The 111,285-nt window shown below is 70.1% G+C and carries 92 protein-coding genes, 3 tRNA genes, 6 pseudogenes and 1 riboswitch; of the genes and pseudogenes, 59 read left to right on the top strand and 42 right to left on the bottom strand.

Going from position 1 to position 111,285, the window contains the following annotated elements; translation table 11 throughout:
- Positions 1-316: 316 nt before the first annotated feature.
- A complete protein-coding gene (locus tag IEW07_RS13180) occupies positions 317-931 on the top strand; it encodes a single-stranded DNA-binding protein (protein ID WP_188537952.1) in 615 nt (204 codons plus the stop codon).
- Between the two features lie 122 nt (positions 932-1,053).
- Positions 1,054-2,736: an energy-dependent translational throttle protein EttA gene (gene ettA / locus IEW07_RS13175; protein WP_188537950.1), complete on the top strand. Its 1,683-nt coding sequence runs from the start codon at positions 1,054-1,056 to the stop codon at positions 2,734-2,736.
- A gap of 171 nt (positions 2,737-2,907) precedes the next feature.
- On the opposite strand, the gene IEW07_RS13170 is transcribed toward ettA, so the two are convergent.
- Positions 2,908-3,798 carry an acyl-CoA thioesterase gene (locus IEW07_RS13170; protein WP_188537948.1) on the bottom strand — a complete coding sequence of 297 codons (891 nt, stop codon included), beginning with the start codon at positions 3,796-3,798 and terminating at the stop codon, positions 2,908-2,910.
- A 75-nt stretch (positions 3,799-3,873) separates the two neighbouring features.
- Between IEW07_RS13170 and IEW07_RS13165 the strand changes: the two genes are divergently transcribed.
- The gene (locus IEW07_RS13165; RefSeq protein ID WP_188537947.1) at positions 3,874-4,359 is read left to right on the top strand and encodes an acyl-CoA thioesterase; all 486 of its coding nucleotides are present in this window, start codon (positions 3,874-3,876) and stop codon (positions 4,357-4,359) included.
- A 4-nt stretch (positions 4,360-4,363) separates the two neighbouring features.
- Positions 4,364-5,032 (top strand): DUF8185 domain-containing protein, encoded by a 669-nt coding sequence (locus IEW07_RS13160; protein ID WP_188537945.1) that lies wholly within the window; start codon positions 4,364-4,366, stop codon positions 5,030-5,032.
- A gap of 20 nt (positions 5,033-5,052) precedes the next feature.
- Here the strand turns inward: IEW07_RS13160 and IEW07_RS13155 are convergent, their stop codons facing one another.
- A complete protein-coding gene (locus tag IEW07_RS13155; protein WP_188537966.1) occupies positions 5,053-5,472 on the bottom strand; it encodes a globin in 420 nt (139 codons plus the stop codon).
- A 203-nt stretch (positions 5,473-5,675) separates the two neighbouring features.
- A complete protein-coding gene (gene pepN / locus IEW07_RS13150) occupies positions 5,676-8,243 on the bottom strand; it encodes an aminopeptidase N (RefSeq protein WP_188537943.1) in 2,568 nt (855 codons plus the stop codon).
- 198 nt (positions 8,244-8,441) lie between these two features.
- Between pepN and IEW07_RS13145 the strand changes: the two genes are divergently transcribed.
- Complete coding sequence (locus tag IEW07_RS13145) at positions 8,442-8,963, top strand: ribose-5-phosphate isomerase (RefSeq protein WP_188537941.1); 522 nt, start codon at positions 8,442-8,444, stop codon at positions 8,961-8,963.
- A complete protein-coding gene (locus IEW07_RS13140; RefSeq protein ID WP_188537939.1) occupies positions 8,964-9,857 on the top strand; it encodes an Fpg/Nei family DNA glycosylase in 894 nt (297 codons plus the stop codon). It abuts the gene before it with no gap.
- A gap of 14 nt (positions 9,858-9,871) precedes the next feature.
- On the opposite strand, the gene IEW07_RS13135 is transcribed toward IEW07_RS13140, so the two are convergent.
- Together IEW07_RS13135 and IEW07_RS13130 are read right to left on the bottom strand one after the other, a co-directional pair.
- Positions 9,872-10,540, bottom strand: a complete 669-nt coding sequence (locus IEW07_RS13135; RefSeq protein WP_188537937.1) for a methyltransferase domain-containing protein — start codon at positions 10,538-10,540, stop codon at positions 9,872-9,874.
- Between the two features lie 288 nt (positions 10,541-10,828).
- Positions 10,829-10,899, bottom strand: a tRNA-Gly gene (locus IEW07_RS13130).
- A gap of 251 nt (positions 10,900-11,150) precedes the next feature.
- Between IEW07_RS13130 and IEW07_RS13125 the strand changes: the two genes are divergently transcribed.
- The 6 genes from IEW07_RS13125 (at position 11,151) to IEW07_RS13100 (ending at position 16,465) form a co-directional block, all read left to right on the top strand.
- Positions 11,151-11,223 (top strand) — tRNA-Pro (locus IEW07_RS13125).
- 111 nt (positions 11,224-11,334) lie between these two features.
- Complete coding sequence (tig, locus tag IEW07_RS13120; protein ID WP_188537935.1) at positions 11,335-12,768, top strand: trigger factor; 1,434 nt, start codon at positions 11,335-11,337, stop codon at positions 12,766-12,768.
- Between the two features lie 246 nt (positions 12,769-13,014).
- On the top strand, positions 13,015-13,617 hold the full coding sequence (locus IEW07_RS13115) for an ATP-dependent Clp protease proteolytic subunit (RefSeq protein ID WP_188537964.1): 603 nt from the start codon (positions 13,015-13,017) through the stop codon (positions 13,615-13,617).
- Between the two features lie 58 nt (positions 13,618-13,675).
- Entirely contained in the window at positions 13,676-14,353 is a 678-nt protein-coding gene (locus IEW07_RS13110; RefSeq protein WP_188537933.1) for an ATP-dependent Clp protease proteolytic subunit, read from the top strand.
- 145 nt (positions 14,354-14,498) lie between these two features.
- On the top strand, positions 14,499-15,794 hold the full coding sequence (gene clpX, locus IEW07_RS13105; RefSeq protein ID WP_188537932.1) for an ATP-dependent Clp protease ATP-binding subunit ClpX: 1,296 nt from the start codon (positions 14,499-14,501) through the stop codon (positions 15,792-15,794).
- A gap of 65 nt (positions 15,795-15,859) precedes the next feature.
- The gene (locus IEW07_RS13100; protein ID WP_188537930.1) at positions 15,860-16,465 is read left to right on the top strand and encodes a mycothiol-dependent nitroreductase Rv2466c family protein; all 606 of its coding nucleotides are present in this window, start codon (positions 15,860-15,862) and stop codon (positions 16,463-16,465) included.
- A gap of 194 nt (positions 16,466-16,659) precedes the next feature.
- On the opposite strand, the gene valS is transcribed toward IEW07_RS13100, so the two are convergent.
- A complete protein-coding gene (gene valS, locus IEW07_RS13095; protein WP_188537928.1) occupies positions 16,660-19,296 on the bottom strand; it encodes a valine--tRNA ligase in 2,637 nt (878 codons plus the stop codon).
- Between the two features lie 87 nt (positions 19,297-19,383).
- Here valS and IEW07_RS13090 point away from each other — a divergent pair, with 87 nt between their 5' ends.
- From IEW07_RS13090 to ndk, 5 genes are all read left to right on the top strand, one after another.
- On the top strand, positions 19,384-20,184 hold the full coding sequence (locus IEW07_RS13090) for an SDR family oxidoreductase (protein WP_188537926.1): 801 nt from the start codon (positions 19,384-19,386) through the stop codon (positions 20,182-20,184).
- A 344-nt stretch (positions 20,185-20,528) separates the two neighbouring features.
- Positions 20,529-23,864, top strand: coding sequence for an isoleucine--tRNA ligase (gene ileS / locus IEW07_RS13085; protein ID WP_188537924.1), 3,336 nt, complete (start codon positions 20,529-20,531; stop codon positions 23,862-23,864).
- On the top strand, positions 23,861-25,234 hold the full coding sequence (locus tag IEW07_RS13080) for a bifunctional folylpolyglutamate synthase/dihydrofolate synthase (RefSeq protein ID WP_188537922.1): 1,374 nt from the start codon (positions 23,861-23,863) through the stop codon (positions 25,232-25,234). The genes ileS and IEW07_RS13080 overlap by 4 nt, the downstream gene beginning before the upstream one ends.
- A 64-nt stretch (positions 25,235-25,298) precedes the next feature.
- The gene (locus tag IEW07_RS13075) at positions 25,299-25,733 is read left to right on the top strand and encodes a DUF4233 domain-containing protein (RefSeq protein ID WP_188537920.1); all 435 of its coding nucleotides are present in this window, start codon (positions 25,299-25,301) and stop codon (positions 25,731-25,733) included.
- An 82-nt stretch (positions 25,734-25,815) separates the two neighbouring features.
- Entirely contained in the window at positions 25,816-26,232 is a 417-nt protein-coding gene (gene ndk, locus IEW07_RS13070; protein ID WP_188537918.1) for a nucleoside-diphosphate kinase, read from the top strand.
- Positions 26,233-26,336: 104 nt separating this feature from the next.
- Here ndk and IEW07_RS13065 read toward each other — a convergent pair whose 3' ends face one another.
- Positions 26,337-26,969 (bottom strand): vitamin K epoxide reductase family protein, encoded by a 633-nt coding sequence (locus IEW07_RS13065; protein ID WP_188537916.1) that lies wholly within the window; start codon positions 26,967-26,969, stop codon positions 26,337-26,339.
- A 415-nt stretch (positions 26,970-27,384) separates the two neighbouring features.
- On the opposite strand from IEW07_RS13065, the gene IEW07_RS13060 reads away from it, so the two are divergent.
- The 22 genes from IEW07_RS13060 to nrdF all read left to right on the top strand — a co-directional run bounded on the left by IEW07_RS13060 (position 27,385) and on the right by nrdF (position 51,638).
- Complete coding sequence (locus tag IEW07_RS13060; protein ID WP_188537914.1) at positions 27,385-30,810, top strand: Rne/Rng family ribonuclease; 3,426 nt, start codon at positions 27,385-27,387, stop codon at positions 30,808-30,810.
- A gap of 262 nt (positions 30,811-31,072) precedes the next feature.
- Entirely contained in the window at positions 31,073-31,795 is a 723-nt protein-coding gene (locus tag IEW07_RS13055) for a nuclear transport factor 2 family protein (protein ID WP_188537912.1), read from the top strand.
- Between the two features lie 37 nt (positions 31,796-31,832).
- Positions 31,833-31,926, top strand: a riboswitch (TPP riboswitch).
- Complete coding sequence (thiM, locus tag IEW07_RS13050; protein WP_188537910.1) at positions 31,917-32,792, top strand: hydroxyethylthiazole kinase; 876 nt, start codon at positions 31,917-31,919, stop codon at positions 32,790-32,792. It overlaps the preceding riboswitch by 10 nt.
- On the top strand, positions 32,789-33,469 hold the full coding sequence (gene thiE, locus IEW07_RS13045; protein ID WP_188537908.1) for a thiamine phosphate synthase: 681 nt from the start codon (positions 32,789-32,791) through the stop codon (positions 33,467-33,469). Before thiM ends, thiE begins: the two co-directional genes overlap by 4 nt.
- Entirely contained in the window at positions 33,466-34,992 is a 1,527-nt protein-coding gene (locus IEW07_RS13040; RefSeq protein WP_229741833.1) for a bifunctional hydroxymethylpyrimidine kinase/phosphomethylpyrimidine kinase, read from the top strand. The genes thiE and IEW07_RS13040 overlap by 4 nt, the downstream gene beginning before the upstream one ends.
- A 214-nt stretch (positions 34,993-35,206) precedes the next feature.
- Positions 35,207-35,518 (top strand): 50S ribosomal protein L21, encoded by a 312-nt coding sequence (gene rplU / locus IEW07_RS13035; RefSeq protein WP_188537961.1) that lies wholly within the window; start codon positions 35,207-35,209, stop codon positions 35,516-35,518.
- 48 nt (positions 35,519-35,566) lie between these two features.
- The gene (gene rpmA, locus IEW07_RS13030) at positions 35,567-35,824 is read left to right on the top strand and encodes a 50S ribosomal protein L27 (RefSeq protein ID WP_188537906.1); all 258 of its coding nucleotides are present in this window, start codon (positions 35,567-35,569) and stop codon (positions 35,822-35,824) included.
- A 155-nt stretch (positions 35,825-35,979) separates the two neighbouring features.
- Complete coding sequence (obgE, locus tag IEW07_RS13025) at positions 35,980-37,536, top strand: GTPase ObgE (RefSeq protein ID WP_188537904.1); 1,557 nt, start codon at positions 35,980-35,982, stop codon at positions 37,534-37,536.
- 109 nt (positions 37,537-37,645) lie between these two features.
- On the top strand, positions 37,646-38,899 hold the full coding sequence (gene proB / locus IEW07_RS13020; protein ID WP_188537902.1) for a glutamate 5-kinase: 1,254 nt from the start codon (positions 37,646-37,648) through the stop codon (positions 38,897-38,899).
- Positions 38,896-40,260, top strand: a complete 1,365-nt coding sequence (locus tag IEW07_RS13015) for a glutamate-5-semialdehyde dehydrogenase (RefSeq protein WP_188537900.1) — start codon at positions 38,896-38,898, stop codon at positions 40,258-40,260. The genes proB and IEW07_RS13015 overlap by 4 nt, the downstream gene beginning before the upstream one ends.
- 122 nt (positions 40,261-40,382) lie before the next feature.
- Positions 40,383-40,634 carry a hypothetical protein gene (locus IEW07_RS13010; RefSeq protein ID WP_188537898.1) on the top strand — a complete coding sequence of 84 codons (252 nt, stop codon included), beginning with the start codon at positions 40,383-40,385 and terminating at the stop codon, positions 40,632-40,634.
- Positions 40,635-40,755: 121 nt separating this feature from the next.
- Positions 40,756-41,382 (top strand): nicotinate-nucleotide adenylyltransferase, encoded by a 627-nt coding sequence (gene nadD / locus IEW07_RS13005; protein ID WP_229741835.1) that lies wholly within the window; start codon positions 40,756-40,758, stop codon positions 41,380-41,382.
- A complete protein-coding gene (locus IEW07_RS13000) occupies positions 41,382-42,329 on the top strand; it encodes a hypothetical protein (RefSeq protein ID WP_188537894.1) in 948 nt (315 codons plus the stop codon). Before nadD ends, IEW07_RS13000 begins: the two co-directional genes overlap by 1 nt.
- Before the next feature lie 138 nt (positions 42,330-42,467).
- Positions 42,468-42,905: a ribosome silencing factor gene (rsfS, locus tag IEW07_RS12995; RefSeq protein WP_188537892.1), complete on the top strand. Its 438-nt coding sequence runs from the start codon at positions 42,468-42,470 to the stop codon at positions 42,903-42,905.
- A gap of 113 nt (positions 42,906-43,018) precedes the next feature.
- Positions 43,019-43,094, top strand: a tRNA-Ala gene (locus IEW07_RS12990).
- A 237-nt stretch (positions 43,095-43,331) separates the two neighbouring features.
- Positions 43,332-44,549, top strand: a complete 1,218-nt coding sequence (fdhA, locus tag IEW07_RS12985) for a formaldehyde dehydrogenase, glutathione-independent (protein ID WP_188537890.1) — start codon at positions 43,332-43,334, stop codon at positions 44,547-44,549.
- A gap of 66 nt (positions 44,550-44,615) precedes the next feature.
- Positions 44,616-45,686: an App1 family protein phosphatidate phosphatase gene (locus IEW07_RS12980; protein WP_188537889.1), complete on the top strand. Its 1,071-nt coding sequence runs from the start codon at positions 44,616-44,618 to the stop codon at positions 45,684-45,686.
- A 78-nt stretch (positions 45,687-45,764) separates the two neighbouring features.
- The gene (locus tag IEW07_RS12975) at positions 45,765-47,258 is read left to right on the top strand and encodes an aldehyde dehydrogenase family protein (RefSeq protein ID WP_188537887.1); all 1,494 of its coding nucleotides are present in this window, start codon (positions 45,765-45,767) and stop codon (positions 47,256-47,258) included.
- 298 nt (positions 47,259-47,556) lie between these two features.
- On the top strand, positions 47,557-47,793 hold the full coding sequence (nrdH, locus tag IEW07_RS12970; protein WP_188537885.1) for a glutaredoxin-like protein NrdH: 237 nt from the start codon (positions 47,557-47,559) through the stop codon (positions 47,791-47,793).
- Between the two features lie 92 nt (positions 47,794-47,885).
- The gene (nrdI, locus tag IEW07_RS12965; protein ID WP_188537883.1) at positions 47,886-48,395 is read left to right on the top strand and encodes a class Ib ribonucleoside-diphosphate reductase assembly flavoprotein NrdI; all 510 of its coding nucleotides are present in this window, start codon (positions 47,886-47,888) and stop codon (positions 48,393-48,395) included.
- Complete coding sequence (nrdE, locus tag IEW07_RS12960; RefSeq protein ID WP_188537881.1) at positions 48,374-50,551, top strand: class 1b ribonucleoside-diphosphate reductase subunit alpha; 2,178 nt, start codon at positions 48,374-48,376, stop codon at positions 50,549-50,551. Before nrdI ends, nrdE begins: the two co-directional genes overlap by 22 nt.
- 88 nt (positions 50,552-50,639) lie before the next feature.
- Positions 50,640-51,638 (top strand): class 1b ribonucleoside-diphosphate reductase subunit beta, encoded by a 999-nt coding sequence (gene nrdF, locus IEW07_RS12955; RefSeq protein WP_188537878.1) that lies wholly within the window; start codon positions 50,640-50,642, stop codon positions 51,636-51,638.
- A gap of 76 nt (positions 51,639-51,714) precedes the next feature.
- On the opposite strand, the gene IEW07_RS12950 is transcribed toward nrdF, so the two are convergent.
- Complete coding sequence (locus IEW07_RS12950) at positions 51,715-52,929, bottom strand: NAD(P)/FAD-dependent oxidoreductase (protein ID WP_188537876.1); 1,215 nt, start codon at positions 52,927-52,929, stop codon at positions 51,715-51,717.
- Positions 52,930-53,287: 358 nt separating this feature from the next.
- On the opposite strand from IEW07_RS12950, the pseudogene IEW07_RS12945 reads away from it, so the two are divergent.
- Positions 53,288-53,881, top strand: a pseudogene (locus IEW07_RS12945) (recombinase family protein).
- A gap of 145 nt (positions 53,882-54,026) precedes the next feature.
- On the opposite strand, the gene IEW07_RS12940 reads toward IEW07_RS12945, so the two are convergent.
- The 4 genes from IEW07_RS12940 to IEW07_RS12925 form a co-directional block, all read right to left on the bottom strand.
- Positions 54,027-55,901 carry a tannase/feruloyl esterase family alpha/beta hydrolase gene (locus IEW07_RS12940; protein WP_188537874.1) on the bottom strand — a complete coding sequence of 625 codons (1,875 nt, stop codon included), beginning with the start codon at positions 55,899-55,901 and terminating at the stop codon, positions 54,027-54,029.
- A gap of 523 nt (positions 55,902-56,424) precedes the next feature.
- Positions 56,425-57,063: an RraA family protein gene (locus tag IEW07_RS12935; RefSeq protein WP_188537872.1), complete on the bottom strand. Its 639-nt coding sequence runs from the start codon at positions 57,061-57,063 to the stop codon at positions 56,425-56,427.
- 75 nt (positions 57,064-57,138) lie between these two features.
- Positions 57,139-58,125, bottom strand: coding sequence for a hydroxyacid dehydrogenase (locus IEW07_RS12930; protein WP_188537870.1), 987 nt, complete (start codon positions 58,123-58,125; stop codon positions 57,139-57,141).
- Between the two features lie 31 nt (positions 58,126-58,156).
- Positions 58,157-59,488 (bottom strand): MFS transporter, encoded by a 1,332-nt coding sequence (locus IEW07_RS12925; protein ID WP_188537868.1) that lies wholly within the window; start codon positions 59,486-59,488, stop codon positions 58,157-58,159.
- 219 nt (positions 59,489-59,707) lie between these two features.
- Here IEW07_RS12925 and IEW07_RS12920 point away from each other — a divergent pair, with 219 nt between their 5' ends.
- On the top strand, positions 59,708-61,246 hold the full coding sequence (locus IEW07_RS12920) for an IclR family transcriptional regulator (RefSeq protein ID WP_188537866.1): 1,539 nt from the start codon (positions 59,708-59,710) through the stop codon (positions 61,244-61,246).
- A 626-nt stretch (positions 61,247-61,872) separates the two neighbouring features.
- On the opposite strand, the gene IEW07_RS12915 is transcribed toward IEW07_RS12920, so the two are convergent.
- The gene (locus IEW07_RS12915; RefSeq protein ID WP_188537864.1) at positions 61,873-62,667 is read right to left on the bottom strand and encodes an MBL fold metallo-hydrolase; all 795 of its coding nucleotides are present in this window, start codon (positions 62,665-62,667) and stop codon (positions 61,873-61,875) included.
- Positions 62,668-62,801: 134 nt separating this feature from the next.
- Between IEW07_RS12915 and IEW07_RS12910 the strand changes: the two genes are divergently transcribed.
- The 4 genes from IEW07_RS12910 to IEW07_RS12895 all read left to right on the top strand — a co-directional run bounded on the left by IEW07_RS12910 (position 62,802) and on the right by IEW07_RS12895 (position 66,778).
- On the top strand, positions 62,802-63,068 hold the full coding sequence (locus tag IEW07_RS12910) for a metal-sensitive transcriptional regulator (RefSeq protein WP_188537861.1): 267 nt from the start codon (positions 62,802-62,804) through the stop codon (positions 63,066-63,068).
- A gap of 77 nt (positions 63,069-63,145) precedes the next feature.
- Positions 63,146-63,577 carry a nitrogen regulation protein NR(II) gene (locus IEW07_RS12905; RefSeq protein ID WP_188537859.1) on the top strand — a complete coding sequence of 144 codons (432 nt, stop codon included), beginning with the start codon at positions 63,146-63,148 and terminating at the stop codon, positions 63,575-63,577.
- A 665-nt stretch (positions 63,578-64,242) separates the two neighbouring features.
- On the top strand, positions 64,243-65,016 hold the full coding sequence (locus IEW07_RS12900) for an MBL fold metallo-hydrolase (protein ID WP_188537857.1): 774 nt from the start codon (positions 64,243-64,245) through the stop codon (positions 65,014-65,016).
- 304 nt (positions 65,017-65,320) lie between these two features.
- Entirely contained in the window at positions 65,321-66,778 is a 1,458-nt protein-coding gene (locus tag IEW07_RS12895) for an aldehyde dehydrogenase family protein (protein ID WP_188537855.1), read from the top strand.
- A gap of 843 nt (positions 66,779-67,621) precedes the next feature.
- Here the strand turns inward: IEW07_RS12895 and IEW07_RS12890 are convergent.
- The 6 genes from IEW07_RS12890 to IEW07_RS12865 form a co-directional block, all read right to left on the bottom strand.
- Positions 67,622-68,968, bottom strand: a complete 1,347-nt coding sequence (locus IEW07_RS12890; RefSeq protein WP_188537854.1) for an aspartate aminotransferase family protein — start codon at positions 68,966-68,968, stop codon at positions 67,622-67,624.
- Between the two features lie 628 nt (positions 68,969-69,596).
- Positions 69,597-71,084: an APC family permease gene (locus IEW07_RS12885; RefSeq protein ID WP_188537852.1), complete on the bottom strand. Its 1,488-nt coding sequence runs from the start codon at positions 71,082-71,084 to the stop codon at positions 69,597-69,599.
- An 84-nt stretch (positions 71,085-71,168) separates the two neighbouring features.
- Positions 71,169-71,690, bottom strand: a complete 522-nt coding sequence (locus tag IEW07_RS12880) for a hypothetical protein (RefSeq protein WP_188537850.1) — start codon at positions 71,688-71,690, stop codon at positions 71,169-71,171.
- A 24-nt stretch (positions 71,691-71,714) separates the two neighbouring features.
- Positions 71,715-73,712 (bottom strand): primary-amine oxidase, encoded by a 1,998-nt coding sequence (locus IEW07_RS12875; RefSeq protein WP_188537848.1) that lies wholly within the window; start codon positions 73,710-73,712, stop codon positions 71,715-71,717.
- Between the two features lie 177 nt (positions 73,713-73,889).
- Positions 73,890-75,533 carry an amidohydrolase gene (locus IEW07_RS12870; protein ID WP_188537846.1) on the bottom strand — a complete coding sequence of 548 codons (1,644 nt, stop codon included), beginning with the start codon at positions 75,531-75,533 and terminating at the stop codon, positions 73,890-73,892.
- 169 nt (positions 75,534-75,702) lie between these two features.
- A complete protein-coding gene (locus IEW07_RS12865; RefSeq protein WP_188537844.1) occupies positions 75,703-77,070 on the bottom strand; it encodes an aminotransferase family protein in 1,368 nt (455 codons plus the stop codon).
- A 138-nt stretch (positions 77,071-77,208) separates the two neighbouring features.
- On the opposite strand from IEW07_RS12865, the gene IEW07_RS12860 reads away from it, so the two are divergent.
- The gene (locus tag IEW07_RS12860) at positions 77,209-78,156 is read left to right on the top strand and encodes a LysR family transcriptional regulator (protein ID WP_188537842.1); all 948 of its coding nucleotides are present in this window, start codon (positions 77,209-77,211) and stop codon (positions 78,154-78,156) included.
- 260 nt (positions 78,157-78,416) lie between these two features.
- On the opposite strand, the gene IEW07_RS12855 is transcribed toward IEW07_RS12860, so the two are convergent.
- The 3 genes and pseudogenes from IEW07_RS12855 to IEW07_RS21020 all read right to left on the bottom strand — a co-directional run.
- A complete protein-coding gene (locus tag IEW07_RS12855; protein ID WP_188537840.1) occupies positions 78,417-78,758 on the bottom strand; it encodes a metal-sensitive transcriptional regulator in 342 nt (113 codons plus the stop codon).
- Between the two features lie 98 nt (positions 78,759-78,856).
- Positions 78,857-78,997, bottom strand: a complete 141-nt coding sequence (locus IEW07_RS21025; protein WP_443093585.1) for a YHS domain-containing protein — start codon at positions 78,995-78,997, stop codon at positions 78,857-78,859.
- A 22-nt stretch (positions 78,998-79,019) separates the two neighbouring features.
- Positions 79,020-79,316, bottom strand: a pseudogene (locus IEW07_RS21020) (hypothetical protein); the annotation flags it as partial.
- Between the two features lie 378 nt (positions 79,317-79,694).
- Between IEW07_RS21020 and IEW07_RS12845 the strand changes: the two are divergent.
- Together IEW07_RS12845 and IEW07_RS12840 are read left to right on the top strand one after the other, a co-directional pair.
- Positions 79,695-81,173: an MFS transporter gene (locus IEW07_RS12845; protein ID WP_188537836.1), complete on the top strand. Its 1,479-nt coding sequence runs from the start codon at positions 79,695-79,697 to the stop codon at positions 81,171-81,173.
- Between the two features lie 67 nt (positions 81,174-81,240).
- Positions 81,241-82,059 (top strand): annotated as a pseudogene (locus tag IEW07_RS12840) (IS5 family transposase).
- A 74-nt stretch (positions 82,060-82,133) separates the two neighbouring features.
- Here the strand turns inward: IEW07_RS12840 and IEW07_RS12835 are convergent.
- Positions 82,134-82,904, bottom strand: a complete 771-nt coding sequence (locus IEW07_RS12835) for a hypothetical protein (protein WP_188537834.1) — start codon at positions 82,902-82,904, stop codon at positions 82,134-82,136.
- 22 nt (positions 82,905-82,926) lie between these two features.
- Positions 82,927-83,070, bottom strand: coding sequence for a hypothetical protein (locus IEW07_RS12830; protein ID WP_188537832.1), 144 nt, complete (start codon positions 83,068-83,070; stop codon positions 82,927-82,929).
- A 176-nt stretch (positions 83,071-83,246) separates the two neighbouring features.
- Between IEW07_RS12830 and IEW07_RS12825 the strand changes: the two are divergent.
- Positions 83,247-83,787: pseudogene (locus IEW07_RS12825) on the top strand (recombinase family protein).
- A 37-nt stretch (positions 83,788-83,824) separates the two neighbouring features.
- On the opposite strand, the gene IEW07_RS12820 reads toward IEW07_RS12825, so the two are convergent.
- From IEW07_RS12820 to IEW07_RS12765, 12 genes are all read right to left on the bottom strand, one after another.
- Positions 83,825-84,187 (bottom strand): DUF202 domain-containing protein, encoded by a 363-nt coding sequence (locus IEW07_RS12820; protein WP_188537830.1) that lies wholly within the window; start codon positions 84,185-84,187, stop codon positions 83,825-83,827.
- 13 nt (positions 84,188-84,200) lie between these two features.
- Positions 84,201-84,587: a YidH family protein gene (locus IEW07_RS12815; protein ID WP_188537828.1), complete on the bottom strand. Its 387-nt coding sequence runs from the start codon at positions 84,585-84,587 to the stop codon at positions 84,201-84,203.
- A 175-nt stretch (positions 84,588-84,762) separates the two neighbouring features.
- The gene (locus IEW07_RS12810; protein WP_188537826.1) at positions 84,763-85,416 is read right to left on the bottom strand and encodes an alpha/beta hydrolase; all 654 of its coding nucleotides are present in this window, start codon (positions 85,414-85,416) and stop codon (positions 84,763-84,765) included.
- A 118-nt stretch (positions 85,417-85,534) separates the two neighbouring features.
- Positions 85,535-86,497 carry a VOC family protein gene (locus IEW07_RS12805; RefSeq protein WP_188537824.1) on the bottom strand — a complete coding sequence of 321 codons (963 nt, stop codon included), beginning with the start codon at positions 86,495-86,497 and terminating at the stop codon, positions 85,535-85,537.
- 124 nt (positions 86,498-86,621) lie between these two features.
- Positions 86,622-87,482, bottom strand: a complete 861-nt coding sequence (locus IEW07_RS12800) for an ABC transporter ATP-binding protein (protein ID WP_371870231.1) — start codon at positions 87,480-87,482, stop codon at positions 86,622-86,624.
- A 5-nt stretch (positions 87,483-87,487) separates the two neighbouring features.
- A complete protein-coding gene (locus IEW07_RS12795; protein ID WP_188537822.1) occupies positions 87,488-88,261 on the bottom strand; it encodes an ABC transporter permease in 774 nt (257 codons plus the stop codon).
- Positions 88,261-89,106: an ABC transporter permease gene (locus IEW07_RS12790; protein ID WP_188537819.1), complete on the bottom strand. Its 846-nt coding sequence runs from the start codon at positions 89,104-89,106 to the stop codon at positions 88,261-88,263. Before IEW07_RS12790 ends, IEW07_RS12795 begins: the two co-directional genes overlap by 1 nt.
- Entirely contained in the window at positions 89,093-90,238 is a 1,146-nt protein-coding gene (locus tag IEW07_RS12785) for an MBL fold metallo-hydrolase (RefSeq protein ID WP_188537818.1), read from the bottom strand. The genes IEW07_RS12790 and IEW07_RS12785 overlap by 14 nt, the downstream gene beginning before the upstream one ends.
- A gap of 70 nt (positions 90,239-90,308) precedes the next feature.
- Complete coding sequence (locus IEW07_RS12780) at positions 90,309-91,274, bottom strand: ABC transporter substrate-binding protein (protein ID WP_188537816.1); 966 nt, start codon at positions 91,272-91,274, stop codon at positions 90,309-90,311.
- 16 nt (positions 91,275-91,290) lie between these two features.
- A complete protein-coding gene (locus tag IEW07_RS12775) occupies positions 91,291-93,114 on the bottom strand; it encodes an FAD-dependent oxidoreductase (protein ID WP_188537814.1) in 1,824 nt (607 codons plus the stop codon).
- A 79-nt stretch (positions 93,115-93,193) separates the two neighbouring features.
- Entirely contained in the window at positions 93,194-94,096 is a 903-nt protein-coding gene (locus tag IEW07_RS12770; RefSeq protein WP_188537812.1) for a hydroxyquinol 1,2-dioxygenase, read from the bottom strand.
- Positions 94,097-94,130: 34 nt separating this feature from the next.
- The gene (locus IEW07_RS12765) at positions 94,131-95,243 is read right to left on the bottom strand and encodes a maleylacetate reductase (protein ID WP_229741831.1); all 1,113 of its coding nucleotides are present in this window, start codon (positions 95,241-95,243) and stop codon (positions 94,131-94,133) included.
- 130 nt (positions 95,244-95,373) lie between these two features.
- Here IEW07_RS12765 and IEW07_RS12760 point away from each other — a divergent pair, with 130 nt between their 5' ends.
- Entirely contained in the window at positions 95,374-96,300 is a 927-nt protein-coding gene (locus IEW07_RS12760; protein ID WP_188537810.1) for a LysR family transcriptional regulator, read from the top strand.
- 371 nt (positions 96,301-96,671) lie between these two features.
- Positions 96,672-97,097 carry a hypothetical protein gene (locus IEW07_RS12755; RefSeq protein ID WP_188537808.1) on the top strand — a complete coding sequence of 142 codons (426 nt, stop codon included), beginning with the start codon at positions 96,672-96,674 and terminating at the stop codon, positions 97,095-97,097.
- A 118-nt stretch (positions 97,098-97,215) separates the two neighbouring features.
- Here the strand turns inward: IEW07_RS12755 and IEW07_RS12750 are convergent, their stop codons facing one another.
- Positions 97,216-97,536: a hypothetical protein gene (locus IEW07_RS12750; RefSeq protein WP_188537806.1), complete on the bottom strand. Its 321-nt coding sequence runs from the start codon at positions 97,534-97,536 to the stop codon at positions 97,216-97,218.
- A 747-nt stretch (positions 97,537-98,283) separates the two neighbouring features.
- Between IEW07_RS12750 and IEW07_RS12745 the strand changes: the two genes are divergently transcribed.
- A complete protein-coding gene (locus tag IEW07_RS12745; RefSeq protein WP_188537804.1) occupies positions 98,284-99,063 on the top strand; it encodes an acetoacetate decarboxylase in 780 nt (259 codons plus the stop codon).
- Positions 99,064-99,231: 168 nt separating this feature from the next.
- Positions 99,232-99,396, top strand: coding sequence for a hypothetical protein (locus IEW07_RS12740; protein WP_188537802.1), 165 nt, complete (start codon positions 99,232-99,234; stop codon positions 99,394-99,396).
- Positions 99,397-99,411: 15 nt separating this feature from the next.
- Here the strand turns inward: IEW07_RS12740 and IEW07_RS12735 are convergent, their stop codons facing one another.
- Positions 99,412-100,722, bottom strand: a complete 1,311-nt coding sequence (locus IEW07_RS12735; RefSeq protein ID WP_188537800.1) for an MFS transporter — start codon at positions 100,720-100,722, stop codon at positions 99,412-99,414.
- A 432-nt stretch (positions 100,723-101,154) separates the two neighbouring features.
- On the opposite strand from IEW07_RS12735, the gene IEW07_RS12730 reads away from it, so the two are divergent.
- Positions 101,155-101,718: a dihydrofolate reductase family protein gene (locus tag IEW07_RS12730; protein WP_188537798.1), complete on the top strand. Its 564-nt coding sequence runs from the start codon at positions 101,155-101,157 to the stop codon at positions 101,716-101,718.
- A 678-nt stretch (positions 101,719-102,396) separates the two neighbouring features.
- On the opposite strand, the gene IEW07_RS12725 is transcribed toward IEW07_RS12730, so the two are convergent.
- Positions 102,397-102,606 carry a hypothetical protein gene (locus tag IEW07_RS12725; RefSeq protein ID WP_188537797.1) on the bottom strand — a complete coding sequence of 70 codons (210 nt, stop codon included), beginning with the start codon at positions 102,604-102,606 and terminating at the stop codon, positions 102,397-102,399.
- Between the two features lie 490 nt (positions 102,607-103,096).
- Here IEW07_RS12725 and IEW07_RS12720 point away from each other — a divergent pair, with 490 nt between their 5' ends.
- Positions 103,097-103,339, top strand: a complete 243-nt coding sequence (locus IEW07_RS12720) for a hypothetical protein (RefSeq protein WP_188537795.1) — start codon at positions 103,097-103,099, stop codon at positions 103,337-103,339.
- Positions 103,340-103,582: 243 nt separating this feature from the next.
- On the opposite strand, the gene IEW07_RS12715 is transcribed toward IEW07_RS12720, so the two are convergent.
- Together IEW07_RS12715 and IEW07_RS12710 are read right to left on the bottom strand one after the other, a co-directional pair.
- Positions 103,583-104,836, bottom strand: a complete 1,254-nt coding sequence (locus tag IEW07_RS12715) for a phospholipase D-like domain-containing protein (RefSeq protein WP_229741830.1) — start codon at positions 104,834-104,836, stop codon at positions 103,583-103,585.
- A 453-nt stretch (positions 104,837-105,289) separates the two neighbouring features.
- Positions 105,290-106,381, bottom strand: coding sequence for a YihY/virulence factor BrkB family protein (locus tag IEW07_RS12710; protein ID WP_188537793.1), 1,092 nt, complete (start codon positions 106,379-106,381; stop codon positions 105,290-105,292).
- A gap of 236 nt (positions 106,382-106,617) precedes the next feature.
- Between IEW07_RS12710 and IEW07_RS12705 the strand changes: the two genes are divergently transcribed.
- The 3 genes and pseudogenes from IEW07_RS12705 to IEW07_RS12695 form a co-directional block, all read left to right on the top strand.
- Positions 106,618-107,112 carry a YflT domain-containing protein gene (locus IEW07_RS12705; RefSeq protein ID WP_188537791.1) on the top strand — a complete coding sequence of 165 codons (495 nt, stop codon included), beginning with the start codon at positions 106,618-106,620 and terminating at the stop codon, positions 107,110-107,112.
- 142 nt (positions 107,113-107,254) lie between these two features.
- Positions 107,255-107,938: a nucleoside/nucleotide kinase family protein gene (locus IEW07_RS12700; RefSeq protein ID WP_268235535.1), complete on the top strand. Its 684-nt coding sequence runs from the start codon at positions 107,255-107,257 to the stop codon at positions 107,936-107,938.
- A gap of 28 nt (positions 107,939-107,966) precedes the next feature.
- A pseudogene (locus IEW07_RS12695) lies at positions 107,967-108,198 on the top strand (recombinase family protein); the annotation flags it as partial.
- Between the two features lie 481 nt (positions 108,199-108,679).
- Here the strand turns inward: IEW07_RS12695 and IEW07_RS12690 are convergent.
- A complete protein-coding gene (locus tag IEW07_RS12690; RefSeq protein WP_188537789.1) occupies positions 108,680-110,593 on the bottom strand; it encodes a glycoside hydrolase family 15 protein in 1,914 nt (637 codons plus the stop codon).
- Between the two features lie 60 nt (positions 110,594-110,653).
- Here IEW07_RS12690 and IEW07_RS12685 point away from each other — a divergent pair.
- Positions 110,654-111,285 (top strand): annotated as a pseudogene (locus IEW07_RS12685) (glucose-6-phosphate dehydrogenase); the annotation flags it as partial.

Below are 111,285 nucleotides of genomic sequence, written 5' to 3'. Positions count from 1 at the left end.
TCAGTGAGTGAGGCCCCGGCCCGCAACCCCCAGCGCACCCGGGCGGTCACTACATACCGTCTAGGCCGTTCCGGCTCCCGGGACACGTCGGAGGCCCCGCACCTGTGCGGGGCCTCCGACGTGTCCCGGTCCCGTCCGGGGCGGGAGGTCACGTCGTCCTCCCTGCACAGGGACCTCCGCCGGGGGTCGTCGGCCCCGGCCGTCCACACGGGCTCGCCCGTCTCCGCGCCGCCGGGCGCCCGCACGGGAGCCTGGGGTCACCCCGCCACCGGGGTCAGCCCAGGCCGCACCGGCCGTCGCCCAAGAGGAGTTCCCGATGACCGAGCAGATCACCGTCCGCGGCTACGTCGCCACGGACCCGGAGTCCCGCAACCTGCCCGACGGCACGGTGGTGGTGGCCTTCCGCCTCGCCTCCACCCCGCGCTGGTACGACGCGCAGACCGCGAGCTGGCGGGACGGCCACACCAACTGGTTCACCGTCCAGGCCTTCCGCGCGCTGGGGCTCAACGCCCTCGCCAGCGTGAAGAAGGGCCAGCCGGTCGTGGTCGTCGGCAGGCTGAAGGTGCGCTTCTGGGAGGGCGAGCACGGCCGCAACACGGCCGTGGACCTCGACGCCGTGTCCATCGGGCACGACCTCGCGCTCGGCACCGCCGGCTTCCAGCGCACCATCAGCTCCGCGCCGCCCGCCGGCCCGGCCGCCTCGAGCCCGGCCGCGGACGGGGCGGGGGACCAGGGCGAGGGGCACGACGCCGCAACCGGAGAAGGAGCGTCGGCGGAACCACGGACGCAGGTGCCGGACGACGTCGACCCGGAGACGGGGGAGCTGCTGGACACGGACGGCGGCGCCGCTCCAGGGGCTGGCTCCGAGGCCGGCTCCTCGGCCAACCCCTCGGCCCGCTCGAAGACCGGCCGGCAGCCGGCGACCGCCTGAGCCGCCCGGGGACGGGGTCGCGGCGCACCGGGGCGGCACCCGGCGCGTGTCCGGGCGCGTGTCCGGGCATTGTCGAGCGGCCCCGCAACCCGGCGGGCACAGGGCGGGGTAGCCTTGAGGCCATGGCGGAATTCATCTACACAATGTCCAAGGCCCGCAAGACCGTGGGCGACAAAGTCATCCTGGACGACGTCACCATGTCGTTCTACCCGGGCGCCAAGATCGGCGTCGTGGGACCCAACGGGGCGGGCAAGTCCACCATCCTGAAGATCATGGCCGGCCTCGATCAGCCGTCCAACGGCGACGCCCGGCTCAGCCCCGGCTACAGCGTCGGCATCCTCCTGCAGGAGCCGCCGCTGAACGAGGACAAGACGGTCCTCGGCAACGTCGAGGAGGGCGTCGGTGAGATCAAGGCCAAGCTCGACCGCTTCAACGAGATCTCGGAGGAGATGGCCCAGCCGGACGCCGACTTCGACTCCCTCATGGAGGAGATGGGCAAGCTCCAGGAGGACATCGACGCCGCCAACGCCTGGGACCTCGACTCCCAGCTGGAGCAGGCGATGGACGCCCTGCGCTGCCCGCCGCCGGACGCCGACGTGAGGGTCCTCTCCGGTGGCGAGCGCCGCCGGGTGGCCCTGTGCAAGCTCCTGCTGCAGAAGCCGGACCTCCTGCTGCTCGACGAGCCGACCAACCACCTGGACGCCGAGTCCGTGCTGTGGCTCGAGCAGCACCTCAAGGAGTACGCCGGTGCCGTGCTCGCCGTGACCCACGACCGGTACTTCCTCGACCACGTGGCCGAGTGGATCTGTGAGGTCGACCGCGGCCGGCTCTACCCGTACGAGGGCAACTACTCCACCTACCTGGACACCAAGCGCCAGCGCATGGAGATCCAGGGCAAGAAGGACGCCAAGCAGGCCAAGCGCCTGGCGGACGAGCTCGAGTGGGTCCGCTCCAACGCCAAGGGCCGCCAGGCCAAGTCGAAGGCCCGTCTGGCCCGCTACGAGGAGATGGCCTCCGAGGCGGAGAAGACCCGCAAGCTCGACTTCGAGGAGATCCAGATCCCGCCGGGACCCCGGCTGGGCAACCTGGTGATCGAGGCGAAGAACCTGCGCAAGGGCTTCGGGGACCGCTCCCTCATCAAGGACTTGTCCTTCACGCTGCCGCGCAACGGCATCGTGGGCGTGATCGGGCCCAACGGCGTCGGCAAGTCGACCCTGTTCAAGACCATCGTGGGCCTCGAGCCGCTCGACGGCGGCGAGCTGAAGATCGGCGACTCCGTCAAGATCTCCTACGTGGACCAGAACCGCGAGAACCTGGACCCGAACAAGTCCCTGTGGGAGGTCGTCTCGGACGGGCTCGACTACATCAACGTGGGCAACGTCGAGATGCCGTCCCGCGCCTACGTCTCCGCGTTCGGGTTCAAGGGCCCGGACCAGCAGAAGAAGGCCGGGGTGCTCTCCGGCGGTGAGCGCAACCGCCTGAACCTGGCGCTGACCCTCAAGCAGGGCGGCAACCTCCTGCTTCTGGACGAGCCGACCAACGACCTCGACGTGGAGACCCTGGGCTCGCTCGAGAACGCGCTGCTCGAGTTCCCGGGCTGCGCCGTGGTCGTCTCGCACGACCGGTGGTTCCTCGACCGGGTGGCCACCCACATCCTCGCGTGGGAGGGCACCGAGGAGGAGCCGGACAAGTGGTACTGGTTCGAGGGCAACTTCGAGTCGTACGAGGCGAACAAGGTGGAGCGCCTCGGCGCCGACGCCGCGCGTCCCCACCGCGTCACCCACCGTCGCCTGACCCGCGACTGACCGGGTCCTGACCCGTCCCACGGACACACCGAGGGGGCCGGTCCTGCCGGAACGAGCAGCTCGTTCCGGCAGGACCGGCCCCCTCGGCGTTGCAGCGCGCTGGGTGCGGCCCCTCAGCGCTGGGGGCAGGTCACGACCCCTCGCGCCCCGGGGCGTCTCCCGGCGGTGCCCCTAGTGGAACTCCGGGAAGCGCATCATGCCCTCCTGGGCAGTAGTGGCGATGAGCTTGCCGTCGCGGGTGAACATGCGACCCACGCCCAGGCCGCGGGCCGAGGACGCGTTGGGGGAGGACTGCACGTACAGGACCCACTCGTCGGCGCGGGCCTCCCGGTGCCACCACATGGCGTGGTCGAGGGAGGCGAGGTTCATCCCCCGCTCGGTCCACGTCTTGCCGTGCAGCCGCAGGATCGGCTCGAGCAGGGTGTAGTCGCTCGCGTAGGCGAGGGCGGCGCGGTGGACGTGCGGGTCGTCCGGCAGGGGCTTGAGCGTCTTGATCCACACGGCGTTGAACGGCTCGCCCCGGGAGTCCGGGGTGAAGTAGATCGGCTCGGTGATGTAGCGCATGTCGAAGGGCCGCTCGTAGGCGACCGACCGGGCCTCGGGGGCGTCGATGTGCCCCAGCAGCTCCACGGCGGTCGGCAGGGACTCGGGGTCGGGGAGGTTGCGGGGCGCCTCGTCCTGGTGGTCCAGGCCCCGGGCCGGGACCTGGAAGGACGCGATCGCCGAGAGGATGGCCCTGCCCTCCTGGTAGGCGTGCACGCGGCGGGCGGAGAACGAGCGGCCGTCACGGATCCGCTCGACCCCGAAGGTGATCGGCTGGGAGACATCGCCGGGGCGGAGGAAGTAGCCGTGCAGGGAGTGGATGATCCGCTCCGTCTCCACGGTGCGCATGGCGGCGGTCGCGGCCTGCGCCAGCACCTGCCCGCCGTAGACGCGGCCGCGGCCGGGGGAGATGGAGTGGCCCACGAAGATGTCCTCGAGCGTGCGGGCGCCGCCTCCGTCCGCGAGGTCGAGCATGTCGAGCAGGGCCTGGGTGGGGTCCGCGATGGGGCTGTACGTCATGGGCTCACTCTAGCCAAGCCCGGATCGGGCCCGGCGACGTCCCGGCGCGGGAGGGGATGTGATGGGATGGAGGACATGTCTTCGCTGCTGATCCCCATCCAGATGCGCTTCGGCGACATCGACAGCTACGGCCACGTCAACAACGTGACCATGCTCCAGTACCTCGAGGACGCCCGCGTCCTGCTCACCGCGCGCCGGGTCCCCGCCGGCACGGTCGGGGGCCTCGACCGCGAGACCTCGTTCCGGGACGAGGTGGGGGACCGGCTCACCGTGATCGGCCGCCAGGAGATCGAGTACACGGAGCAGCTGCTGTACCGCGCCGAGCCGATCCACGTGCGGGTGTGGGTCTCCGCCGTGGGCGGGTCCAGCTTCGTGCTCGACTACGCGGTGCAGGAGGAGGACGGCTCCCGGGTCTACGCCGTGGCGCAGACCGTCGTCGTGCAGATCGACCGGGCCACCGGGCGGCCGGCCCGGCTCACCGAGCTCCAGCGGACGCTGCTCGGGCAGTGGGCGGACGAACCCACCCGCTTCGCCCGCCGCCCCGCGACGGCCGGGGCCTGAGGCCGTGGCCCGCTCCCTCGCCCTGACCGACCCGCGCGCCGTCGCGGACCTGCGCACCTTCCTCTCCCGCGCCCGGAGCCTGGACGCCCAGGGCGCCGTGCGCTTCCAGTCCCGCGGCCGCGCCCTGGGCATCTACGTGTGCGTGCTCGAGCCCCACGGGCTGCTCGACCGGACCCCCACCGTGCTGGGCCTGCGCACGGCCGCCCTCGCCCAGGAGCAGCCGCTCGACGTCACGGTCTCCCTCGGCGCCGTCCTCGACCGGATGCCCCGGCAGGAGGAGGACACCGCGGAGGTCGGGCTCCCGCCCATGGACGCCACCGTCTCGTGGGCCGGGATCGCCCCGCCGCTGGGCGGCTGGGCCCCGGTGGGCGCCGTGGCCGCGGACACCGTGCGCGAGGCCGCCCGGGCCGGGATCGCCGAGGTCGCCCGCACCGTGCCCGTGGACGCGGGCTCCGCCGTCGTCGACACGGTGCGCTCGCAGGTCTGGGGCCGCTCCTCGGCCTGGGCGCAGCCCGTGGCCGGCGCCCTGACCGGGGGCCCGGTGCCCGACGGCGCCGCCTTCGCGGCGTGGTCCCTGGGGTTCCTGCGTCCCGGCGAACAGGTGGCCGTGGCCGAGAACGGCCGCTGGGTGCGCCTGAGCGCCCCCGGCGGGCACGTCCTCGTCAAGCGCTAGGAGCGCCGGGCCCGGCCGGCTCAGCCCGGCCGGTTGATCATCGCGTGGGCGGCGCGGTCGAGGTAGTCCCAGAGGATCCCGTCGTGCAGCGGCGAGAGCTCGAGGGTGTCCAGCGCGGCGCGCATGTGCCGGAGCCAGGTGTCCCGCGCCCACGAGTCCACGGCGAACGGCATGTGCCGCATCCGCAGCCGGGGGTGCCCCCGCTGCTCGGAGTACGTGGTGGGCCCGCCCCAGTACTGCTCCAGGAACATCCGCAGCCGCTCCTCCGCCGGCCCGAGGTCGTCCTCCGGGTACAGCGCGCGGAACCTCTCATCCTCGGCCACCCGGGCGTAGAACTCGTGGACGAGCTTCACGAACGTCTCGTGCCCGCCCACCTGGTCGTAGAACGACGCCGCGGCGCCGGCCTCGGCCTGCTCCCGCCCGTCCCCGACCTGCGGCACGGGGCGGCGCACCTGGGACAGCGGCGTGCCCACCGCGAAGGACCGGGCGCCCGGCGGGGCCGCGGCGGCCGGGTCGGTGCGCGGCGCCCCGGGGGCCTGCCGGTCCGGCTGCCCCGGCTGCCCCGATTGCTCGGTCTGCTCCGATTGCTCGGTCTGCTCCGGCCGCTCGGGGGTGGCCGGGGTGCCCGGGCCCTGCGGCGCGCTCATGCCCGCACCGCCTCGTAGGCCGCGTCCACGGCCTGCCCGCGCACGGCGCGGAACACCGCGTCCCGGCGCTCCAGCACGAGCCGGCGCAGGCCGTGCAGGTCCTCGGGCAGCTGCGCCAGGAACGCGTCGGCGGCGTCGACCGTCGCCCGGGTCGGGAGGTTGGGGAACATGCCCGTGGCGATCTGCTGGGCGAGCTCGTGGGTGCGGGTGCGCCACACGCCGGGCACGGCCGCGAAGTACTGCTCGGCGTAGGGCTCCAGCAGTGCGGGGTCGTGGGTGGTGCGGAACCCGTCGATGGCCGCCTCCTGGAGGGAGTTGGGCAGGGAGCCCTCGACCACGATCTGCCGCCACGCCCGGGCCTTGGCCTCGGCCGTGGGGACGGCGGCGCGGGCGCGGGCCGCGGCGATGGCCCCGTTCTCGGTGTTGTCCTCGGCGAGCATGGCCTCGACGTCCGCCTCGGTGCGCCGCCCGCCGGCGCACAGGGCGGTGAGGACCGCCCAGCGCAGGTCGGTGTCCAGCTCCAGCCCGGCCAGGGCGCGGTCCCCGGCGAGGAGCTCCTCGAGCACCCCGAGCTGCGCGTCGGTGCGGGCGTGGCGGGCGAAGGCCTTGAGGAACTGCAGCTGCTGGTCGGAGCCGGCGGCGGCCTCCTCGGTGAGGGCCCACAGCCGGTCGGCGGCGTCGTGCTCCACGGCGTCGCGCACGGGCTCCGCCACGTAGCCCTCGAGCACGGTGTCCAGCTGCTTGAGCAGGACCTGGATGCCGGTCGAGTCGGTCTCGTGGGCGATGTTGCCGAGCACCAGCTCCACGTAGCGGCGGGCGGGGGTCTCGCCGTCGTGCACCCCGTCCCACACGGAGGCCTGGACGAGGGCGCGGGGCAGGGTGTCCTCGAAGTTCTTCAGGTGCGTCAGGGCGGTGTCCAGCGAGCACTCGTCCAGGCGGATCTTCGCGTAGGCGAGGTCGTCGTCGTTGAGCAGCACGAGGTCCGGCAGCTCCCGGCCCACCAGCTCCGGCACCTCCGTGGACGCGCCGTCGACGTCGAGCTCGACCCGGTGCGTGCGTACGAGCTTGCCCTGGTCGCCGTCGTGGTCGTAGAAGCCGATCGCCAGGCGGTGCGGGCGCAGCGTGGGGTGCTCCTCGGGCGCGGTCTGCCGGACGCGGAAGGCGGTGATCACCCCGTCCTCGTCCGTCTCGAGCACCGGGGCCAGGGTGTTGACCCCGGCGGTCTCCAGCCACTTCGCGGACCAGTCCTCGAGGTCACGCCCACTGGCCTCCTCGAGCTGGACCAGCAGGTCCCGCAGCTCCGTGTTCGCCCAGGCGTGCCGAGCGAAGTACCGGTTGAGCCCGGCCATGAACTGCTCCTGGCCCACCCACGCCACCAGCTGCTTGAGCACCGAGGCGCCCTTGGCGTAGGTGATGCCGTCGAAGTTGACCAGGACGTCCTCGAGGTCCCGGATCTCGGCCTTGATGGGGTGCGTGGTGGGCAGCTGGTCCTGCTCGTAGCCCCAGGACTTCTCCCCGGCCGCGAAGGTGGTCCACGCGTTGCGGTAGCGGGTGTTCTCCGCGGCCGCGAGCGTGGACATGAACTCCGCGAAGGACTCGTTGAGCCATAGGTCGTTCCACCAGCGCATGGTCACGAAGTCGCCGAACCACATGTGCGCCAGCTCGTGCAGGACCGTGATGGCCCGCCGCTCCACGCGCGCCTGCGTGGGCCTGGAGCGGAAGACGTAGACCTCCACGAAGGTCACGGCCCCGGCGTTCTCCATGGCGCCCGCGTTGAACTGCGGGACGAACAGCTGGTCGTACTTCTCGAAGGGGTACGGGACGCCGAACTGCGCCTCGAAGAACTCGAAGCCCTGCTTGGTGATCCCGAACATCTCGTCCGCCTCGACGTGCTCCATCAGGGAGCGCCGGGCGTACAGGCCGAGGGGGATGGTGCGCCCGTCGGCGCTCGTGAGCTCGTCGTGCACCGACGCGTAGGGCCCGGCGATGAGGGCGGTGACGTAGCAGGGCACCACGGGGGTGGGGGAGAACGCCCAGGTGGCGGTCCCCTCGCCGGTGGGCACGGGCTCCGGGGTGGGCTGGGTGGAGACCACGGTCCAGTGGTCCGGGGCGGTCACGGTGAACGCGAACGTCGCCTTGAGGTCGGGCTGCTCGAAGACGGCGAACATCCGCCGGGTGTCGGCGACCTCGAACTGCGTGTAGAGGTACACCTCGTCGTCCACCGGGTCCACGAACCGGTGCAGGCCCTCGCCGGTGTTCATGTAGAGGCAGTCGGCGTCCACCACGAGCACGTTCTGCTCGGCGAGCTCCGGCAGCCGGATCCGCACCCCGTCCGAGACCTCCGCCGGGTCCAGCTCCGTGCCGTTGAGCACCACGGAGTGCACCGCGTCGGTGATCGCGTCGACGAACGTGGAGGCGCCGGAGGTCGCGCGGAAGCGCACCGTCGTGGTCGACCGGAAGGTCCGCTCGCCGCGGGTGAGGTCCAGGACGACGTCGTAGGCGTCCACCGCCACGGTCTCGGCCCGGCGGGCCGCCTCCTCGCGCGTCAGGTTGGTTCCGGGCACAGGGTGCCGTCCTCTCGTCGGGGTCAGGGGGCGTCCGCGGCCGGTCCGGTCGCGGGGAGTCCGTCCATTATGACAGCCGGGTCACCGGCCCGCCGGGAGGTGCCGATACCCGGCGTCCCGGGTTCCCGGGACGCACTACCCTGGGAGGGGCCCGCGGCCGCGGGCCCGCCCCACCCGCGATCCCAGGAGCTCCCGACCATGCGCGTCCACATCGCCACCGACCACGCCGGCCTCGACCTCTCCCAGTACCTGGTCGAGCGGCTCGTCGCCGCAGGGTACGACCTCGTCGACCACGGCCCGGAGACCTACGACGCCCTGGACGACTACCCCGCGTTCTGCATCAGCGCCGCGCTCGCCGTCCGGGAGGAGCGCGAGCGGGGCCTCGACTCGCTGGGCATCGTGCTCGGCGGGTCCGGCAACGGCGAGCAGATCGCCGCGAACAAGGTCGCCGGCATCCGCGCTGCCCTCGCCTGGAGCCTGGACACGGCGCGGCTCGCGCGCCAGCACAACGACGCGCAGGTCGTGGCCCTGGGCGGGCGCCAGCACTCCCGGGAGGAGGCCCTCGCGATCGTCGAGGCGTTCCTGGCCGAGCCCTTCAGCGGCGACGAGCGCCACGTGCGCCGGATCGGCCAGATCGCCGAGTACGAGGCCACCGGCGCCGTCGCCGGGAAGCTGGAGGGCCTGCGCCCCCGCGAGCACCCGGCCGCCCGGGAGGCCTGAGTGCCCGAGGGCCACTCGATCCACCGTCTCGCCCGCCAGTTCGCCGACTGCTTCGCGGGGCAGCGCCTGGCCGTGAGCTCCCCCCAGGGGCGCTTCGCGGCCGGGGCCGCGGCGCTGGACGGGGCCGTCCTGGAGGGCGCCCGCGCGCACGGCAAGCAGCTGTTCCTCGACTTCGCCGGGGACCGGGTGCTGCGCTCGCACCTGGGCCTCTACGGGGCATGGAGCTTCGGCGGCACCGAGCGCTTCCGCGGCGCCTCCTCGATCGGCGCACCGCGCCGGATCGGGGAGCGGGAGGTCCACGACGACGACGCCGTCCCCTCCTGCGGCCCGCTCGTCCCGCCCCCGCCGGTCGGGGCGGTGCGGGTGCGGCTGGTCGGGGACGAGGGCTGGGCGGACCTGCGCGGGCCCACGGTGTGCGTGCTCGAGACCCGCGCCGAGGCGGAGGCCGTGCGGGCGCGGCTGGGCCCGGACCCGCTGGACCCGCACGCCGACCCCGGCCCGTTCGTGGCGGCGGTCCGCCGCAGCCGCCGCCCGGTGGGCGCGCTGCTGATGGACCAGGCCGTCGTGGCGGGGGTGGGCAACATCTACCGCGCGGAGGCCCTGTTCCGCCGCGGGATCGACCCGATGGCGCCGGGCCGCTCCCTCGGCGAGGAGCCGCTGCGGGAGCTGTGGGCGGACGTCGTGGCGCTGATGCGCACGGGCGTGCGGCTCGGCAGGATCGTCACCACGGACCCCGCCGACCGCCCCGGCGTCGCCGAGGCCGAGGCGTGGCCCGCGCATGCGCACCTCGTGTACAAGCGCCAGGGGCTGCCGTGCCGCCGGTGCGGCACGGCCGTGGCGGCGGGGGAGCTGGAGGGGCGCAGCCTGTTCTGGTGCCCGTCCTGCCAGGGCTGAGGCCGGGCCGCCGGTCACCCGTCCTGCCGGCTGCCGGGACCGGTGCGAGCCAGGAGCACCACCTGCCACAGCGGGCCCCGCAGCGCAGCCACCGGCTCGAGGCCGTGGCGGCGCAGCACCGCGAGCATCGCGGCGGGGGAGTGGGCGTAGTTGCGGAACTGCAGCCGCGCGGCCCGGTAGCCGAGGTTCAGCAGCGCGGCCGCGGCGCGCCCGGCCCGCCCGCCCGGGGGGTGGCTGAACACCAGCAGCCGGCGGGCGTGGTCGGCCGCGGCGCCCAGGAGGCGCTCGTGGTCGGGGTAGCAGCACACGACCCGGTTGAGCACCACCACGTCGTGGGCGGCGACCGCGCCGGGTTCCTCGGCGACGTCCAGCAGGCGGCGCACCACGCGGTCCGCGAGCCCGGCGGCGGCGGCCAGCCCGGCGGCGTCGGCGTCGTAGGAGTCCACCAGCTCGAGGTTCGTGGCGCGGGCCGCGCCGCGGCGCAGCAGCTCGAGCTGCAGGTCGCCCACGCCGCCGCCGATCTCCAGGACCTCGGCGCCCGCGATGTCCTGCGCGGCGAGCAGATCCGCGATCCGGCGGGTCGTCCGGTCGAGCCCGCGGCGCCGGTAGCGGCGGGCGAGGTGGTGGGCGAACCGGGGGCCGAACACGCGCTCGTACCCGGCGGGCCCGCAGCAGCAGCACATGGCGGCAGGATACGCCCGGCCCGCGCCCGCCGTCCCGGGTTCCGCGCCCCGAGCCAGGATCTTCCTGCGCCGAGTCTCCATCCTTCCGGCTCTCCGGGCGCCGAGTTCCCTCAAGCGCGGCAATTCCCCCGGTGCTCTCGTGGGGATCTGCCGTATCGGAGGGGACTCGGCGGGGGAGGTGTCCAGCGGCTGGGGGGCTCGGCGGGGGAGGCGCCGGTCCGGGCGGGGGCCGGGGCCGGGGACGACGAACACCCCGGTCCAGGAGGACTGGGGCGTTCGTGCGACAGGAGGGGATGACGGGAATCGAACCCGCGTAATCAGTTTGGAAGACTGAGGCTCTACCATTGAGCTACATCCCCGTCGGGCCATACCCATTAACCGGTCCGGCGCGCACGCTGTCAAATCCCCCGGGCGCGCGGCGACCTCCGGCAGTACGCCGGCCCCGGCCCCCGGGGCGCCGCCGCCGGTCGGGCCCGAAGGTTCTGCCGGCGGGCCCCCCGAGGGCGCCGCGGCGGGCCGAGGTGCGGGTCCGTCCGGGCTACCGGTAGACTCGCCGGTGGTCCGTGCGCGTGCGGCGGACCGCAGTCGCTGCGGCCGAGGCCGCAGGAGACGGGGCGTAGCGTAGTGGCTAGCGCGCCTGCTTTGGGAGCAGGAGATCGCAGGTTCGAGTCCTGTCGCCCCGACGTTGGAGCGGCTGCCCGGCCCCGCCGGGCAGCCGCCATTCCGACTGCCCGGACCGGAACGTGCGGTCCCGAGAACATCCAACCGACCTACCACTCAGGAGTACAGCGGAAGTGAAGAGCGCCGTCGAGAAACTCAACCCCACGCAGGTCAAGATCGTGGTGGACGTCCCGTTCGCGGAGTTCAAGCCGTTCTTGGACCAGACCTACAAGTCTCTCGCGAACCAGATCCAGGTCCCCGGCTTCCGCCGCGGCAAGATCCCCGCCCGGCTGATCGAGCAGCGCGTCGGCTTCGACTTCGTCGTCGAGAACGCGCTCAACGAGGGCATGAACACCTTCTTCCAGCAGGCGCTGATGGAGAACGGCATCACCCCGCTGACCCAGCCGCAGGTCGAGGTCGTCGCGAAGCCCGAGGAGGGCGACCGCGAGGCCGACACCAAGGTCGAGATCGACGTGACGGTCCGCCCCGAGATCGAGCTGCCGGACTACAAGGGCCTCAAGGTCGAGGTCGAGGCCCGCGAGGCCTCCGCCGAGGACGAGCAGAAGGCGCTCGACGAGCTGCGCGGCCGCTTCGGCACGCTCAAGACCGTGGACCGCCCGGCCGCCGAGGGCGACTTCGTCACCCTGGACCTGCAGGCCCTGATCGACGGCGAGGAGGTCGACGCCGCGAACGACCTGTCCTACCAGGTGGGCGCCGGCACCATGCTCGAGGGCATGGACGAGGCCATCACCGGCCTGTCCGCGGGCGAGGACGCCACCTTCGAGACGAAGCTCGCCGGCGGCGAGCACAGCGGCCAGGACGCCACCGTCAAGGTGAAGGTCAGCGCCGTCAAGGAGCGCGAGCTGCCCGAGGCCGACGACGAGTTCGCCCAGCTGGCCTCCGAGTTCGACACCATCGAGGAGCTCAAGGAGGACCTGAAGAAGCAGGCCTCCGAGGCCGCCGTCGTGGAGCAGGGCGTCGAGGCCCGCGACAAGGTCCTCGAGAAGCTGCTCGAGCTCGTCGAGATCCCCGTGCCCGAGGCCGTGATCGAGGAGCAGATCGCCCAGCACTTCGACAACCCGCAGGCCGAGGCCGACCACGACACCCAGGAGCACCGCGACGAGGTCCGCAAGAACGCCGAGTCCGCGTTCCGCAACGAGATCGTCCTGGACGCCGTGGCGGAGCAGGAGGAGATCGGCGTCGAGCAGTCCGAGCTGATCGACTACATCGTCAACATGTCCCAGCAGTACGGCATGGACCCGAACCAGTTCGCCCAGCTGCTGGACTCCTCCGGCCAGGCCGGCCTGATGGTCGGCGAGGTCCGCCGTCGCAAGGCCCTCGCCAAGGTCCTGGAGTACGCCGAGGTGACCGACTCCGAGGGCAACCCCGTGGACCTCTCCGAGTTCGTCCGCCCGCAGGGCGCGGAGACCGCCGGCGAGCCCGCCCCGGAGGAGACCACGGCGGCCCCGGCCCCCGGCACGGAGGAGGAGGGCTCGCCCGAGTCCCCGGAGTCCCCCGAGTCCCCCGAGTCCCCGGAGTCGGCCGACTCCCCGGACTCCGCCAAGTGAGCTCCTGAAGCGCATCCGAAGGCGCCGTCGTTCCTCCCGGAACGGCGGCGCCTTCGCCGTCGGCGGGGCCGTGACGGCCACCATGCGCCATCAGCGAACAACCGCGGCGACGGCCGGACCGGGCGCGGGCCGGGCACTAGTGTTCTCAGAGAGATCACCGGACCACACGGACGAAAGAGGTACCGTTTCATGACCTCCGCTCACGAGCCGACGTTCGGCTCGACCCACGCCTCCACCGGCCCGCGCATGCAGGGCGGCCCCATGGGCGGCCAGGACGACTACGTCTACAACCGCCTCCTCAAGGAGCGCATCATCTGGCTCGGCTCCGAGGTTCGCGACGACAACGCGAACCTCATCTGCTCGCAGATGCTGCTGCTCTCGGCCGAGGACCCCGAGTCGGACATCTTCCTCTACATCAACTCCCCGGGCGGGTCCGTCACGGCGGGCATGGCCATCTACGACACCATGCAGCTGATCCCCAACGACGTCGTGACCGTGGCCACCGGCCTCGCCGCCTCGATGGGCCAGTTCCTGCTGTCCTCCGGCACCAAGGGCAAGCGCTACGCGACCCCCAACGCCCGGATCCTCATGCACCAGCCCTCCGGCGGCATGGGCGGCACCGCCTCGGACATCAAGGTCCAGGCCGAGCTGATCCTGTCGATGAAGCGGCGCCTGGCGGAGCTCACCTCCGAGCAGACCGGCCAGGACCTGGACACGATCCTCCGCGACGCCGACCGCGACAACTGGTTCGACGCCGAGCGGGGCCTGGAGTACGGCTTCTTCGACCACATCGCCAAGAGCGCCGGCAGCATGACCGGCGGCGGCGGGACCATGAAGGACCAGAAGTAGGACCTCGGCGGTCCCACCCCACGACCTGGCAGCCCAGAGACTCTCGAGGATTTCAACGATGACCTACACCCACGGACCTTCGTCCACCGCCGGCTCCGCGGCCGCCCTGCCGACCAGCCGCTACGTGCTCCCCGACTTCGAGGAGCGCACCCCGTACGGCTACCGCCGGCAGAACCCCTACACCAAGCTGTTCGAGGACCGGATCATCTTCCTGGGCGTCCAGGTCGACGACGCCTCGGCCGACGACGTCATGGCCCAGCTGCTGGTGCTCGAGGCCCAGGACGCCGACCGGGACATCACGATGTACATCAACTCCCCGGGCGGGTCGTTCACCGCGATGACGGCGATCTACGACACCATGCAGTTCATCCGCCCCGAGGTCCAGACGGTGTGCCTCGGGCAGGCCGCGTCCGCCGCCGCCGTGCTCCTGGCCGGCGGCACCCCGGGCAAGCGCCTGGCCCTGCCCAACGCCCGCGTGCTCATCCACCAGCCGGCGATGTCCGGCCAGGGCGGGGGCCAGGCCTCCGACATCGAGATCCAGGCCAACGAGATCATGCGCATGCGCGAGTGGCTCGAGGAGACCCTGGCCCTGCACTCCGGCAAGACCGCCGCCGAGGTCAACCGCGACATCGAGCGCGACAAGATCCTCACGGCCGCCGCCGCCAAGGAATACGGGATCGTGGACCACGTCCTCGAGTCCCGCAAGATCCACAAGCCCGCGACCGTCACCGGCTGACGACCGCGGACCCGCTCCACCGGACCCCGGTGCGCGGCGGCCCGCCGGGGCGCCGGCGCCCCGGGGCACGGTGGTGTTGGGCCGGGCACCCGTCCTCGCCTATCCTAGGACGAGGATTCCCGTTCCCCGACCAGAGGACTGTTTCATGGCGCGCATCGGCGAGACCGCGGACCTGCTCAAGTGCTCCTTCTGCGGCAAGAGCCAGAAGCAGGTCCGCAAGCTCATCGCGGGCCCCCGGGTGTACATCTGTGACGAGTGCATCGAGCTCTGCAACGAGATCATCGAGGAGGAGCTGACCGAGGTCAAGGACCTCGAGCAGCAGGAGCTGCCCACCCCCCACGAGATCTACCAGCACCTCCAGAAGTACGTGATCGGCCAGGACACCGCCAAGCGTGCGCTGTCCGTGGCGGTGTACAACCACTACAAGCGGGTCCGCGCCGGTGAGGGCGGCAAGCCCCTGTCCCTGGCCACCGCCGCCGGGGACGAGGACGTGGAGATCGCCAAGTCCAACATCCTGCTGGTCGGCCCGACCGGCTCCGGCAAGACCTACCTGGCGCAGTCGCTGGCCCGCCGCCTCGACGTCCCCTTCGCCGTCGCGGACGCCACGTCCCTGACCGAGGCCGGCTACGTGGGCGAGGACGTCGAGAACATCCTCCTCAAGCTCATCCAGGCCGCGGACTACGACGTCAAGCGCGCCGAGACCGGCATCATCTACATCGACGAGATCGACAAGATCTCCCGCAAGTCCGAGAACCCGTCCATCACCCGCGACGTGTCGGGCGAGGGCGTGCAGCAGGCGCTGCTGAAGATCCTCGAGGGGACCGTGGCCTCCGTGCCGCCGCAGGGCGGGCGCAAGCACCCCCAGCAGGAGTTCATCCAGATCGACACCACGAACGTCCTGTTCATCGTGGCCGGCGCGTTCGCCGGGCTGGAGGACATCGTGGACTCCCGGGCCGGGCGCACGAGCATCGGCTTCGGCGCCTCCCTCCGCGAGGCGGGCCCCCGGGCCGAGGCCATGGACGACGTCATGCCGGAGGACCTGCTGAAGTTCGGGCTCATCCCCGAATTCATCGGCCGCCTGCCGGTGGTGACCACGCTGCGGGAGCTCACCGTCGAGGACCTCACCCGGATCCTCACCGAGCCCCGCAACGCGCTCGTGAAGCAGTACAAGAAGATGTTCCAGCTCGACGGCGTCGAGCTGACCTTCGACCCGGAGGCGCTGACCGCCGTGGCCGAGCTGGCGATCCAGCGCGGCACCGGCGCCCGCGGTCTGCGGGCGATCCTCGAGGACGTCCTGCAGCCCGTGATGTTCGAGCTGCCCAGCCGCGACGACATCGCCGCCGTGCTCGTGACCGCGGAGTCCGTCGGCAAGGGGGCCGACCCCGAGATCATCACCCACGAGATGATCCGCGAGGAGCAGCACCGGAACAAAACGGCCTGACCCGCGGCTTGTACCGGGTGACGGCCCCGCCACCCCGGCGGGGCGGACACCCGAGGAGTGAATTGATGGCTGATCAGGTGAAGTTCTGGTTCGACCCCGCGTGCCCGTGGGCGTGGATGACCTCCCGCTGGATGGTCGAGGTGGAGAAGGTCCGGGACGTCGAGGTGGACTGGCGGGTGATGTCCCTCGCCGTCCTCAACGAGGGCCGGGACGAGCTGCCCGAGAACTACCGGTCCTTCCTGCAGAAGGCGTGGGGCCCGGTGCGCGTGATCGTCGCCGCCCGCGAGCAGCACGGCCAGGAGGTCGTCAAGCCCCTGTACGACGCCATGGGCACCCGCATCCACCCGGGCGGGGAGAAGGACTTCGACACCGTGGTCGCCGAGTCCCTGGCGGACGTGGGCCTGCCCGCGGAGCTCGCGGCCGAGGCGCACACCGACCGCTGGGACGACCTCGTCCGGGCCTCGCAGAACGAGGCGCAGGAGCGGGTGGGCGACGACGTCGGCACGCCCGTCATCGCGCTCAACGGGTCCGCGTTCTTCGGCCCCGTGATGTCACCGGCGCCCAAGGGCGAGGAGGCCGGGACCGTGTGGGACGGGGCGATCGCCCTCGCGTCCTACCCCGGGTTCTTCGAGATCAAGCGCTCCCGCACGGCGGACCCCATCTTCGACTGACCGGCTGACCGGCTGACCGGCTGACCGCCCGCGTGTCCGGGCGACCGGCCTGCCACACCCGGACGGCGAGCGCGCCGGACGCGGGACGGGCGGAGAACGGCCGCGGGAGACGACGGACGGGCCCGGCCACCGCGAGGTGGCCGGGCCCGTCCGTGCTCTGCGCCCGGAGCTTTCGGCGCGCCCGGAGCCTGCGGCTACCGGGCCGGCTCCTCGGCGGGCGCCAGCTCCACGTCGCGCACGCTCAGGCCGGCCTCGCCCGCCACGAGCTGCAGCTCGGTGGCGTTGCCGGCGGCCTTCAGGTCGCCCAGCCCGGCCTCGAGCCGCGCCACCTCCAGCGGGGAGCCGGTGATCGTGGCGGAGCGCACCTCGGTGCGCTGCTTGACCTTCGCCTCGGACTTCGCCTTGCGCAGCCCGGACAGCGCCTCGCCCACGGTGGTGAGGACCTCGGGGTCGGCGTCGGCCACGAGCGCGGCGAAGCCCTCCGTGGTCGGCCACGCCGCACGGTGCACGGAGCCGGCGCGCCACCAGGACCAGACCTCGTCCGTGGCGAACGGCAGGAACGGCGCAAACAGCCGCAGCAGCGCGTCCAGGGTCGTGGCGAGCGCGGCGTGCACCGACGCCTGGGCGGCGTCGCCGCGGGCCCCGTACGCGCGGTCCTTGACGAGCTCGACGTAGTCGTCGGTGAACGTCCAGAAGAACGACTCGGTCAGCTGGAGCGCACGGGCGTACTCGTAGTCCTGGAACGCCTGGGTGGCGCGCTCCACCACGGCCGCCAGCTGGGCGAGCAGCGCCCGGTCCAGGCCGTCGGTCACGACGCCGGCGGGGGAGCCGGCGCGGAGCACGGAGGCCTCGGTGACGCCCTGGGCGAGCACGAACTTCGAGGCGTTGAGCAGCTTGATGGCCAGGCGGCGGCCGATCTTGATCTGCCCCTCGTCGAAGGCGGTGTCCGCGCCCAGCCGCGCGGAGGCCGCCCAGTAGCGCACGGCGTCGGAGCCGAACTTCTCGAGCGTGTCGGTGGGGACCACCACGTTGCCCTTGGACTTGGACATCTTCTTCCGGTCCGGGTCCAGGACCCAGCCGGAGATCGTGGCGTCGGTCCACGGCAGGGAGTCCGTGAGGGCGTCGGCGCGGACCACCGAGGAGAACAGCCAGGTGCGGATGATCTCGTGGGCCTGCGGGCGCAGGTCCATGGGGTAGGTCTTGGCGTGCAGGTCGGCGTCGTGGCCCCAGCCCGTGACGATCTGCGGGGAGAGCGAGGACGTGGCCCAGGTGTCCAGGACGTCGGGGTCGCCGGCGAAGCCGCCCGGCTGGTCCCGCTGGGACTCGTCGTAGCCGGGGGCGGGCTCGACGGCCGGGTCCACGGGCAGCTGCTCGGGGGCCGGCACGATCGGGGAGCCGTAGACCGGCTCGCCCTGCGCGTCCAGCGGGTACCAGACGGGGATCGGGACGCCGAAGAAGCGCTGGCGGGAGATCAGCCAGTCGCCGTTGAGGCCGCCCACCCAGTCGTCGTAGCGCGCCTTCATGAACGCGGGGTGCCAGTTGAGCTCGGCGCCGCGGGCGAGCATGCGCTCCCGGCGCTCGGCGTCGCGGCCGCCGTTGCGGATGTACCACTGGCGGGAGGTGACGACCTCGAGGGGCTTGTCTCCCTTCTCGTAGAAGTTCACCGGGTGGACGATCGGCTTGGGCTCGCCGTCCAGGTCCCCGGACTCGCGCAGCAGCTCCACGACCTTCTCCTTGGCGGAGAACACGGTCTTGCCGGCCAGCTCCGCGTAGGCGGCCGCGGGGCCCTCGCCGCGGATCCACTCGGGGGTCTCGGCGAGGATGCGGCCGTCGCGGCCGACCACCGGGCGGGTGGGCAGCTCGAGCTCGCGCCACCAGGTGACGTCGGTGAGGTCGCCGAAGGTGCAGATCATGGCGATGCCCGAGCCCTTGTCCGGCTTGGCCAGGCGGTGGGCCACGACGGGGAGCTCGACGCCGAACAGCGGGGACGTGACGGTGGTGCCGAACAGCGGCTGGTAGCGCTCGTCGTCGGGGTGGGCCACGAGCGCCACGCACGCGGGCAGCAGCTCGGGGCGGGTGGTCTCGATGAGCACGGGCTCGCCGCCCGGGCGGTGGAAGGCCACGCGGTGGTAGGCGCCGGGGCGCTCCCGGTCCTCGAGCTCGGCCTGGGCCACGGCGGTGCGGAAGGTGACGTCCCACAGGGTGGGGGCGTCGGCGAGGTAGGCGTCGCCGGCGGCCAGGTTGTCCAGGAAGGCCTTCTGCGCGACCCGGCGCGAGTGGTCGTCGATGGTGCGGTAGGTCAGGTCCCAGTCCACGGACAGGCCCAGGCGGGTGAAGAGGTCCTCGAAGACCTTCTCGTCGTCCACGGCCAGCTGCTCGCACAGCTCGATGAAGTTCCTGCGGGAGACCTGGTCGAAGTCCCGCTCGTTCTTCGCGGGCTTCGCCGGCGGCTGGTAGCCCGGGTCGTAGGGCAGGGTCGGGTCGCAGCGGACGCCGAAGTAGTTCTGCACGCGCCGCTCGGTGGGCAGGCCGTTGTCGTCCCAGCCCATCGGGTAGAAGACGTTCTTGCCGGTCATCCGCTGGTAGCGGGCGATCACGTCGGTCTGCGTGTAGGAGAACATGTGCCCCACGTGCAGCGAGCCCGACGCGGTGGGCGGCGGGGTGTCGATGGAGTAGACGGCGGAGCGCTCGGTGTCGCGGTCGAAGCGGAAGGTGCCCGCCTCCCGCCACCGGGTCGAGAACTTCTCCTCCAGCCCCTCCAGGACGGGCTTGTCGGGGACGGTCACGGGCGTGGGTCCGGGCGTGTCTGTGCCCTGCGAGTTGTCAGCCATGCCGACCAGTCTCTCACGAGCCCGCGGGCCGGGACGCGGGCTCCCGGATGCTTGGGCGCCGCGGCCGCCACCGCTAGCGTGGTGCCCATGACCGAACAGCACAGAAGCACCACGCCCGAGGGGACCCGCGCCGGCGAGCACGCCGGGAAGGTCGCCGTCGTCACCGGCGCGTCCACCGGCATCGGGGAGGCCACCGTCCGCGAGCTGCGCCGGGCGGGCTGGACCGTCTACGCCGTGGCCCGCCGCGCCGAGCGCCTCGAGGAGCTCGCCCGGCAGACCGGGGCGATCGCCGCGCCGTGCGACATCACCTCCGACGCCGACGTCGACGCCCTGCGGGGCCAGGTCCTCGAGGAGCAGGGCCGCGTGGACGCGCTGCTCAACATCTCCGGCGGGGCCCGCGGCACCGACTGGGTGGCCGACGCCCGCACCGAGGACTGGGAGTGGATGTACCAGGTCAACGTCATCGGCACCATGCGCCTGACCCGGGCGTTCCTGCCGGCCCTGCGGGAGAACGGCGAGGGCACCGTCCTGAACCTCACCTCGCTCGCCGCCCACCGGACCTACGAGGGCGGCGGCGGCTACAACGCCGCGAAGTTCGCCGAGCGCGCCATGACGGAGGCGCTGCGCCTGGAAGAGGCCGAGCACAACGTCCGCGTCGTGGAGATCGCCCCCGGGCTCGTGCAGACCCCCGAGTTCTCCCTCAACCGGCTCGGCGGGGACGAGCAGGCCGCGGAGAAGGTCTACGCGGGCGTGGAGAAGCCGCTGACCTCCGAGGACGTCGCCCGGGTCTGCGCGTTCGCCGTGAACCTGCCGCACCACGTGGACCTCGACACCGTGACCATCAAGCCCGTGGCCCAGGCGGCCCCGCACAAGCTCCTGCGCCGGTAGCCCCGCCCCTCCGCCAGTGAGAGCGCGGCCGGGAACGCCCCGGGCGTCCCCGGCCGCGCTCTCGCGGGCGTGCTCGGGGGTGGGTTAACATGGGGGCAGTCATCTCGGCGTCGATCCGGCCATCACCGGGGAGCCTTCGGAAGAACGGGACCGTCCCCGCACGGGCGGTCCCCAGTAGAACCGAACGGGTAAGCCCGTCACAGCAGTCAACGAGCGGCGGCCCCGCACCCGTCCAGGGAGCGGGCCGCAAGCGAGGTGGTACCGCGTTGTGCCCGGGCGACCGGCCGGCAGCGTCCTTGCATCCTGACCCGTACGAGCAGCACCGACGTCAGAACGAGGATCCCGTGTCAGACCAGCCCGTCTACCCCAAGGCGACCACCGACCCCGACGCCCGCGGCGTCCCCGCGGCGCCCCGCTTCCCGGCCGTGGAGGAGCGCGTCCTGTCCTACTGGGAGCAGGACAGGACCTTCCAGGCCAGCATCGACCGGCGCGACCCCGGGGAGGACGGCTCCAACGAGTTCGTCTTCTACGACGGCCCGCCCTTCGCCAACGGCCTCCCGCACTACGGCCACCTGCTCACCGGGTACGTCAAGGACCTCGTGGCCCGCTACCAGACCCAGCAGGGCCGGCGCGTCGAGCGCCGCTTCGGCTGGGACACCCACGGGCTGCCCGCCGAGCTCGAGGCGATGAAGCAGCTCGGGATGACCGACAAGCAGGAGATCGAGCGGATGGGCATCGCCGCGTTCAACGACGCCTGCCGCGAGTCCGTCATGAAGTACGCCGGCGAGTGGCAGGACTACGTCACCCGCCAGGCCCGCTGGGTCGACTTCGACAACGACTACAAGACCCTCAACGTCGAGTACATGGAGTCCGTCATCTCGGCCTTCAAGGGTCTCGACGACAAGGGCCTCGTCTACTCCGGCTACCGCGTCCTGCCGTACTGCTGGAAGGACGAGACCCCGCTGTCCAACCACGAGCTGCGCATGGACGACGACGTCTACAAGGACCGCCAGGACCAGACCGTCACCGTCACGTTCCCGATCCTCGACGACGCCTCCTGGGCCCGGCGCCCCGAGGCGGCCGCCGAGCTCGCCGGGGTCGAGGCCCTCGCCTGGACCACCACCCCCTGGACCCTGCCCACCAACCAGGCGATCGCCGTGGGCCCGGAGATCGTCTACGCGGTCGTCCCCGGCGCCGGCGAGCTCGCCGGCCGGCGCTTCCTGATCGCCGAGGAGCTGCTGGCCGGCTACGCCCGGGACCTGGGCTGGGGCGAGGCCGAGGACCCGGCCGCTGCGGCCGCCGCCGCCGTGACCGCGCGCTACCCCGGCGCGGACCTCGAGGGCCTGCGCTACCGGCGGCTGTGGGACTACTTCGCCGACGCCGAGCGCTTCGGCACCGGCACCTCCTGGCAGATCGTGGTCGCCGACTACGTCACCACCACGGACGGCACCGGCCTCGTGCACCAGGCGCCCGCCTACGGCGAGGACGACCAGACCGTGTGCGCCGCCTACGACATCCCCGTGGTGCTCTCCCTGGACGAGTCCGGCACCTTCTACGGCCTCTTCGCCGACGAGCGGCTGGCGGCCGGCGCTCCCCTGGCCGGGATCGCCGGGCTGAACGTCTTCGACAAGGACGTGGCCCGCACGGTGGTCCGCGACCTCAAGGAGCAGGGCCGGCTGGTCCGCCAGGCCACCTACGAGCACGCGTACCCGCACTGCTGGCGGTGCCGCAACCCCCTGATCTACCGGGCCGTGTCCTCGTGGTTCGTGGAGGTCACCCGGATCAAGGACCGGATGGTCGAGCTGAACCAGGAGATCAACTGGATCCCGGGCAACGTCAAGGACGGCCAGTTCGGCAAGTGGCTGGAGAACGCCCGCGACTGGTCGATCTCCCGCAACCGGTACTGGGGCACGCCCATCCCCGTGTGGGAGTCCGACGACCCCGAGCACCCGCGCCGCGACGTCTACGGGTCCCTCGCGGAGCTCGAGGCCGACTTCGGCCGGCTCCCGCGCAACGACAAGGGCGAGGTGGACCTGCACCGGCCCTGGATCGACGAGCTGACCCGCCCCAACCCCGCCGACCCGACCGGCCACGCCACGATGCGCCGCGTCCCCGAGGTGCTCGACGTCTGGTTCGACTCCGGGTCCATGCCCTACGCCCAGGTGCACTACCCGATGGAGAACCGGGAGTGGTTCGAGACCCACAACCCCGGCGACTTCATCGTCGAGTACATCGGCCAGACCCGCGGCTGGTTCTACACCCTGCACATCCTGGCCACCGCGCTGTTCGACCGCCCGGCCTTCCGCAACGTCATCAGCCACGGCATCGTGCTGGGCTCGGACGGGCAGAAGATGTCCAAGTCCCTGCGCAACTACCCGGACGTCAACGAGGTCCTGGACCGCGACGGCGCCGACGCCATGCGCTGGTTCCTCATGTCCAGCCCCATCCTGCGCGGCGGCAACCTGATCGTCACCGAGCAGGGCATCCGCGACGGCGTGCGCCAGATGCTGCTGCCGCTGTGGAACGTGTACCACTTCTTCGGCCTCTACACGAACGCCGCGAACGGCGGCGCCGGCTACGAGGCGCAGCTGCGGTACGAGTCCGAGAACGTCATGGACCGCTTCGTGCTCGCGGCCACCGGGGACCTCGTCACCGACGTCAAGGAGGCGCTCGACCGCTACGACGTCTCGGGCGCCGCGGAGCACCTGCGCGGCTACATGGACACCCTCACCAACTGGTACGTGCGCCGCTCCCGCGACCGCTTCTTCGACGAGGACACCGTCGCCTTCGACGTGCTCCACACCTGCCTGGAGACCGTCTGCCGCACGGCCGCCCCGCTGCTGCCGCTCGTCACGGAGGAGATCTGGCGCGGGCTGACCGGCGGGCGCTCCGTGCACCTCACCGACTGGCCGGACGCGTCCCGGTTCCCCGCCGAGCCGGAGCTCGTGGCGCTGATGGAGACCACCCGCGCCATCTGCTCCAACGGCTCCGCCCTGCGAAAGGCCCACAAGCTGCGCGTGCGCCAGCCCCTCGCCGGGATGACCGTCGTCGTCCCCCAGGGCGGCCGGCTCGCGGGCACGTTCGAGCACATCGTCGAGGACGAGCTGAACCTGAGGTCCGTCACCCTGCTCGACGCCGCCGAGGTCTCCCCGGAGCAGTTCGGCATCTCCCAGCAGCTGAAGGTCAACGCCCGCGCCGCCGGCCCGCGCCTGGGCAAGGGCGTGCAGGCCGTCATCAAGGCCGCGAAGTCCGGGGACTGGAGCACCGCCGAGGACGGCACCGTCACCGCCGGCGGGGTCGCGCTGCAGGAGGGCGAGTACGAGCTCGAGACCGTCGTGGCCGGGGACGCCGCGGCCGGTTCCCGCGCCGTGACCGTCCTGCCCGGCGGGGGCTTCCTGGTGCTCGACACCGAGCTCACCCCGGAGCTCGAGGCCGAGGGCACCGCCCGCGACATGATCCGCGCCGTCCAGCAGGCCCGCAAGGACGCCGCCCTCAACGTCTCCGACCGGATCCGCACGGTTGTCGTGGCGGACGAGGCCACCGTGGCGGCGCTCGAGGCCAACCGCGCGCTCGTGGCGGGGGAGACCCTCTCGGCCGAGCTCGAGCTGCGGGTGGGCGAGCCCTCCGTGACCGTCGAGGTCCTCGGCGCGAGCGTCGACGCCGGGACGGTGCAGGCATGAGCGCCCCCTTCGCCGGGGCCGGCGACGCCACGACCGTCGAGGAGGTCTACACCCGGCTGCTCGACCGGGCCCCCGAGAACCGCATGGCCCCGCGCCTGGACGCGATGCGCCGGACCATGGAGGTCCTGGGCGAGCCGCAGCGGGCCGCCCCGGTGATCCACCTGACCGGCACGAACGGCAAGACCTCGACCGCGCGGATGATCGAGGCGCTGCTGCTGGCCCACGACCTGCGCGTGGGCCGCTACACGAGCCCCCACCTGTCCCGCGTGACCGAGCGGATCAGCGTGGACGGCGAGCCCGTCGACGACGAGACGTTCGTGCGGGTCTACGGGGAGATCGCCCCGTACCTCGGCATCGTCGACGCGGAGCTGGCCGAGCGCGGCGAGCCGCGGCTGAGCTACTTCGAGACGGTCACGGCGCTCGCGTTCGCGGTCTTCGCGGACGCGCCGGTCGACGTCGTCGTCCTGGAGGTCGGCATCGGCGGGTCCTGGGACGCCACGAACGTGGCCGACGCGGCGGTCTCCGTGGTGACGCCCATCGACCTCGACCACACCGACATGCTGGGCGACACCCTGGAGGACATCGCCCGGGAGAAGGCCGGGATCCTCAAGCCCCACGGCTTCCTGGTCTCCGCCCCGCAGGACCCCGGGGCCGCGGAGGTGCTCCTGGAGCGGGCCCGGGAGCTCGGCATCCCGTTCCGGTTCGCCGGCGTCGAGTTCGGGGTGGAGTCCCGCTCCACGGCCGTCGGCGGGCAGGTGCTGACGGTGCAGGGCCTGGCCGGGCGCTATCCCGACCTGCTGCTGCCCCTGTTCGGCGCCCACCAGGCGGAGAACGCGGCGCTGGCCGTCGCCGCCGTCGAGGCGTTCCTGGGCGGGGGCGAGAAGGAGCTCACCCCCGACCTCGTCCGCACCGGCCTGGGCGCCGTGGCGTCCCCCGGCCGGTTGGAGCTGGCCCGCAAGGCCCCGCCCGTCGTCCTGGACGCCGCCCACAACCCGCACGGGCTCCGGGCCGCGGCCGCCGCCCTCAAGGAGGCCTTCAGCTTCGGGAAGCTCAACCTCGTGGTGGGCGTCCTGCAGGAGAAGGACGCCGAGGCGATGCTGCAGACGCTGCTGGACGAGTACGAGGAGTTCAACACCGAGTTCTGGTTCACCCGCTCCACCTCGCCCCGGGCGGTCGCCCCGCAGGAGCTCGCGGAGCTGGCCGTGGACCTCGGCTTCCCGGAGGACGTGGTGCACGCCGTGCCCGCGCTCGACGACGCCGTGGCCGAGGCCGTCCAGGACGCCGCCGCCCGCCCGGAGTTCGACGGGGCCGTCCTGGTCACCGGCTCGGTCACCGTGGTGGGCGAGGCCCGGACCCTGCTGGGCCTGTGAGCCCGGCCCCCACGCCGTCCCGCCGGCCCGACCCGCACGAGAGGACCCCTTCCCAGTGGCACGCATGACCAAGGCCCAGCGCGAGTGGCGCCCGGGGCAGAAGAAGCCCCGGCGCTCGGTGCGCACGATGTTCGCCTCCTCCGTGCTGGTCATGGAGGCGTTCATCGCCTTCTTCGCGACCCTCACCGCCTACGGCCTGCTGGGCCGCGACCTCGGCGACGGCGGGCGCGCGGCCCTCCTCGTGGGCGGCGGGGTGCTGACCCTGGTGCTGTTCGTGGCACCGGCGTTCCTGCGCCGGCCGTGGGGCTACCCGCTCGGCTGGGCGCTCCAGGTGCTGCTCGTGGCCACGGGCTTCGTGGTCCCGGCCATGTTCTTCGTGGGTCTGCTCTCCGCGCTCGCGTGGTGGTACGGCGTGCGCACCGGGGCGCGCCTGGACCGGGAGAACGCCGCCCGGGACGCCGCGCAGGAGCAGTGGGAGCGGGAGCACCCGGAGGGCTGAGCCCGGCGTTCCCCCGCAGGTCCGGGCCCGCCCAGCGTCTAGGCTGGAACGGACACGTGTGACCCCTCTCGGAAGGATCCCCATGACCACGGAACGCACCCTCGTCCTCGTCAAGCCCGACGGCGTGGCCCGCGGCCTCACCGGCCAGGTCCTCGCCCGGATCGAGGCGAAGGGCTACCGGCTGGTGGAGCTCAAGCTGGTCCACGCCGAGCGGGCGCTGCTCGAGCGCCACTACGAGGAGCACCGGGGCAAGCCGTTCTTCGGCCCGCTCGTGGAGTTCATGCTCAGCGGCCCCGTCGTCGCCGCCGTCGTCGAGGGCCACCGGGTGATCGAGGGCTTCCGCTCCCTGGCCGGCAGCACCGAGCCCACGACCGCCGCGCCCGGCACCATCCGCGGCGACCTCGGCCGGGACTGGGGGGAGCAGGTCCAGCAGAACATCGTGCACGGCTCCGACTCCCCGGAGTCCGCCGAGCGCGAGATCGGCATCTGGTTCGGCTGATCCGTCCGCACGGACGAACGACGGCCCGCCTCCTGGAGGAGGCGGGCCGTCGTCGGTCCGGGCGCGGTCGCAGCGGCACAGGCCGCCCCGGCCGCCGGCTCCGGTCAGGCGGGGAAGATCACCCCGGCGAAGCGGATGAAGACCGTCCCGAAGATCAGCACGAGCAGCGCGGCGGAGACGAACCACGCCCAGGACCCGGCCGCGCGGGCCACGGCCGGGCGCGAGGGGATCACGCCCGCGCCCAGGTTGCGCGCCGTGGTGTGCACGAACAGGACGGTCTGCATGATCCACACGAGCATGCAGTACAGGCACAGGGCGTTGATCTCGAAGGTGGTCTGCCACCACAGCCACAGGATGAAGGCCCAACCCAGGGTCACCCCGATCTGGACGCACCACCAGTACCAGGCGGCGAACCGGGCGCCGGCGAGCACGGCGAAGGCGATCGCCAGCACGACCGCGTACGCCACGATGCCGATGAAGGGGTTGGGGAAGCCGAACGCCTCGGCCTGCGGCGTGCGCATGACCGTGCCGCAGGACAGCCAGGAGTTGATGTCGCAGCTGGTGCGGTGGCCGGCGTCGAGGAAGAGCTGCAGCCGCTCGTACACGAGCGTCGCGGCGCCGTAGAAGCCCAGCAGGGCCGTCACGAGGGCCACGACGCCCCAGCGGCGGTCCGCGCGGGCGCCGTCGTCGGGGCGCAGGCCGGGGGAGTCGTCGAGGGAGGACTGTGTCGAGGTCACGCCCCGATCCTAGGCGATGCCCCCGCGAGCCCCGGAGCGGCGCGGTCCCCGGCGACCAGGGCCGTCACGGGGCAATCCGGGACGGAGCGCGGGGACTGTGAGACAATGGCCACGGCCGAACCCGCCCGTACGCGGGATCTCGGCCCAGTCGGACTTCGACCCCGGTCGGCAGGACCCGCGGCTCTCATCGGATTGAGCGCGTCCCCACCGGCCCAAAGACCGGTGCCCTCGTGAGCACCGGCTCGGAGCCTCGGACTGGCTCGTTGCCGTCCCCGCCCGTTCGCGTGGTGTGCGGGACGCGACGGGCACGCACAGGACTTTCCGGCCGCCGAGTGGACCCCACCGGCGACACGCCGACCAAGCCGTTGCGGGGACCGGGTACGGACGGCGGACCGCAGCAGGAGCACAGCTGTATATGGAAGCCGAACAGGTGAACCAGGACGGGGCGCAGGACGCCCTGGACGCTGGTCAGCAGAACACATCGCACGACGCCCACCGGGAGACCCCGGTGGCCGAGGGGGCGCCGCAGACCGCCGCGCCCGAGCCCTCGGGCGAGGTCCCCACCGAGCTCCCGGGGGAGACCCCGGCAGAGCTTCCGGGGGAGACCCCGGCCGAACCCTCGGGCGAGGTCCCCACCGGGCTCCCGGGCGAGGTCGTGCCCGAGCCGTCGGGCGAGGTCACCACAGGGCTCCCCGGGGAGATCCCGGCAGAGCTCCCGGGGGAGACCCCGGCCGAGCCGTCGGACGAGGTCGTGCCCGAGCCCTCGGGCGGGACCGCGGAGGAGACGCCGGGCGACGTGCTCGACGGGCCGGCCCCCGCGGAGCCCTCGACCGCCGGGACGACGACCGGGACGACGGCCGCCGGGGAGGCCTCGGGCGCCGACACCCTCGACGTCGCCCCCGGGACCGCCGTGCCGGGCGACGAGACCCCCGACGCCGTGGCCCAGGAGGCCGCCGCCCCGCAGCACCCCGCGCCGGACACCCCCGGTGGCGAGGAGGCGGCGGAGGCCCTGGAGCCGGCCGGACAGGCCGAGGACCTGGGCGAGGCCGGCGGGGACGCCGCGGAGGGCCCCGCAGATGCCTCCGCGGATGCCGACGAGGACGGCGGCGAGGACGCGCTCAGCACGCTGTCCGCCGCCGTGACCGCCACGTCGATCATGTTCCACGCCCCGGACCTCGACGAGCTGCGCGAGGCCGCCCAGCAGCGGGCCGCCCGCCGCAAGGAGGCCCGGCGCCGCCACCAGGAGGAGGAGGCGTCCGCCGAGGACCAGGGCGACGGCCTCGACGAGGAGACCGCCGAGGCCCGCGAGGAGGGCGAGGGCGAGCCCGGCCCCGGCATCACCAGCCGGCGCCGCCGCCGCCGCCGTCGCGGCGAGGTCGACATGGAGCTCGTCGGCGGCAGCGACGACGACCCGCCCAACACCGTGACCCGTGTCCGGGCGCCCCGCGTCGCGGAGAGCGCCACGAGCGACCAGGTCGTCGCGGTCAAGGGCTCCACCCGCCTGGAGGCCAAGAAGCAGCGCCGGCGCGAGTCACGCCAGTCGGGCCGCCGCCGCCAGGTCATCACGGAGGCCGAGTTCCTCGCCCGCCGCGAGTCCGTCGAGCGGCAGATGCTGGTGCGCCAGAAGGAGAACCGGATCCAGATCGGCGTCCTCGAGGACGGCGTCCTGGCCGAGCACTTCGTCTCCCACACCCAGCAGGACTCGCTGATCGGCAACGTCTACGTGGGCAAGGTGCAGAACGTGCTGCCCTCCATGGAGGCGGCGTTCATCGACATCGGCCGCGGCCGCAACGCCGTGCTCTACGCCGGAGAGGTCAACTGGGACGCCTCGAACCTCGACGGCGGACCCCGGCGGATCGAGAACGCCCTCAAGTCCGGCGACTCCGTGCTCGTGCAGGTGACCAAGGACCCGGTCGGCCACAAGGGCGCCCGGCTCACCAGCCAGATCTCCCTGCCGGGCCGCTACCTGGTCTACGTGCCGGGCGGGTCCATGACCGGCATCTCCCGGAAGCTGCCCGACGTCGAGCGCGCCCGGCTGAAGAAGATCCTCAAGGACCGGCTGCCGGACGGCGCGGGCGTGATCGTGCGCACCGCCGCGGAGGGCGCCTCCGAGCAGGAGCTGACCAACGACATCAACCGGCTGCGCGCCCAGTGGGAGCAGATCCAGGAGCGCGCTGGGTCCACGAAGACCCTGCCCCCCGAGATGCTCTACGCGGAGCCGGACCTGACGATCAAGACCGTCCGCGACGTCTTCAACGAGGACTTCACGACCATGGTCGTCCAGGGCGACGAGGCGTGGGACAACATCGAGGCCTACGTCACCTACGTGGCCCCGGACCTGCTGGACCGCCTCTCGAAGTGGGAGGAGGACGAGGACCTGTTCGTCAACTACCGCGTGGAGGAGCAGATCCAGAAGGCCCTCGAGCGCAAGGTCTACCTGCCCTCCGGCGGCTCGCTGGTGATCGACCGGACCGAGGCCATGACCGTGGTCGACGTCAACACCGGCAAGTTCACCGGCTCCGGCGGCAACCTCGAGGAGACCGTCACCAAGAACAACCTCGAGGCGGCCGAGGAGATCGTGCGGCAGCTGCGGCTGCGGGACATCGGCGGCATCATCGTCATCGACTTCATCGACATGGTCCTCGAGTCCAACCGGGACCTCGTGCTGCGCCGCCTGGTCGAGTGCCTGGGCCGGGACCGCACCAAGCACCAGGTGGCGGAGGTGACCTCGCTCGGGCTCGTGCAGATGACCCGCAAGCGCATGGGCACCGGTCTGCTGGAGGTCTTCTCCGAGCCGTGCGAGCACTGCGCCGGCCGCGGCGTCGTCGTCCACGACCACCCGCTGGAGGGCCGCTCCGGCGGCTCCACGGGGGAGTCCCGGGACAACCGCCCGAACCGCACCGAGCGCAAGCGCAGCCGCCGGGGCGAGAAGCCCCAGGAGCAGGCGGCCCGCACCGAGCAGCCGGCCGCCGAGCCCGACGCCGCGGAGAAGGCCAAGGCCGAGGCCGCACGGACGGCGTTCGCGACCATCGCGGCCGCCACCCACCACGAGGCCGAGGAGGAGCAGCGGCGCGCCGAGGAGGCAGCCCAGGCCGAGACGCGGCCCGAGGGCTCCGGCCGGTCCCGGAAGAAGCGGCGCGGGAAGCGCAGCCGCAACCGCGGCCAGGGCGCCGAGGTCGCGGCGGAGTCGCGCGCCGAGGAGCAGCCCGGAGCGCAGCCCGGGCCGCGGGAGGAGCCGGCCCGGACCGACCGGCCGTCCGCCCCGGCGGCGGAGGCCGAGACGGGCTCGCGCCTGACCATCAAGGGCGAGGTCATCGAGCTGCCGCAGGGCCACGTCCCCGTCGAGGAGCCCGCTCCGGCCCCGAGCCTGAGCCTGGACTCCCTCGCGGAGGCCTTCGAGAGGATGACGCCCGAGCAGAAGGTCGCCGAGCAGAAGGCGGTCGAGCGGAAGGCCTCTGAGCAGAGGGCCGCCGAGCGGAGGTCCACCGCCGAGCAGGCTCCCCGCCGGCAGGCCCCGGCCGCGCGGCCGGAGGCCGAGCCGGAGACCGCGCAGCCGGCCGAGGAGAGGACGCCGGAGAAGGCAGCGGTGCAGCCCGAGCAGCAGCCCGAGCCCGCGCGCCCGCGCCGCCGCTCCCGGCGCGCGTCCGCCCCGGCCGCCAAGCCGGGCGAGGGCGAGGTGACCGCCGGCGAGGCGGCCGCCGCCGAGGGCGCCCGCCACGTGGCGACGCTGTCCGCTCGGCGTCCCGCCGAGCGCGAGGGCGCAGGGGCGGCGCCCACCATCGTGGGCGTCGGCGTGAAGGCGCAGGACCTCACCAGCGGCAAGCCGTCCGGCCAGGGCTGAGCCCGCCCGCACGGCACAGGAGGGCCCCGACCGGCACGGTCGGGGCCCTCCGCCGTTCCCGGGCCTCGTCGCACGGGCCTCGTCGCACGGGCCCCGTCGCACGGGCCCGTCCCCGGGGCCTCGTCACACGAGCCGCGTTCCCGTCCGTGCATCTGTCCGCGCGCGCGAGCGGCGCGTACCGTGGGGAGCACCACACGAGTGCAGGCCGACGGACCCTGCCGCCCGGCCGGGCGAGCGGCCTCCCGTTCCAGGGAGCATCGCCATGACCAGCGCAGACACCATCCGCACCGCCGGCGCCGACCTCTTCGAGCGCCGCGACCCGTCGGCCGTGGACCGCTACTACACGGAGGACTTCAGGCAGCACTCGCCGTTCGCACCGGACGGGCGCGAGGGCCTCCGAGGCTTCATCGAGCACCTCCCCGAGGGCTTCCGGGTCGACCTGGTCAGGGTGCTCGAGGACCACGGGATGGTGGCCGTCCACGCCGTCTACGAGGGCCTGGGCCCCGAGCCGCTGGCCGCCTTCGACCTCTTCCGGGTGGAGGACGGGCGGATCGCCGAGCACTGGGACGCGATGGAGCCGCTGCGCAGCGGCCCGGACGGCGCCCGGCCCCAGCTGGACGGCCCGACCGCGGTCACGGACCACGAGCGCACGCACGACAACAAGACGATCGCGGCCGAGTGGGTCGAGGCGGCGCTCATCGGCGGGGACGCCCACGTCGTCCAGGACCACGTGTCCGTCGAGGGGTACGTCGACCACGCCCTCGGGGCGGCGGACACGCCGCGCCCGGCGTACCGGCGGCTGCGCCGGGTGGTCGGCGAGGGGAACTTCGTGCTGACCGTGGCCGAGGGCGCCGCGGCGGAGGACCCGGGCCGGACCGTGGCCTGCTACGACCTGTGGCGCCTGGACACCGGCCGGATCGTGGAGCACTGGGCGGTCGTCCAGCCGGTGCCGGACCGGATGGCGCACGCCAACGGCATGTTCTGAGGCCCTGACCGGCGGCGACGGCCGCTAGACTGGCAGGACTCGTGACACGGGGTGCCGCCCGATCGGCTGAGAACACACCCGTTGAACCTGATCTAGTCAGTACTAGCGAAGGGATGTCGCAATGCGCGATGCCGTCTCCACGTCCGCCCGCCCCCCGGAAGGGGTCGCCCTCGCGCCGCCGGACCCGGCGCTGGCCGAGGACGCCGCCGGGGCCCTCGACGACCTGCGCACCGCCGTGCCCCTGGTGCAGTGCATCACCAACTGGGTCGTCACCAACTTCACCGCCAACGTCCTCCTGGCCGTGGGCGCGTCCCCGGCCATGACCGACATCCAGGGGGAGGGCGGGGTCTTCGCCGAGCTCGCCGACGGCCTCCTGGTCAACACCGGGACCCCCACCGCCGAGCAGCGCGGCGCCGCCTACGAGGCCGTGGCCGCCCGCCGGCGCGCCGGCCGGGCGTGGGTCCTCGACCCCGTGGCCGTGGGCGCGCTGCCCGTGCGCACCGCCCTCGCCCGCGGGCTGCTCGACTTCCGCCCCGCCCTCGTGCGCGGCAACGCCTCCGAGGTGATCGGCCTCGCCGGGGGCGCCGGCGGGAGGGGCACGGACGCGACCGACGACGTCGACGCCGCCCGGGACGCCGCCGCCGAGCTCTCCGCCCGCACCGGGTGCGCCGTGGCCGTGTCCGGGCCGGTCGACCTCGTGCGCGCCGCTGACGGCACGGTGGTGCGGGTCCCGCACGGCACGCCCCTGCTCACGAAGGTCACCGGGGGCGGCTGTGCCCTCGGGGCGCTGATGGCCGCCTTCACCGCCGTCCGGGAGGATCCGGCCGCCGCCGCGCTCGCCGCGACGACCGTCTACACCCTCGCCGCCGAGGACGCCGCGGCAGGGTCCTCCGGTCCCGGCTCCTTCGCCGTGGCCCTGCTCGACCGGCTGCACGCCCTGACCTCCGAGGAGGTCGCCGCCCGGGCCGGGCTGTCGCGCGAGGAGGGCGCCCGATGAGCCGCCGTCTCGATCCCTCGGCCCTCGCCCTGCACCTCGTCACCGACGCCGCGCTCAGCGCGCCCCGGACCGTGCCCGACGTCGTCGCGGCCGCCGTGGCCGGTGGCGCCGGCATGGTCCAGGTCCGCGAGAAGAGCGCCTCCGCCCGGGACCTGGTCGCACTGCTCGTCGCGGTCGCCGAGCGGGTGGGCCGCGACGTGCCGGTGCTCGTGGACGACCGGGCCGACGTCTACCTCGCCGCCCGCGCGGCCGGCGCCCCGGTGGCCGGCGTGCACGTGGGTCAATCGGACCTGCCCGTGGAGCTGGCCCGCCGGATCTGCGGCCCGGAGGCCGTGCTCGGCCTCAGCGCCGCCACGGACGAGGAGCTCGCCGCCGCCGCCGCGCTGCCCGCCGGCACCGTGGACTACCTCGGCGTCGGCGCCGTGCGCGCCACCCGCACCAAGCCGGACCACCCGGAGCCGCTGGGCGTCGAGGGCTTCGGCCGCGCCGCGTCCCGCACGTCCCTGCCGTGCCTGGCGATCGGCGGGGTGCGCGTCGAGGACGCCCCCGGCCTGCGCGCCGCCGGCGCCGCGGGCCTCGCCGTGGTCTCCGGGATCTGCGCCGACCCCGACCCGGGGGCCGCCGCGGGACGCTACCTGCGCGCCTTCCACGGCCTGCCCGCCGGGGTGGTCGCATGAGCGCCCGCGTGCCCCGCGTGCTGGCGATCGCCGGGACGGACCCCACCGGCGGCGCCGGGCAGCACGCCGACCTGAAGTCGATCGCGGCGATGGGCGGCTACGGGATGAGCGCCGTGACGGCGCTCGTCGCCCAGAACACCGAGGGCGTGCGCTCCGTGCACGTCCCGCCCGCCGATTTCCTCACCGCCCAGCTGGACGCCGTCTCCGACGACGTCGAGATCGACGCCGTCAAGATCGGCATGCTCGGCTCCGTGCCGGTCATCGAGGCCGTCGCCGGGTGGCTGGGCCGGCACCGGCCGCCCGTCGTGGTGCTCGACCCCGTGATGGTGGCGACGTCGGGCGGGCGGCTGCTCGAGCCCGACGCCGAGGACGCCCTGCGCGCGGTGCTCGGCCTGGCCGACCTCGTCACCCCCAACCTCCAGGAGCTGGCCGTGCTCGCCGGGGACGCCCTGGCGTCGTCGTGGGAGGAGGCCCTCGCGCAGGGCCACCGGGTGGCCCGGGAGCACGGGACGCTCGTGCTGGTGAAGGGCGGGCACCTGGCCGGGGACCGGACCCCCGACGCCCTCGTGGGGCCGGAGTCCCCGGAGCCGCTCGTGGCGTTCGACGGCGCCCGCGTGCCCACCGACAACTCCCACGGCACGGGGTGCTCCCTCTCGTCGGCCCTGGCCACCCTCCAGGTGCGGCACGGGGACTGGGCCAGGAGCCTGCGGATCGCCCGCGGCTGGCTCCGCGGCGCCCTCGAGCGCTCCGCGGAGCTGGAGGTCGGCCACGGCAGCGGGCCCGTGCACCACTTCCACCACGTCCAGGAGGCGCTCGAGACGTGGGGGACCGTGCCCGAGCGGTTCAGCGACGAGCTGTGGGAGGTCTCCGCGCCGGTGCGGCGGGAGATCGAGGAGCTGGAGTTCGTCCGCCGGCTCGGCGACGGGGGCCTGGAGCCGGAGCGGTTCCTGGCCTACCTCGACCAGGACCTGCAGTACCTCGACGGCTACAGCCGGGCGCTGGCCGCGCTCGCCGCCCGGGCCCCGGCGGAGGAGGCCCGGTCCTTCTTCGCGGCCGGGGCCGTGTCCTGCACGGAGACGGAGGCCCAGCTGCACCGGGCCCGGCTCCGGCACGCGGGGCTGGAGGGGGCCGGCGCGCCCGCCGGGGAGGTGACGCGGCGCTACACCACGTTCCTGCTGGCGGCCACGGCGGCGGAGCCGTACCCCGTGGGCCTGGCCGCCGTGCTGCCCTGCTACTGGGTCTACGCGGACGTGGGGCGGCACCTGCAGGAGCTGGCCCGCCGCTCTGACGCCGCCGCGCACCCCTACGCCGACTGGCTCGCGACCTACGCGGACGAGGGCTTCCAGGAGGCCACGCGCACCGCCCGGCGGCTGCTGGATCAGGCCGCGCGGGACGCGGGCCCGGCCGTGCGGGAGCGGATGCGGGAGGTGTTCCTGGAGGCGTGCGCACTCGAGCGGGACTTCTTCGCCGCGCCGGCCGCGGCGAGCCGTTTGCCGGGGGTTGTCGCGATCGAGTACTCTTGATCTTCGGTGCCATGCCGGTGCGCGCGTGTTCAAACTCAACACCCCACCTGGCGGCACATGCGGGTGCAGTTCCTGAATTGCGGCGAACCTGCGCTGACCACGGCTCCGTCCCACGGCCCGGTCACCGACAGCTCGCTTCAACGTCGTTGGTCCTGACAGGTATGCGCTCGACCCAAAATGTTTACACATGACGTCGAGAGAAGTGAGTTCCCAAGTGGTGTACGCGATTGTCCGCGCTGGCGGCCGCCAGGAAAAGGTTTCCGTCGGAGACCTCGTTACCCTTGACCGCGTCGCCGGCGGAGTAGGCAGCACCATTGAGCTTCCTGCCCTGCTGCTGGTCGACGGGGACAAGATCACCTCGGATGCCAAGACCCTGGCCAGCACCAAGGTCACGGCCGAGATCGTCGAGAACCTCCGTGGTCCGAAGATCTCCATCCAGAAGTTCAAGAACAAGACCGGCTACAAGAAGCGCCAGGGCTTCCGTGCCGAGCTGACCACCGTGAAGGTGACCGGCATCGGCGCCTGATCGGCCCGGTTTCCCCGTCCAGTCTTAATACGAAGGTAGGCACACCCCATGGCACACAAGAAGGGCGCGAGCTCCACTCGCAACGGCCGCGACTCCAACCCCCAGTACCTCGGCGTGAAGCGCTTCGGCGGCCAGACCGTCAACGCCGGCGAGATCCTCGTCCGGCAGCGCGGCACCCACTTCCACCCGGGCCAGAACGTCGGCCGCGGTGGCGACGACACCCTCTTCGCCCTGGCCGCCGGCCAGGTCGAGTTCGGCACGCGGCGCGGCCGCAAGGTCGTCAACATCCAGGCTGCCGCCGAGTAGTCCCCAGGGCCGGTGCCACCGGCCCCGGTGCGGGTCCTCCCGGACCCGCACCACCCATGTCTGATCTGTAGAGGGTGGGTGCGTCCAGCGCCCGCCCTCTACAGTTTTAAGCGGCCCCCCGTGGGCCCGACCGTTGATCATCAGAGGAGTCCCCCGTGGCCAGTTTCGTAGACCGCGTCGTCCTGCACGTCTCCGGCGGTGCCGGCGGGCACGGCTGCGTGTCCATCCTCCGCGAGAAGTTCAAGCCGCTCGGCGGCCCGGACGGCGGCAACGGGGGCAACGGGGGCAGCGTCATCCTGCGCGTGGACGGGCAGACCACCACCCTGCTCAACTACCACCACGCCCCCCACCGCTCGGCCGAGAACGGCGGGCCCGGCAAGGGCGACATGCGCCACGGCCACAAGGGGGAGGACCTCGTCCTCTCCGTGCCGGACGGCACCGTGGTCAAGGACCAGGACGGCAACGTCCTGGCCGACCTCGTGGGCGCGGGCGCGGAGTACGTCGCGGCCGCCGGCGGCCACGGCGGCCTGGGCAACGCGGCGCTGGCCTCGGTCAAGCGCAAGGCCCCCGGGTTCGCGCTGCTGGGCACGCCCGGCGAGAGCCGCGAGATCGTGCTGGAGCTCAAGTCCATCGCCGACGTCGCCCTGGTGGGGTACCCCTCCGCCGGCAAGTCGAGCCTGATCGCGGCCATCAGCGCCGCCCGGCCCAAGATCGCCGACTACCCCTTCACCACGCTCGTCCCCAACCTCGGCGTGGTCGAGGCCGGGGACGTCCGCTACACCGTCGCCGACGTCCCCGGGCTGATCCCGGGCGCGTCCGAGGGCAAGGGCCTGGGCCTGGAGTTCCTGCGCCACGTCGAGCGCTGCGCCGCGCTGGTGCACGTGCTGGACTGCGCGACCCTCGAGCCCGGCCGCGACCCGATCTCCGACCTCGAGACCATCGAGGCGGAGCTGGCGAACTACGCGGTGGACGGCCGGCTCGACGGCGGGGGAGCGATCCCCCTCAACGAGCGCCCGCGCCTCGTGGCCCTGAACAAGATCGACGTCCCCGAGGCCCGGGAGCTCGCCGACTTCGTGCGCCCGGAGCTGGAGTCCCGCGGCTACCGCGTCTTCGAGATCTCCACCGCCTCCCACGAGGGGCTGCGCGCACTGACCTTCGCCATGGCCGAGGTCGTACGGGAGGCCCGCGAGGCCCTGCCCGCGCAGTCCGTGCCCCCGCGGGTGGTCCTGCGCCCCAAGGGCGTGCGCGGACCCGAGTTCACGATCACCCGTGAGGAGCGCAACCTCGAGCCGCTGTGGCACGTGCGGGGGGACAAGCCCGACCGCTGGATCCTGCAGACCGACTTCAACAACGAGGAGGCCGTGGGCTACCTCGCCGACCGGCTGGCGAAGCTCGGCGTGGAGACGGAGCTGTTCAAGAAGGGCGCCCGCCCCGGCGACGCCGTGCTGATCGGCCCCGAGGACAACGGCGTGGTCTTCGACTGGGAGCCCACGATGGTCGGCGGCGCCGAGCTGCTGGCCGGGCCCCGCGGCACCGACCTGCGCTTCGCGGACATCGACCGCCCCACCCGCGAGCAGAAGCGCCAGCAGTACCAGGAGCGCAAGGAGGCCAAGGCCGCCGCCCGCGCCGAGCTCGAGGCCGAGCGCGAGGCCGGGGTGTGGACGGAGTCCGTCGATGCCCGCCGCGCCGCCGACACGGGGACCACCGACTGATCCGGCACACCTGATCCGACATCATTGACCTGACAGCGCCCGATCCGACACACCTGATCCGACACCACCGACCGACGCCCGGACCCGACCGAGGAGGACGACGAAGAGGATGACCGACCAGACCCACGAGATCGACGTCGAGAAGCTGGAGGAGGTCGCGACGAAGTCCGCGATCCAGCTGAGCAGCGAGAACCGGGGCAAGAACCGGCGCAGCCCGATCGAGCGCCGAGAGGACATCCCGCGCGCCCACCGGGTGGTGATCAAGGTCGGCTCGTCGTCGCTGACCTCGATCGAGAGCTCCATCGACGAGCAGGCCGTCCGGATGATCGTGGACGCCCTCGGCGGGGCGAAGGCCCGCGGCCTGGAGCTGGTCTTCGTGTCCTCGGGCGCGATCACCGCCGGCCTGGCGCCCCTGGGCCTGTCCCGGCGGCCCAAGAACCTGGCCGGCAAGCAGGCCGCCGCCGCCGTGGGGCAGGGCCTGCTCATGGGCCGCTACATCGAGTCCTTCGCCCGCTTCGGCGTCACGGTGGGCCAGGTGCTGGTCACCGCCGAGGACCTCATGCGCCGGTCCCACTACAAGAACACCCACCGCCAGATCGAGCGGCTGCTCGACTTCGGGGTGCTCCCCATCGTCAACGAGAACGACGCCGTCTCCAGCCAGGAGATCAAGTTCGGGGACAACGACCGGATCGCCGCCCTGATCGCCCACCTCATCAAGGCCGACGTCCTGCTGCTGCTCTCCGACGTCGACGCCCTCTACACCAAGGACCCCCGCAAGGGCGGGGAGCGGATCCCGGAGGTCAAGGACCCCATCAAGGACCTCGAGGGCGTGCAGATCGGCTCCGTCGGCCGGGCCGGGGTCGGCTCCGGCGGCATGGTGACCAAGGTCCAGGCCGCCCGGATCGCCGCGGCGTCGGGCATCCCCGCCCTGGTGACCTCGGCGGAGAACATCAACCGGGCGCTGGACGGCGAGGACGTCGGCACGTGGTTCGCCGCCTCGGGCGGTCGCCGCAACGTGCGGCTGCTGTGGCTGGCCCACCTCGCGGACATCAAGGGGTCCCTGACCCTGGACGAGGGCGCGGTCGCCGCGATCCGCGACCGCAACTCCCTGCTCGCCGCCGGCGTCATCGGGGTGTCCGGGACCTTCGAGGCGGGGGAGCCCGTGTCGCTGCGCGACCCCGAGGGCAAGGAGATCGCCCACGGGCTGAGCAACTACTCCTCCGAGGAGATCCCCCCGATGCTCGGCAAGTCCACCTCCGTCCTGGCCGAGGAGCTGGGCGACGACTACAGCCGGGAGCTGGTCCACGTGGACAACCTGGTGGTTCTGCGTCCGCGGGGTGCCCGCACTAGACTGAAGAAATGACTTCCGCCGCACACGAGTCAGTGACCACCGACAACGAGACGGCCGACCGGGGGACCGGCAGGGCCATCGTGACCGACACGAGCGTGAAGGCCACCTTCGGCGACGACCCCGTCGCGGGGGTGGAGGCCATGGCCGACGACGCCCGCGTCGCCGCCCGGGCCCTGGGCCGGGCCACCCGCGCCTGGAAGGACCGCGCGCTGCTGACGATCGCCGACCGCATCGAGCACAAGCAGGACGTGATCCTCGCCGCCAACGCGAAGGACCTCGAGCGCGGCCGCGTCGAGGGGATCTCCGAGGCGCTGCTGGACCGCCTCAAGCTCGACGCCGCGCGCGTCGTCGCGCTGGCCGACAGCCTCCGCGAGCTCGCGGCCCTGCCCGACCCCGTGGGCAGCGTCGTCCGCGGCCGGACCCTGCCCAACGGCCTGCGCATGCGCCAGGTGCGCGTGCCCATGGGCGTGGTGGGCGCCATCTACGAGGCCCGCCCCAACGTGACCGTGGACATCGCCGGGATCGCCCTGAAGTCCGGCAACGCCGTGCTGCTGCGCGGCGGCTCGGCCGCCGAGGAGAGCAACCGCGCGCTCGTCGGGATCATCCGCGACTCCCTCTCGGACGTGAAGCTGCCCATGGACTGCGTCCAGAGCATCGACGAGTACGGCCGGGAGGGCGCCAACGCCCTCATGGCCGCGCGGGGGAAGGTCGACGTCCTCATCCCGCGCGGCGGGCACGGGCTGATCCAGTCCGTCGTGCAGAACGCCAAGGTCCCCGTCATCGAGACCGGCGAGGGCAACGTGCACCTGTTCGTGGACGCCTCCGCGCCCAAGGACATGGCCGTGAAGATCGCCGTCAACGCGAAGACCCACCGCACCAGCACGTGCAACACCACGGAGACCCTCCTGATGCACAGCGGGTTCCCGCACGGCGCCGCCGTGCTCGCGGCCCTCGACAAGGCCGGCGTGACGCTGCACGTCGACGAGCGCGCCGAGCAGCTGCTCCCGGCGGGCCGCCAGCACCTGCGCGCCACCGACGAGGACTGGGGCACCGAGTACCTGTCCATGGACCTCGCGGTGAAGATCGTCGACGACCTCGACGAGGCGCTCGCCCACATCGAGCGGTGGACCACCCGCCACACCGAGGCGATCGTGACCAACGACCTCGCCAACGCCGAGCGGTTCACCGCCGAGATCGACGCCGCGGCCGTCATGGTCAACGCCTCGACCCGCTTCACCGACGGCCAGCAGCTGGGCCTCGGCGCGGAGATCGGGATCTCCACGCAGAAGATGCACGCCCGCGGGCCGATGGGCCTGGAGGAGCTGACCACCACGAAGTGGATCGTCCAGGGCGACGGGCACATCCGCGCCTGAGCCGCGGTCGCGGCGGGCCCGCCGCGGATTCAGTACGATGAGTACCGCCGGGCCCGCCGGCCGAGGCGGGGCGGGCCGCCCACCGACCACCTGCCGTGCCCGCGGCACCAGAAGGGAACCCCATGCTGCAGCAGATCGCCACCACCGTCCGCGCCGCCGCCGAGGAGGGCGGCCACGCCGCCGCCGAGTCCGGCATCCCGCCCGAGGCCATCGGCCTGGCGATGTTCGTGCTGCTCATGGCCCTGCTCGTGGTGGCCATGTCCTACGCCAACCGGGGCCTGAGCCCCGAGGTCGGCCAGCACCACGACCCGGCCGAGCTGCCCGCGGACGAGCAGGCGATGCTCAGCGAGTACAACGCCAAGCGCCACGCCTGATCCGGGGAGCCCCAGCGCCGTGACCACCGCTTCCCCGGACGCCGCCGCACCCAGCCGCGAGCTCCCCGCGACCGGGACCTCCATCCCGGCCCGCGTCCCCGGGCGCACGCGGCTGGGCGTCATGGGCGGCACCTTCGACCCGATCCACCACGGGCACCTGGTCGCCGCCTCCGAGGTGGCGGGCGAGTTCGACCTCGACGAGGTCGTCTTCGTCCCCACCGGGCACCCGTGGCAGAAGGCCGAGAGCAGCGTCAGCCCCGCCGAGCACCGGTACCTGATGACCGTGATCGCCACCGCCTCCAACCCCCGGTTCACCGTGAGCCGCGTGGACATCGAGCGCAAGGGCCCCACCTTCACGGTCGACACCCTGAGGGACCTGAAGCGGTTGCGCCCGGAGGCGGACCTGTTCTTCATCACCGGCGCCGACGTGATGGCGGAGATCCTGACGTGGAAGGGCGCCGAGGAGCTGTGGGAGCTCGCCCACTTCGTGGGCGTCACCCGGCCGGGCCACCACCTCGCCGCCCCCGTGGGGTCCAGCGGCGTGACGCTGCTCGAGGTGCCCGCGATGGCGATCTCCTCGACCGACTGCCGCACCCGCGTGGCTGCGCACAAGCCCGTCTGGTACCTCGTGCCCGACGGCGTGGTCCAGTACATCGCGAAGTACGGGCTCTACCTTGACGGCTCCGAGAAGGGCGCGCCCGGCCACGTGAGCGTCGGGCCGCGGGTCTCCTCCGTGGAGGCGCCCTGATGGCCGGGGAGGACGGCGTGCGCGACGACGCCGCCGCGCAGCAGTCCGCCGGCCTGCCGCAGCCCGGCGACGCGCACCCGGGCGTGCCCGGTCCCGCGCCGATCATCGACCTGGGCGGCGACGCCGTGCCCGTGCGCCCCGTCAAGCCGCTCGGGCCGCGGCGGCTCGCCCGGCTGCAGCGGGAGCTCGCCGAGCGCTCCCGCGAGCTCGCCGAGGCCGGGGCGCCGGATCCCGCCCCCGGGGGCGCGGACCCCGAGCTGCTCGAGAAGCAGCGCCGGTTCACCGAGCTCGCCGCGCAGGCGGCCGCCGCCAACGAGCAGGCCCCTGCCCCTGCCCCCGAGCAGGCGGCGGGACCGCAGACCGCGGCGCCCGGGCCGGAGCAGCCGGCGGAGGTCGAGCGGATCACGGTCGTCTTCCCCGAGGACCCCGCCGTCGGGACCGACGCGCACGACCCCGTGCACGTGGACCCGGCGCTGTTCGTCAGCCGGCTCTCGCCCGAGGACCTCGCCGGCCTCACCCACATCGACGTCCTCCCGGCCGAGCCGTCCGAGTCCGTCGGGGCGCGTCGGCCCGGCGGCTCCTCCCCGGCGCCGGCCGTCGGAGAACCGGTCGGAGAACCGGTCGGAGAACCGGTCGGAGAACCGGTCGGAGAACCCGTCGGGGAGCCGGGTACGGAACGGGCCGGGGAACCTGCTGAGGGGGCCGGGGGCACCGCGCCCGCGGCACCCGTTGCCGGGGGGCCGGGAGCCCCGAACCCGCAGGCCGGGACGCCGGCCGACGAGGAGCTCCCGCCGCCCGGCGCGCCCGTGCCGGCCGTCGCCGCCGAGGGGCTCGAGCTGCTCGAGCCCCGGGAGTACCGACGGCGTTCGGGGAACCGCTGGCTGGTGCTGCTGCTCCTGGCGCTGGTCGCGGCCCTCGTCGTGGTGCTCGTGCTCTTCGTGCTCTGACCGCTCCGCCCACCGTCCGACCGCTCCACCCGTCCGTTCAGTACTTCTGTCCAGTTCTTCCGTTCTGTTCTTCCGTTCAGCTATTCCGTTGCGTCCCACGGGGGACGCAACCACCGGTTCGCCGGGAAAGGACCACTCTTGACTGTCAACGACCTGTCCCTGTCCATCCTCCAGGTGGCGGCCGCCGCCGCCGACGCCAAGCAGGCCCACGACATCGTGGCCCTGGACGTCAGCGAGGCCCTGGGCATCACCGACGCCTTCCTCATCGCCTCCGCCTCCAACGAGCGCCTCGTCAATGCCGTCGTGGACGAGATCGAGGAGAAGCTCATCGAGCACCTCGGCCTGCGGCCCCTGCGCCGCGAGGGCCGGTCCGAGGGCCGGTGGGTCCTGCTCGACTACGGGGACGTGGTGATCCACGTCCAGCACGACGAGGACCGCGCCTTCTACGCGCTCGAGCGGCTGTGGCGGGACAGCCCCGTCGTCGACCTCGGGCAGGCCGCCCCGCACGCCGCGGCGACCGCCGGCAAGGCCGCGGACCAGTCCTCCCCGGCGCCCGCGACCGACGATTTGCCTTGATCCGGAGCCTCTGCCTAATATGAATGCGTTGCCCAGGAGGGCACAGGATCAACCGGAAAAGGGTGTCCCGCAAGGGAGTCCGAGGTTGTGATAGTGTTCCGGGGTAACGACCTGGGGCTGTGGCGCAGCTGGTAGCGCATTTGCATGGCATGCAAAGGGTCAGGGGTTCGAGTCCCCTCAGCTCCACCAGGAACGAGCAACGAGCCCGTCCCGCACTGTGCGGGACGGGCTCGTTGCTTTTCGTCTGCCCCTCTTCCTTCCCGCTCCCGAGGCCCCTTCCGCGGCCCCTCCTGCGGCCCCTTCCGCGAGCCGCGGCGTCCTGTTAGCGTCAGGAACCACCGACAGCCCCTGTGGGAGACGTCACAGCACCGTGCGCCGTCGGCCGCGAGGGAGGTGCCCCGCGGACCCCCAACGGAAGAGGTCGAGATGGCAGGCAACAGAGCGGTCGCCTACAAGGGACCCGGCAAGGTCGAGGTCATCGACACGGACTACCCCACGTTCGCGCTGAAGGACGGGCCGGGGGTGAACCCGGCCAACGTGGGCCGCAAGGTGCCCCACGGGGTCGTCCTGCGGACGGTCACCACGAACATCTGCGGCTCGGACCAGCACATGGTCCGGGGCCGCACGACCGCGCCGGTGGACCTCGTGCTCGGCCACGAGATCACGGGCGAGGTGGTCGAGTGCGGCCCCGACGTCGAGTTCATCAAGGTCGGCGACATCGTCTCCGTGCCCTTCAACATCTCCTGCGGGCGCTGCCGCAACTGCAAGGAGCGCAAGACCGGCATCTGCCTCAACGTCAACCCGGACCGGCCCGGGTCCGCCTACGGCTACGTGGACATGGGCGGCTGGGTCGGCGGGCAGGCGGAGTACGTGCTCGTCCCGTACGCGGACTGGAACCTGCTGAAGTTCCCGGACCGGGACCAGGCGCTGGAGAAGATCATGGACCTCACCATGCTCTCCGACATCCTGCCCACGGGCTTCCACGGCGCGGTCACCGCCGGGGCGGGCGTCGGCTCCACCGTCTACGTGGCCGGCGCCGGTCCGGTCGGCCTGGCCGCGGCGGCCTCCGCGCAGCTGCTGGGAGCCGCGGTGGTGATCGTCGGCGACATGAACGAGGAGCGCCTGCGCCAGGCCGCCAGCTTCGGCTGCGAGACCGTCGACGTCTCCAAGGGCGACCCCGGCGAGCAGATCGAGCAGATCCTCGGGGTGCCGGAGATCGACTGCGGCGTCGACGCCGTCGGCTTCGAGGCCCGCGGGCACGGCAAGGGCTCGGCCCAGGAGGCTCCGGCCACGGTCCTGAACTCGCTGATGGACATCACCGCGGCCGGCGGCGCGCTGGGCATCCCGGGCCTGTACGTCACCGGCGACCCCGGCGCGGTGGACGAGGCGGCGCAGAAGGGCTCGCTGTCGATCAGCCTCGGGACCGGATGGGCCAAGTCCCTGTCCTTCACCACCGGCCAGTGCCCGGTGATGAAGTACAACCGGCAGCTGATGATGGCGATCCTGCACGACCGGATCCAGATCGCGAAGGCCGTCAACGCCAAGGCCATCTCCCTCGACGAGGCCCCGCAGGGCTACGCCGAGTTCGACGCCGGGGCCGCGACCAAGTACGTCCTCGACCCCAACGGGTACGTCAAGGCCTGAGAGACCGGCCGCGCAGGCGGCGCCCCGCGGCACGGGTCGCCGCCTGCGCTGTGGAACACTGGGCGCATGGCCAAGAAGACCAACAGCTCGGAGCTGATGCAGACCGTCGACCAGGTCGCGGAGGAAGCCATCAACGTGGGCTACCGCCTCGAGCAGAAGCTCCACCGGTTCCGTCAGCGGCGCGCGGAGGGCCGCGGCGACATCCCCGTCATGGTGGCCTTCGAGGGCTACGGCTCGGAGCACCACGTGCGCGTGCTCGGCCGGGCGCTGCTGAAGAGCCGCGGGCTCATCGAGTCCACGGACGAGGGCGCCGAGTCCATCCGCGGCTGGCGCTCCTTCACGTCCGTGCCCATCGCCTTCGCGCCGGTCAACGTCTGGATCGACGACTACGAGTTCCACCTCGTGGCGGACAAGGGCGGCGTGGTGGACGTGGACCTGCAGGTCTCCCTGCCGCCGGGGGAGCACGTTGTGTGGATGCAGACCGCGGGCTCCGAGGTGGTCGAGGCCCGGGTCTTCATCGTGGCCGACGACCAGCGGATCGGCATCGTCTCCGACATCGACGACACCGTCATGGTCACCGCGCTGCCCCGGCCCATGCTCGCGGCCTGGAACTCGTTCGTGCTCAACGAGCACGCCCGCACCCCCACCCCCGGCATGGCCGTCATGATGGACCGGCTCCTGCACCGCCACCACCAGGCACCCTTCCTCTACCTCTCCACGGGGGCGTGGAACGTGGCCCCCACGCTCCGCCGGTTCCTCACCCGCAACGCCTACCCCGCCGGGGCGCTGCTGCTCACCGACTGGGGGCCCACCACCGACCGGTGGTTCCGCGCCGGTGCCGCCCACAAGGTGCACAACCTCGAGCGCCTCGCGCAGAACTTCCCCCAGGTGAAGTGGATCCTCATCGGCGACGACGGCCAGCACGACCCGGAGATCTACAGCGGCTTCGCCCAGCGCTACCCCGACCACCTGGCGGCCATCGTCATCCGCAACCTCTCGCCCACGGAGGCGGTCCTCGCCGGCCACCCCCTGGCCGGGGAGGAGCGGCGCGTCAGCGTCCCCGAGGGGACGCTGTGGATCGAGGGCAACGACGGCGCCTCCATCTCCCGCCAGCTCGCGGAGCACGGCCTGCTCTGAGCGCGGCCTGCTCTGGGCACGGCCTGCTGCGAGTACGGCCCGCTCCGGAACGTCCGGGGCGAGTCCTACGCTGGAGCCATGACCACCTCGCAGAGCCCTCTCGCCCCCGCCGCGGACGGCGCCCCCGACCTCCCCGCCCCGGACGCGGCCGATCTCCCGGCCGTGGACGCAGCCGTCGAACGGGCCCGCGCAGCCTTCGTCCCCGACCTCGGCCTGGAGGCCCGCCTGGACCGGCTCCGGCGGCTCGAGGACCTCGTGCGGGAGAACCGCGCCGAGCTGGAGGCCGCGCTGAGGGCGGACCTCGGCAAGCCCCCCGCGGAGGCCTGGCTGACCGAGCTCGGCTTCACCCTCGAGGAGGTCGCCGGCATCCGCAAGGAGCTCGCCGCGTGGATGGCCCCCGCCCGGGTCCGCGTCCCGCTGAGCCTGGCACCGGCCCGCGCCCGCGTGGAGCACCAGCCGCTCGGGACCGTGCTCGTGATCGCCCCCTGGAACTACCCCGTCCAGCTGGTCCTGAGCCCGCTGGCCGGAGCGCTCGCCGCCGGCAACACCGTCGTCGTCAAGCCCTCGGAGGTCTCCGCGACCGTCTCCCGCGTGCTGGCGGGGCTGCTGGAGCGGTACCTGGGGGACTGCGTGAGCGTGGTCGAGGGCGGGGTGCCGGAGACCACCCGCCTGCTGGAGCACCGCTTCGACCACGTCTTCTACACGGGCAACGGGAAGGTCGCCCGCGTCGTCGCGGCGGCCGCCGCCCGGCACCTGACCCCCGTCACCCTGGAGCTCGGCGGGAAGTCCCCGGTCTGGGTGGACGGCTCCGCCGACCTGTCCACCGCCGCCCGGCGGATCGTGTGGGGGAAGTTCCTCAACGCCGGTCAGACCTGCGTGGCCCCGGACCACGTGCTGGGGACCCCCGAGACGCTGGCCGCGCTGGAGCCCGAGCTCGTGCGCGCGGTGGAGGAGCTGTACGGGGCGGACCCCCGGCGCAGCGACTCCTACGGGCGGATCGTCACCGGGCGCCACCTGGCCCGGCTGACCCGCGTCCTGGAGCAGGTCCGCCCCGAGGACGTCGTGTGCGGCGGCTCCGCCGACCCGGCCGACCGCTACCTCGCCCCCACGGTCGTGCGCTCCGCGCCGGACGGGCCGTTCATGGCCGAGGAGGTCTTCGGCCCCGTCCTGCCGCTCGTGCCCGTGGCCTCGGCCGAGGCCGCGGTCGAGATGATCACCGCCGCGGACAAGCCGCTGGCCCTCTACGTGTTCACCGAGGAGGAGTCGGTCAAGGACCTGTTCCGCCGCCGCACCTCCTCCGGCGGGCTCTCCTTCAACGCTCCGCTGCTGCACCTGTCCGTGCCCGAGCTGCCGTTCGGCGGGGTGGGGGAGAGCGGCACCGGCGCCTACCACGGGAAGCACTCCTTCGTGGTGTTCTCCCACGTGCGCGCGGTCATGGACAAGCCGCTCGCCCCCGACACGCTGCGGATGGTCTACCCGCCCTACACCGGGCTCCGGGCCCGGCTGGCCGGCGCCGCCGTCGGCCTGCGCCGCCCGTCCCGGCGGAGCCGACACGCCGTGCCCGAAATTTAATTTCGTCCACCGCCCGGGGGCTCCGGCGAGCGCACAGCCTGTGCATATCCGGGCCCCCGGGGCGGAATTCCGCGACCCCGCGCGGAGCGGCCCTGTGGATGAGAATGCACCCGCCTGGGGATAGTCCGAGAGGAGCTGTGGACAACGCCGAACACTGCATCTAGGGGTAACTTCCCCTTCCGAACACTAGATGTAGTATTGAAATCAGCCACTCGGAGAGAGCCCCACCGTCCCGCACCGCCTGCGGAAATCCCGGATCTCCCCCCGAAACCACCGTCCACACCAAGGGGAAACAGCGATGTCCGTGACCGTGTACAGCAAGCCGTCCTGCGTCCAGTGCAATGCCACGTACCGGGCCCTGACCAAGAAGGGCATCGAGTACAGCGTCGTCGACGTCACCGAGGACGAGGCGGCCCTGGCGCACGTTCTGGCCCTCGGCTACCAGCAGGTCCCGGTCGTGGAGACCGCCGACGACCACTGGTCCGGCTACCGGCCGGACAAGATCACGTCCCTGGCCGTCCTGCTCTCCGCCTGAGCCCGGCACCCCCGGGCCACTCGGGCCCGGTCGCCGCTCAGGAGCCGGTCGCGGGAAACCCACCCCAGCACCCACCTCGGAGCACGGAAGCGATGAGCACACACGCCCCCGGCGCGGTCCGCGGCACGATCCCCGGAACCGCTCAGGAGAGCCGCGGCGCGAGCCCCGCGGCGCCGGACCCCCGCGTCCCGCTGCTCGTCTACTTCTCCTCGGTGTCCGACAACACGCACCGGTTCGTCGAGAAGCTCCACGCCCGCGCCGTGCGCCTGCCGGTGCACACGGGGGAGGAGCCCCCCGAGATCGACGAGCCCTTCGTGCTGGTCACCCCGACCTACGGCCGGCCCGACGGCAGCGGAGCCGTCCCGCCGCAGGTCGTGAAGTTCCTCAACCGGGCGGCCAGCCGGCGGCACCTGCTCGGCGTCATCGGCGCCGGCAACACCAACTTCGGGACGGCGTTCTGCCTGGCCGCGGACAAGATCGCGGCCAAGTGCGACGTCCCGGTCCTCTACAAGTTCGAACTCATGGGCACCCCAGAGGATGTCCGCAAGGTAAACCAAGGATTGGAACAGTTTTGGCGACAATGCACGCAGCCCCGGGCCTGAGCGTCGAGCCCGGCCACGAGGACCAGAAGGTCCCGGAGAAGTACCGGGGTCTCGGCTACCACGAGCTCAACGCGCTGCTGAACCTCTACGACGCCGACGGCAGGATCCAGTTCGACGCCGACAAGCAGGCCGCGCGGCAGTACTTCCTGCAGCACGTGAACAACAACACCGTCTTCTTCCACGACCTCGAGGAGAAGCTCGACTACCTGGTCTCCCACCAGTACTACGAGCCCGAGGTCCTGGAGAAGTACAGCCGCGACTTCATCAAGGAGCTCTCCAAGCGCGCGTACGCGCAGAAGTTCCGCTTCGAGACGTTCCTGGGCGCCTTCAAGTTCTACACGTCCTACACGCTGAAGACCTTCGACGGCCAGCGCTACCTCGAGCGCTTCGAGGACCGCGTGGTCATGGTCTCCCTGTACCTCGCGGACGGCAACGAGGTGCTCGCCACCCAGCTGGTGGACGAGATCATCTCCGGGCGCTTCCAACCCGCCACCCCCACGTTCCTCAACGCGGGCAAGAAGCAGCGCGGCGAGCTCGTCTCCTGCTTCCTGCTGCGCATCGAGGACAACATGGAGTCCATCGGGCGGTCCATCAACTCGGCGCTGCAGCTGTCCAAGCGCGGCGGCGGCGTGGCGTTCGCCCTGACGAACATCCGCGAGGCCGGCGCCCCGATCAAGAAGATCGAGAACCAGTCCTCGGGCATCATCCCCATCATGAAGCTGCTGGAGGACTCGTTCTCCTACGCCAACCAGCTGGGCGCGCGCCAGGGCGCGGGCGCGGTGTACCTGCACGCCCACCACCCGGACATCTACAGCTTCCTGGACACCAAGCGGGAGAACGCGGACGAGAAGATCCGCATCAAGACCCTCTCCCTCGGCGTGGTCATCCCGGACATCACGTTCGAGCTGGCCAAGAAGAACCAGGACATGTACCTGTTCTCCCCGTACGACGTGGAGCGCGTCTACGGCATGCCCTTCTCCGACGTCAACGTGACGGAGAAGTACCACGAGATGGTCGCGGACGCCCGGATCACCAAGAAGAAGATCAACGCCCGCGAGTTCTTCCAGACCCTCGCCGAGGTCCAGTTCGAGTCCGGCTACCCGTACGTGATGTTCGAGGACACCGTCAACCGGGAGAACCCGATCGACGGCAAGATCATCATGTCCAACCTGTGCTCCGAGATCCTCCAGGTCTCCGAGCCGTCCACGTACCACGAGGACCTGGACTACGACGAGGTCGGCAAGGACATCTCCTGCAACCTCGGCTCCCTCAACATCGCCCTGACCATGGAGTCCCCGGACTTCGGCCAGTCGGTGGAGACCGCGATCCGCGGCCTGACCGCGGTGTCGGACATGTCCAACATCAACTCGGTGCCCTCGATCCAGCGCGGCAACCAGATGTCCCACGCCGTCGGGCTGGGCCAGATGAACCTCCACGGCTACCTCGCCAAGGAGCACATCCACTACGGCTCCGAAGAGGGCCTCGACTTCACGAACATCTACTTCTACACGGTCACCTACCACGCGGTCCGCGCCTCGAACGAGATCGCGAAGGAGCGCAAGGAGACGTTCTCGGGCTTCGAGCGGTCCAAGTACGCGTCGGGGGCGTACTTCGCCAAGTACACCGACCGCGAGTGGGCCCCGGCCACCGAGCGGGTCCGGCAGCTGTTCGCGGAGGCCGGCGTGCACGTCCCCACGCAGCAGGACTGGCTGCGGCTGAAGCACTCCGTCATGGAGCACGGGATGTACAACCAGAACCTGCAGGCGGTCCCGCCGACCGGCTCGATCTCCTACATCAACAACTCGACCTCCTCGATCCACCCGATCGCCTCGAAGATCGAGATCCGCAAGGAGGGCAAGCTCGGCCGCGTGTACTACCCGGCGCCCTTCATGGACAACGAGAACCTGGAGTACTTCCAGGACGCATACGAGATCGGCTACGAGAAGATCATCGACACCTACGCGGCCGCGACCCAGCACGTGGACCAGGGCCTGTCCCTGACCCTGTTCTTCAAGGACACGGCCACCACCCGCGACATCAACAAGGCGCAGATCTACGCGTGGCGCAAGGGCATCAAGACGATGTACTACTCCCGCATCCGCCAGCTGGCGCTCGAGGGCACCGAGGTCGAGGGCTGCGTCTCCTGCATGCTCTGACCGCCGGCCCCGGCGACCACCCCACACTCCCCGCGCGCGTCCGCAGGACGCGCGCGGGGGACCACACCCTTGAAGGAAGAGATCGACAATGACTCTGGAGAAGAGCGAGAGCATCGACAAGGTGCAGCTGCTCCACCACGAGGCGCAGGCCATCAACTGGAACCGCATCGAGGACGACAAGGACTTGGAGGTCTGGGACCGCCTGACCGCGAACTTCTGGCTGCCCGAGAAGGTGCCGCTGTCCAACGACGTCACGTCGTGGAAGACCCTCACCGCGGAGGAGCAGGAGCTCACCATGCGGGTCTTCACCGGCTTGACGCTCCTCGACACCATCCAGGGCACCGTGGGTGCCGTCTCCCTGATCCCGGACGCCACGACCCTGCACGAGGAGGCGGTGTACACCAACATCGCGTTCATGGAGTCCGTGCACGCGAAGTCGTACTCCTCGATCTTCTCGACCCTGTCCTCCATGAAGGAGATCGACGAGGTCTTCCGCTGGTCCCGGGAGAACCCGTACCTGCAGAAGAAGGCCGAGATCGTCCTCAAGTACTACCGGGGCGACGACCCCCTGAAGAAGAAGGTGGCCTCGACCCTGCTCGAGTCCTTCCTCTTCTACTCCGGGTTCTACCTGCCCATGTACTGGTCCTCCCGGGCCAAGCTGACGAACACCGCGGACCTCATCCGCCTCATCATCCGCGACGAGGCCGTGCACGGCTACTACATCGGCTACAAGTTCCAGCGGTCCCTGGCCAAGGAGTCCCAGGAGCGCCAGGACGAGCTGAAGCTCTACACCTACGAGCTGCTCGAGGAGCTCTACGAGAACGAGGTGCTCTACACAGAGTCCCTCTACGACGGCGTCGGGTGGACCGAGGACGTCAAGAAGTTCCTGCACTACAACGCCAACAAGGCCCTCAACAACCTGGGCTTCGAGGCGCTGTTCCCCAAGGAGATGACCGCCGTCTCGCCGGCGATCCTCTCCGCGCTGTCCCCGAACGCCGACGAGAACCACGACTTCTTCTCCGGCTCGGGCTCCTCCTACGTGATCGGCAAGGCCGTGAACACGGAGGACGAGGACTGGGACTTCTAGACCGTTGTCTGACGATTGAGGGCCCGGCTGCTGATGCAGTCGGGCCCTCTTTCCGATGAGGTTGTGAGATTTCAACCTAGTGGCCCCGGAGGATCACGTTCCAGTAGTCCCGGGGGAGGACCTCGAGGTCGAAGAACCAGAGGGCGCGGTTCGGGGTCAGCAGCGGTAGGCCGGGGATGCTGGGCGCCAGTGCGTTGTCCCGGTCGAACTCGGCCAACACGGCCCGGCCCCGCTGCACCGTCACGGGGGTCACGGTGTACCCGTCGTAGGAGGCCGTGGGCTCCCGGCCGTCACGGGTGGCCAGGAGGTTCTCCGTGAGGATCTTCGTCTGGTGGCGCAGTGCCCCGCCGGAGGAGGTGGTCTCCAGCGCGGCCGCGTCCCCGCAGGCCCACACGGTGGGCACACGGCGGTGGCGCAGGGTCTGGGCGTCCACGTCCGCGTAGCCGTCCCACGCGGTGCCCGGGCCCGGCGCGGCGCCCAGTCCCGCGTCGGCGATCCAGGCCGGGGCCCGGTGGACGGGGCAGTGGTGCAGCAGGTCGTAGGACAGGTCCCGGGGCGCCCCGTCGACCGTGGCCCGCAGCCGGCGGGAGCCGGCGTCGACCGACTGCACGTGGGCGCTCGTCAGGACCGTGATGCCGTAGCGCCGGACCCAGGGCTGCAGGACCCGGTCCATGTCCGGCTGGCCGAACACGGTGGCGGTGGGCGTCAGCAGGGTCACCTCGATGTCCTGCAGGACACCCTGGCGCTGCCAGTAGTCGCAGGCCAGGTAGAGTATCTTCTGCCCGATCTGCGGAGTGGGGGCGGGGCCGTCCGGGATGGTGAACAGCGCCCGGCCGCGGCGCATCCCGCGGATCAGCTCCCAGGTCTTGGGGGCCAGCTCCACGGTGTAGTTGGTCGAGGCGTGCGGGCCGGCCATCGCCTCGGCACTGCCGGGGACACGGTCCCAGTCCGGGGTGGAACCCGCGCAGATCACGACGTCCCGGTAGCCGATGTGCTCCCCAGAGGACAGCGTGGCCGTCCGTGCCGCCGGATCCAGTGCCTGGACACGGTCCTGGATCCATCGCACGCCGCGGGGCATCACGCGGTGCTGGGCCCGGGACATCTGCTGCACGGTCTTCCGTCCGGCGCCCACGTAGGAGAGCATCGGCCGGTAGTGGTGCGTGGACTTCGGCTCCACGATCGCGATATCCGTGATGCCCTTGCGGCGCAGTCGTGCGGCCAGGGAGATCCCGGCATTGCCGCCGCCGATCACGAGGACGTCAGTGGTGTGGTCCGAGGGTGTGATGGTCATCGTGACTCCGTGGACGAGGATGGCTCTACGGCCCCGGGCGGGGCCGCCCGACCATTCGACCACGAGCCGCCGCGCCCAAGCCCAGGCGGTAGGCATCAAAGGGTGGAGAGGCTTTCTGGAGGTCCATGTCGAGGAACTTGCCAGTCAGGACAGCTGAGCGACGGAGCGATGCCGGTGGCTGTTCCGCAAAGGACCCCGGATGAAGTGGCGTCTTGTAAGCCAGGGGATGCGAGACGTCTCATCCAAAAAATTTGCGCCCGCATGATTCCGCTGTTTGGCTTGTCTCGCATCCATGTGCTTTATCCAGATGGCTAGAATCAGGTACTAGACATTGGTTGTGAGACACAAAGGGGTAGACATGGGCAAGCTCATCGGGTATGCACGCGTGTCGACACGGTAGCAGGACGCCGACCGTCAAGTGCATGACCTGCTGACTGCTGGTGTGCGACGCGATGATCTCTATGTTGACCATGGAGTGTCTGGAGCCCGTGCCTCCCGCCCGCAGTTCGACAAAGCGGTGGACGCGCTTGAAGAGGGTGACACTTTGGTGATCACCACGCTGGACCGCCTGGGACGCTCTACGCATAACATGCTCACCTTCGCTGAGGCGCTGCGGGGAAGGGGCGCTGGGCTGCGAGTCCTGAATTTGGGTGGGGGAGACGTGGACACCCACACTCCCATGGGATCGATGGTCTTCACTGTCATGGCCGCCTTGGCCCAGATGGAACTGGAGATCAAGCGGGAGCGGATCACCGACTCGGTGGCCAAGCGGCGTGCCGCCGGCAAGGATCTCGGCGGGCGCAGGCCGACCTTCACGGACTCCCAGATCCGCAACGCCCTCCGCCTCATCGAGGCCGGGGAGCCGGCCACCCAGGTGGCCCGCGATTTGGGGATGTCCAGAGCCACCCTCTACCGGCGGATCCGTGAGTTGCCCATGCCGATGTCGATCTGAGTGGACGCCGCCCCTGAAAGCAGTGGTGTGTATAGCGCCGCGAAATTGTGAGACAGACGTGGGGTCCCACAGATTTCTGTGGGACCCCACGTCAGCTGGCCGGTCTCCTCCGGTGAGCCTCACCGGGCGAAGGTGCGATAGGCGGCTACTCCTCGCAGTGGTAGCTGTCCTCCTGAGCCGCGTCTCCTCCGGTGTACTGGGCGTGCAGGGGGTAGCGGCAGATGGGCTTGGCGGCGAGGACCTCGAACGGGGCGGCAGGGTCGTTGGCGGTAGCGGCCACCGACGCCCCGGGGGCGTCCCCGTTCAGGGCCCAGTCCTCCATCACGGTGACCCAGTCGGTGTTGTGCGGCACGCCGTGGACGGTGCCCGCGCTGGTGGGCGCGTCGTAGGTGGTGGTGCCGTCCTCGGCGAGGGTGGCCGGATCGATGGCCGAGGTGCAGCCGTGGTCGGTGCCCGGGGAGACGTAGAGGCGCAGGAACTCGTCCACCTGGTCCTGTCCCATGGCCTCGACCACCGAGTCGTAGTACTTCATGCCCATCCCCGCGGACTGAGCGTAGTCGGCGGTGCACTCCAGGATGGTCAGCTTCCCGCCGTGGCGCTGGAAGGCCGACAGATCCGCCTCCACGGTGTCCATGTCCCGGGAGACCTCCTGAATGCGCTCACGGTAATCAGCCGGATCATAGTCATTGACCACGTCCAGGCCCGGGTCCTGAGCGAAGACGTACTTGGCCGCCCCCACCCCGTAAAGCTTGTAGTTGGCGTATCCGGTGTCCCCGAAGCGCAGGGACGGGTCGGTGCCAACCTTCTGGTGCAGGGAATAGGCCTCCCCGCCGAAGAAGAAGCCCGGGTACCGATCCATGCCGCTGGCCAGCTCGAAGCCCGGGTCGGTGGGGGCGAAGATGGTACGGATCGTCTCCAGCTGAGCGGGACTGAAGCTCTCCCCGGCCACCGCACCCTCGGTGACGACCTTGGCCTCCACCGCGGCCATGACGACCTCCTGGCAGCCGGCCCAGTCGGTGAGCACCCCATCGGCGATCCCGTCCTGCCCGTCACAGGCCTCGGCGGCGACGGTGGCCAGCAGATCGATGTCGGCCGCGGTGAACGCCCCGGCCCCCTCGTTGCCCTCAAGAGCCTGGACGGTCTCGATGAACTGGTTGAACAGACCCGTCCAGCCGATCACCGGGGTGGTGACGAAGATGTTGTCGATGTCCTTGGGGAAGCGCTGAGCCATCAGCAACCCCTCACGCCCGCCCTCGGAAGTGCCGAACCAGAACGTCTCGCCCGGCTTCTTCCCGTAGTGGGCCTTGGCGATCTCCTGGCCCACGTCGTGGACCTTCTTGTAGGCGTCAGTGGAGAAGTTGCGCCACATCTCCTCGTTCAGCGCGAAATCGAAGGGCGCCCCGGCCCGCTCCACAGGATCGGCCGAGGCCGCCCGCGGGCTGGCGGCGGTGAGGTGCCCGGAGTCGGTGCTGACGGTGAGGTAGCCGCGCATCAGCGGGGTCACCGTGTCCCCGCTGTTGGTGCCGGGGGCGATGTATCCGGTGGCATCGCGCAGAACCCCGTTGAACCCGCCACCGCCGAACTGGGCGGAGCGCCCGTTCCAGTCCACCGGCAGGTTGACCTGGAAGCCGATCGGCTGAGCACCTGCGGTCACCGCGGCGATCTCACCGGTCACCTGGCAGAAGTCCGGAGTCGCCGGCGTGATCACGGAGGTGCCCGAGCGGGACTCCTTGGCCGGGGAGCCGTCGGCGGTGGTCACCGCCGCGGCCGCCGGGCGGAACTGCGCCTCGGTCACGGTCGCGGCCCCGGTCTGCATGTCCGCAGTGCCAATCTTGTTGGCCTTGATCACCAGGCCCTCCAGCTCACCACACGCTACCGCCGGGTCCGCCGAGGTCTTGGTGCCGGCCTGCGTCGTGGCCAGGGGGGAGCCTGCGGGGACGGCGGCTCCTACTGGCGCGGCCCCGGCCCACAGCATCATCGTGGCGCCGAGGCCGGCCCCGCACTTTGTCCACCAGTTCACGTTGTGTCTCCTCATCGATTGCTATGACCTGGCTCACAAAGTAGCCAGCTCGGGACAACGCACGGAATAGTAAGAGGCACTGAATTTCAATTGGTCCGAATACACAACCCTGAAGTATGAGTCCCGGAAGTGGCCCAGACGCGGCAGCCAAGGGCCCGCTGAACGACGCGCTCTCATACAACTAGGGGCGGCGGAGCTGGCAGTCGTGGACACTGAGCATTTTCCGTTCCCCGGTTCTGGAGTTGCGGATCCACACGACCTGGAACTTGGGCATGGTCGCTACGACGACGGCGCTGTACGTCGGGAAGCCGAACTGGTGGATGTCGAGGTGGTCTCCTCTGCGGAGATCGGAGACGTCACGGATGGGTCGCAAGTCGGTCGGCATGGTCGTCAGTACTTCCTTGTGTGGTGGCGGAGAGTGGGTGCCAGCGCAGTCCCCGTCTTTGTCGAAATGGGGGTTCTCGTGGGCACTGCCACCGACCGGTGAAATCGGTCGGTGGCAGTGACGGCACGGCCCGTGAAGTCAGTGGACCAGGGCGGGGATCTTGGCGCGCATGGCCGCTTCGGCGTTGTCCTGGGCGCGGGTCTTCTCCAGGGTGGCGGTGATCAGGTGCTTCGGCACGACGACGATGCCGTCGCTGTCGCCGAGAATGGCATCGCCGGGGTGGCAGACCACGTTGCCGCAGGCCACCGGGGCTCCGAGGGTCCCGGGGCCGTACTTGAAGGGCCCGGCCGGGCTGATCCCGCGGGCGAAGGTGGGCAGACCCATCGCCTGCAGTTCGGCGACGTCGCGGGTGGCGCCGTCGATGACGACCCCGGCGATGCCGCGGGCGATGCACAGCTCCCCGAGGATGTCGCCGAAGCAGGCGCGGTTGGTGTCGCTGTTGGCGTTGATCACCAGCACGTCCCCCGGGCGGGCGTCGTCCAGCGCCCGGTGGATGGCCAGGTTGTCGCCTTCGCGGGTCTGGATGGGCAGCACGGTCCCGGCCAGGCGCAGCCCCGGGGTGACGGGGCGGATCGCGGCGTGCATGAGACCCATCCGTGACTGGGCGTCGCCGATGAGGGCGACCGGGTACTGGGCCAGTTCCTGGATGGGGCCCGGGGCGGGGCGGTCCCAGTCCGGGGAGAGCTGGAGGCTGTCGGTGGCGGCGGTGATGATCATGGTCGGCTCTCTCGCTGTGGTCTGATTCGCAGGGGTGTCTGAGCTGTTGTCTGGCGGTGTGGTGTCGTCGTCGGCTCAGCTGTAGGTCGGGGCGGTGGCGTCGTTGATCGCGGTGGCCGGGCGGTCCCCGGTCAGGGCCTGACGGATCGCTGCCAGGGCACCGGTGCCGGCGGCCAGGAACGCCTCGGCGGTCTGGCCGGCCACGTGCGGGGTGACGAGGAGGTTCGGCACCTGGGCCACATCGATCACCGAGTGGGGGAGCGGGTTCTTCATGTCCACGGACTCGCCCTCGAGCACGTCCAGGCCGGCCCCGGTCAGGCGCCCGGCGGTCAGGGCCTGGGCCAGGGCGGCCTCGTCGACCAGCCCGCCGCGGGAGGTGTTGATCAGCACCGCCCCCGGTTTCATCGACGCCAGGGCGTCCGCGTCGAGGAGGTGGCGGGTTCGGTCGGTGAGCGGCAGGTGGAGGCTGAGCACATCAGCGGCGGCGATGACCTCTTCGGCGGTGGCAGGCCGGGCGCCGGTGGCGGTGATGGCGGCGTCCTCCACGTAGGGGTCGTGGGCGATCACGTGCATGCCGAAGCCGGCGGCGATGGTGGCGACCATGCGGGCGATGCTGCCGAAGCCCAGCAGCCCCAGGGTGCGCCCGTGGAGTTCGAAGCCGTTCATCTGGGGTTTGAGCTCGGCCCAGGCTCCGGCGGCGGTGCCGGTGGCCCCGTAGGGGGTGCGGCGGGCCAGGGAGAGCAGGAGGGCGAAGACGTGCTCGGCCACGGCCTGGCTGTTGGAGCCGGGGGTGGTGCTCACCCACACCCCGGCGGCGGTGGCGGCGTCGATGTCGACGTTGTCGGTGCCCACCCCGTGGCGGGCGATGATGCGCAGCCGCGGGGAGGCGGCGATCTTGGCGGCATCGAAGCGCTCGGCCCGCAGCAGGACCGCCTCGACCTCGTGGCTGACCTCGGTGTAGTCCACGGCGGTCTCGCCGTAGCCCAGGTGCACCCGCCCCAGGGTGGAGAGCTCCTCGAGCACCTCGGGGTGGACGGGATCGGAGACGTAGATGGTGGTCATGGGGTTCCTCAGCAGGGGGTTCGGCCGCGGGTCAGCGGTAGAGGTGGGAGGTGGAGGAGGTGGTGGTGTTGGTGCGCACCGCGCCCAGCACCACGGCCAGGCCCATCACCCCGAAGACCACGAGCATGTAGGCGGGCACCAGGGTGTTGCCGGTGGCGTCGATCATCCAGGTGGCGAAGTAGGGGCCTCCGGCCCCGCCGATCACGGCCCCGACGCTGTGGCCGAAGGCCACCCCGGTGTGGCGGACCTCCACGGGGAAGAACTCGGGCATCGAGGCGTAGGTGCCGGCCTGGCACAGTGCGTAGGGCACCATCCCGATCAGCAGCCCGACCATGGCCAGGGCCACCGAGCCGTTGTTCATGAGCATGAAGGAGGGGATCGTGACCACGATGTAGAAGAGGTAGGAGCTCACCAGCACGCGCTTGGCGCCGATGCGGTTGCCCAACTGACCCGCGAGAGGGATCAGGAAGGCTGCGGCCACCACGGCGATGAGCACGATGTAGGAGGCCTCGGCCTTGGTGTAGCCCAGCACTGTGCTGAAGTAGACGGCCACGTAGACGGTGCCGATGTAGGTGCCCATGTTCTGCACCAGGGAGATGAAGAAGACCTTGGTCAACGGCTTGCGGTGCTCACCGATGAGCCGGCCGAAGGGGGACCCGGTGGTCTCCTTGGCGGTGGTGGCACTGGCGGTGAACTCCGGGCTGTCCTCGATCTTCAGGCGCATGATCAGGCACAGGATGCCCAGCGGAACGGCGATCATGAACGGGATCCGCCAGCCCCAGGACTCCATCGCCTCGGCCGGCACCAGGGTGGCGGCCAGGGCGGCCAGGCCGGCCGCGGACCCCTTGCCCAGGACCGCGATGCTGGGGATGAAGGAGATGTAGAGGTTGCGCCGTTCGATCGGGGCCCACTCGCGGATGTAGCTGGCCGCCCCGCCGATCTCCCCGCCGGCGGAGAAGCCCTGCAGCATCCGCAGCACCCCGAGCAGGATCGGGGCCCAGATGCCGATCTGGGCGTAGGTGGGCAGGGCCGCGATGAAACCGGCGGCCGCGCTCATCAGCAGGATGGAGCCCACCAGGCTGGTCCGGCGGCCCATCCGGTCCCCGATCCAGCCGAAGAAGATCGCCCCCAGCGGACGGACGATGAACGCGGTGCCGAAGATCAGGAACGTGTTGAGCAGCCCCGCCACGGGGTCGTCGCTGGGGAAGAAGACCACGGCGATCGTGGCGGCCACGTACCCGAAGACGCTGAAGTCGTAGTACTCGATGAAGGTGCCGAAGGCTGCGACCCCGGTGGCCTTCTTCGCCTTGCGCTGCCGTTGCGGGTCCACCGCGGGGGCGGTCAGCTGTGATGCCTGAGCCATTCCAACTCCTAAAAAATGGGACACTGTCCTGAAATGTTGATACAGTGTGAGCGGGCCCACGGACGTGTGTCAAGCACCACAGGGCCTCCGGTGCGCACCTGCCGAGACCGAAGGCGCAGCCGCCTCGGTGGGTCCGGGCGGTAGCGTGGTGGGCGCGGCGCCGGCCCCGGACGGGATTGGGGCGGGCGCAAGGTGCGACGAAACAGGAGGAGGGCAGGGGTGAACGAGACCACGGCATCCAGCAATGACCGGATCGTCGAGGTGCTGCACGCCCTGGTGACCCGCGAGCAGGCGACCGGGGTGCGGGAGCTGGCCGAGGCGCTGGGAGCCAGTCGCAGCACCGTCAACCGCATCCTGCTGGGCCTGGTCGACCAGGAGTTCGCCCTACCCACCGCCGCCGGGGCCTACCGGGTGGGCCCGCGGCTGCGGGTGCTTGCCGCCGCTCTGCACGCCCGCCACCCGCTGCTGGCCAGTGCCGGGGACGTTCTCGAGGAGCTGGCGGAGCAGTCGGAGGCCACCGTGATCGTGGCCGTCCACGACGCCCCCCGCCCCCAGGCCGTGGTCATCGCCCGACGGCGCCATCCCGGACCAGTGGAATACTCCCTGGAACCGGGTACGGTCCTGCCCCTGCACGCTGGCGCCACCGGCCGGGCCATCCTGGGCCGGATCGGCCTGGGCGCCCTGGGGCCCGAGGCGCTGGAGGCCCGCACGCCCGAGACCGTCACCGACCGGACCGAACTGGCGGGACTGCTGGACCAGGACCGCCGCACCGGCTACGTCATCAGCGTCGGTCAGCAGTTCCCCCTGGCCGCCGGGGCCGCCGCCGCCTTCTCCTGCGTGGGGCTGACCGGGTCCATCTCGATCACCAAACCGCGCTACCTCACCGATGACGAGGACCTGGCCCGCTTCGGCCCGCTGGCCCAGACGGCCGCCCGCACGATCGAAGACCAGTGCCCCACCCCACCGGTGCCGGCGAACCTCCCCTTGGGGACCACCCACCCGGCCGGGGGCACCGCCCTGGAGCGGATGACCCGGCTACTGGCCGTCCTGGTGGCCGAGCCCGCTGGCGTCCATCCCGGCCAATCCCTGGCGCGAGCGATCGGCGCCAACATCGCCACCACCCACCGGCTGGTCGCCACGGCCACCTCCACCGGGCTGGCTCTCACCGACGGCACCACCCTGCACCCCGGACCCCGTCTGCTGCACTGGGCGGCCCGGCTGGGTCCTGCCCGCGACATCGGTGCCCTCACCGGCCACATCCTGCGCGAGCTGGCCGAGACCACCGGGGAGACCATCGGGCTGGCCCAACTGAACCCCGCAACCGGCACCGCCGAGATGACCACCGTCATCAACGGCGTCCAACCCCTGCACTACGGGCTGGCTTCCGGAGTGACCATCCCGCTCTACGCCGGGGCCGCCGGCAAGGCCATCCTCGCCCACTGCCCGCTCGACACCCTCGAGGCCCTCGAGCTGGAGCCGCTGACCGAACGCACCCCCGTCGACCGGCAGGCGCTGGTCGAGGACCTGCAAGCCATCCGCGACCGCGGATGGGCCACCGCCGACGGGGAACGCATCCCCGACGCCTACGGCCTCAGCGCCCCCTACTTCATCGACGGCACCATCGCCGGATCCATCACCGCCACCGTCGCCCGCTTCCGCGTCCCCGACCTCGACCTCGACGCCCTCGCCCATACCATCCAGGACGCCGCCCACCGCATCACCCGGCTGCTCACCATCACCCCGCTTCCAGCCGCCTGACCCCTGCAGAGCCCCAACAGCACCACCGCGCCGACACTTCAACGACATAAGTGCCGGCCAGAAAGGTCGGCGCACCCGAGGATCCCCGCTGATGGGGCCACTTCAGCTGGGCCGATGTTGGGCAGGTCAGGCGGGACCGTTGCCGACCAGTACAAGGCCCCGCCGGGCAGCTGCTCAGCGGGGCCTCGTCGGTCCCCCTGTGTCGTCGTGGAGGACCCGATTCGGAAACGTCTCGCCCTCAGGCCCGAGCCCGCGCGAGACCACCTGCTGTGCCCGGGGACGGGTGGGCGCCGGCGTTTCCTCTGGACCGGACTCGGCTGGTCCAGGGTCTGCTCAACGATCAGCGAAGGCCCGATGGACGAGGAACTAAGAGCAGCTGGCAAACGCTTCTACTCTGCTCATCACCGAGACGACGAAGTTGCTGCGGTTCAGCAAGTGGCCACCGACGACCACGTCGATCCAGGCGGCTGTGGTGGTGAGTGCGCCGAATCCTCAGCAGATGACGAGGCCGGGCACGGGGGAAAGGGTCGGGTGGTGCGGCCGCGGAATGCAGCCGCACCACCCGGGTCGAGGCGGGCCCACGGGGACGAGGGTGGGAACCGCTCGGCTAGCAGGGCACGGTGAGGTCAGTGGGCAGGCGCGTCCACGGTGACGGTCTCACCGGGGGCGGCCACGTGCAGCCGGTCGGACAGACCCGCGGTGGCGAAAGCGGTCCGCACGTCCTCGATGTCCTCGCGGAAGTGTGCCCAGCCCTCGACGTGGGCGGGCACGATCTGGGCACCGGACAGGATCGTGGCCGCCTGCGCAGCGGTCTCACCGGTCAGCGTGACCTCGGCATTGTCGAAGATCGCCTCGCCGAACCGGACGCCGCCGGCGAAGAGGATGGCCAGGTCGATGTCCGGGAAGCGGGCGGCGATCTGCTCCACCAGCTCCACCGAGGCGTTGTCCCCGCTGACGTAGACCGTCGGCAGGTTCTGCCCGTGGAGGACGAACCCGGTGACGGTCCCCGAGATCGGCTCGTACCCAACGGGCCCGTGCAGGGCCGGCACGCCGGTGATGTGCACGACCTGCCCGTCGGTGCCGGTGACATCGACGGTCTGCCAGGTGCCCAGACCAGTGATCCAGGGGACGCGGCTGTCGGCCTCAGGGGTGCACAGCACCGTCTCCACGCGGGAGGCCAGCTCGCGCCCGGTCTCGTCGAAGTTGTCGGCGTGCTCGTCGTGGGAGAGCAGCACCACATCCGGGTGCGGCAGCTGCTCCGGGCCCAGGCCCGGGGTGGTGGTCTTGGTCAGCACCGGTGCGCCCTCCGGGGCCGGGTAGGTGCGCGGGGTGTCGAAGGTGGGGTCGGTCATGAATGTCAGACCGGCCAGGGTGAAGACGGTGGTGGGTCCGCCCACCATGGTGACGTCGAGCTGAGGCATGCGAAGAGGTCCTTCCCGAAAGGGTGACATGGGGACCCTTCGAGCATGGCATATACCTAGGGGGTATGCAATATACCCCGGGGGTATATAATGTTCGGAGGCCTGCGCCCACCGACACCCCAGGAGGACCCCCGATGCAGATGGACCCCGCCGAGATGACTCCGGTGCTCAACCGCCTCAAGCGCGCCCGCGGGCAGCTGGACGTGGTGATCCGCTCCATCGAGGACGGTCAGGAGTGCCAGGTGGCCGTGCACAACCTCGCCACCGTCTCCCGAGCCCTGGACCGGGCTGGGTTCGCGATCATCTCCCGCACCCTCCAGCAAGTCGTGCAGGACCGCGAGCACCCCGTCACCGAGGAAGACCTGAAGGCCCTGGAGAAGCTGTTCCTCTCCCTGGCGTGAGCCATCTCCCCGCCTTGGAGGAGGTGCGACGCGCCTTGCCCTCTGGGGGTCGGCTCGTATGTCCGGCAACACATCCCATGAAGTACTACCAGGAGGTATCCATGACTGAAGGACCCGACTTCGAGCGGATCTTCGCGGCGCTGCCCGGAGCATATGCCGTGTTCGATCTCCACTGGAATTATGTGGCGGCGACCGACATGCTCCTCAAGACGGTGAACCGAAGCCGCGAGGAAGTCATCGGAAAGAACCAGTTCGAGGCGTTTCCGGACAATCCCGACGACCCCGACGCGAAGGGCAACGCGACCATGCTGGCCGGCTTCCAGCGTGTGCTCGACGAACGGGTAGGGCACTCGCTTCCGCCTACCCGCTACGACGTGGCAGATGAGAACGGGGTGTTCCAGGAGCGGTGGTGGAGGCCGGTCAATGAACCTGTCTTCGGTTCCGACGGAGAGATCCGGTACATCATTCACGGCATCGTGGACGCGACCGCGGAAGTGAAGGGAAGCTGAGCCTCAAAAGCCTGTTCTGGCGCAGTCCATTCAGGCCCTCAGGTGGTCGCCCCTGAGAGCACGACAGCCCTCAAGGCTTCCTCGCCCCGAGGGGGGTGCGACGCTCCCAGGATCCGGGCCCGCCCGACCCCGGTATCACCGGCCTTGTAGGCCACGGCTACCGGCCGGGGCGGTGCCACGGGCCGCGCCCGGATATTGCCGTGGTGAGGGGGGCGGCCTGGGCCGGTTCGCCAGCGACACCGTCGAGTGAGACTGAGGCGACCGATCGTCAGTGCCCACTTGGTCGGCCCTCCGTCCTCGTCGGGATGGCTGCCTGCTTCAGGTCCCTCGCGGTCACGGGGTGCTCGATACCCCGCAGCATCTGTTGAAGGGTGGCGGGAAGGGCCGCGATCCCTGCCCGGTCCAGGTCCGAGGCGGTGGCGAGGTGGGGCGCGGTCAGCTGACCCATGAGCGGGTACGTCAGCGCCTGGACCCTGCAGGCGGTTGGGGGTCGCCCCAGATTTCGTGGTGGCCAACTCTCCAGCCACCACCTTCCCGTGGATTTCGTAATTGCCTTTGCCTATCGGCTCATCAGGAAGTGCTCATTGTCGGTGAGGTGCGTCACGCCGCATGCTCATTTCAACGTTCTCCTCCACGGAGAGGACACACAGAAAGGACCTTCACAGATGGCGGAGCTGGATTTCACCCTGGTGGGCGGCCCAACGGCGGTGTTCACCCTCGGCGGTGTCACCTTCATGACCGACCCGACCTTCGATGACCCCTGCCACTTCGGGGACTGGGGTGGGCCGCCTTTGACCAAGACCACCGGACCCGCCGTGAGCCAGGCACAGCTGCCGAGCCCGGACGTGGTGCTGCTCTCCCACGACCAGCACCCCGACAACCTCGACGAGGCCGGGCGGGCGCTGCTGCCGGAGGCCGGGACCGTGTTCAGCACCCCCGAGGCCGCCGGGCGCATTCCCGGTGTGAAGGGCCTGGCTCCCTGGGAGACCGCCCAGGTCACCGCCCCCGGTGGCCGGGTCATCCACGTCACCGCCGTGCCGGCCCGCCACGGCCCCGAAGGGTGCGAGCCGATCGCCGGGACCGTCACCGGGTTCGTCCTGCACGGGTCGGGCCTGCCGACCGTCTACGTCAGCGGCGACAACGCGGCCGTGGAACTCGTCGAGCAGATCGCCGACCGCTTCCCGGACATCGACGTGGCGATCCTCTTCACCGGCGCCGCCCGGTTGGGGATCTTCGACGACGCCGAGCTGACTCTCACCGCCGCCGGTGCCGTCGAGGTGGCCCGCCTGCTGCCCGCGGCGCGGATCGTGCCGGTGCACGCCGAGGGCTGGGCCCACTTCACCGAGTCCTTCGCCGACCTGCAGGAGGCCTTCACCGGCGCAGGACTCACCGACCGCCTCCTGGTCGCCGGACCCGGCGCAACCCTCGCCGTCGGCTGACCCCTCGGAGCAAGTAGCCCATCAGCACCATGGGCGATGCCGGACATCCCACCTCCATGATTTCTTCACCCTGGGGCCTACGGATCTCGTCTGCTGCGGTCGCCGCCGTTCACGTCCTTCCATGGGAGCAGTGGTCAACCGGTCGACCGGAACTCCGCCATCGGCCACTTGCTCGCCACACCCACCGCTCGATGAATCCCTGACCGCCAGAAAGGCTCGAAGCACCAGCTCTCTTGCCCCTGTCGTCCATGCCCACACTTTGAATGCTTGGCCGTTCACCAGTCCATCAACAAGGAGAACACTCATGTCTTTGCTCGACGATTCCACCTGGAGCGGCAAGATCCTCACGGACGGCTGGCGGGCCGGCCGGGGAGGAACCCATCCGGTGACCAACCCCTCCACCGGAGACACCCTCGGAGAGATCGGCTTCGCCACCCCCAAGGACGTGTACGAGGCCGCCGAGCGGGCCGCTGCGGCTCAGCGGCACTGGGCTGCTTGCAAGCCCACCGAGCGGGCGGCGGTGCTGCGCAAGGCCGGCGACCTCTTCCACGCCCATGCCGAGGAGCTCATCGGATGGGTGGTGCGGGAAACCGGGTCGATCCCGGACAAGGCCGGGATGGAGGTCTTCTACTCCGCCAATGAGTGCTTCGAGGCCTCCGCCCTGCCCACGCACCCGCACGGGGAGTACCTGCCCTCGGACAACGCGCACTGGTCGATCGCCCGCCGCATCCCGGCCGGGGTGGTGTCGGTGATCGCCCCGTTCAACTTCCCCATGCTGCTGGCCATCCGCTCGGTGGCTCCGGCCCTGGCTCTGGGCAACGCGGTGCTGCTGAAGCCTGACCCCCGCACCTCTGTGGCCGGAGGCGTGGCCCTGGCGCGGATCTTCGAGGAGGCCGGCCTGCCCGCCGGGGTGTTGCAGTACCTGCCCGGCGGCGGGGATGTGGGGGCTGCGACCGTGGACGCCCCCCAGGTGCGCATCGTCTCCTTCACCGGGTCCACGGCGGCCGGCCGCCACGTCGGCGAGGCCGGGGCCAAACACCTCAAGCGCACGCACCTGGAGCTGGGCGGCAACAACGCCGTCATCGTCCTGCCCGGGGCCGACCTGGACCTGGCCGCCGGTGCGGGGGCCATGGGCTCGTTCTTCCACCAGGGCCAGATCTGCATGACCGCCGGACGCCACGTCGTCCACCAGGACGTCTATGGCGAGTACGTCGAGAAGCTGGCCGCCCGAGCGGATGCTCTCACCGTCGGGGATCCGGCGGCAGGACCGGTGCACCTGGGCCCGATCATCGACGAGCGTCAGCTGAAGTCGGTGGACGCGATCGTGCAGGCCACGGTGGCCGCCGGGGCCACCGTGGCCGCCGGCGGCACCCATGACCAGCTGTTCTACCGCCCTACGGTGCTGGCCGACCTGACCCCGGACATGCGGGCGTGGAAGGACGAGATCTTCGGACCGGTCGCCCCCGTGAGCAAGATCTCGGACGTGGAGGAAGCCGTCGAACTGGCGAATGCCTCCGAGTACGGGCTGTCGCTGTCGATCATCGGCGACGTGGGGCAGGCGATGAAGATCGCCGACCGGATCCACACCGGCAAGATCCACATCAACGAGATGACCGTCGCCGACGCCGCCAACGCCCCCTTCGGGGGCACCGGGGCCTCGGGCACCGGGTCCCGTTTCGGCGGAGCGACGGCCAACATCGAAGCGTTCACCGAAACCCAGTGGATCACCATCAGCCCCGAAATCCCCGTCTACCCGTTCTGATCAACAGCTCCATCACCGCGTGCACCACTGTCACTCTCACCGGTGCAATCGGTGCTCGCACTGACACGCCTTTCGGGAGGTCCCGCGAATATTGGGGCCTCCCGAAAGGCATTCAAGGTCAATGGGAATACTTATGCAGTCCTGCCCAGAATGGTCGCCTGCCCACCGCTATGAGAGCACTGGAAGCGCTAGGATATGCAACCCGTATCAGGCATCACATTTTCACCGGAAACGGGCCCCTCTCCCCAGGAAAACCTGCCGAGTGCGCCCCTGCCCCAGGTTCCCGCTGAGCGGGCCGTCCTCCTCGAGAAAGAAAGCGCGGTAGCAGATTACCGTCAGGCTTTGCTGTCTGGCTCTCAATGCTCGATGTGGGAGGACCTGTCCGAGGCCGAGAAACAGGGCTGGCATCAGATTTACGATCGCGCCCCGGCTCACAGCATGGCCAAGAAACGTTGTGTGACCCGCCTGGAGTACGGCGCCCTTGAGCCCGATCGCCGCACTCCATGGTCGGACGTGACCGGACGCGTCTTCCGGTGGAATGCGGATGCGGAACGCTGGGAGAACCATCCCCACAGCTACACATGGGAACGCATCCCTAAGAGCTGCTTCCCGTTGACAATGTGATTGTCCCCGTCAATACAGCCCCCTTGATGACGTCCAGGGAACGACTGAGAGCGGTTGACTCTGTGGCCTGCCCCGGTTCCCTTCCCCGGGGCCTGAGGATCAGGCCAGGACGGGCGGCTGGAACGTGCAGGATTGCCCTTGCACCCCGCGCCCGCCGAAGGAACAGCAAGAGGGTCGAAGTGGGGGGGGGCGTCGTCTGCAGACGGCGCCCCCCCACCGTCAGGCCCCGATGTCCTCGACGATCTGCTTGAGCGTCTCGATGAAGGACGTGATGTCCTCGTCCGTCATCGGCAACGACAACGAGAACTCACCGCGGTGGACGGGGAAGAACCCACGGTTGGCCAGCTCCAGGGAGCAGGTCTGCAGCTTCTCGGTGTCCACATTGGTCCAGTAGTCGCGGTGCGTGCGCACCGTCGCCTCGGGGGACTTGAGGTAGACGTATCCCAGGTGGGAGTTTCCCTTGCCCAGGATCCGGAACGGGTGGTTCCTCCCGGCGCTCCACTGGTTGATCTCGGTCAGGATGCGGCCAGCCTGACCGTTGAGCTTGGTGAATGCCGCTTCATCCATGGTGGACATGCAGGCGATGCCCGCAATCACGGCCAGCTTGTGGCCGTGGTGGGTGCCGGAGATGACGACCTTCCCGTTCTCCAGCACGCTCATGACCTCGGCGGCACCACCGACTGCCCCCAGGGGCATGCCGCCGCCGATCATCTTGCCCATCACGGTGAGGTCGGGGGTCACCCCGTACACCCCCTGTAGTCCGTGGTAGCTGGCACGCAGCGTGATGGTCTCGTCGAAGATCAGGACGATCCCCAGTTCCTTCGTCAGCGCCCGCAGGTCCTCGACGAACTCCTGATCCAGGGTGACGAACCCTCCGGCACCGCTCTCGAGCTCGACGATGACGCAGGCCAGCGAGCCGGCGTTCGCCCGGAGGATCCGCTCGGCGCCGGCACGGTCGTTCTGCGTCAACAACACAACGTTGTCCACGTTCTCGACGGGAATCCCGCCACTGTCAGCCATCGGCTGCGGGTCGGAGGCCGTGCCAGTGTCCGGACCGGGGACCGGGTGGGCGGAGATGCTGAGGGGATCGGTGAACCCGTGATATCCCCCCTCGACCTTCGCGATCTTCGTCTTGCCCGTGTACGCCCGGGCGATGCGCACCGCGCTCATGCACGATTCCGAGGCCGAGCAGGAGAACTGGACCTTCTCCACCGAGGGTATGCGGTCCACCAGGAGCTGCGCGAGCTCCGCTTCCGGGGTGCTGGGGTTGCCGAACGAGATGCCCGACGGGATCGCCTCGCTGAGAGCCGACATGATCGCCGGATGGTTGTGTCCCAGGATGTTGACCGTGAAGTTGTTGTTGAGATCAAGCAGGGCGTGGCCGTCGACGGTTTCGATGTGAGCGCCATCGCCCTTGTCCACGAAGACGGCGTGGGGGCCGAAGTTGAAAGAATTCCTGCTGTATCCGCCAGGAATGAGCTGCTTGCCCTTCTGCGTCAGTCCACCCGACGTCGAAAACTTCTCAATGAACCTGTCAAGGCTTGCCTCCAGGGTCAGCTTGGCCATTAGTACTCCATTTCTTTCCACGGGAAATATGCACTACCCTTCCGGGCGGAAAATTCCCTATAGTGATCCAATCCTTTCATCGTGGCGCCCGGTGTGGGCGCGCACAAGCCACAATTCACAATGGTCCAATTTAAAAATCAAATCATCAGTTCAGGCCATCACTGTTCGGTCGAGCTCCGTCGTCTCCACCGGGTCGCCCGAGGGATTCCAGCATTGTGCTGTCCATCCCAGGAAAGTCGTTTCCGCAGGCCTCTGGGCTCAGGGAGCGTGCGCCGGGAGGCCTGGAATCTGCTGTGCAGCACCGGAGATGGTCGACCTGAGAAAGACGTCGAGGCCCTCGGGGCCAGCACCGCTCGAACTGGCTGTTCCACGAGGACCTCGACGATGGATCGAATCTATGCAGTGCTGCCGTGGGCGCACGGGTGCTTCTGAGTGCTACCGCGGCATGAAAGCGGTACTTGGTCTCCTCATGCGGTGCTCTGTGCCGCCATTGCCGCGGCTCGGGTCCTTGACGGTGCTCCGGTTCTCTCGGTCGAGAGCCGATCCCTGGGATCTGCGCCGATGGGCAAGGCACCCGCCAGGGCACGAGTGCGGTAATGGCCCAGTGGTGCCGATGTTGCCTTGCTCGTCAACGGCGGGCATGAGGGGCGACTGCCCCTGAGATGAGGGCTTGGGCCTCTTCGCCGTTGCTGTCGCCGAAGGACGCGGCAAGTGAGGTGGCGGTGCCTCGTGTAGCCACGGCCCAGGCCACGCCGAGGACGGCGGCCACGACCACGAGCCAGGGCAGCAGCGTCGGGAGCCCGGAGGTGGCGCCGGCCAGCAGGTCCCAGTTGGCCACGGCCAGGTAGGCGGCGGTGAGCAGACCCAAGGCCCCCAGTATGGGAGCGATCGCACAGGTCCACAGGCGGAACTCGCTGGGCTTTTTTCGGAGGAAGAAGGCCACGACGGCGAGGGAGGTGGCGGCTTGCATGACCAGCACGCCCACGGTGCCGACTCCGACGAGCCACGCGTAGAGCTGCGCGAAAGGATCGGCTCCAGTGATCATGAACGTCCCCACGACGGCCAGGGTGACAGCGGTGACCGCGATGCTGGCCTTGTGGGGGGACTGCCACCGTCGATGGGTGACTCCCAGGGCACGGGGCAGGATGCCCGAACGGCCCAGGGAGAACATGTATCGCGAGAGCGTGTTGTGGAAGGCCACGAGGACCGCGAAGGTACTCGTCACCAGCAGCACGTTCATGACCACGGTCGACCACTGTCCGACGTACTGGGTGTTGACGGCGAAGACGAACCCGGCAGGATCGTCCGTGGCGGCCTGCTGGATCGTGTCGCTGCCGTGGGCCAGGGCGATGGCCCAGGTGGACAGGGCGTAGAAGACCGCGATCAGGACCACGGCCACGTAGGTGGCGCGCGGGATGGTGCGTGCGGGGTCCTTGGCTTCCTCGCCGTAGATGGCGGTGGCTTCAAAACCGACGAACGAGGCTGCGGCGAAGAGCATGGCCACCCCCAGGCCGTTGGAGAACACGTTGGTCGGCTGGAAGGAATCCAGGTTCACCCCGGTGGATCCGCCCTGGGAGAGCACCGCGATGTCGAAGATGAGGAGGATGAGGACCTCCCCGACCATCAACACTCCGAGCACCTTGGCGCTGAGATTGATCTCGAGGTACCCCAGTAAGGCCACACCGGCCCAGGCCAGCGCAGTCCACAGTTTCCAGTCGATCTGCACCCCGGTCAGCTCGCCGATCACGGCGCTGCAGAAAAAGCCGAACAGGCCGTAGAGGCCCAGGAGCATGCAGTGGTAGGACAGCAAGGCGACCGCCGCGCCGGCGAACCCGGTGATGCGGCCGAAGCCTTCCTCCAGGTATGCGGCGAAGCCTGCCGAGCTGGTGACGTGGCGGCTCATGGCCCCGTAGCCGACGGCAAACAGGATCAGCACGGCCCCGGCAATGACGTAGGCTCCGGGCGCTCCTACTCCCAGGGCCATGAAGCCCATCGGGGAGGCGCCCAGGGCTGCGGCCAGTGGTGCTGCCGCGGCGACGACGAAGAAGACGATGCCAGGCACCCCGACCGCGTTGCGCTTCAGCGCGGGCGCGGTGCCCGTGGTGGGTTCAGACATGAGAAATCCGTTCCTTGGTGATGTGATGGGCCGGCTCGTGCAGGAAGCAGCTGGCAACGGATCAGTGGTGAAAGCTCTGCCGACTCAGGCGAGGCTGGCGAGGGCCATCAGGGCCACGGAGGCGCCCATGAGGGCTGCCTCGAGGCGGTGAGGGCGAGAAATGCGGCTCCGGCGGGCGGCGAGCCAGATGCTGGCGATGGTGTACCCCACTGACCCCAGGCCGAGGCTCAGGGCCAGGAGGTTGGCCGAGTGACCGGCGTGGCCACCGGATCCGGTGGTGCTGTGGTGGGCATCCATGCACACCAGCAAGGCCGCCATGAGGATCGCACCGATGTTGCGGTGGACGGTCATGGCGCCGTGGAGTGGGTTCGTGTTGCCGATGCGGGAGGGGCTGCGCCGGAAGGCCGTGAGCAGTGCGGTGCCCCCCAGGAGCAGCGCCCACCCGGCGGTGGGGACGGGGCTGAGATGGACGGCGGTGTCGATCATGGCCAGGACCATGAGCACGGCGCCGATGAGGTCTAGGGGCAGTGCGCGGGGTCTGGCCGCGGCGGTGCAGCACGCACCGGCCGCGGCCAGGCCGACACAGCCCAGGTGAAGGGCTTCCACGGTGAACTGTTCAGTCGTGTGTGATCAGTCGTGGCAGCCGTGGGCCTTGCCGGGCTCAGGGTTGGTGCAGTGTCCGGCGGCGGCCTTGTTCGGCGGCACGTTCAGCGCAGGGTTCCTGGTGAAGAACCCATAGGGCTTGAGCGTGAACTTGGCGTAGTCGGTGGGCATGACCGGCCAGTCCTCCGGGCGTGGGAAGTGGGTGGGCCCGAAGGTGTGCCACACCACGATGTCCTCACCGTCCACGGAGCGGTCCTGGGCGGTGAAGGCCGGCAGGCCCCCGCCGCCGGTGCTCTGGTGGACGAAGTCCCCGGCCGCGTAGCGCTCGGCCGGGTCGTACTGGGTGACCCACAGGTGCTTGGTGGCGAACGCCGCCCGGGCGGCCAGGGACGAGCCCGGATCGGCCATCAGGGTGGGGTTGTCCCCGGGGTAGAGCATGTAACCGGTGGGCTGGCCCAGCCGGTTGGTCTTCTCGGTGTTGACGATGTGCCAGGACCGGCCCACGGAACCGTTGGCTTCCCGGGCGGCGCTCTGCTCGGTGGCCAGGCGGGTGACGGACTTGGTGAAGGCTTCCCCCCGGTCATTGAACTCGCTGAAGGGCAGGCGCACCGCCTCGACCTCGTCCACGGCGTTGGCCAGGCCGTCAACCATCATGTCCAGGCGGGCGCTGAACAGGTGCTGGTGGTACGGGCCGCCCAGCCCGGGGGCGACCAGGGAGGTGTAGGGGGCGTTGTCCTCGGTGTAGCCGGAGGTGAAGAGCATGCCGGTGAGCTTGGCCTCCAGCTCGATGGTCCCGTCCAGGTAGAGGTACCAGTAGAAGCCGTAGTCGTAGTTGGCCACGGTGGTGAAGGTGCTGATCACCAGGCGCCGGGAACGGCGGACCTCGTTGGAGCCGGTGAACATGTCGGTGTGCTTCCAGAGGGTGCCGAAGTCCTCCTCGTGCATGCAGATCCCGTTCTTGATGGTGAACGGGGTGCCGGCCTCGTCGGCCAGGGTGACGTCGAAGTACTTGATCTCTCCCAGGCAGTCGCAGCCCAGTTCCAGAGAGTTGGTGAAGCGCCCGAAGAGGTATTCGCCCAGGTCGAAGTAGTTCTGCCAGAACCGGGTGGGGGACGGATCCCCGTAGGGAACGACCATCTCGGCCAGAGCGGCGCGGTAGATGACCGGGCGCTCTTCACCGTTGTCGCTGAAGGTGAGGTTGCGCAGGATCAGTCCTTCACGGGCGTCGAAGCCGAGGTCGAACTTCCAGTTCGCCCAGCTCACCGTCTCGCCCTCGACGGTGAAGCTGGGGCCTTCGGGCTGGGTGATTTCGATGGGCTTGAGCGTGCTCAGCGGCTCGCCCTGCACGGCGGGGTCGTCGAAGTTCCCCGACTCGGCCGGGATGGGGGAGATGCCGGTGTCGATCAGGCGCGTGATCTTGCGGTCGGTCAGGTCCACGTAGGCGGAGAGCCCCTCCACCGGGTGGGCCCAGGGGTGGTCCTCGGGGTAGTCCTGGTAGAAGCCGAGCACGCGCACGATCCGGCGGCCGACTTCTTCCTCGAAGCCGTAGGAACCGGCCGACAGGGGCACGCACATCACCTTCTCCGGGGTGGTGCCCCGGTCGGTCAGCGCCTGCACCCACCGGGGGTCGGCAGCACAGATCCCGGTGATGTCGTCGAACTCCTCCAGCAGCACCGGGACCTGTCCCTCGGCCGGATCGACCGCCACGGTGCTGACCACGCGTGCCTCGTCGAGGGAGACGATGTTGTCGGTGGAGGCGCCGGTGGCCATGTCCAGCAGCATGACCCGCGCCCGGCGCTCCGGACGGGCAGCGGTGCCGTCCTGGTAGGCCAGCACCTCGCGCTTGTGCGGCTCCTCCAGGCCCACGTAGGCGAACCGGGTGGTGGCGGTGAAGGTCGGCTGGGCCGAGAGGATGTCGCGGATGTGTACGAACTCGTCGGCCGTCAGGCTGGACAGCGGAGAGGCCGGACGGGAAGCCAGGTGGCCGGGGTGGTGCGCATTGGTGTCGACAGCAGGAAGATTCATGACGGGGTTTCCTTCAGGTGTTCAGCGGACGTAGTGGATGAGGGAAAGAACAAGACAGAGGCGGCATCGCACGCCGGCCGGGAAGGGGCGATGGGCGGCTGGAGAGGCCGATAGGACAGGGCCCGGACTCCTCGGGCAGCTTCGGGCGCGAGGTGAGGCGGTGAAACGAGGTCTGCCTCAGACGGTGGCGTTCTGTTCCTGCCGTTGGTAGACCATTTCCCCGTCGACGTAGGTGCGGTCGACGGTCAAAAAGCGCAGGTCGTCGGTGGGGCAGGTGAGAGGGTCCCGGTCGAGGACGAGGATGTTGGCGCGTTTGCCGACCTCGATGCTGCCTTCCTCGTGGGCGCGGCCGGAGGCGTGAGCGGGATTGATGGTGTAGGCGCGCAGGGCTTCAGCCGCGGTGACGGCCTCCTCGGGGTCGATGTAGGCGCCGGTGTAGTGCCGCCGGGCCACGGCGTTCCACATGATCTCGGCGGGGGAGTAGATCCCGCAGGGGTGGTCGGAGGCGAAGCTGACGCGGACGCCGGCGTCGATCATGCTGCGCACGGGCAGGACCCGCAGGTGCTTCTGGTCGTCACCGCGCCATTCGGTGAACACATCGCCCCAGGTGTGAGCCAGGCCCGGGTTGGCGACCAGGTCGATGCCCAGCCCGGCCAGGCGGGACGCCTGGGCGGGTTCGGCGACGAAGGCGTGCTCGAGCCGGAGGATGGTGTCCTCCCCCGTCCGGCGCCGGACGGTCTCGTAGGCGTCTGCGACCGCATCGACGGCGCAGTTGCCCATGCCGTGGATGGCGAGATCGATGCCCAGGCCGCTGGCCTGGGTCGCCAGGTCGTGGACCTCCCGGGGGTTGTAGAAGTTGGTGCCCACGTGCTGGGTGCAGCCGTCGTGGAGCTTGTGAATGGCGGGGCCGTCCGGGAAGGCACGGTCGACGAAGATCTTCATCGTGCCGCTGCGGAGCATGTGGCTGTCGGCCCGATGAATGCGATCGACGATGTCGGTGCGCCGCAGGTCCTGCTGGGCAAAGAAGTGATCACCGCCGTGGAGTTGCTGGAGGGTGAGAGGCAGACGCCCGGACGCGTCGGCCCGGCGGTAGAGCTCAGCGGCCTTTTGCGTGACGCAGGCATCTCCGATCCCCGTCAGCCCCACGGCCAAATAGTCCCGAGCCTTGGCTTCCAGCAGATCGACCGCCGTGTCCCAGTCGCGTTCGGCGTAGTCCTCCCAGGAGGCGGACTGCACAAGGTTCATCGCAGCTTCGAGCAGGACTCCTGTGGGGACACCCTTGCTGTCGCGCTCAATCTCCCCGCCCCAGGGTTCGGGGGTGCACGCACTGATGCCCACCGCCTCCAGGGCGGCGCTGTTGGCGAAACCGGCGTGACAACTGGCATCGCTGAGGAAGAACGGGTTGTGAGGGGCCACCTCGTCGAGCTCGTACCGGGTCGGGTTGCGCATTTCGCTGATTTTGGTCATGTGGAACCCAAAACCGCGGGCCCATTGACCGGTCGGCAGGTTCTTGCAGTGCGCTTCGATCGCGGTGAGCACTTCGTCCATCGTGGTCATCGGTGGGGTCGAGCAGTCCACGGAGACCGGGTCGAAAGCCGCGATGCTCATGTGGTTGTGCGCGTCGATGAAACCCGGCACCACGGTCCGGCCATTGGCGTCGAAAATCTCTGCGTCACGGGCTGCGGCTGCCCGCACTTCTCCTTCCGTGCCTACCGCCGCAATCCGGCCGTCCCGCAGAAGGACGGCGCTGTGGACGGAGTCCCGGGCGTCGACGGTACGGACGACCGCGTTCTTGATCACCAGCTCTTGAACCTGAACCATCGGAGTTCTCCATTCGAAGTGGGTGGAACATGCGTTTCCGGCCGGATGGCCATGCTGCATGCGCAGCTGACAGGTGTGTGAAGTGCCCCTCACACGGAGGGTCATCGGTCCTGAAGGGCTCCGCTGAGGCGGCTTGGGCGTCCCCTTGATCGAGACAAATTCGTGCCGCTCAGCGATAGCAGGCGATGGTGCCGTCGGGGCGGACCCGCCGCAGGACGGAGGCCACGGCCGCGACCGCGGTGATCGCCTCGTCCTCGGTCATGATCAGCGGCGGGGAGAGCACCAGGTTGGTGGGGCTGCTGACCCGGGCGATGACCCCGGTCTGGTCTCGGATCACATCGGCCACCCCTAGCCCGGGTTGCGGCAGCGGGGCGCGGGTCTCCTTGTCGGTGACTAGTTCCAGGGCCAGGCCCATGCCGGCGTGGCGGACCTCGCCGACGATCTCCAGCTCCTCGGCCAGCGGGGCGGCCAGCTGGTACAGCAGGTCACCGGTGGTGCGGGAGGCGGCCAGCAGGTCCTCGGACTCGAGGATGTCCAGGTTCTTCAGTGCCACCGCGCAGGCCACTGGGTGGCCGGAGTAGGTGTAGCCCACCGGGTAGCCGTGCCCGGAGGTGACGACCTGGCCGACCTGCTCGCTCATCAGCACCGCCCCCAGGGGGATGTAGCCGCTGGTGATGCCCTTGGCGGTGACGATGATGTCCGGGTCCATGCCCAGGTCAGGGGAGGCGAACCAGGACCCGGTGCGCCCGAAGGCGGTGACGACCTCATCGGCGATGAGCAGGATGTCGTGGCGGCGCAGCACCTGCTGGACCCGCGGCCAGTAGTCGGCCGGCGGGATGATGAATCCCCCCACGCCCATGATCGGTTCCCCGATCATCGCGGCGATGTTTTCCGGGCCGATCTGCTGGATGCGCTGCTCCAGCTCCCGCACGCAGAAGTCCGTGACGTCCTCACCATCGAAGAGGTGAGAGCGGTAAGAGTGCGGCGGGGTGAGGTGGGAGACGTGGGGCAGGTGCGGTCCCTGGCCCTCGGTCATGTCGGCGAACCCGGTGGCCGAGCCGCCGCCGTAGGCCAGGCCGTGGTAGGCGGTGTGGCGGGAGAGGATCCAGTTCTTGCCCGGGTGGCCGTTGAGGTAGTGGTAGTAGCGGGCGGTCTTGATCGCCGCATCGTCGCCCTCGGAACCGCCGGAGGTGAAGAACACCTTCGCCATCCGCTCCGGGGCCAGCGAGATCAGACGCTCCGAGAGCTCGATGGCCTGGTCGTTGCTGAAGTCCCAGAAGGCGGTGAAGTACTCCAGTTTGCGCATCTGCGCGGCGGCCACCTCGGCGATCTGCGCCCGGCCGTGGCCGATCTGGGCCAGCCACAGCCCGCCGGTGGCATCGAGGTACTCCCGTCCGGTCGCGTCGGTCATCCGGCAGCCCTGGCCCTCGACCATGATCACCCGGTCGGTGGCCCAGGAGGGCTGGTGCGGGTGGATCAGGTGCTTGAGGTCCGTGCGGAGGAGGTCGGTGACCTCCCTCGATTGAACAGAGAACATGTATCCGTCTTTCCGCTTGCGCGTATCCTTGTATAAGCCTTGGAAAGAGCATGCGGTGTGGCGTTCGTCACGGACAATGAGCACTTCGCGATCGGCCGATAGGCCAATGCAATCAGGGCCCGACGGGGGGAGGCTTGGGTGGATATCCGGCAGCTGCAGTACATGATGGTGCTCGCGGAGACCCTGCACTTCGGGCGCGCCGCCCAGCGGATGCACATCTCACAACCTTCGTTCAGCCAGCAGATCGCCCGCCTCGAGAAGCAGGTCGGCGCCCAGCTGTTCGACCGCTCCGCCAACCGGGTGGCGCTCACCCCGGCCGGGGAGGCTTTTCTACCCCGCGCCCAGGAGATCCTCAGTCAGATGGCCGACGCCAGTGCGGAGGCCCGCATGCTCCAAGCAGCGGGGCAGCAGCAGCTGCGGATCGGACTGTTCTTCGACGGGGCCGGGGAGCTCACGCCGCTCATCGTCTCTGCCTTCCGCAAGGCCATGCCCGACGTCCAGCTGTCCTTCCAGGAGCTGTCGATGGTCGACCAGGTGGAGGCGCTGGTCTCCGAGCAGGTCGACGTGGCATTCATCCGCTCACCAGCGGAGGACCCGCGGGTGAAGCTCCAAGAGCTCTATGCACAGCCACGAGTCGTCGGCCTCTCCTCCCAGCACAGGCTCGCCTCCCTCGACCGGATCTCACCCAGCGACCTGGTGGACGAGGCGTTTGTCGTTGCCGCCCCAGAGGCACCACCACAGTGGCGCTCCTACTGGTCCTGCGATGACGTGAGAGGTGAACCCAGTCGCGTGGCGGCGTCTATGAGGAATGTCGCGGAATGCGTTCAGGCGATCGCCTACCAAGGGGCGGTGGACACGGTCCCCAGTTCTGCCACACGCTTCCTGCAGTTTCCCGGAGTGGTCTACCGGCCGCTGGTGGATGCTACGTATTCACCAGTAGCTGTGGCCCTGCGAGCAGGAGAGCGGCGCGCTCATGTCGGAGCATTCCGCCGCATTGCCCAGCAGCTGGCAACCACGTCGTTGTCTGTCGTCCCGGACGCTGTGCCCCTCGACGAGGCACCGGAGGGCACCCCCAAGGTGGCCTGACACCAGCATTCAGTGCCCGGTCACGAGAATCTTCCCGACCAGGGAAGCCGGGGCCTCAGCTGCCTCTGACGAGTAGATCCATCGCGTGCCGCCATCGACCCTGCAGTCAGGGCGTCCCCGGACATCAGCAGAGCACGGAACTGCTGCGCATCTCATGGGCGCAAGCTGGACCCAAGGGCCGCTCTTGCGGGAACTTCCCACCCTCACGGCGCCAGAACGTCCCGTGGTGAGGACGGCCCGATTAATCCAGAAGGTGTCACTCAAGAACGCACGAGACGGGCGATGGCGTCGGAGGCTTCCTTGAACTTCGCGTCGGCGGCCTCGCCACCGAGCTGGGCGGCGTCGGCGACGCAGTGCCTCATGTGGTCGTCCAGCAGTCCGAGGCCGACGTTGCGCAGCGCGGAGGTCAGGGCGGAGATCTGGGTGAGGATGTCGATGCAGTACTGCTCCTCGTCGACCATCCGGGCGATGCCGCGGGCCTGGCCCTCGATGCGCTTGAGGCGGGCCAGGTAGCGGTCCTTGTCACTGATGTAGCCGTGGACGGTGTGGCATTCGGCCGCAGAGGTGTCGGTGGTGGTGTCGGGGACGGGGGTGGTGTCCATGGTGGTCTTGTCTTTCGGTCGGTTCCGGGTAGGCCAGCGGCCCCGGACCAGCCGTGGGGCTGGCCCGGGGCCGCCGGCGCCAGGGGCGCAGGCTGGGATCAGGCCGCCGCGTACTGGGCGGGGTCGGCGTCGAAGGCCGGGGCGCAGCCGGGGCAGCAGAACCAGTATCGCTGGCCGGCGTGGTCGCGGTAGAGTCCGGCGGCCTCGGCGGCGGCCTTGTCGACCGGGGTGCCGGCCATGACCGGGCACTCGGCGGTGGCGTCAGCGGTCTGGACGGGTTCGGTGGTCAGAGTCAGCTCCTGCGTGCTCGTGGTGTCGTTGGTGGAGCCGCAGCAGCCGCAGGCTATTGGTGACCACGAAAACGGAGGAGAAGGCCATGGCGGCTCCGGCGAGCATAGGGTTGAGCAGCCCGGCGGCGGCCAGCGGGATCGCGGCGATGTTGTAGGCGAAGGCCCAGAACAGGGTGGTCTTGATCGTGGACAGGGTCGTGCGGGCCAGGCGGATCGCATCAGTGGCCGCGCGCAGGTCCCCGCGCACCAGGGTGAGGTCGGCGGCCTCTGGCATCGGCGGCCCCGTGACGCTGCGCCAGTACTTCTCGGCCGCCTTCAGGACCTCACCTTCGCAGTACCGTGCGCGCTTCCGAGCCGAGGCGACCCAGGCTGGGAAGTGACCCCGCCGGTTTCCACCGGCGCGCGGTCGCTGGGTGGGCGCGTCAATGAGCATCTTTCGGGTCAGCTTGCGGGGAGGCCGGATCGTTGCCGAGCGGTCCACTGAGGGGCGATGCCCTTGTCGGTGCGCCGGGAGGTGTCCGCGGATCCTTCACCCCGTTTGACACTAATACCCCCTGGGGGTAACAGTAGAGCTCAACAGTACCCCCAGGGGGTATGACGTGATGGCGCGGCGGTTCCCGCGCACCCTGTTCTGAGGAGTTCTCCGATGCCTTCTGCCGCCTCCGCCGCCGTGCGGCCCGACACTTCCGGGGGCTCCCCAGGCGGGCTGGTCCCGCTGCTGGTGATCGCCACCGCCCAGCTGATGCTGGTGCTCGACGACTCGATCGTCAACATCGCACTGCCGTCCATCCAGCGCGAGCTCGGGGTCACAGCGGTGCACCTGCCGTGGGTCGTCAACGCCTACATCCTCGCCTTCGGGGCGCTGCTGCTGCTGGGCGGCCGCATCGGGGACCTCTGGGGGCGTCGCCGGACCTTGCAGGTCGGCATCACCGTCTTCATCGTCGCCTCACTGATCGGCGGCCTGGGGCAGAGCACGGCCGTGCTCATCGTGGCGCGCGCCGTGCAGGGCCTCGGGGCGGCCCTGACCGCGCCCAACGCCCTGGCCCTGATCGCCACGACCTTCTCCGACCGGAAGATGCGCGACAACGCGCTCTCGCTCTACGGGGCGATGTCCGGTCTGGGCATCGTGGTCGGACTGCTCCTGGGCGGGGTGCTCACCGGCACCCTGGGCTGGCGGTGGGTGTTCTTCATCAACGTCCCGATCGGGCTGCTCGTACTCCTGGGCTCGCGCACCCTGGTCGGCGCCGAGCCTCACACCGGCCGGCTCGGTGCCGTCGGGGCGGGGCTGGGTACCGGCGGGATGGTGGCCCTGGTGTATGCGATCACCCGGTTTGGGGAGGACGGGTTCACCGACCCCCTCGCCTGGAGCCTCGTGGCCGCCGGGGTGGTGCTGCTGGCCGTGTTCACGCTCACGCAGTCGCGTAGCCGCAACCCCCTGGTGCCGTTGAGCCTGTTCCGCGACCGCAACCGCTCCGGGGCCTACCTGACCATGCTCCTGGTCGCGGTCGGGCCGATGGGAACCTTCTATGTCATCACCCTCTACCTGCAGCAGGTGCTCCAGTACAGCCCGCTGCGCACCGGGATCTCCTGGCTGCCCTTCGCCGCCGGGATCGTCGTCGGTGCCGGCACCGCGCCCAAGATGCTGCTGCGCATCGGCCCGCGCTACCTCGCAGTGGCCGGCGCGCTGCTCAGTGCTGCGGCGGCATTCTGGCTGTCCAGGATCACCGTTGAGGCGAACTACCTCGTGGATCTGGCCCCGGCGATGTTCCTTCTCGCGGTCGGCTTCGGGGCTGTTGCGGTCACCCTCACCCAGGCCGCGGTCTACCGTGTCGACCCGGACAAGGCCGGGATCGCCTCAGCACTGCTCAATTCCGCCCAGCAGATCGGTGTGGCCCTGGGCCTGGCTGTGCTGGCCGGGATCGCCGCCACCGTCACCGCCGCCCCGCAGAACCAGGGAATGCCCACCGACCAGGCCCTGATCGCCGGATACGGCACCGCGATGACCGTGGCCACCGGGCTCCTCCTCGCCGCCGCCACGCTGGCCCTGACCACCCTCAACGCCAGGCCGGCGACCGAGGAAGACACCCACGAGCCTGCCGACGCCCTGCCCGAAACGACACGCTAAGAAATGGTTTCAATAGTGGGTGTTCAGGGGTGGCCAAGCCCTCGGCTCGGTGACGATCATGGTCGCCATGTCCAGGCAGAGAGCACTTCAGAAGCTGGTCAGCGACCAGTTGTGGGAGTTGCTGGAACCGTTGGTCCAGCCTCGACCGCCAGCGAAGAACGGGAGGACGGGACGCCCGTGCGTGGATGACCGGGCCGCGCTGGAGGGGATCCTGTTCGTGGTCGAGCATGGCATTGCGTGGAAGAAACTGCCCACCGCGCTGGGTTTCGGGTCCGGGATCACCTGCTGGCGCCGGCTGCGGGCCTGGCAGGAGGCCGGAGTGTGGAAGAAGCTCCACCACGCAGTCCTCGACCAGCTTGGGCAGGACGGAGCGCTCGACTGGTCAAGGGCTTCTCTGGACTCGGTGAGCGTCCGGGCGAAAAAGGGGGCGAGCTGACCGGGCCCCACCCCACCGACCGCGGCAAAGCCGGCACGAAGTACCACTTGCTGGTCACCGTCGACGGGTTGCCGTTGGCGGTGGCGATCACCGGGGCCAACAGGCACGACTCCATGCTGGTCGAGCCGATCCTGGACGGACTGGCCCCGGTCAAAGGACCGGGGCCAGGGCGTCCACGGCACCGGCCGGGCAAGCTGCACGCGGACAAGGCCGTGCGCCTTCAAGAGAGTGCGCCGGTACCTGCGCCGAGGCGGGATCACCGTCCGCATTGCACGGATCGGGGTGGACTCCAGCGACCGGCTGGGCCGGCACCGCTGGGTCGTGGAACGCACCATCTCCTGGTTGCTCGCCTTCCGCCGACTGGCCATCCGCTACGACCGCAGCGCAGCCACGATCACGGCTGTGGCCACCCTGGCGATCACGGTCATCTGCGCCCGGCGACTGCCCTGAACGCACTGTTGACGCCTTTCGCCACACTGTGGGGACGAGGCATCCGGTGTCGAGCTCAGGGGCCTGTGCGCCTCTCAGCGGTGGATGAGGTACCCCCAGTTCACAGCATCACTGAGCGCGCGGTCGTTGAAGCCGGGGTGGGCGGCCCGCAGGCGGTCCATGTCCGCGTGGATGTCCATGGGTCCGATGCCCATGCGCAGCCCCTCCTCGATCAGAGCGTTGGAGCGGGTCACCGCCTCGGCGATCTGCTTCCGCGTGTAGAGATCCCCCAGTGCTTCCTCGGGGTCGATCCGCCCCAGGCCGTACTCCCCGACGTGCCCGGAGAATCGGCGGTTGAAGTAGTGCAGGGCGAACACCGCATTCAGCACATCCATCTCCCGGGCCTGGGCCAGATTCTTGGCACGACGGGCCCGCACACCCACCCGGTACTGCTCGATCCGCGCCAGAGCCGCTTCGAGCTCGCTCTCGTAGCGCTCGGGACCGAAGCCCGGAACGGTGTCGCGGATCTGCCCCAGGGCTCCGGCTCGGTCCGTCTTGCCTTCGAGCATCCGGGTGCCGCGGTACGTGGCGGCCCAGCGCAGCCGTTCCTCCCGGTGCTCGGGCGTCTCCTCCGGGCGGTGCTCTGTGCTGCTCATGACGGCTGCGTTCTGTGCGTGGTGGCCGGTCTGGAGCTGCGTGTGCCGTCGGCGACCGACCAGGTAGCCGGCCCCGGCGCCGAGGAAGACCCCGACGGCGAGCCAGGACAGTTGCCTCGTCAGCACGGCGAGCACCGCACCGGCCAGCACGCCGAGGACCAAGCCCTTCTGCATCGGCTCCAGGTCGCGCCAGGCGCCTTCCTTGAACACCGGTCCTCGACGGGCCACCGGATCAATGGTTCTCGTGGGCGCGGTCGGTCAGCACGTCGGGGTCCTCCATCTGGGCGAAGTGGATGCCGCGGAGTTCGAGGTCATCGATGCCAGTGTGCCCGAGCGTGGTCATGTCCTGGGGGAGGCCCGCGCGCAGCTCCGTCATCTTCCGATCGATCCAGACGCTCGATCCGGTGCACCGCCCAGCGCGCACGCTGATCGACGTCGGCGCGGGAACGGAGGAAGCGATCTCTACTCGCCGGATGCCCCCTATGCCGTCACCGAACCCTTGAGAATCCCCACGGGGGCGCGGGCCAGGGCTGGCGGCTCAAACACTGATTATTGAAACCACTTCTTAGAGGATATGCGCGAGTGTCGACGCGGCACCAGGATGCGGACCGACAAGTGCATGACCTGCTGCATGCTGGCGTGCGGCAGTCCCATCAGCACGCCGTGTCGTGTTATGGCGCTACCACGACTCCAGCGAGTGGTCGGTCGACGCAGAACATGCTGGCCTGCGCCGATGCGCCGATGCGCCGATGCGCTGAGGGGCAGGGGCACCGGGTTACGGGTGCTGAACGTGGGTGGGGGAGACCTGGACACCCACACGCCGATGGGTTCGGTGACCTTTACTGTCATTGCGGTCCTGGCCCAGATGGAGCTGGAGATCAAGTGTGAGCGGATCCCCGACTCGGTGGCCAAGCGGAGGGTCGCCGGCAAGGATTTGGGCGGGCGGCGCCTGACCTTTACCGGCTCCCAGGTCCGCAACGCCCTGCGCCTGGTCGAGGCCGGGGAGACGGTCATCCAGGTCGCCTGCGACCTCGCGGTGTCCAGGGCCACGCTGTACCGCCGCATTCACGAACTGCCCATGCCAAGTCTCTGAGTCGTCGGCGGGCCTGCGTCGTGCCTGAACGGTGAGATCAGGAGAGGGTGAGCACTGTGTAGATTCCCAAAGTTCCCAGGGCCACCGTGGCCAAGGACAGTCCGAGCACACCGAGGACGTCTGCGGCGACCTGTTCGGCGGTGATTCCGGAGGTGCTGCGGGTGTAGCGGGTGCGCTGGGTCAGGTATATAACCGCCCCAGTGCTGACGGCCAAGGCGAAAAGCGCCAGGACGAAGACTCCGTGGTGGGATACCCAGCGCAGACAGATGGCGGCGGCGGTGATGAAGGCCAGAATCGTGCGTCCCCAGGCCAGGGTGGTGCGTTCGGGTTGCAGGCCCGGGTCGTCGTGCGGTGGACCGGGCAGCAAGGTTGTATGCAGGTCTTGGGAGGAGCCGCTCATGGTCCGACCCCGGTCAGTTCTGGAGGACGAATACGGCCAGGACTGCGGAGGCGATGGCTCCGCCGATGCCCAGGAGGGGCGCGATCAGGGGTAAGGGCAGCGGTGCCTTGCGGCGCAGGCTGCGTTCGACGCCCACCCAGCGCCAGGCGGCGCCGGCGCTGATGAGTACCCCGAGCAGGAGCAGGACCACGGCCAGGAGGGTGCGGATCGGTGCAGGAAAAAGATCCTCGGTGAACGCTTCCACGGCGATGCCGCCGGCCAGGAAGGCCAGGGAGGTGCGGATCCAGGCCAGGAAGGTGCGTTCGTTGGCCAGTGTGAACCGGGGGTCGGGTTCGGTACCGCCGCCGAGCACGCGGGCGGCGAATCGATGGCGTCCTGCTGTGGTCAGGGACTTGTTCACTGGGTACCTCGCCGTTGGTCGTGGGGAAGCGTGGAGTCACGGGGTGGGTGAGGCAGCGGACCACCTCACAGCTCGGTGGATGAAGGGCGGGAAAGCTGTGTGCACCCGCCGCAGTGATACCTCGCGAGTGGTTCGTGTATCGACAGGGGTGGGCTGTCGTGGCCGGGACAGCGCTCTACTGTGCGGAGGGTCCGAGACGGTGTCGGAGGTAGCGGCGGATCATGTGCACGGAGTCGTCGTTGAGGTGGTGATCGGGGTCGTCGTAGACGGTCAGCTCTACGGCGGCGCCCAAGGAGCGGAAGGCGGAGCTGGTGGCTTCCACCCGGTGCAGGGGCACCCAGGCGTCCTCTTCGGCGGTGAACATCTCGACCACCTGGCCCGAGAGCCCGCGCCCGGGCGAGGCCACCCAGTCCCGTTCGGTGGGGCCGAGGTAGCCGCCGGTGTGCAGGACGGCCCCGGCCAGGTGTGGCTGGTCGCGCAACAGCCACTCTGAGAGCAGGCAGGCGCCCTGGGAGAAGCCCAGCACCACCACCGGCGGCCCGTCCTCGCCCAGCAGGGGGCGGGTGTGGGCGCGGATCGCCTCTAGAGCATGGTCGAGGTGGGGCTGGTTCTCCTGTGTCGGAGCAAGGAAGCCCTGTGGGTACCAGCTGAAATCGTGAGCCTGCGGCAGAACCCAGGCGACGCCGGGCAGATCGACGCGGTCGGCGACCTCAACCATGAAGGCCGGGGACTGGCCGCGGCCGTGGACGGCGTAGACGACCAGGGCCGCGGACTCCGGTGGTGCCCCATGGCGAGTGGGCTGGTGTGTCAGGTGCATGTTGGACGACATGGGGGCATCCTTCCAAGCCCGAGGGGCCGGTGTGGTGTCAGTGCGTTGAATTCCAGACAGTGGTTCTGGAGAAGGGGGTGCCGGGTCCGCGAAGGACCCGGCACCCCAGTCGTCCAGGTCAGTGCTCGTCGACGGTGACGGGCTCGAGCCGGGCCATGATGGGCTCGCGCTGGTCCTCGAACTGCGGGGGCAGCATGAAGTTCTTGCCCAGCTCCTCGGGGGACTCGTCGCAGTCCCAGCCGCCGTCGTCGTGGGTGACGGCGAGTTCGAACAGCGCCCCGCCGGGGGTGCGGACGTAGTGGGACTTGAAGTAGTTGCGGTCCTTGAGTTCCGAGATGTCGGTGTAGCCGGCGCCTTCGATCTCGAACTTGATCTCCTCCTGGTTGGTCAGGGTGTCGAGGTTCCAGGCGAAGTGGTGGTAGGTGCCGGCTCCGTAGCGCCAGGTGCCCTGATCGTCGGTGCGGTTGCCGGTGAGCTCGATGAAGTTGCCGTAGTCGTCCTTGCCGACCTGGAACCGGGCCCGGTCGCCGTCCTCAAGGATCTGACCGCGGGAGTGGAAGACCTCGGTGCCGAAGTCGACCATCCGGTCGGCGTCGTAGACGTGGATGCCCACCCCGTGGATGCCGTGGATGGCCGCCTCTGCCGGCACGCCGTGGCCGGTGAAGCCCCTGCGGGGGTCCTTGGCGGTGCCCACCAGCTGGTACTCCAGCCCGCACGGGTGGAGGAAGGCCACCCGGCGCTCACCGAAGATCTCCACCTGCACGTTCTCCACCCCGTGGGTAGTGAGTCGCTTGGCCCAGAAGTCCAGCGAGTTCTCGGGTACGGACAGCAGCACCTCGCGGGCCTGGTTGGTGCCGCGGCTGCCGTAGAGCCCGGCCTGGGCCCACGGGAAGGTGGTCACCACCGAGGAGGGGTCGCCGTCGGCGTTGGAGTAGTAGAAGTGATAGATCGGGGTGGACCCGTCGAAGAGCACGGTCTTCTTGATGAAGCGCATGCCGAGGACCTTGGTGTGGAAGTCCACGTCCTCCTGCGCTCCGCCCACGGAGAGGGTCACGTGGTGAGATCCGACGAGATACGACATGGTGTTTCCTCCTGTGATGGGTGATGACTTCGGCGTCGTGAGCCGTTTCCTCTGTGGAATCTTGTTCCCCGCGGTGCCGCGTGCGTTGAGACCTGTGGGGGTGGGAACCGCTCAGACGGTGTGATTACGACTGAACTGAGGCGTGGGACTTGGCTTCCTGAATAAGCTTGAAGACCTGGTTACGGATCTGGGCGTAGCGGGGCAGAGCCTTGGTCTCGATCTGGTCCCGGGGGCGGGGCAGGTCCACGACGATGTTCTCGGTGACCGAGGTCGGGGCCCCGGAGAGCACGATGACCCGGTCGGCGAGGTAGACGGCTTCGTCGATGTCGTGGGTGACGAACAGCACGGTGGTGTTGTAGGCCTGCCGGATCCGCAGCACGAGGTCCTCGAGCTCGATGCGGGTCTGGGCGTCGACGGCGGCGAAGGGTTCGTCCATCAGCAGCACGTCGGGCTGGTAACCGATGCCGCGGGCGATCGCGGCCCGCTGCTGCATGCCTCCGGACATCTGCCAGGGGTAGAGGCTGCCCTTGCCGGCCAGCCCGACCGAGATCAGGGCGTCCTCGACGCGGCGGGCGCGTTCGGCCTTGTCGAACTTGTTGCGCATGGGCAGCTCGACGTTGGCGGCCACGGTCATCCAGGGAAGCAGGGAGCGGGAGTAGTCCTGGAAGACCACAGCCATCTTGGCCGGGGGTTCGGTGACGGTCTCGCCCTCGAAGATCACCTCCCCGCTGGTGGGGGCCTGGAGCCCGGCGATGGAGCGCAGCAGCGTGGTCTTGCCCGAGCCCGAGGGCCCGACGACGCAGACGAACTCCCCGGGCTTCACGTCGAAGGTGACGTCGGCCAGGATCCGGGCGGTCTTCTCCCCGCTCCCGTAGTTCTTCTTCAGGTGGCGCACCTCGAGCATGGTGCCCTCGTAGGAGGATTCGATGCCGGTATAGGTGATGGTCTCGGGGGCGCGGGCGGTGGTGGGTCCGGTGGTGGTCATGGTGGTCACTCCTTGGTGATGCCGGCCTGCCAGGCCAGCACGCGTCGTTCGACGGCGATGAAGAGCAGGGACGCGAGGTAGCCGAGCACCCCGAGCAGGATGGTGCCGGCCCAGGTCTCGGCCACGGCGAAGGTCTGCTGGGAGTACAGGACGTAGAAGCCGATCCCGTTGGTGGAGGCGACCATCTCGGAGACCACGATGAGGATGATCGACATCTGCAAGGTGGTGCGCAGTCCGGCGAAGATCTGCGGGCCGGCGTTGGGCAGCACCACGTAGCGGATCCGCTGGGTAAGGGTGAGCCGGTAGGAGCGGGACATGTCCTGTTGGACGAGGTCGAGGCTGCGGACCCCGTCGATGGTGTTCATCAGGGTCGGCCACACTGCTCCCAGGACCATGATGAAGATGTTCATCCCGGCGCCGATGCCGATGACCATGATGCCGATGGGCACCAGCACGGGCCCGGGCAGGGAGCGGAAGAACAGCACGATCGGCTCGGCCGCGGCCCGGGTGTAGCGGTTCATCCCCAGCAGCATCCCGCCGGTGATGCCCAGCACCGCGGCAAGGGTGAACCCGATCAGGAACTTCCCCAGACTCGGCAGCAGGTCGGCGGTGAAGTGCGGGCCGAACCAGTCCCGGACGAAGACCTCGACGATGGTGGCCAGCGGCGGGAAGTACAGCGAGGTGCTCTCGGCCGAGGAGACCCACCAGGCGATGACCAGGGCGACGGGGAGCCAGAGGCGGGTGAGGGCCGTGCGGGTGGTGTCGGTGAGGGTGTTCATCAGTTCGTGTCTCCTCGCTGGGACGGGTGCCAGAACAGCAGCGGCTTCTCCAGGGCTTGGAACACCAGGTTGATGCCCACTCCGAGCAGACCGGCGGTGAGGATGTAGGCGTACATGGTGGGCAGGGCGTTGTTGATCTGGGCCACCGCGATGGTCTGACCGATCCCCTCAGCCCCGCCGATGAGCTCGGTGACCACCGAGACGATCACCGCGATCGAGGCCGAGATCCGCAGACCGGTCAGGGCGTAGGGCAGCAGGGTGGGCACCACGATGCGGGTGGTGGTCAGCCACCAGCCCAGCCGGTAGCTGGAGGCCATGTCCAGGGCCACGTTGTTGGTCTGGCGGATGCCGTAGACCATCTGGGTCAGAAACGGCCACAGCGCCCCGAAGGTGATCAGGGTGACCTTCATCGTCGGGGAGGGTCCCCACAGCAGCAGTCCCAGTGGGATCAGGGCGATCGGCGGGATGGGTTTGAGGAACTCCACCACGACCCAGGTGGAGTTCTCCACGAAGCGGATCAGTCCGATCAGCATCGCCGCGACCGTGCCGATGAGCACGACCAGTGCCAGTCCGGTCAGGGCGCTGGAGAGGGTCGCCCACAGGTCGCCCCAGAAGACCCCGGTTCCGAGCAGGCGCCAGAGCTCGACGAGCACGGTGGAGGCGGCCGGGAACACCTGGGTGTCCAGGACCCCGGTGCGGCTGAGCGCCTCCCACAGCCCGAGCACCCCGGCGACCGCGGCCGCACCCAGAGCGAGATCGGTGGCCCGGGCGTCCCACAACACGGGTAACCCGGGGCGGGCCTTGGCCGGGGCGCCGGCCGGGGGTGTGATGTCAGCGGCGACCATCGCCCACCAGCTCCCTTCCCATCTGGCCACCGAGGGCGGCCGGCACGGTGGCCGCAGCACGGTCAGGTGCGGGGGTGCCGATGCCGAAGTGCATCAGGTCCTCCCCGACGTAGAAGTCCCCGCTGAACCCGGCCCTGGCCTCCTCCCACTTCTCCCGTGGCGTGTTGCCCGGGACCAGGTGGGTGAGCACCAGGGTCTTCACCCCGGCCTTCTCGGCCTGCGGCCCGACCTGGTCGGTGCTGGTGTGGGCGGCGAGCATGTGCTGCATCAGGTAGGGGTCCGGTTTCGGAGAGCCCGGGCCCATCAGCGAGGACACCCAGTCCAGGTCGATGCACTCGTGCAGCAACAGGTCCGCACCCTCGGCGAGGGTGACGAGGTTCTCGCACACCCCGGTGTCCCCGGAGATCACCACCGACCCGTCGGCGGTCTCGAAGCGGAAGGCGAAGGCGGGGAAGATCGGGCGGTGGTCGACCAGGATCGCGGTGACCCGTACGTTCTCATCGGCGTAGATCTCGAAGGGCTCCATGGCCGGGGACGGGTCCCCGTTGGGGTCCTCCCCGGTGGCCCCGGGTAGTTCGATGTCGTGGACCTCGAAGATCTCCGACAGGTCCTGCTTGGCGTTGTCGCGCATCCGGTCGTTGATGTCGGTGGCGTAGGCCTGCAGCAGCCGGTGGGTGGACTCCTCGATCCCCGGAGTGGGGGAGTCCGGGTTGAAGACTTCGGGCTGGTGCTCGCGCTGCCCGAAGATCGGCGGCAGCACCGTGCGGTCCCCGGGGCCGTGGATCTGCACGGGGCGCTTGAGCCCGTTGGAGCCGTTGTGCCAGGCCAGCAGCAGGAGATTGGGGTAGTCGACGGTGTGGTCGGAGTGGTGGTGGGTGATGAACACCGCCCGCAGCTCGTCGATCCCGTGCTCGAACCCGGGGGTGCTGGTGCCGGACTTGCGGAACATCGGGCCCCATCCCTCACCGCAGTCGATGAGGTACTGGGCGCCGTTGACGGTGATCAGCGTGGAGATCCCGGAGCGGTCCGAGTTCTCCCACCACGGGGGCCCGCCGGCGGTGCCGAGCAGGGTGACCCGGGTACCGTGGGCAGATGCCTCGTCCAGGGTCATCGGTCGGGGTGCAGAAGTCATGAGGAGCCTCCTTGGGCCAAGCACTTCAGTAAGAAAGAGAGTTGTATGAGCGGGGAACAAGCCGGGGCAGTTACTTCAGGACGATGTCGTCGCCGGTGATGAGTTCCTTCATGAACCCGAGATCGACCATGGTGCGAGAGGCATGGGATATCGCCTCCTCGTCGGCTCCTACCGAATAGGGCGGTTGGCCCATCCGTTCGGCCACTTCGGGCTTCATTCCGCCGTACTCCACGAGCACGTCCCGGACCACTTGAGGGTCTTTCCCGGCTGTGATGCTGGCTCGCTCGATGGCACGCCGGACTTTCTCGACCACCTCAGGATTGCTGTGCACGAAGGGATCTGCGGTGAAGAGAACCGACATGGTTTCCCCTGCCACCAACGTGCGGTGATAGGGGCGCTCGATCGCGACCGCGCCGTTGGACATGCCCATTCCCACGAAGGGCTCCACCACGGAAGCGGCCTCAATCCGGCCGTCTTTGAGAGAGCTGACGAGATCAGGGAAGGACATCGCCACGAACGTGACCTTGCTCGGGTCCCCGCCATCTGCCTTGATCGCCGCCGCCGCTGTGACGTGGAGGATGGATCCCAGACCGTTGACCCCCACGGTCTTGCCCTCCAGCTCCCGGGGTCGTTGCACCGCACTGGTGGCCGGCACGAGCAGAGCCGAAACGTCCTCATCTGCCTGTTCCGCGACGTCAGCCAGATTGGCTGCCACCTTGATCGGAAGGCCCTTCTCGGCCGCCATGAGAATCGGGGTGATGGCCCCACACCCGTACTGCAACTGGCCGTTGATCACCGACGGAGCGACTGCTGCCGCGTTCTGCATGGTCTGGGTCTGGACTTCGATTCCCTCATCCTCGAAGTACCCCTTCTCCAGGGCCACGTAGATAGGAGCGCAGTCCGCCACGGGAAGCACCCCGATCTTCACGGGGTCATCGGCCTCCAGTGCGACAGCGCTTCCCTTCCCCACTCCACACCCGGACAGACCCAACAGGCCCACCAGAGCCAAGGAAGCCATGCCAGCACGTCTCTTCATCACCGGGCTCCTCATCTCATGCCTCGAAAACCAGAGCCGGGGACCGCCGGCACAGGACGGTGCTGAGGGCGTCCTCGAGTGCTTGGCGGGGGTCCTCGACCATGGTCATGGAGCGGTAGGCGATGTGGTTGTCGGGGCGCACGAGGATGGCCCCGGCGTCGGTGTGCTCGCGCTGGCGGGCCCAGTCGCCGTAGAGGTCCTCGTAGTGCTGGCCGGGGCCGATGACGTGGGCTTCCACCTGCACCCCGGTGGCCGCGGCCACCTCACGTGCTGCCTCGGCCCAGGCCGCGCCGTTGATCCCGGTCAGCACGGTGAACCGCCCGTGGCCGCACACGTCGTGGGTGGAGACCTTCGGTGCGGTGGGGTCGGCGGTGCCCAGCCAGGCGTGGGGCAGGCGGGCTCCGGGGTGGGTGGTGGGCTGGTAGTACAGCTCCGCATCCCGCACCGGTGCCGGGAACGGGCTGCCGTCGCCGACCACCGCGGCGGAGGCGTAGCGCTGACCGAGTTCGACCCCGAGGGCGTTGAACTCGTAGTTCTTCAGCACCAGGGCCTGGCGCAGGGCCTCACGCCGGGCCTCGCCCTCCTCCGTCGCGTCCTTGCGGGTGGCGATCTGGGCCTGCATGGTGGCGGTGTCATCGCGCGGGTCGATGCCCAGGGCCTCGAGGATCGCGCCGAACTCGTCGATGGACTTGTTCGCCCGAGTGACGATCTGCTCCCCGACGGGGACGCGCTCGTCGTTGTAGGTGGCCAGCAGCTCGGGCCCGGCCAGGCCCTTGAGCACATGCGCCAGCTTCCAGGCGAGGTTGTAGGAATCCCCGATGGAGGTGTTCGAGCCCAGCCCGTTGCTCGGCGGGTGACGATGCACCGCGTCCCCGACGCAGAAGACCCGGTCGGCCATGTTGCGGGTGGCGTACATCTCGTTGACCGTCCACAGCGAGAAGGACTCCACCTCGATCTCCAGGGTCGGATCCCCGATGAGGTTGCGCACGATCTCCGCCGCGGAGTCCTTAGTCAGCTCCGGGGGTGCCTGGTCGATGTCGTAGCCCCAGGTGATCAACCACTTGTTCCAGGGCCGCACCATGCGCACCAGGCCCAGCCCGATCCCGCCGACGGCCGCCCCAGGCTGAAGCACCCAGTAGAGCACCGACTCGCGGTTCTGGCAGTAGGGGGCCAGGTCCATCTCGCAGACGATGTTCATCGACCCCGACCGGCCCATCCGCCCCTCCATCGGCAGCTGAAGGTCGGCGGCGACCTTGGAGCGGCTGCCGTCGGCACCGATGAGGTACTGGGCGTGGATCGTGTAGGTCTGCCCGCTCAGGCGGTCGCGGACCAGGGCGTGGACTCCGTCCTGGTCCTGGGTGAGGGTGAGGTACTCGGTGCTCCAGCGGTACTTCGAGCCCCTCGCCATGGCGTTGCGCACCAGGATCGGCTCGAAGTAGGTCTGCGGCAGGTCGCAGTTCATCGACGGGGAAGCGGCCTCGTAGTCGGCGTGCCGGGCCGGGCTGGTGCCCCAGGCCCGCACCCGCCCCAGCTCCTCCCCGGCAATGGAGGTGCAGAACACGGTCTCACCGATCATCGGGTGCGGGGTCGCGTCGGCCTCGATCTGGTCCTCGATGCCCATGTCGCGCATGATCTCCACGGTGCGCTGGTTGGTGATGTGCGCCCGGGGGGTGTCGGCGGTGGAGGCGTACTTATTGATCACCAGGTGCTCGATGCCGTAGCTGGCCAGGAACAGCGCGGCCGAGGACCCGGCCGGGCCCGAGCCCACGATCAGGACATCGGTGGTGATGTCCCCGGGCTCAACGGTGGTCGACGGGACGAGGCGCTGGGTGTCGCTCATGACGGTGCTCCTTGCAGGAAGTGAGATCGAAGGATCGAAGGGTGTGCGGGGGCAGCGTTGTTGCTGCCGGGAAGAAAGCTCAGGCGGTGGCGGGTGCCAGGACGATGTCGAAGCGGGTCCGCGCCCACTGCCTCTCGCCGAGGTCGCGGCCGTCCGGGGTGGGGGTCCCGGCCGGCTGCTCCTCGAACGTCTTGATGAGCGAGTCCTGCACCCCGAACACCGAGTCCCCGATGGCCAGCTGCGGATCGCCCTCGACGAAGATGTGGGTGACCAGCGTGCGGTGGGCTGGTGCAGTGACCATGAAGTGCAGGTGCGCGGCCCGCACCGGGGAGCGGTTCGTGGCCGCCAGCATCGCCCCCACCGGCCCGTCGTGCGGGATCGGGTACGGGGTCGGCGTCAGCCCCCAGAACCGGAAGCCCCCGTCCTGGTCGGTGAACAGGTGGGCCCGGCCGGCCACCCGGTCGTCGCCGTACTGCACGTCGTAGAAGCCGTCCTCGTCGGCCTCCCACACCTCCACCCGGGCGTTCGGGATGGGTTTGCCGTCGGTGTCGAGAACGGTGCCCTCCACCCAGGCCGGCTGCCCGGTGGCCCCACTGGCAATGTCCCCGCCGAGCGGGATCTCCGGGGCGTCCTCGAGGAAGAAGGGGCCGAACACGGTGGCCTCGGTGGCGTTCCCGTCGGCGGGGTTGTTGACCAGGATGGTCTGCATCGAGGCCCCCAGCACGTCGGAGAGCAGGATGAACTCCTGCCGGCGGTCGTCGGTGATGTGCCCCACCGCGGTGAGGAATTCGATCGCAGTGGTCCACTCCTCCTCGGTCAGGCGCACCTCGCGCACGAAGGCGTGCAAGTGCTTGGTCAGCGACTGCATCACCTTCTTGAGCCGCTCGTCAGGGGTGTTCTCGAAGGAGGCGACAACACGCTCGGTGAGCTCCTGCTCCCGGCGGCCCTGCTCAGTGGATGTGGTGTGGATGGTCTCGGTCATGGTCGACTCCTTGTTCGATGCGCCGGGAAGATGTTCAGACCGTGGTCAGCACGGCCGGGGACGGGGTGGCGCCGGTGAGCGCCTCGGTGAGCAGGCCGGTGATGTTCTCCACCGTCACGGCCACCGGGTTGGATGCCGGGGCGGCCTTCACGATCCGTTCGACCGCTTCGGGGAGCCCGTCGGCGGTGAACCCGTAGTCGGACAGCCGGGTGGGGGCATCGACTGCCTCGCGCAGCACATTGAGGGCGTAGACGGCCCCGACCGCCGCGTCCTGGCCCTCGGCCAGGTTCTGCCCCAGAGCGGTGGCCAGCCGGGCCGCCAGCTCCGGCACGGCCGGGGCATTAAACGCCAGCACATAGGGCAGCACGGTGGCGTGGGTCTGGGCGTGGGGCAGGTCGAAGGTCCCGCCCAGGACGTGGCAGATCTTGTGGTGCAGCCCCGATCCGGCCGAGGCGAAGGCGACCGCGGCCAGGTAGCAGCCGTAGAGCGCCTGCTCCCGGGCGGTAAGGTCGTCGGGATCGGCGACGATCCCGCGCAGCGCCAGGTTCAACGCCCGGGCGCCCTCCAGGGCCATCGCCTGGTTGATCGGGTCCGCCTTCGGGGCCCAGAGGGAGTCGATGCAGTGGGCCAGGCCGTTGAGGCCGGAGGCCACCGACAGCCCCACCGGCAGGGTCCGCGAGAGCTGGGCGTCGTAGACCACAGACACGGGCAGCACCTTCTCATCGACCCCGGTGGTCTTCGTGCGGTCCTCCGTCATCCCCCAAACGTTGGTGGCCTCGGAGCCGGCGTAGGTGGTGGGCACCGCGATGACCGGAATGCCGGTGGTCAGCGCGACGGCCTTGGCTAGCCCGGTGGTCGACCCGCCACCCACGCACACGATCGCGTCCACGGAGTGCTCGGTGGCTGCGGCCCGGGCACGGTCGGCAACCTCCACGGGCACGTGCTGGACCACGTCGTCCCACCACAGCACGGGGGTGGTGCCGGTCGTGGCGGCCTCGGCCAGGGCGCGTTCGGGCTCGGCGGCGATGACCATCGGCCGGGTCGCACTCAGCCGCGCGATCTCGGCGGCCACGTGCTCAGCGGCCTTGCCGGTGCCGAAGAGGACCCGCTGGCCCAAGGTGGTGTGCTCGAACAGCATGCTCGCCATGTCCTGCTCTTCCTGTCTCTGTGCGTGCCCACCCGGATCCGTGCCAGGTGATCTGTCTCACGTTCGAGTCTGGAGACCCCCATCACATAAGACCAATACCAATCAGCCTCAAGTAACATAAATTGGTGTTATGGAAAGCCGGCAGCTGCACTACTACCGCACCGTCGTCGAGCACGGCTCGTTCACCGAGGCGGCCTCCGCTCTGCACATGACCCAGCCCTCGCTGAGCCTGGTCGTCCGCAGACTGGAGGAGGAGTTCGGGGTCACCCTGCTGGTCCGCAGCCGGCAAGGAGTGCGCACCACGGAAGCGGGCGCCTACCTCTATGCCACCGCCGTGCGGGTGCTGGAGCAGATGCACTCCGCAACTGAACACCTGCGCAGCCTCGCCGTGGGCCATGCAGGCCGGATCGTGCTCTCCAGCGCACCGATCTTCAACTGGGAATACCTTCCCCGCATCCTCTCCGCGCTGCGGCGACAGGCACCGGGACTGGAGCTGGCCATCCAGGACCCGCCCCCGGACCAGACCGTCACGGCCGTGATCGAAGGCCAGGCCGACATCGGCATCGTGGCCGGAGCGAACCTAGAGCTGCTGCAGCAGATGCACGGGGACCGCCTGGCCATGCAGGTGGCCATGGAGCTTCCCCTGAAAGCGGTGCTGCCGCCCGGTTATGCCTCCACCTCACCCCGGGTGTCACTGGCGGAGCTGCGTCATGAGTCCTGGCTGGTGCCTGTGGCCAATGCCAAGTTCCCGGGGCTTCCCGAGCTGCTCGAGCAGTTCTGGCGGGACCACCCTGCCACCCGGCCCGACACCATCCAGGAAACCGCCACCCTCCAGACAGCCCTGCCCCTGGTAGCCGGAGGCATGGGGGTCGCGCTCATGCCCGGCACCGTCCGGCACATGGCCCAACGATCAGTCATCGTCCGAGAAATATCGGAGACGATCCCACCCCTGCTGGCCATCGTGCTGTGGCGCAAGGGCGAGGACAGCTCTCCCGCTGTTCAACGAGTCGTCCACCTGCTCACCCACCCCGACCTGTGGGACAACACGCCAAGATGATCTATGAAGAAGATTGCGGATTTAAACAAGGCGATGGTTGCCCTCAGGGTGGGCAACGCATGGGTCACCGCCATGCGGGATCCTCTGGATCGGCCGAAGCAGACCGTGCCAGCCTTCGCCGAGCACTTGCGCAGTATGGGCGGGATCGAGAGCCCTGAACCTCGGTGGAGGAGACGTGGACACCCATACCCTCGATGGGTCGTGCGGGCCGGGGTCGGTCAGACCGACCCCGGCGCCCTCAGCCCGGGCAGCACCGCGGCCGCCTCGCCCGGGTGCACACCTGCCGATGGGTCCTCCCCACGCTGGCCTACGCTGAAAGCGCCCGTTCCACCCCCTGGGGACCGCAACGCCCCACCGCACCGGAGCACCCCATGATCGCCCCACCGACCGTCACCTATCCACTGGATCCTGAGACCTTCGAGGTGCTGACACAGGCTCTGGAGCAGCACGCCGCCCACCGGGAGCAACAGATCCACGAACCCCTGTTGGCCCCCACCGCCCAGGAACGGATGAGGCTGTTTCACGAAGTTGCCTGCACCGATCAGCTGCGCTGCACCGTCGAGGACGCCCGCAGCGCCGGGCAGGTGAGCCTGCCCCTGGACCCGGTGACCTTCGAGGTGCTCAGTACGGCGCTGTCCAGCTATCACGACGACCAGCGACAGGAAGCCGCCGAAGCCACCCCTCGGCGCGCCGACCTCCACGACGGGGGCCGTGCCCGCGGTGCGGCCGCCCTTGCCGATCGGTTGCACCTCCAGGCCCTCGAGGCCGCCTATTTCCCCCTTCGGCCCTCCACGTGAGCTCCGCGCACCACCGGGCAACGGCCACCCCAAGGCAACGCCCGCCATGCAGCCCCAGAACGACCCCACCGCCCTCCTGGTTCGCGGACCGGTTGGGCAGCACCCGTCAATACGTCGATCATGTTGCTGGGTCCCTTCTCCGAATGCGGTGTGGCAGCCGGTGCCGGGGTCCTTCATCGAGGGCGATGGAACGGACCTCGGTGCGCATCCCGTCGGTGACGGCGATAAGGGCGACCGTGGGCAGGCGGTGCACGGCGAAAACCCGTCCCGGATGCTCCTGCGCCTCCACGGTGGCGGGGTGGGCCGCCAGGCCGGCGAGGACCTCGCACCACTTCGCCCAGCACAGCCGGGCCTGCGGGGCCACCACTGGGGCCTGGGCCGGCCGACGCTGGGCGTTAGCGGTAATCGTCGCCTCCACGTAGAGCCCCAGATCCTTCACCCCGGGAAACGTCTCTCTGTCCCCGTCGGTGGTGCACAGGTCGATCAACGCCCCTGGGAAGGTCACGGCCGAGACCACCCCGGTGCCCTGGCCACACGCGGTCTCCAGCCGGCACAGAAGGCCCAACGCGGCGCAGTGCCCTGCTGCCCGCCCCGGAGGTGACGGGATGCCGGACGGGAGGGCATCGCCTGGAACGTCGCTGCGCACCGCTGCACGGCCGTGGTGAAGGGCTGAGGTCATGGTCGGCCCTCCCGCTCTGCGCCCAGTCTGCCTCGTGGTAGTCCATCGTTGCATCCGCACTTCCCGCGCCGAGCTCCTGCAGGTCCGATGAACGGTGGGTGGAGTTTGGCCGTGATGTCTCTTCCGATACCCGCTCAGCAGGCGAAGACCGACCAACTGATCGCGTTGCGCCGTCGTTGGTCCTCGAGCACGAGCTCGCGAATCGGCTTGGGGAGCTGGGCGCGTTGCCACCGGCATTCAGCTCAACTTGCGTTCTCGGCTCCCCCGGGCGGACTGGTCCTCGAGCTGCATACGGCCGGAGTTATTGCCGGGCTCTCGGAAACGAGCCCAGGGCGGGGGTCATTGCTGGGGCAGTTGAAGCGATCATCCTTCCGGGTATCGGAGGGGCTGTCGTGGTGCGGGAGGAAGCCGGCGGTGGGCGATCGTCCTGGGTTACGGCCGGGGCTGTGGGTAGCGTGGGCAACGGACCCGGTGCGCACCGGGCCCGCCACCAGGGAAGGATCGGTCATGAAGATCGAAGAGGTCCTGCACCACTACAACACCCCGCTGGTCGCTCCGCCGTACTTCTTGCGCCGGGCCCGTTTCTACGACCGGGAGTATCTCAACGTCTTGTACCGCACCGATCCCGAGGCCCTGGCCGCGGTGGTCCCGGAGCCGTTGCAGTTCGATGACCCGCTGGTGCGCTTCGAGATCATCAAGATGGGTGACGTGGCCGGGTACGGCCCCTATGTCGAGGCGGGCCAGGCGATTCCGGTGACGTTCCAGGGGGAGAAGGGCGAGTATCTTCACGCGATGTATCTCGACGAGTTCGGGGCCACCGCCGCCGGGCGGGAGATGGGGGCCTACCCCAAACTCCCGGGCAAGCCGTCGCTGGTGATCGAGGAGGGTGCGTTGGTCGGGCGCCTGGACTTCGGCTCCGAACGGGTGGCGACGGCGACCATGGCCTACAAGTGGGAGGACATGGACCATGAGGAGGCTCTGGAACAAGTCCGTACCCCCCAGTTCGGGTTGCGGATCGCCCCACTGCGCTCCGGCGGTTTCGAGCAGTTCTCCTTGATGCGCACCCAGATCACCGACGTGGTGGTCAAGGGCGCGTGGGCCGGGCCGGCGCGGTTGCAGCTCAACGCCCACGTGATGGCCCCGCTGGCCGACCTGCCCGTGCTGGAGGTCGTCAACGCCACGCACGTGCTCACGGACCTGACCCTGTCCAACTTCGAAGAGGTCCACGACTACCTGGCCCACGGCCAGCCTCCCCGCACGAGGCCCGGAACCGGCGTCGGCTCCTGACCCGCGGGCCTGGAACCGTGAGCCGCAGTCCTCGGCAGTCACTGACGTCCGACCGGGAACACTGCCACACATTGGGCGCTCACAGGCGGGCAACACGGAGACCGGAGGGGGCTGCACCGGGATCGGTGCTTGTTCCCCTGTGGACTGGCGGGGCCTACAGTGTGGGGCATGACGAGGGACAACGGCTCTGGCAAGGATCAGTCCGTCGAGGATCGGGACCCGCACATGGGGGAGGTCCCGGAGAAGCAGCTGCACCGGTGGAAGGGTGAGGGCGGGGCGCTGCCCCCGGAGCCGGACCCGGGTCCTCAGGACGAGGACGACGACGGCCACTGAGGCGGCCTGCTGGTCTCAGGTACGGTGGCTGACCTCGGGCAGGGCGTGGTCGGCGTACACCCCGGCCAGGCCCAGCAGGGCCAGGAACAGCAGGGCGGCCCCGGTGCCCCAGGTGGCCAGGGCGCTGCTGATGCCGCCGGCGACCAGCAGCAGCACGCCCATGGCGGTATTGGACACCGCCACGTACTCGGTGCGCTTGTCGCCGATTGCCATGTCGACCACGTAGGTCTTGCGGGCCACGCGCACCCCGGTATGGGTCAGGGCCAGCAGGAAGAACGCCACCGGATACAACCACTCGGCCCGGCCCAGTGCGGGGATGTTCGCAGCGACGAGCAGGGCCAGGACCACCATCGAGGACGCGGCGGCGCCCCACATCATCAGTCCTCGGCTGGAGCGGTCCGCCAGTCGTCCGGCGAGCCGGCCGCCGACGATCCCTGCCAGGCCGGTGGCCATGATGAACGGGCCCAGCCCGCTCAGCTCCAGGGCTTCCTGCTGGGCCGCCAGGGCGACGATGAAGGGCGGGCTGAGGGCGGAGACCAGCAGCAGCGTCCGGACCAGGACGAAGTTGCGCAACGGCACGTCCTCGCGCAGCAGCTGCCAGGAGCGTGCCCACCAGCCCCTACCGTTGTTGCCGCCCGCGCCCGGGGCGGGGACCGGTTCCTGCACCCCGGCGAAGACCAGTGACGCCGCCACCCAGGCCACGGCGGCGGCGCCCAGCAACCCCGCCAGGACGCCGGGGTGGGGTTCGTGGCCGCCCAGGATCCAGATCCCCGCCCCGATGGTGAGGGCGATGATCCCGGAAGCCCACACGGCGATCCCGTTGATCTGGCCCCGCTGGCCCTTGGGGATGGTCCGGCCCTGTACGTCCTTGGCGGCGATCGAGGTCAGGGCCCTGGCCAGGGCGAAGACCGCCAGTGCGGCCAGGATGGCCAGACCCGCTGCCGTCCCGGTCCACAACAGAGCGGTCAGGGCCATGGCCGCCGTGGCCGCGGCCTGCCCGGCAGCACCGGCCACCCAGAGCCATTTGCGCTGGGACCGACCGCGCACCCAGCCCATCAGCGCGGCCTGGGGCAGCATGGAGCCGGATTCACGCACCGGCACCAGCAACCCGATGATCCAGCCAGGTGCCGCCAGCGAGGCCAGCAACCACGCCAGGACGGTGGAGGCCTTGACCACCTGATCACCGGCGTTCTGTAGGGTGGTGGCGGCGATCAGGCGCAACCCGTTGCCGGGCAGATGGCCCCGCACATCCTCGGCCATCGCCTCCCCGGTCACCGGGTCCGCCTTGATCAGGCGCCCGTAGAACCGTGCCCCCGCACCCTCCATGGCTGTTCCCCCTGTTCCAGGCTTCCGGCCCGGCCCCCGGGACGTTCACCGTGGGGGGCAACGGGCGCCTGACTTGAGAAGACACCTCCGGGACCAGCCGGTCAAGGGCACGCTTCCCAGCACATCGCGGACAACCGATCTCCCACCGCCAACGTGAACGGACGCCACGTCTGGTGCGCCTGACAGCAATGCCTGCACCATCCACCCCGTCTGACAGGAGATCCCCCATGGTCCGAGCCCGCAAGAGGACACAAGTCGAGGGGAGGCTGAGCATTGATGCCTTTCTCTTCCCAGAGCCTGGGGAGGTTCCTTTCCGTAGGGAGCATTTGCTTGGCTTGGTGCTCCACTGGCCCTCGGTGGTGGCCTGATCGTTGATTTTTGCGCGCCGTGCTGGTCCGGACGCCGGATACCGACTCACGGGAGGCTGAGACCATGCGGAAACTGGCCTTCGCCATGAACATGAGCCTGGACGGCTGCATCGCCGCGCCCGGGGCCGACCTGGGCTGGAGCGTGCCCAGCGAGGAGCTGTTCCAGCGGTGGTCCGACCGGGTGGCCGCCACGGGCCTGGCACTGTACGGGCGCAAGCTGGAGGAGACGATGAGCTCCCACTGGCCGAGTGCCGACCAGCAGCCCGGGGCCACACCGGCGGCGATCGAGTTCGCCGGGCGCTGGCGTGAGATGCCGAAGGCGGTGTTCTCCTCCACGACCGGCACGGTCGGCGGGAACACCCGTGTGGTCACCGGCGAGGCGGTCTCCGAGGTCACCAGGCTCAAGGCCGGCGACGGCGGGCCCATGGACATCGGCGGTGCCACACTGGCCGCGGTGGCCGTGCGGGCCGGGCTGATCGACGAGTACGTGATCGTCACTCATCCGGTCCTGGTGGGCGGGGGCACGCCGTTCTTCCCGGCCCTGGACACCTGGGTGCACCTGAGCCTGGTGGAGACCCGGAGGTTTCCCGGCGGCGTGGTGCTGTCCAGGTACGAGACCATCCGCTGAGTGCCCGACGGCGGATCAGCGCCGGCTTGGGGCCACCCCAAGGATCGCGTGGCGCGGTCGTCCGGGGCGATCGTGACGTCCCGGCCCGGATCCTGTACTTCACCGAAGACGATGCGTCCGGACAGGGATCGGGTACGCCCTGCGACCTGCGGTGTGGGGGGCTGGGGGTGTCTGCGCACAACGTCTCGGTCCGGCGGGTGTACGAGAGCTGGGGGTTCCGACAGACCGGAAAGACCTCGCCCCAGCTCCGCGCCGGCTCACCGGAGGTCATGAAGTCGCTGGTGTCCTGCCCGGCCCACTCCCCGGCCCCGCCGCTGGACCGCCGACTCCTGTGCCCGTTGCCGTTGCCCCGAGCACGGCAGTAAAAAAGGGAAACCCTGACGGGCCCACCGGCTGGACCCGCCATCGCGGCCCGCCTGCCCTGGTGTTTGACGGAGGTCAACGGGCACTGTCGCTACTGCAGCACGACCGATAAGCCGTGGCTGGGGATGGTGGAACATCGCTTCGGTGGTCCACGGTTGCGGTGTGTCGGCCGGTGTCGGGGAAAGCGAGATCCATTCACGTTGAGCACATCGACAGCAACCCTTGCAGCCCCGCCCGAACCGCGGATACGGGCAGGACTGATTTGAGGAGGTGGTGCGGGCGGTGCTACTTCAAGGGCGAGGTAGCCCGTGCGGCTCAGATCCCGGCGCCTTCCCCGGGCTCGGTGGGCTTGTCCTGGGCCGGGCCGCCGGGCAGGTCCATGTCCTGGTCCTCAGGCGCCCCCTCGGCCTGGGAGGGCTTGTTGCCAGCCGGGTCGACGGCGGACTCCACGTTCTGGTCCTCAGGTCCGCCCTCGGCTTGTGACGGTTTGTTCTGGGCCGGGTCGGGAGTGCTGGTCTCGGTCATGATGGTCCTTTCCCACCGCCCGATGACGGTTGAGCGCCACGATACGACAGCGCTGTCAGCGGCCTCAAGGGGTGAGACTCTCCCCGAACCGTGCCTTGTCACTGAGCGGCCGGGCCGGCCGGCAGGCCCGTTGCCCCATTGACCGCCGGTGCAGCCGACCGGCTGGTGCTGCTCCGCTCCAGCAGTGGGGCGGTGGGCTGCATCAGGAGCGGGAGAGGCTCGTGATCAGGAGGATCAGCCCTTGTCAGCGCAGGTCAGGACACGGTAGGAACGACATCAGAGGCGGTCCGTAAGGGCCCCCGGAGGGGCTGCGTCCGGTCTTTCCACCCCGCCGGTGCCCTGCGGTCCGGTTCGGTGAGGTGGTGAGCACGCCACCGGCTCGCCGTGCGGGAATGCCCCCGCACCGGCAGCCGGAGCGCCCGGGGCCTGTGACCGGGATCGCGCTGTGAGACGGTGTGGTCCTGGAACCCGAGAAGAAGTAGAGGAACCCATGAACTCCACCCCCGATGCCCCCCGCTCCTCCGAGCCGGACGATGACGGCACCGTGGCACCAGACAGCCCTGGAGGTGAGGCCCCGGACGGGCTGGCCGGTGCCGAGGCCGCTGAGCAGTTCCAGCACGCCGTCGAGCAGCGTTTGAGCGACCATGCCTCTGAGGATGCCGTCCCCGGCGGGGAGGCGCCGGAGACGGAGCTGGACGAGGACAACCCGGTGAGCGTGGACAACCCGGAGTAAAAACCCCACGGTTCCTCAGCGCAAACGCCTCCCACGACGGACCGCAAGACGGCCAGGAAAACGGGTAGGGCACGGGTCCGTTGTGCAGCCCGCACCGGGTGCCTGGTAGCTGGCGGGCAGGGCGGTGCTCACCGCTCCTGGTGTCACCCCGACCACGGTATCCGCGGTCCGACTCATGGCATCCGGGACCGTTCCCCACCTGCTCTGCGGCCTGACCCCTGGCGGGGGCAGGCCTTCACCAGCTCAGAGCAACGGGCGCAGCGGCACCAGCACGGCCTCGGCGAACCGGGCGGCGGGGTGGCGTGTGCTCCACTCCTCCAGTGACAGCTGCCGGCAGTTGGCGCTGTCGGCGGTGAAGATCGCCTCGAGGTCGGCGGCGAAGTCCTGATCCTGGATCGCCAGGCCGGTCTCGTAGTTGAACCTCAGGCTCAACCGGTCGATGTTGGCGGTGCCCACGAACGACCACTGCCCGTCGATGGTCACGGTCTTGGCGTGGATCATCGCGTGCCGGTAGAGCAGGACGGTGATGTCCTCGGCCAGCAGCGCGGTGTAGAACCCGCGGGAGAGCCAGTCGGCCAGCAGGTGATTGGACTCCTCCGGCATCATCACCTGCACGTCCACCCCGCGCCGGGCCGCCTCGATGAGGGCGGTGAGGATCCGCTGGTCGGGGATGAAGTAGGCGGTGGTGAGATGGATGTGCTCCTGGGCGCGGCTGATCGCATCCAGGTAGACGCTGCGGATCGGGTAGACCAGATCGGCCGGGATGTTGTTGATCGCCCGCACCGGAGAGATCCACGACACCGGGTTCGCCGGGGAGAGTGCGGGGTGGGCCGTGGCGAGGTGGTTCCACACCTGGGCGAAGGAATGCCCCAGCTCGTACACCGCAGGGCCTCTCAACCGCACGTGGGTGTCGCGCCACTGGGTGGCGTAGAGGGAGCCGATGTTGTACCCCCCCACGAAGCCGACCTCGTTATCGACCACCAGGATCTTGCGGTGGGTCAGCCCGGTGGCGCGCAACGGGGCGGAGAACAGGGCCGGGCCTACCGCCGGGAACCGGAAGACGTGCACGTCGGGGTGGAAGTCGTAGAACGAGGCCGGCACCACCAGATTCCCGAACTGGTCGTAAACCACATACACCTCGACACCGCGTCGGGCGGCGTCGTTGAGGGCATCGCGGAAAGCGCGGCCGACCTCGTCGTCCTTCCAGATGAAGGTCTCCAACAAGATCCGCCGGCGTGCCCCGCGGATCGCGGCCAGCATGTCCTGGTAGAGGTCCTCACCGTAGGTGTAGGTCGTGGTGGCGGTCTCGGCCACGGTGGCCTGGAAGGTCCCGGGGCGGGGGAACCCGGAGCGTTGGACCCGCCCTTTCTTCTCGAGCGCGTCGGTGACCACCAGTGCCGCCACCACCACCGCCTGCACCCCGATGAAGCCCAGGAACGAGCGGAGCGCCAGCCGTCGAAGCGAATGAAAGCCGATACCGCGCGTTGACCGGGTCATTCTCCGAGCGTATCCGCCGTTGGCCTGTTCCTGGTTTCTCGCCCCGGCGCTACGGCCTGCTCACACCGGCAGGACGCTGGCGCTGTACGGGGAGCGGCGCCGGTGACTGCGCGGTGACAAACGATCCTCCGCCCCCCTTTGGGCCGCACCTTCCTGCGGCCCCGGGGACGGGAGACTCTCCACGGGTGGGCCCGCCATCGACCCGCGGTCCGGGTCCGCTCCTGGGCCGCTGGCGGTGAGGCGGAAACGGCTCCGGCCCGGGTCTGAGCATCGGTGATGTGGAGAGGTGCTCCGCCATGGCCTGCTTGGTCTCGCGCCTGCTCGGATGACCCCCACGCTGGCTTCCCGCCCAGGGAGTTCTGCCCCCTGTTGAGGGTGTGCTGGCCGGGGCGGTGGGCCCGCCATCGGTTCCTCGGCCACGATCATCTCGGTGCAGGCACGGGTGCGGGTGGGTTACGGCCGTGCATCCTCTGCTGTGGTGTCATCGCGGTAGGTGATGCGGGCGTGGTTCCTCCGGAGTCGGCGGCCCTGGTCGATCAGCTTCTGCTCCTCCTCCTGCAGCTTCCGGGAGGCGCGGGTGTCGCGTGGGGGCAGCTGCAGGGTTTCCTCAGCGGTGATCCCGGCTTGGAGCTGGCGTGCGCGTTCGATCTCGGCGTTGAACTCCGCCCCGGCCAGCAGCACGATGTTCATGATCCAGATCCACAGCAGCAGGATGAGCACCCCACCGATGGCGCCGTAGGTGGCGTTGTAGTCGTTGACATTGGCCACGTAGAAGCTGAAGCCGGTGGTCGCGGCGGCCATGACCACGATGGCGATCACCGAGCCAGGAGTGAGCCACCGGAACTTCGGCTGGTGAATGTTCGGGGTCGCGTAGTAGAGCACGGCGATCATGAACGCCAGCAGCGCCAGCAGCACCGGGATCCTGGCCGTGTTCCACAGCTGCAGGGCTGTCCCGCTGAGCCCGACCAGCCCGCCGAGCCGTTCGACGATCGGCCCCGAGAGCACCAGGAGCAGTATCATGGCCACCACCAGTACCACCAAGGACACGGTGACCCCGATCATCGTGGGGTACAGCCTCCAGACGGGACGCCCTTCCTCGACCTCATAGATCCGGTTCATGGACCGGGCGAAGGCCCGCACATAGCCCGAGGCGGTCCACAGAGCACCGACCAGGCTGGCGACCAGCGCCAGGCCGGCGGAGGAGAAACCGGTGAGCTCACTGATCGGCTCCTCGAGCACGGCCACAGCACCCTGGGGGGCCCCGAACTCCTCCAGCAGGCGCAGCAGGGTCGCGGTGGTCGCCTCGGCCTGACCGACGACACCGAGCAGGGACACCACCGTGAGCAGGCCCGGGAAGATCGACAGCACGGCGAAGAAGGTCATCACCGCCGCGGAGTCCGTGCACGCATCGCGGCGGAACTCGTGGAGGGTCCGGCGCAGCAGGTAGCCCCAGGAGGGTCTGGTGATCTGGGTCGGCGAGGACGGCTTCTGGGGGGCATCGGGATCATTTTCAGGAGTCCCCGAGACCTTGGGGTCGGCTGCCATGGGACTCCTCCGCGTGCTCGGCTCCAGGCCACGATACCGAGGGCGGGTCAGGTCATTGACGCCCCACCACGCGGCGGGAAAAGCTCAGTGTTCTCTGAAGGATTCGTCCACGTTCCGTGAATTCAGGAAGAAGGCCCCCGTGGGTGGCCGTTGTACCTGGTGCCGGCCGCGGACACCGCGGGCCAGGCACATACGCAACTGATGCAGGACGACACCACGAACAGGAAGTGACCACCATGTCCCAGCCCACCTCTCCATCCCACGCCTCGACTGTTCCTTCCACCAGCTCCATCGACTACCGGGTGCTGCGCACCGTGCCCACCTACGAGCAGGCGCAGCGGATCGTCGACACCCTCTCCGACTCGCAGTTCCCGGTGGAGCACGTGCGGATCGTCGGCACCGGCCTGCGCTCGGTGGAGCAGGTCACCGGGCGGATGACCAACGGCAAGGCCGCCCTGTACGGGGCCGGCTCCGGCGCGTGGCTGGGCCTGATGATCGGCCTGCTCCTGGGCCTCTTCACCGTGGGCGTCTGGGGTGCCGTGGTGCTGTGGAGCGTGGTCCTGGGCGCGATCTGGGGCCTGGTCTTCGGGCTGATCGGCCACGCGGTCACCGGCGGAAAGCGGGACTTCCGCAGCATCCAGGGTTTCGAGGCCGACGCCTACGACGTCCTCGTGGAGGCCGACTACGCCGGGATGGCCGACGCCAAGCTGCCCCCGCGCCCTGCCGTCTGATCCCCTCCCGGCACGGCAAGCGACCGCACAACTCCACCGTCCCGCCACCGGCCGTTGTCGCCTCACCGGGCGAGGACTCCTCGCCCGGGCATCCTGGCGCGGCACCACCACCACTGCACGAGGCCCAGGAAGTGGGAAAGACATGATCCGTGTCCCGGCCAACAGCGCCAGGAGCGCTCCGGTGACGGCGAACCCGGTGCGTCCTGCCGCACCGGAGGATCGAGCCCGGCGCCCCGGAGTTCGGCAGGGGCGCGGGGCCCGGACCGTGGTGCTGCTGGGCATCGACGGGGCCGGGAAGACGACCGCCGCCGCCGCACTGGTGGCGACGGAGCGGGAGGCTGGTCGGCCTGCGATCCTGTTGCGCAACCCGTCGGGGCGCTGTTGGATGGCACGGGCCTCGGCGCGCGTCGGGGTGGAGGCGCCGGTGCGGTGGGTGGACCGGGTCGAGACCGTGGTGCGCACCGCCAACGTCCTGGTCTCCCTCGCCAGGGCCCGGGACCGGGAGGGTCTGGTGGTGATGGACCGCCACCTGGTCTGCCAGCTGGTGCTGCGCAGGGTGAGGGGGCTGCCGCCGGGCAGGGTCCTGCCCTGGCTGGCAGCCCGTCTGCTGCGCGGGGACGTAGTGGTCGTGCTCGACGTCCCGGCAGAGACTGCACAAACCAGGATCCTCGCCCGTGGGCAGGACCACGAGTCGCTGGAGTACCTGCACGCGGCCCGGGCGGCCTACCTAGAGTTCGCCCGCACCCGTGGCTGGGTCGTCATGGACGCCATTGGGGCGCCCGAGGCGGTTCGCGCCCGGCTCATCAGACTCACCGGTCTGGGATGAACCTGCAGCTCCAGACCGGTCCCCGCGGGAAGAGGGTGGCACGTTGGTGATCACCACGCTGGCCTATCTCGGTCGTTTGAGGCAGAACATGCTGGCCTTCGCCAAGACCCTGCGGGGCAAGAGGGGCGGGGTCGTGGGTGCTGAACCTTGCTGGGGGCGCCGTGGACACGCCCACCCCGATGGCCTCCGTCGTCACGGCTTTCCTGGCCCAGATGAAGCTGGAGATCAAGCGGGAGCGGATCACCGATTCGGTGGCCAAATGCTGAATCCGCCGGCAAGGTCCGTCAGCGGTGCCGGTCGGTGCGCTGGACCGTGCCGCGGGCCTTTTTCTCCCGCCGGTGTTGCATCACGCGCCCGATGATCACAGGGGCGATGGTGAAAAGGATCTTCTTCATGTTGTACCTCACTGGTGGTGGCGGGGATTGGGCTGTGCCACCGGGCCGCCGAGGAGGCGGCCCGGACACAAGGAGCCGACCTGGCAGTGGGCCGCCAGGCACGAAGGAAGGGGCGCAGACCGGCTGCTTTCCGGAACGACCCCGTCGCAGAGCCCGGCAACGCCACCTATCGATGACGTGGTGCATGGTCGAGAGAGGGGACAACCACTGACCGGGTGGATGATCGACAAGACGGGCGCCGGGGCTCCCCTCCATCCGGCAGGCTGCTGGACCGGATGACAACAAGCCCACTTAGTATCTCACAGCTGCTCCGCGAAATAGCCGCTTGGTCAGTGCGGCGCCAAACTCACCCGGTACTCCTAGGGCCGCGCGGCCGCCTGGAGACGGCGTCGGCGGCACGGATGAAGCCGAGGTGGCTGAACGCCTGGGGGAAGTTCCCGGCCAGCCGGCCGCTGACGGGATCGTACTCCTCGGCGTAGAGGCCCAGGTCGGTGGCGCAGCCCGTCAGTTGCTCCAGCAGGGTCGTGGCATCCTCGGTCCGTCCGCTGCGGGCGTACTGCTCCACGAGCCAGAACGTGCAGATCAGGAACGGGTACTCGTCGCCGGGCAGGCCGTCGAGGCCGGTGTCGGTGCGGTAGCGGTGCAGCAGGCCGGTGGGTTCCTGCAGCTGCTGCTCGATCCGGGCCACGGTGCCCAGCATCTTCGGGTCGTCGTAGGCGATGAACCCGGTGTGCGGCAGCTGCAGCAGCGATGCGTCCACTGCGGTGTTCTCGTAGGTCTGGGTGAAGGAGTTGAGCTCCGCGTCGAAGCCGTGCTCCAGCACCTCCTGCCGCAACCGGTCCCGCAGCCCCCGCCAGCGGCCCACGGGGCCGTCGAGACCGTGGTCCTCGACGGCGCGTACACCCTGGTCGAAGGCCGCCCACATCATGACCCGTCCGTGGACGAAGGAGCCCGGTTCCCCGCGCATCTCCCAGATGCCGTGGCCCTTGCGGTCGTAGTTGTCCTCGCAGAAGCGCAGCAGGTTCTTCTGCAGCCCCCAGGAGTACTCGTCCTCGGCCACTCCTGCCTCGCGCAGGGCGGCCAGGGCCAGCATGACCTCCCCCACGACGTCGGCCTGGAACTGCCCCACGGCTCCGTTGCCGACTCGCACCGGGGTTGAGTCCTCGTAGCCGGCCAGGTGGTCCAGTTGGGCTTCGGGTAGCTGGCGTTCGCCGGCGATGCCGTACATGATCTGCAGGTCCTCGGGGTCCCCGGCCACAGCGCGCAGCAGCCAGTCGCGCCAGTGCATGGCGCCGTCGGTGAAGTCGTGGGCGATGAGCGTCTCGATGGTCAGGGCGGCGTCGCGCAGCCAGGTGTAGCGGTAGTCCCAGTTGCGCACGCCGCCGAACTCCTCGGGCAGGGAGGTGGTGGGGGCGGCCACGATCCCGCCGGTGTCACTGTTGGTCAGGGCCCTCAGCACCATCAGTGAGCGCAGGACAGCCTGATCGTGGCCGTCCTGCACATCCACATGGGCGGACCAGTTCTGCCAGTACTTCATGGTGCGTTCCAGTGCGGCCTGCGGGTCCTCGGGGGTGGGCGGGTACAGGTGGGACAGGTGCCAGGTGAGCACCCAGTCCAAGGAATCGCCTTCCGACAGGGAGAACACTCCGGTGAGCCGGTCGGCGACCGCGCCCTGGTAGTCGTCGGGATGTCCCTTGGGCGAGGCCTCGTGGCGGGCGGCCATGCCCTCCTGTGGTTCCACCTGCTGGGCCTCGTGGGGGTGCAGCAGCGGCCCGGCCAGCAGCAGCCCGTCCGGGCCGGCCACCGACAGCAACGCCGGGATCCCGGTGCTCTCCATATTGACGCGCCGGGTCCAGGGCTTGGCCCGGGCGTAGTCGAAGCGGATCCGCAGGTCGTGCTCGACCTCCACCTGCCCCGCGACGCACTCGACGCGCCGGATGAGGTCGGCCTGGTCGCTGCCGGGGGGCAGGAAGTCGGTCACCACCACGGTCCCTGTGGGGGTGGCCCAGGTGGTCTCGAGCACGAAGGTGCGCGGCAGGTAGCGGCGGGAGACGATCTCCCCGTCGACGGCCGAGACCTTCCAACGCCCGTCCTCGGCGTCCCCGAGCAGGGCCGCGAAGACGGAGGGGGAGTCGAAGCGCGGGAAGCACAGCCAGTCGATGCTGCCGTCTCGGGACACCAGGGGTCCGGTGTGCAGGTCCGAGAGCAGGGCGTAGTCCTCCAGCGGGGTGGAGGGTGTTCCGGCAGGGTCGGTGTCCATGGGGTTATTCAATCAGGGGGCCTCGGCGACACCCAGGGGCCGGCGGCGTAGCGTGCTGATATGGAGAACACCAGCGCGGAAAAGACCGGTGCGGAGACCAGCGGTTCGGAGAGCATCGGGACCCTGGTTGTTCTGGGTGCCACCGGGGACCTCACCTCCCGGTTGCTGCTGCCGGGCTTGGGGCGGTTGCTCACCGAACAGCCCGACCGCCGGCTCCGCCTGATCGGCGCCGACCGTGCGCCCTGCGACAGGGAGCAGTGGGTGGACACCGTCCGAGCCGCCTTCGACAGCGTCGAGGCCACTGGGCCCGCTGTGGAGCACGCCCTGGCCGGTGCCGACTACCTCGTCACCGACGCCACCGCGGCCGAGGACCTCGGCCAGGTGCTGGCCGCGGCCACCGGGATCCCCGCCCTGTACTTCGCCGTGCCCCCGGCCGTGGCCGCCCAGGCCGTCCAGGCCCTGCACAGGGTCGAGCTGCCGGAGCACACCGTGCTGGCCCTGGAGAAGCCCTTCGGCACCGACCGGGCCAGTGCGGCCCAGCTCAACCAGCGGCTGGCGTCCCTGGTGGGGGAGGACCAGGTCTTCCGGGTCGATCACTTCCTGGGCAAGTCCACCGTGCTCAACATCCTGGGCCTGCGCTTCACCAACCGTGTGTTCGAGCCGGTGCTCAACCGTGAGCACGTCGCCAAGGT

This window comes from Kocuria dechangensis (genome assembly GCF_014636775.1).
In the GTDB taxonomy this organism is placed as follows: Bacteria; Actinomycetota; Actinomycetes; order Actinomycetales; family Micrococcaceae; genus Kocuria; species Kocuria dechangensis.
This window is presented reverse-complemented; position numbering and strand designations above follow the sequence as displayed.

Coding starts and splice junctions, on each gene's coding strand:
- IEW07_RS13180 (WP_188537952.1), top strand. CDS start 317: ATGACCGAGCAGATCACCGTCCGCGGCTACGTCGCCACGGACCCGGAG.
- ettA (WP_188537950.1), top strand. CDS start 1,054: ATGGCGGAATTCATCTACACAATGTCCAAGGCCCGCAAGACCGTGGGC.
- IEW07_RS13170 (WP_188537948.1), bottom strand. CDS start 3,798: ATGACGTACAGCCCCATCGCGGACCCCACCCAGGCCCTGCTCGACATG.
- IEW07_RS13165 (WP_188537947.1), top strand. CDS start 3,874: ATGTCTTCGCTGCTGATCCCCATCCAGATGCGCTTCGGCGACATCGAC.
- IEW07_RS13145 (WP_188537941.1), top strand. CDS start 8,442: ATGCGCGTCCACATCGCCACCGACCACGCCGGCCTCGACCTCTCCCAG.
- IEW07_RS13135 (WP_188537937.1), bottom strand. CDS start 10,540: ATGTGCTGCTGCTGCGGGCCCGCCGGGTACGAGCGCGTGTTCGGCCCC.
- IEW07_RS13115 (WP_188537964.1), top strand. CDS start 13,015: ATGCAGGGCGGCCCCATGGGCGGCCAGGACGACTACGTCTACAACCGC.
- IEW07_RS13110 (WP_188537933.1), top strand. CDS start 13,676: ATGACCTACACCCACGGACCTTCGTCCACCGCCGGCTCCGCGGCCGCC.
- clpX (WP_188537932.1), top strand. CDS start 14,499: ATGGCGCGCATCGGCGAGACCGCGGACCTGCTCAAGTGCTCCTTCTGC.
- IEW07_RS13100 (WP_188537930.1), top strand. CDS start 15,860: ATGGCTGATCAGGTGAAGTTCTGGTTCGACCCCGCGTGCCCGTGGGCG.
- valS (WP_188537928.1), bottom strand. CDS start 19,296: ATGGCTGACAACTCGCAGGGCACAGACACGCCCGGACCCACGCCCGTG.
- IEW07_RS13090 (WP_188537926.1), top strand. CDS start 19,384: ATGACCGAACAGCACAGAAGCACCACGCCCGAGGGGACCCGCGCCGGC.
- IEW07_RS13080 (WP_188537922.1), top strand. CDS start 23,861: ATGAGCGCCCCCTTCGCCGGGGCCGGCGACGCCACGACCGTCGAGGAG.
- IEW07_RS13075 (WP_188537920.1), top strand. CDS start 25,299: ATGACCAAGGCCCAGCGCGAGTGGCGCCCGGGGCAGAAGAAGCCCCGG.
- ndk (WP_188537918.1), top strand. CDS start 25,816: ATGACCACGGAACGCACCCTCGTCCTCGTCAAGCCCGACGGCGTGGCC.
- IEW07_RS13060 (WP_188537914.1), top strand. CDS start 27,385: ATGGAAGCCGAACAGGTGAACCAGGACGGGGCGCAGGACGCCCTGGAC.
- IEW07_RS13055 (WP_188537912.1), top strand. CDS start 31,073: ATGACCAGCGCAGACACCATCCGCACCGCCGGCGCCGACCTCTTCGAG.
- thiM (WP_188537910.1), top strand. CDS start 31,917: ATGCGCGATGCCGTCTCCACGTCCGCCCGCCCCCCGGAAGGGGTCGCC.
- thiE (WP_188537908.1), top strand. CDS start 32,789: ATGAGCCGCCGTCTCGATCCCTCGGCCCTCGCCCTGCACCTCGTCACC.
- IEW07_RS13040 (WP_229741833.1), top strand. CDS start 33,466: ATGAGCGCCCGCGTGCCCCGCGTGCTGGCGATCGCCGGGACGGACCCC.
- rpmA (WP_188537906.1), top strand. CDS start 35,567: ATGGCACACAAGAAGGGCGCGAGCTCCACTCGCAACGGCCGCGACTCC.
- proB (WP_188537902.1), top strand. CDS start 37,646: ATGACCGACCAGACCCACGAGATCGACGTCGAGAAGCTGGAGGAGGTC.
- IEW07_RS13015 (WP_188537900.1), top strand. CDS start 38,896: ATGACTTCCGCCGCACACGAGTCAGTGACCACCGACAACGAGACGGCC.
- IEW07_RS13010 (WP_188537898.1), top strand. CDS start 40,383: ATGCTGCAGCAGATCGCCACCACCGTCCGCGCCGCCGCCGAGGAGGGC.
- nadD (WP_229741835.1), top strand. CDS start 40,756: ATGGGCGGCACCTTCGACCCGATCCACCACGGGCACCTGGTCGCCGCC.
- IEW07_RS13000 (WP_188537894.1), top strand. CDS start 41,382: ATGGCCGGGGAGGACGGCGTGCGCGACGACGCCGCCGCGCAGCAGTCC.
- fdhA (WP_188537890.1), top strand. CDS start 43,332: ATGGCAGGCAACAGAGCGGTCGCCTACAAGGGACCCGGCAAGGTCGAG.
- IEW07_RS12980 (WP_188537889.1), top strand. CDS start 44,616: ATGGCCAAGAAGACCAACAGCTCGGAGCTGATGCAGACCGTCGACCAG.
- IEW07_RS12975 (WP_188537887.1), top strand. CDS start 45,765: ATGACCACCTCGCAGAGCCCTCTCGCCCCCGCCGCGGACGGCGCCCCC.
- nrdH (WP_188537885.1), top strand. CDS start 47,557: ATGTCCGTGACCGTGTACAGCAAGCCGTCCTGCGTCCAGTGCAATGCC.
- nrdI (WP_188537883.1), top strand. CDS start 47,886: ATGAGCACACACGCCCCCGGCGCGGTCCGCGGCACGATCCCCGGAACC.
- nrdE (WP_188537881.1), top strand. CDS start 48,374: ATGCACGCAGCCCCGGGCCTGAGCGTCGAGCCCGGCCACGAGGACCAG.
- nrdF (WP_188537878.1), top strand. CDS start 50,640: ATGACTCTGGAGAAGAGCGAGAGCATCGACAAGGTGCAGCTGCTCCAC.
- IEW07_RS12950 (WP_188537876.1), bottom strand. CDS start 52,929: ATGACCATCACACCCTCGGACCACACCACTGACGTCCTCGTGATCGGC.
- IEW07_RS12935 (WP_188537872.1), bottom strand. CDS start 57,063: ATGATCATCACCGCCGCCACCGACAGCCTCCAGCTCTCCCCGGACTGG.
- IEW07_RS12930 (WP_188537870.1), bottom strand. CDS start 58,125: ATGACCACCATCTACGTCTCCGATCCCGTCCACCCCGAGGTGCTCGAG.
- IEW07_RS12925 (WP_188537868.1), bottom strand. CDS start 59,488: ATGGCTCAGGCATCACAGCTGACCGCCCCCGCGGTGGACCCGCAACGG.
- IEW07_RS12915 (WP_188537864.1), bottom strand. CDS start 62,667: ATGCCTCAGCTCGACGTCACCATGGTGGGCGGACCCACCACCGTCTTC.
- IEW07_RS12910 (WP_188537861.1), top strand. CDS start 62,802: ATGCAGATGGACCCCGCCGAGATGACTCCGGTGCTCAACCGCCTCAAG.
- IEW07_RS12905 (WP_188537859.1), top strand. CDS start 63,146: ATGAAGTACTACCAGGAGGTATCCATGACTGAAGGACCCGACTTCGAG.
- IEW07_RS12900 (WP_188537857.1), top strand. CDS start 64,243: ATGGCGGAGCTGGATTTCACCCTGGTGGGCGGCCCAACGGCGGTGTTC.
- IEW07_RS12895 (WP_188537855.1), top strand. CDS start 65,321: ATGTCTTTGCTCGACGATTCCACCTGGAGCGGCAAGATCCTCACGGAC.
- IEW07_RS12890 (WP_188537854.1), bottom strand. CDS start 68,968: ATGGCCAAGCTGACCCTGGAGGCAAGCCTTGACAGGTTCATTGAGAAG.
- IEW07_RS12885 (WP_188537852.1), bottom strand. CDS start 71,084: ATGTCTGAACCCACCACGGGCACCGCGCCCGCGCTGAAGCGCAACGCG.
- IEW07_RS12875 (WP_188537848.1), bottom strand. CDS start 73,712: ATGAATCTTCCTGCTGTCGACACCAATGCGCACCACCCCGGCCACCTG.
- IEW07_RS12870 (WP_188537846.1), bottom strand. CDS start 75,533: ATGGTTCAGGTTCAAGAGCTGGTGATCAAGAACGCGGTCGTCCGTACC.
- IEW07_RS12865 (WP_188537844.1), bottom strand. CDS start 77,070: ATGTTCTCTGTTCAATCGAGGGAGGTCACCGACCTCCTCCGCACGGAC.
- IEW07_RS12855 (WP_188537840.1), bottom strand. CDS start 78,758: ATGGACACCACCCCCGTCCCCGACACCACCACCGACACCTCTGCGGCC.
- IEW07_RS21025 (WP_443093585.1), bottom strand. CDS start 78,997: ATGGCCGGCACCCCGGTCGACAAGGCCGCCGCCGAGGCCGCCGGACTC.
- IEW07_RS12845 (WP_188537836.1), top strand. CDS start 79,695: ATGCCTTCTGCCGCCTCCGCCGCCGTGCGGCCCGACACTTCCGGGGGC.
- IEW07_RS12830 (WP_188537832.1), bottom strand. CDS start 83,070: ATGACGGAGCTGCGCGCGGGCCTCCCCCAGGACATGACCACGCTCGGG.
- IEW07_RS12820 (WP_188537830.1), bottom strand. CDS start 84,187: ATGAGCGGCTCCTCCCAAGACCTGCATACAACCTTGCTGCCCGGTCCA.
- IEW07_RS12810 (WP_188537826.1), bottom strand. CDS start 85,416: ATGTCGTCCAACATGCACCTGACACACCAGCCCACTCGCCATGGGGCA.
- IEW07_RS12805 (WP_188537824.1), bottom strand. CDS start 86,497: ATGTCGTATCTCGTCGGATCTCACCACGTGACCCTCTCCGTGGGCGGA.
- IEW07_RS12800 (WP_371870231.1), bottom strand. CDS start 87,482: ATGACCACCACCGGACCCACCACCGCCCGCGCCCCCGAGACCATCACC.
- IEW07_RS12795 (WP_188537822.1), bottom strand. CDS start 88,261: ATGAACACCCTCACCGACACCACCCGCACGGCCCTCACCCGCCTCTGG.
- IEW07_RS12790 (WP_188537819.1), bottom strand. CDS start 89,106: ATGGTCGCCGCTGACATCACACCCCCGGCCGGCGCCCCGGCCAAGGCC.
- IEW07_RS12785 (WP_188537818.1), bottom strand. CDS start 90,238: ATGACTTCTGCACCCCGACCGATGACCCTGGACGAGGCATCTGCCCAC.
- IEW07_RS12780 (WP_188537816.1), bottom strand. CDS start 91,274: ATGAAGAGACGTGCTGGCATGGCTTCCTTGGCTCTGGTGGGCCTGTTG.
- IEW07_RS12775 (WP_188537814.1), bottom strand. CDS start 93,114: ATGAGCGACACCCAGCGCCTCGTCCCGTCGACCACCGTTGAGCCCGGG.
- IEW07_RS12770 (WP_188537812.1), bottom strand. CDS start 94,096: ATGACCGAGACCATCCACACCACATCCACTGAGCAGGGCCGCCGGGAG.
- IEW07_RS12765 (WP_229741831.1), bottom strand. CDS start 95,243: ATGGCGAGCATGCTGTTCGAGCACACCACCTTGGGCCAGCGGGTCCTC.
- IEW07_RS12760 (WP_188537810.1), top strand. CDS start 95,374: ATGGAAAGCCGGCAGCTGCACTACTACCGCACCGTCGTCGAGCACGGC.
- IEW07_RS12755 (WP_188537808.1), top strand. CDS start 96,672: ATGATCGCCCCACCGACCGTCACCTATCCACTGGATCCTGAGACCTTC.
- IEW07_RS12745 (WP_188537804.1), top strand. CDS start 98,284: ATGAAGATCGAAGAGGTCCTGCACCACTACAACACCCCGCTGGTCGCT.
- IEW07_RS12740 (WP_188537802.1), top strand. CDS start 99,232: ATGACGAGGGACAACGGCTCTGGCAAGGATCAGTCCGTCGAGGATCGG.
- IEW07_RS12735 (WP_188537800.1), bottom strand. CDS start 100,722: ATGGAGGGTGCGGGGGCACGGTTCTACGGGCGCCTGATCAAGGCGGAC.
- IEW07_RS12730 (WP_188537798.1), top strand. CDS start 101,155: ATGCGGAAACTGGCCTTCGCCATGAACATGAGCCTGGACGGCTGCATC.
- IEW07_RS12725 (WP_188537797.1), bottom strand. CDS start 102,606: ATGACCGAGACCAGCACTCCCGACCCGGCCCAGAACAAACCGTCACAA.
- IEW07_RS12720 (WP_188537795.1), top strand. CDS start 103,097: ATGAACTCCACCCCCGATGCCCCCCGCTCCTCCGAGCCGGACGATGAC.
- IEW07_RS12715 (WP_229741830.1), bottom strand. CDS start 104,836: ATGACCCGGTCAACGCGCGGTATCGGCTTTCATTCGCTTCGACGGCTG.
- IEW07_RS12710 (WP_188537793.1), bottom strand. CDS start 106,381: ATGGCAGCCGACCCCAAGGTCTCGGGGACTCCTGAAAATGATCCCGAT.
- IEW07_RS12705 (WP_188537791.1), top strand. CDS start 106,618: ATGTCCCAGCCCACCTCTCCATCCCACGCCTCGACTGTTCCTTCCACC.
- IEW07_RS12700 (WP_268235535.1), top strand. CDS start 107,255: ATGATCCGTGTCCCGGCCAACAGCGCCAGGAGCGCTCCGGTGACGGCG.
- IEW07_RS12690 (WP_188537789.1), bottom strand. CDS start 110,593: ATGGACACCGACCCTGCCGGAACACCCTCCACCCCGCTGGAGGACTAC.